This window comes from Stenotrophomonas sp. SMYL89, from assembly GCF_036319985.1.
Taxonomy (GTDB): Bacteria; Pseudomonadota; Gammaproteobacteria; order Xanthomonadales; family Xanthomonadaceae; genus Stenotrophomonas; species Stenotrophomonas maltophilia_Q.
Map to the genome: position 1 here is coordinate 113918 of NZ_JAWIRW010000008.1, position 110487 is coordinate 224404.

Consider the following 110487-nt stretch of genomic DNA (forward strand, 5'->3'; position numbering starts at 1 on the left):
AGTACGTTGCTGCCGCTGCCCAGCACCAGCAGTGGGCCGTTGGCCACTTCGGGCAGCGCCAGCACTTCCGGCAGCAGGGCAGCGTCGTGCAGTTCCAGCAGCTGTGCCGCGCTGGCCTGCACATGGAAGGTGTTCAGTGCCTGCAGGGGCGCATTGCGGGTGAGCGTCCAGCGCAGCGGTGCGGCTGCATCGGTGGTGTCCATGGGCGCGCTCACAGCGGCGCCACCGCGCCGCGGCTCGGCGCTTCGCGGCGGCGACGGATCGCCTCCACGCATTCGGAGACCAGGGCGGGGCCACGGAAGATCAGGCCGCTGTAGCACTGCACCAGCGCGGCGCCGGCGGCCATCTTGGCCACGGCATCGGCACCGGACAGGATGCCGCCGACACCGATCAGCGGTACCGATTCGGGCAGGCGCGAACGCAGGCGGCGCAGCACCAGCGTGGACTGCTCCAGCACCGGCGCGCCGGACAGGCCACCGGCCTCGTTGGCCAGCGGATCGCCGGCCACTTTGCTGTGGTCGATGGTGGTGTTGGTGGCGATCACGCCGTCCACCTGCAGTTCGCCCAGCACGCGCGCGGCGGCATCGATGTCGCGTTCACTGAGGTCCGGCGCCACCTTCACCAGCATCGGCACGCGGCGACCGTGCTGCGCAGCCAGGGCTTCCTGGCGGTCACGCAGCTGGCTGACCAGCTGGCGCAGTGCGGTCTCTTCCTGCAGCTCACGCAGGCCGGCGGTGTTGGGCGAGGAGATGTTGACCGTGATGTAGTCGGCCAGCGGATACACCTTGTCCAGGCAGGCGATGTAATCGTCCACGGCCTGTTCGTTGGGGGTGTCCTTGTTCTTGCCGATGTTGATGCCGAGCAGGCCGCGACGGTTGCGCGCGCGTTCGACATTGCGCACCAGCGCATCCACGCCCGCGTTGTTGAAGCCCATGCGGTTGATGATCGCGTTGTGCTCCGGCAGGCGGAACAGGCGCGGCTGCGGGTTGCCGGCCTGCGGGCGCGGGGTGATGGTGCCGATTTCGACGAAGCCGAAGCCCAGCGCGAACAGCGCATCGATATGCTCGCCGTTCTTGTCCAGGCCAGCAGCGAGGCCGACCGGATTGGGGAACGTCAGCCCGAACACGGTGCTCGGCATCGGCGCGATGCGGGCGGCCAGCAGCGGCGTGGTGCCGGTGCGATAGGCCAGGTCCATTGCGGACAGGCCGAGGCCGTGGGCGCGCTCGGCGTCGAGCGAGAACAGGAAGGGGCGGGCAAGCGAATACATGCGTCGGTTCAGTCCAGCGTGCCGAGGAAGGCTCGGGTTCGATATTCAAAAGCAACCTGGCCGTCGACCGCGTGGGCGGCGAACAGGTCCTGCAGAGCGGCGATCATCGGCGCATGGCGCGGGTGACCGGGTTGGGGGGCATAGGAGGAGGACAGCAGGCGCCCTTGCAGGGCATCCAGATCCAGGTACTGCACGTTCGGCAGCTGCACCATGCCGCGCAGCCCGGCGCCGAACCAGGCCTGCATGGTGGCGTCGTCCTGGTAGCGCTCGGCCACGGCGGTGTAGTCGGTGCCGTAGTCCAGCAGCAGCTGTTCGTAGCCGACCAGGAACGGGCTGGCATCGAGCAGGCGCGAGTTCCAGTAGATCAGTGCCTGGCCACCCGGGCGCAGGATGCGCTGCCATTCGGCGCGCACCGCTACGGTATCGAACCAGTGGAAGGCCTGCGCGACGCTGACCAGGTCAACGCTGGCCGCGTCCAGCCCGGTGGCCTCGGCGCGGCCGTCGATGGCGCTGAACTGCGGGTACTGCGGTGCCAGCCACTGCTCGGACGCAGCGCGCATGGCGGCGTTCGGTTCCACCGCAATGACCGGATGGCCGGTGGCCAGGAACAGGCGGCTGGAAATGCCGGTGCCGGCGCCGATGTCGGCGACCACGGCCTCGTGGCCCACGCCCATGGGGCCATGCAGCCACTCCAGCAGGGCGGGCGGGTAGTCGGGCCGGTAGCGGACGTAATCGGCGACGCGACTGCTGAAGCGTTCAGTGCTGTCGGAAACGGTCATGGCGATCAGTTCGACATCGCGGCGAGCCAGGCCAGGCCGCCGAAGAACAGGATGAAGACCAGGATGGCGGCGACTACCGCGCCGACCATCACCCAGCCCAGCACAAGACCGGTGACGGCAAGGCCATCGCCTTCCAGTTCCTGCGGGCGGCGGCGGATCTCGGCGCGGGCCATGTGGCCGGTGACGATGGCCACGATGCTGGCCACGAAGGGCAGGACGGTCCAGCTGGCGATGCCCATGACCAGGCTGACTACAGCCAGGGCGCTTGTCTGTCGGGGTGCCACGCTCATCGGGGTCCTCCTTGGCAGTGTGCACATGATAGTGCCTCTGCCCGGGCAATCCCATGGGCAGCGCCCTGTAGAGCCGAGCCCATGCTCGGCTGGACCCTGGACAATGCAGTGTCGACCGCGCCTCGCGCGCTAGCCGAGCGTGGGCTCGGCTCTACAGATTCAGCCCATCAACACCTGGCCGCCGTCCACATTGAGCACATGGCCGGTGATCCAGCGCGCCAGCGGCGAGCACAGGAACAGGGCCGCGTCGGCAATCTCGCGCGGATGGCCGAAGCGGCCGAACGGGATCTTCGCCACGGTGCCGTGGTACAGCGCGGGGTCTTCGGTGCGGCGGCGATCCCACAGGCCATCGTCGAATTCGATGGAACCGGGTGCGATGGCGTTGACCCGGATCCGGTCCTTGGCCAGCGCCAGTGCCTGCGAGGTGGTGTAGTGCGACAGCGCGGCCTTGGCGGCGGCGTAGGGTGCGCCGCCGGGGCGTGGCTGCTGTGCGGCGATCGAGGACAGGTTGAGGATGCAGGCATCGCTGGATGCGCGCAGCCACGGCTGTGCCAGGCGCGAAGCCCGCACCGCCGCCATCAGATCGATCTGCAGGCTGGCGGCCCAGCCATCTTCGTCATCGGCCATGCCGTAGCCGGTGGCGTTGTTGACCAGCACATCGATGCCGCCGAGTGCATCGGCCGCGGCCTGCAGCCAGGCCTGGATCTGGCCGACGTCGGCCAGATCGGCGGAGACGGTATGCAGCGGGGTGCCCTGTGCCTGCGCATCGGCACGCAGGGCATCCAGGCCGGCCTGGCCACGCGCGCAGACCGAGACCTGTGCACCGGCGCCGGCAAATGCCAGCGCCATTTCACGACCGATGCCCTTGCTGCCGCCGGCGATCAGCACGCGGCGGCCGGTGAAATCAATCACCGGCTTGCGACCTTGTAGAGCCGAGCCATGCTCGGCTGCATTTCCAAAGGTGTTCATGGCGCATCCTGCCGAGCATGGCCTGGCACTACAGAAGGCATCACAGATCGAACTTGATGCCCTGGGCCAGCGGCAGCGAGTCCGAATAGTTGATGGTGTTGGTCTGGCGGCGCATGTAGACCTTCCACGCATCCGAACCCGACTCGCGGCCACCACCGGTGTCCTTCTCGCCACCGAAGGCGCCACCGATTTCCGCACCGGACGTGCCGATGTTGATGTTGGCGATGCCGCAGTCGCTGCCGGCCGCCGACAGGAACTTCTCGGCGGTCTTCAGGTTCTGGGTGAAGATCGAGGACGACAGGCCCTGCGGCACACCGTTCTGCATGTCGATGGCTTCGTCGATGCTGTCGTACGGCATCACGTACAGGATCGGCGCGAAGGTCTCGTGCTGGACCACGGCGTCGCTGTTCTTCAGGCCGGAGACGATGGCCGGCAGCACGAAGTTGCCTGCGCGGTCGATGCGGGTGCCGCCGGTTTCGATGGTGCCGCCGGCAGCCTTGGCCTGGGCGATGGCATCGAGGAACTGCTGCACGGCACCGTCGCTGTTCAGCGGGCCCATCAGGTTGGCGGCATCGGTCGGGTCGCCGATCTTGCCTTCGACCTGCTTGTAGGCCTTGACCAGGGTGGCCAGCACGTCGGCGTAGATCGAGCGGTGCACGATCAGGCGGCGGGTGGTGGTGCAGCGCTGGCCGGCGGTGCCGACGGCGCCGAACACGATGCCCGGCACGGCCAGCTTCAGGTCGGCGGTTTCGTCCAGGATGATGGCGTTGTTGCCGCCCAGTTCCAGCAGGCAGCGGCCGAGGCGGCGCGCAACCTTCTCGTTGACGGTGCGGCCGACCTGGGTCGAGCCGGTGAAGCTGATCAGCGGCACGCGACGGTCATCGACCATCTTTTCAGACAGTGCGGTACCAGCGTCGTTGATCAGGAAGAAGATGTCCGGGAAGCCGGCTTCGCGCAGGGCGTCGTTGCAGATTTTCAGCGAGGCAATGGCGGTCAGCGGGGTCTTGTTGGACGGCTTCCAGATGCACACGTCGCCGCAGATGGCGGCCAGGAACGAATTCCAGCTCCACACCGCGACCGGGAAGTTGAAGGCCGAGATGATGCCGACCAGGCCCAGCGGGTGGTACTGCTCGTACATGCGGTGGCCGGGGCGCTCGGAATGCATGGTGTAGCCGTACAGCATGCGGCTCTGGCCCACGGCGAAATCGGCGATGTCGATCATCTCCTGCACTTCGCCATCGCCTTCCGGCTTGCTCTTGCCCATTTCGAGGGCGACCAGCGAGCCCAGCGCATCCTTGTGCTTGCGCAGCGCTTCGCCGCACAGGCGCACGGCTTCACCGCGACGCGGCGCCGGCGTGGTGCGCCAGACCTTGAAGGCTTCCTGGGCGCGGGCGACGATGGTCTCGTACTCGGCCTCGGTGGTCGCGCGGACCTGCGCGATCGGCTCGCCGGTGGTCGGGTTGACCGGGGTGATCAGCTCACCGCTGGTCGCGCTCGACCACTCCCCGTTGCCCAGGTACGTGCCAGCGTTGATCGCGTCCAGGCCAAGGGACTTGAGCAGCTCGGAAGACATGCAGACTCCTGTGTTTCGTTACGTTGTTTGGCGCCATCGCGGGCAGGTGGGGGACGCGATGAACTGAATCGCCGATGGTAGCAGAGCGGCCTGTCCGGCCATGGTGCAACGCGCCAGCGCCGCCGTGTGGAGCACGAATGCTTGGAGGGCAGGGTGTGTTGCCTGTAAACTTCCCGGCTGCATGGCCCCGTAGCTCAGCTGGATAGAGCGTCCCCCTCCTAAGGGGAAGGTCGCCCGTTCGAATCGGGCCGGGGTCACCATAATCAAGCACTTAGGCGCAGTTCGGCATGTCGGTGTTGCTCTATTTCGCCACTTTTCGGACCTGATTTGGCACAGTTGGCACACCACTTTTTTTGATGGGCAGGCCATGGACGAAGCAGCGCCGCTGGACCTCTACTGCTGCCTTACCTCGTTGAGTATTGGGTGCGAGCCTTTCGACCTGGGCAACGGCCTGGCGCTGCAGCCCGGCTACACGCATGTCATGTCAAACACGATGGTTGCAATCCGGCGTCCCGCGATGCCCGGTCAGCACCATCCAGGCCCTTGGGCAGCAACAGGACATGGGTTTGGCTTCGATTCCGAAGTGGCGCTGTATATCCCGGCTAGCTATAAGCGGCGCAAATCCGATTCAAGAGCGATTGCAATGCAGCTAGTTGCATTGCTCAGATTGTGGGTTGATCCGCGCATCCGTTTGATCCTCGGATCCAATATTTCTCCCCAGAGTATCGAGTGGTCACCCGAGAAGGGGCGGGCTCATGTCGCGAACGCGGTTGAGGTGCAGCCTTGGTATTTCCAGCTGCACCCGGCCACGGAGCGTGATACGCGGCAAGACCTCGAGTGGGTTCGGGAAAACTGGGAGGCGGCGCTAGATCTGGTAGAGAGCAGCGCAGCGTTCAGCCTGGCCGTCGACGCATTGGCCAATGCTCAGCTGATACACAGCTCAGCTCTTGGGCTAGTGTCGGTATGGGGCGCTTTGGAGGCGCTGTTCACCGGGTCAAACAGTGAGCTTAGGTTCCGAGTGTCGGTCATGATAGCCGCGTACCTCAAGCCGCCTGGTCCGGAGCGGACCGCGCAGCACAAGAAGGTGTTGAAGCTGTATGACGCACGGTCGGCTGCTGCGCATGGGTCTCCAAAACACTCATCCGACGATTTGCTCGCCTCCCTCGAACTGTTGCGCAAAGTGATCATCAAGATGATTGAGGCCAAGAAAGTCCCGACTAAAGAAGAGCTTGAAGGCTTGCTCTTCGGGTCGTGACAGCGACTCAGTAGCGGAGCTTTGCGACAGCGCCGTCATCACCATCCGGCGTCAGATGCGCGTAGTATTTCTCCGTCGTTGCGTAGTCAGCGTGTCCTGCGAGGATCTGCACTCGACGCAGTGGCACGCCTGCCATCACCATGTGTGCGCAGAAGGTGTGACGGAGTCGGTGTAGGTGCCCGCCGACCCCGGCCAGCTCCGAATCTTTCTTGAACCAGGCAGACACGGTGTCCTTGTGTACCGTGACGAGCGGATCTGGCAGATGCCGAAGCGCCCAGCTGGCATAGCGGTTTAGGGGAACCTCCCGCCACTTCCCTGACTTTGTCCGGCCTTCGCCGTTCTCGTCCGGATCGCTTTCAACAAGCAGGCGTCCGCCCACGACCGAGTTTTTCTCCAAGCCGATGATCTCGCCCCGACGCAGCCCGGTGTGGGCCATGAAGAGCCAAAGCGGCGCACGGGCGGGGTTCGCCCGATACAACCGGCGCATCGCGGCCCGGTCATAGAACTTGACTGCCACGCTCCGCACGCCGCGAGGGGCTTTCACGGTGGCGAGCGGGTTCACGTCCAGCTCTTTCCATTGGACGCCGCGGTTGAATGCCGCCTTCAGCCGCCGAATCTCCTTCCCCACAGTTTCCTTTGCCGCCTTGTCGTCTAGCAACCTGGCGCGCTTGTACTGCTCCACCTCGACTGCTCGTATGCTATCGATCGGCCGGTGGCCGAAGCGCTCGATGAATCTCTTCACCTCGCTCCTGGCCTTCGAAATCGTGGTCGGGTGCTCTGCCTCGTACCAGTCCAGATACCACTCCAAGTAGTCGCGGACCTTTGGCAGGCGCGCCAAGATCCGCACCCCATGGGTCAGTTCTGCTTCTTTCGCGACACGTATTCTCTCCGCCTCACGGGCGTCAGGTTGCCCAATGGACCGGCGAAAGCGCTCGCCGCCTTCCGCCCAGTCGAGGTAGGCCTTGCTGCCGCGCCAGTAGAGTCGAACCTTTGCCATTCCTCTGCACCTTGGATCGCGGCATAGAGCGCCGCCTTTTCGTACAACTGCTTTCCCATGAAGCGGCGGGGAGTGAGCCCGTAGCACATGGCGTTCTTCCTGAACTGGCTGTTTGAGACGCCGCAGTAGTGGGCGGCTTCCTCGACGGTGAGCCAGTCTTTCCCTGACAGGTCGAGCCTTTCAGCGGCGCCCATTGGCGCCTCCCGCGACCTTCCTCTTGGCCGTCGGCTGTTCCGCGAGACTGAGGTTGAATTGCACGACGTTGTCGGGGACGGCCTCCGAAGACAGTGCCCGTGCGCTGCGAGGCGGGCGGTTGAGCCGACGCCACGCTGCGATGGCCTTGTCGGGATCGGAATGCTTGCTGGTCGACCTGCAGGCGCACTCGACCAGGTGGCCACCGCCGGCAGAGGCGCAGCGCTTGTCGTGGATGTGGCGCGCGCGGTGGCCGGCGGCGCAGTTCGGCAACCCTTCCGGGTGGCTGATATGTTCCTGGGTCATGGCTTGTTGCACTCCTCGATGTGGGCCTGGAGCTTTTCCAGGAGGAAGGCGGCTTGCGCCGCACGGTGGCGGCGGTCGTAGGAGTTGAGGTTGGCCGGGGCGTCCCTGAGCCACTGCAGTGGCTGGACCAGCCAGGACGGGTCGAACGGGAGCAGGGTGCGCGGATCGACCTTCTTGTCCGGCGGGAAGCAATCCGGGCCTGCCCAGTCCTGGCTCATGCCGCAGCGTGTGCACTCGTTGTGCTGGAAGTCGTGGACTTTCTCGGGCTGCATTACACGCGGTGATTCGAAGAGTGCGCGGACAACGAGCCCACGTTGATGGGCAGCGTAGACGTGCCCTGCGTCGGCCCGCATCCAGCAGCCAGGCCGGTGATCGTTCTTGTGGCGGTACTCCCAGCGCACTGGCTGCGCGGTGTAGAGCGCTTTCAGCAGGGTGTCGGCCCAAGCGCGCACCTGGCGACCATCAAGAGAGGAGGCTGGATCAACACGCCGCATCGCGGAGAGAACCGCGGCGACAGGCGACGAAGCCTTGGTGACTTCAATCGCGGTCGCCGGTGTTGTTACATGGGCATGTGTCGTCATGTCAACTGTTCTTGCAGCGAAACGCTTGTTTGCGAAGGGATGAGCGTTGTAAGTTCAGAAGAGCCGTTAATGCACTGGGACTAAAGTTATGAATTTCGAACAAATCAACATGCACGAAGTGCAACTTTTCGCCGCGGGTCGCCGCTTCACGGCACTGCTTTGGATTGAGTCGTCGAGTTGCGTGCATCTCAAGAAAATCTGTCTGGAGAGCGGGGAGGTCCTGCCTTCCCATCGGGTCGCATACCGTAGTGAGGAAGAGGCAAAGGACGCCGCACGGGGAGCTGTTGAGGCTTGGGCCAATGGCAACTGACGCAGTCATGCTGCCTCCGCCATGTCGGCCGGCACCCGGTCCAGATTGGCCTCGGCCAGGGCACGCAGCGGTGGCGGGCTGACGCTGTTGCCGACCATGCGCACGGCGGCGCTGGTGCTGAGCGGAGTGCCGTTGGCCGTGCGATCAATGATGTAGCCGGGTGGGAAGCCCTGGGCGCGGTACAGCTCGTGCGGCTTGAGCATTCGTAGACCGATATCCACGATCACGTATGGCGTGCCTTGGATGTGAACCGTCACCAGCGCAAGGCGATCCTTGGTGGTCACCGTGTCCACGGGGTCGTGCAGATCCACGGCGATGCCGCTGCCGTAGTACTTCACCAGGAACGCAGCCACGCGAAGAGCACCGGCTTCCTGCTCAGGACTGAGCCTGCATTCGACCTCGGCGAAGCGGGTGGCACCGGCCAGAACGGTCGGCAGCGGCGCGCGAACGTCATTTCCCACAACGTTTTGCGCCATTGCGGTCAGGTGCGCGGCGACCAGACGCTGCTGGCTGCCGCTGGCGGTGATGGTGCTGACCGGATCGCGCGCGTCGTTGCCTGCGCCCTGGTAGAAGCCGCCATTGGCCTGCTCGAGGAAGGCTGTTGCCACACCAAGCGCATGCGCCGCGCCGGCAGGGCGCACGGCACCAGCACCAGAAGTGATCGTCGGCACCGGCTCGGTGGCGGCCGTGCCGATGCTGTCGCCCCGGAACTTCACCAGGTGCGGGGCGGCCACAGCGTGCTTCACATCGCCCGCGACAATCGTGCCCAGCGGCCGCTGCAGGTCCAGCGCACGCGGGGCCTGGCCCTCGCGCTCGCCGTAGCCGGTCTGGACAAGCGTTGGGGATACTAACGAGAAGTGCCCACCTTTCACCCCGGCGCAGACAGTGGGAAGTGGCTCTTCCGCCGCCATCGTCCGCTGGCGGCTTGCGTTTGCATGCTCGGTGAGGAACGGTGCCAAAGCGGGTGCGGCCAGCATCAGCTCGCCGCGGTTGGCGGCCGTGATGGTGCGCATGGGGTCACGCACGCTATGCACGCGGTCGCCGCCCTGATGTGTTACGGGAACAATGAAGGGATCGGCCGAGTTGATGACATGCCGCATGACCCCTTTGGCGATGCGACGCATCGTGGCGTCGGCCAGCGGCCGGGCGCGGGTGAAGATGGATGGGCAGGGAATGGAGAAGTCCAGGCAGTCGGCGGCGGTCACGTGCGGCCTCTGCCCCGGAGCCGAGCCATGGCTCGGCTCGGGCCACACGATGGCCTGGCCGTCGCGGCGGCCGAGCAGGAACAGGCGTTCGCGGCTGGTGCCGGCGCCATAGTCGCTGGCCACCAGCTTACGCCACTCGACCACATAGCCCAGCGCACGCAGTGCGGCTACGAACTGCTGCCAAGTGCGGCCGCTGTGGCGCTTGTCCGGCACCAGCTGCTGGTTCTCGACTGGCACGCGCTCGCCGCGCGCTGCGACCGTGCCGTCCATCTTGATGACGCGGCCCGTGTCCTTGCAGCGCTTCGCCACGAGCGGCCCCCAGGTCAGGATTTGCCAGACGTTCTCCATCGAGATGATGCGCGGCGCGGTGTTGGTGCCGTGCAGGCGATCCGCGCGCAGCAGCTGGCCAACCCACTTCAGCACCACCCACGACAGTGCACGGGTCTTGCGGCTGCGCGGCTGGCCGCCCTTGGCCTGGCTGAAGTGCGTGCAGTCCGGCGAGGCATGGAACCAGCCGATGGGGCGGCCGGCCACGTCCACGCGCGGGTCGGCGTGCCAGATATCCTCGCGGTGGTGCTGGGTCAGCGGGTGGTTGGCGGCGTGCATGCCGATGGCCAGCTCGTCGTGGTTGTAGGCCAGTGCGGGATCGATGCCTAGGGCCTGCTTGAGCCCTTCCGATGCGCCGCCACCGCCGGCGAACAGATCCACGACGATTTCACCCTGGCGCAGGCGAGAGTTTTGAGGTGGAGGAAAGTTGAAGGAGCACGAGCCATCAGCCACGGGCATTCTCCACAAGGGACGTGTAAGTTGACTCCACCAAACCAGAGCGGAGAAGGGAGCTATGCAAGAGACAAACCTGGCTGATTGGTTGAGTGCAGTCGGATCTGTCGGCGCGGTCATAGTCAGCGTTGGTCTTTTCTACGCGTCGCAGCGCGATAGGCTGCAGTCGGAGCGCGCGCAGGCTCGGAATGCGGCGCTTTTGGTGCTTCCTCAGTTCAAGAATGCAGCAAGCACACTTACGTGGACGCTTGATCGAGTCGTCAATGGCTACGATCCGCGCAACCTTGGCAGCGATGAAGACGGAAGGATTGAACTCGGATTCCTTCGACGCAGTTTTGCTGTCTTCGAACCGGTGCTTCCTGCCATAGGAATCCTTGGCGTTTCCGCCCCGGCTACACAGCAAGCGTTTCACCTTTTCCGCAAGCTCCGAGACGATGTCGACTCCTACTACGACGACGACTTTCCTCAAGATGCAGTGGCGGCCTTTGACGGCGATGCCTGGGCGGAAACTCAAGATCTTCTGAAGAAAGCTGATGCCAAGATGCGCTTGGCTATCGCGCAGATGCTGATGCTTCTTGAGAGCAAGGACACTCGGGGGAAATGAGTCGGCGCAGCAGCCGTGTTTATGACGGGTGGCGCTCATGCAGCACCGCCTTGGGCGCTTGCGCCCTCGGTGGAGGCAATGAAGGCCTGCAGCTTCTTCCGGCTTGCAGGCGGGACTGCGATGTAGGTGCGGCCGGCAATAACGTGGTGCTGGCCAGCGGTCTCGCTGAAGGTCGGTGCGGTATCTGCAGCCGCGAACATGACCATGGCCTTTGCGCCGTGGGTGCGGCGCCAGCCTGAGACGCTCCAGCCGCCTTCATCCTTCATGGCGCGCAGCCGCATGCCGCAGCCTGGCACTTCGATGATCGCGAAGCTCGGAGTGGTGGGAGCGCTCATGCAGCACCTGCCTGCGCGCGCGCTGCGCGGCGGGCCGCAGCGACAGCGCCTGCTGCGCTCTTACCCTGCCGCAGGACGGAATTGGCGGCGACGCTGGCGGCGGCGATGACCTGGTTGGGGAGGAGGCCCCATCGGCGCCCGGCGCGGGCGACGATGCCAGCGGCGGCTGCGGCGCGCTGGGCGTTGGAGTGGTGGGCGAGGGCGGCGCTCATGCAGCTGCGCCCTGCTGCGCGGCGCGCAGCTGCTTGGCAGCTTCCAGTAGCTGGCCGGCGTAGCGCTCGGCTTCGTCAGCGGACTGGAGGAGGCGGGCGGCGCCGAGGTCGGAAACCACCTTGGCGTTGTGGTTGTCGGCAGTGACGGTTGGCGTCGACTGGCGAACGCCGAGGGAAAGGGTGGACATGCTGATCTCCTGCGCCCGGCCCCGGGATGGGGTGTTGGTGGGCGGCTGGAGCTAAAGTTAGTCGAGAGCTAATCGTTAGTCAACAGCTATCAGCTAATGAATTGATGAATTGAGTTAGGTGGTGTTTCGGCCGTGCTAACGTTCCCGGTCTATACGAGGAAGGATCAACTATGGAGTGGGGTTCTACGGGCGTGACGCTTTTCTTTGTGGTGATGGGCCTGGTCGTGACCGTCCTGTGGATCTTCGTTCCGTTCGCAATCTTCGGCATCAAGCCGCTTCTGCAGGGCATTCTTGTGGAGCTGCGCAGAGCGAACGCGATCGCGGAGGCGCGCGATCCGGGCGTTGCTGCTTCGTCGCCTTCAGTGACTCCCGCCCGAGAGGCGGAGCCACATGGTGCATTGGCTACTATGCGCGCTGCCATTCGGCAAGCCGACCGGCCGTGACTGAGAAAAAGAAAAGGCCCCGCACTGGCGGGGCCTCTTCTTCTCGCTAGCACAGACCGGGACCTAGAATTTACGCAAACCTGCGTGGATTAGTGCCTTCCCCAGGATGCTCACATCGCCAGGATCTGGCCGATAGGCCGGGAAGTCAGTGTTGACGCTTACGACGTAGAGACCGTCGCCGCGCTTCTGCAGCATCTTGATCTGCGTCTCGCCACCGATGTTGATCAGGTAGTAGTCGTCACCGTCGAAGAAGTCGCAGCTGGTGTCGATCCAGACAATGTCGCCGTCTTCGAGCTTGGGCCGCATCGACGGCCCACGGCCGGTGATGATCTGGATCCTGCCTGGCTTAGGTAGGTAACCGAGCTTCCTGCGGACTTCCCATTCTGCAACCTCGATGGTCTTCACCACCTCTGGGTAGTCCTGGTTAACCATCCCTACGCCCATCCCTGCACTCCCTTCAAACAAGTCGAAGCGAACATAGCCGGGTGGCGTCTCATTCTCCGGGATTGGTGAGACGGATACCTCCCCGTCTTCACCCCACTGGGGTCGATCCATCCAGCCATGGTCCTTCCCCAGGGCGCTGCTGATCTTCTTCGCCACATCGTCGCCGATGTACTTCCCGCCGAGCAGCTGGGACACGTAGGACGCAGACAAGAAGCCGCCCAGCTGGGCGCCTTGATCCCGACGGCCCTTGACCCCCTTCATTTCAAGGGCATCGATCAGGTGTCGAAAATTGCGGCTGCGGATTTCTCGAATGTCCATCACTGGAGGTTAGCTGGTAACTAATCGAATTCGTGCAGCTGCCAGCTTGCAATAAGCTATTAGCTGTGGACTAATAGCTGGCATGAACATGTCAGCCCTCGATAGAGCAGTTCAGTCGGCAGGTAGCCAGCAGGCTCTTGCTCAGCTCCTCGGCATCAAGCCGCCGTCGGTATCCGGCTGGTACGACCGCTGTCGCGTCCCAGCAGAACGTTGCATCGCAATTGAAATGGCGACTGGCGTCTCCCGTCACCAGCTCCGCCCGGACGTCTTCGGGCCAGATCCGGCCGAATCCCAGGGTGAGGTAGGCGCGCAGTTGCGCGTAGAGGTGAAGGGCGACATTCGCCTCAGTAAGCGCGCGCTGCGCGACAGGCTCGGTATTGGCAGCGACAAGCACCTCGCCGTCCTGCTGAAGCTGACCGTAGAAGAGGTCGAGGCTTGGGCGGAGGAGGGTGCTCTGCCCGCGCTGCCTCAGATCCAGCGCCTGCTCGGTGTTGAGGCTACGCCAGTGGCCGAGCCCGCAAACGATGATCCGGACGCCCACCGTATTGGGCCCGTCGACAGCGCCTGAAAGGCCATCCCTGGCCGTCATCCCTGACTTGTTGATCTGCATGGCGCCCATCGTGCGCCACCCGGGCCCAGCCCGAAACCTTGAAACACAGCCTTCCCCAAGGTGACCCATGACCTGCCGCACATCCGCTCTCAACTGGCTCGACGTTCTCTACAACTCCGTGCGCAAGACGCCCGGCGGTGTCGTGGACGCAGCCGCCTTCCTGGCCGACCGCCGCGGCAAGTCCATGCACCCGGAAACGCTGCGCGCCAAGCTGCGCGGGCTGGAGGGTGAATCGGTGACGCTGGAAATTGCCGAACTGTTGACCGAATGGATGCAGGAGAAGGCAGGCGGCAACGACTACGCCTTGGACTGGATGCAGGCGCTGGCTGGGCAGTTCGGCATGGCCGTCGCCACGGTCCCGCCGCCGCCGGAGGGAGGCTGGTCGGACGAGATTGGCGCCATCCAGACGAAACTGCTGGAGATCACCACGCGGGTGGGGCGGCTGTCTGGCACTGCAGTGGATGCGATGGCCGATCGCCAGATCGACAGCGACGAAGCGCGCCTGATGGTGGAAGAGGCTAACTCGCTGATCACGATGGCGCATCGCCTCATCCGCAACGTGTCGCGCGCTGCGGCGAAGGGGAGGGCACGTCGATGAACCATCCGGCCCGATCAACCGACCTCAGCACCAGTCACGAGGCCGCACGCTACGTCGTTCAATCCGGTTTGCAGGGAGACCAGCAGGCCGCAGCAGCCTCTGCAGTGAAGCGTCATCCCGGCCTTACCAGCCATGAGCTTGCTCAAGAGACCAACATTTGCCGATACGTGCTGGCACGCCGTCTCCCCGAGCTGGCCGAAGCTGGCCGTGCTTGGCGCGGGCCGAAGAAGCCCTGCTCGATCTCGGGCCGGAGCGCCTGCACCTGGTGGCCGGTTGCGCCGGGCGAAAACATGACGCTGGGGCTCTGACATGTCGACCATCATCATGTCGCAGTGCTGGCCGCTGCAGGGCCTGAGCGTCACGCAGAAGGCTGTTCTGATCTCGCTGGCTGACCAAGCCAACGACGACGGCGTGTGCTGGCCAGCCGTCGGCACAATCGCCTCGCGCTGCTGCATGTCGGCGCGCGCTGTGCGCAGCGCCATGGATCACCTGGAGGCCGTTGGCCTGCTGGCGCGTGATCGCCGGTTCAACAGCAGCACGGTCTATTCGGTCACGCCGGCCAAGTTCAACGCGGCCGCTGCGCCGTCCAAGGGCACCCGCAAGACCGCAAAGAACGGTGCTGCACCGGGCGCAGGTGCTGCGCCCCATGCAGGGGGTGCGCCCGGTGCAGAAGGGGATGCGCCCGGCGCAGGGGGTGAGGCAGCGGGCGCAGGTCTGGAGGTGCGCCCCGTGCCGCCTAACCGTCATATAACCCCCATTGAACCGTCAGATGAACCGCCAGTTGCGCCGCCGGTGGCGACGCCGCCGACGAAGGCGGAGCTGGAGGAGCAGATGCAGCTGGCCTGCAAAGCGACGTGGGGCGCCTACCGAGCCGCCTACCGCAATCGCCACGGCGTGGACCCCGTCCGCAACGCCAAGGTCAACACCAACGTTCGGGATCTGGTGAAGCGACTGGGACGTGACGAGGCGCCGCTGGTGGCTGGGTGGTTCGTGAGCGTCAACGAGCAGTACGCCGTGAAGCGCATGCACGACCTGGGTGTGCTGCTGGCCGGCGCTGAAGCGTACCGGACCCAGTGGGCCACCGGTCGACAAGTGACCGCCACCATCGCCCTGCAGCAGGACCAGACCCAGGCCAACGCCTCGGCCGCCGACGACGCCAAGGCGCTGCTGCGCCGCATGAAGGGGAGCGCCAATGCTCAGTGATGCCGATCAGGAGAGGCTGGTCGAAATGCTGGTGGCCACGGCTGAAGTGATGGGCGAGCAGATCCGTCCGGCCGCTGCGGCCTACATGGTCACCGACCTGGCGACCTATTCGCTGCCGGTGCTGGCCAACGCGCTGACTGCCTGCCGGCGCGAGGTGAAAGGCAAGCTCAGCCTGGCCGCGATCATGGAGCGCATTGACGACGGACACCCGGCACCCAACGAAGCATGGGCCGTGGCCATCCGCGCCGCTGACGAGGCGGTAACGCTGGTGTGGAGTGAGCAGACCCGTGATGCGTGGACTGCGGCACTGCCGCTGGTAGAGGCTGGCGACAAGATTGCGGGCCGGGCCGCATTCCTGGAGGTCTATACCCGGTTGGTGAAGGAGGCGCGCGCTGCAGGCGGCTGCGCCGTCTACCAGCCGTCGCTGGGCCACGACGCTAGCGCCCGCGACGCAGCGCTGCAGCAGGCAGTCAACGCTGGCCGCCTGGCGCATGAGCAGGTGGCCGAGTACCTGTCGCTGCCACCGGCCACGCCGGCGTTCAACCCGCTGGCGCTGTTGGCCGGCCGAGTCGAGGCGAGCCCGGAAGCAAACGAACGCACGCGGAAGCGGCTGGCCGAGATCGCCGAGCTGTTCGGCTCCGCTCAGGACGCCGCGGCATGAGTCAGGACCACGTCGAACTGGAAGTGCGCCCGGTGTGCGAGCCGGTGGCGGTGGCCGGCTGGTATTTGGCCTATGGGTACGGGATCAAGCCGCTGGTGCTGTACGCCACCCGTGGCACCCGGGTGTGGCGCGATGGCATGCGGCAGATTCCGATCACGCGCTACGCCGGCCCGATCCCGGAGTTGCGTTGATGTGGTCGAAGGCACCACCACCGACGAGGGAAGAGAGCGCCCGCATCGAGCTGGCCAAGACCGGCCCGTGCATGGCCTGCCTGGTGCTGCTGCAGCAGCAGCTGCTGGAGCCGGAGCTGGTGGTCTACGGCTGCGACTACAACCACACCAAGAGCGGGAACCTGCGGCGCGGGCACATGGACGGCTTCGCCCTCTGCAAGTGGCACCACCAGCGCTACCCGATGGAGGGGAACACCTTCGCGACGATGCGCCAGATCTACGGCCCGAGCCTGATGGATGGCTCGCGGATCTTCCACGAGACGTACGGCTCAGACGATGAGCTGATTGCAAACCAGACCTACATCAACGAACTGAGGGCAGCAGCATGAAGAACACGAAGGTCATGGCGCCGAGGGTCAATCCCCAGCGGGCGCCACGCGAGCGCCGGATGGACCACAACACCGTTTCCCGGCCCAAGCGAGCAAAGGCCGCGAGACGCGCTGGCTGCCCAGCCGAGACCGTGGAGCAGTTCAAGGCGCGTGGCGGCGAAGTGCAGCACCTGACGGCAAGCTGGGAGCAGCGAGCATGACCGCCGCACTCGCGGCCCGGCCGGATGTTCCTGCGTGATCGACCCTCACCTGGTCCAGATAGAGGCCCTCAAAAGGGCCGCATTGAGTAAACACCTGGCGCGATCGCGCGCTGCACGAGCAAACCACCAAGGGGAAGGCGAATGCGACTGAACGATGCCCGCGAACTGCTGTCCAGCCGGACTGGCCCAAAGTCGATGAGCTTTGATGGAGTCGGCGGTGGTCCGTCGACGCAGGAGATCGTCGCTGCGCTGGCAGACGTTCCTCAAGGCCTGGGGCATGAGCTGCTGCAGGCGTTGTGGTGGCCCGAGAGCGGCCTGCGCCGTCGGGAGCAGCTGCGGCAGGCAGTCGTTGCGTTGGTCGCGCCCGAGTTCACTCGACAGATGCACGCACTTGCCGACGCGCGTACGGAGTTCGGGATCGCGAAGGCCAGTATGGGCTGGTGCGGGGGCGTGGTTACGGATACCCAACGGCGGGAGGTTCGCCGGTCCGAACAGGCGCTGGAAGATGCGCGTTCGGCGGCATGGCCGAACAACACGATGGAGCAACTCGGGGTGCTGGCTGGGGCGGTCATCGCCGAGATGTCCGGTGCATGCGATTGCTCGCGCTGCGCTGGGAAGAAGGTTCTGCCGGATCCGGCGGGAGCAGGCATCGTGAGCTGCGGGGACTGTGGCGGAAGCGGCTTTGAACACCTGAGCGGTCGTAAGCGTGCGGCTGCCATCGGGGCCGATTGGTCGGCCTACAGCCGGTTCTGGAGACCTGTCTATGAGTGGATGTTGGCCAACTTCCGCGCTGCCGAGGCGCGCGCTGCAAGGCAGTTCAACAAGGCGCTTACGCACGCTGCCTAACGATGACTTCCTAGGTCATCGAAAAAGGCGGCAATCTTCCCAGCATCCAGACGCAAGCCCCGGCCCAGCCGGGGCTTTTCTATTTCGGAGACGCCATGGCGCAGATCACTCCCCAACAGGCTGGCGGCGTGAACGTCGTGGCCGTCCTCGACATGCTGGCCTGGTCCGAGGGGACCGATAACGGCAAGCAGCCCACCAAGGACCGCGGTTATGACGTGATCGTTGGCGGGCGGCTCTTCACGAACTACGGTGACCACCCGCGCGTGCTGGTGGATCTGCCTAAGCTCAAAATCCAGTCCACTGCGGCCGGCCGCTACCAGGTGCTGCGCCGCTACTTCGACGCCTACAGGAAGACCCTCGGCCTGAAGGACTTCACGCCGTTGAGCCAGGACCTGATCGCGCTGCAGCAGATCCGGGAGCGCCGCGCGCTGCCGCTGATCCAGGCAGGCAAGATCCCGGAGGCCATCAAGGCGGTCAGCAACATCTGGGCGAGCCTGCCCGGCGCCGGGTACGGCCAGCACGAACACCATCTTGCTGACCTGGTGGCCGTCTATCGCAAGGCCGGCGGGACGGTGACGCCGTGACCGGGCTGGACGTGGACTGGCAGGCAATCGGCACTGCCGTCGGAGGGCTGATGGTTGGCGCCGGCGGTGTGGCGTTGTGGTGGCGCAAGCAGTTCGTAGAGACAGCCAGGGAAGGGGCCGAGGTCAACGTGATCCAGCTGATGCGTGAGGAAGTGACCAGGCTGGGCGAACGAGTAGGGCGGATGGAAGCCAGAGAGCTTCGCCTGATCCGCCATATCTACAGGCTTGAAGGTCTCATGCGCGCGGCCAGCCTGGAGCCGCCACCGTTCGACCCGGACAGCGACACGATCAGGGCAGGAGGCTCCGAATGAACCGCATTGCCATCGCAGCCGCCGCGTTCGCCCTGTGGTCCGTCGCCATGTTCGGTGCTGGCTGGACTTGGCGCGGTGATCGGGCAGAGGGCAGGGAAGCCGACCAGCGTGCCGCCGGCGCCCAAGCACTGGCGGACCAAGTGAACCAGACCCGAGCCAGCGAGCAGAGCAAGGCTCTGCAGCTGGCCGTCATTGGAGCGAAGCATGAAGAAGACCGCACTACGGCCGCGACCGTCCCTGCTGCTGTTGTTGCTGGCGTGCGTGATGGCAGCCTCCAGCTGCGCGACGACCTCGCCACCTGCAATACCGCTCGCCTGTCCGAAGCCGTCGCCGGCGCCGTCGAACGTGATGCGCACGCCCAACTACGAGCAGAGGTCGCGGGTGCTCTTGTTCAAATCGGGCGTGACGCCGACGACCAGGTCCGCGCCTGCCAAGCGGTAATCGCAGCTGACCGGCAGCCGGTGACGCAATGAACCGTCGAGTGCTCGCGCTGGGCCGGCTGAAGACCGGCGAGATGAATAAGACCGAGGCGGCGTATGCCGAGCGGCTGCGCGCGCTGCAGGCCACCGGTGAGGTGCAGTGGCACCGCTTTGAGGGCATGAAGCTGCGCTTGGCCGACAACACGTTCTACACGCCGGACTTTGCGGTCATGGCTGCCGACGGCGTCATGGAATGTCACGAGGTGAAGGGGCACTGGCAGGACGATGCAAGGGCCAAGATCAAGATTGCCGCCGCCATGTACCCGTTTCGCTTCATTGCGGTGAAGGTCCGGCCCAAGCGAGACGGCGGTGGCTGGGAAGTGGAGGTGTTCTGATGCCTGCGAACGTGACGGCGTCTGTCCGCATGAGGTGGTGGCTGCGGTGGTATCTGGCCGCCTTGGTCCGGGTTGCCAGGGCCAAGGGCATGGAACCGAACTGGGAGCGGGTCGAGCGGTGGATACGCCGCGGCCTGGTACTGCGAACGACAAGGGTTGGTGATGGACGCTGCACGGATTGAAGAGGTAGCGCGCGCTGCTGCTGTCGCAGCCTTGGCGGGGCTGATCGAGAGCAGCACCGACAGCCGTATCGATCGACTGGTCGGGATCATCGAGCAGCAGGGCAAGCAGATCGCCGAGCTGGCCATGCACGTTGGGCTGCTGGTGCAGGCGGTGGCGCAGCTGCTGGGCGAGGAGGCCGGCGCACCAGTGCAGGACGAAGGTGCCGAGCCTGCGCGTCTCGACCTGGACGGGATGCCTTACTGATGCCCACCCGGCCACCGCAACATCGTGCGTCCGGGTGGCGCCCCTACAAGGAGACCAGCGCTCAGGTCCGCAAGAGACAGGCGCGCCGCGCGCTGCCCACCAACTCCTCACTGTGGCGCCGGATCCGTGCGGTGGTGCTGGCTCGTGAGCCCCTGTGCAGGTGTTGCGCTGAGCAGGGTAGGGTGCGCGCGGGCACTGAGGTCGACCATATCGACGGGGACGACTCCAACAACGCCGACAGCAACCTGCAGCCGTTGTGCCGGCCGTGCCATAGCGCCAAGACAGCGGGGGAGAACGGCGGATTCGGCCGGGATCTCAGCCCGCAGGGCGCGCCTGCATGGGGCGCGAGTTATCCACAGAAATCTGAACGAAAAGGGAGGGGGGAGTGCCAAAGTTGAGGGCCTTCCTCGCCCGATACGCGCGCCCCCCTTTCTTCTCGCGTCCACAGAATTTGAATTTTGGATTTGGAGCTGACCGGCGATGGCCAGGCACAAGCAGCCCGCCGAGCTGGCAAAGCTCAAGGGGGCGGACAAGCGCAACCCGCAGCGTTACAGGGCCGAGGTGCCAAAGACGGGGAAGGCCCTGGGCAAGGTGCCCGGCCATCTGCCGGACGAGGTCGCGGTGGTCTGGAAGGAGCTGGAGAAGTGCGCCCTGCCTGGCGTCCTGACCAGCGCAGACCGTTTCATCATGGAGGTGGCGTCATCGCTGCTTTCCGAGTTCCGTGCGAACCGCGGCGAGTTCGTTGCGGCCAAGTACTCCCACCTGATCGGCTGCCTGGCGCGCCTGGGCCTGACCCCGGCTGACCGTCAGAAGCTGGGGACCGAAAAGACCCCGGAGGGCAACCCATTCGACGAGTTCTGATCCATGACGCCGAGCGAATCAGCCAAGGCATACGCCAAGGGCGTCACGTCAGGAAAGATCCCGGCCGGCGAGTTCATCCGTCTGGCGTGCCAGCGCTTCCTGGATGATCTGAAGCGCAAGGGGGCCGACTGGCCCTACAAGTACGACACCGAGAAGGCGGACCGCGCGGTGCGGTTCATGGAGAAGATGCCGCACACGAAAGGAAAGTGGGCGGCACAGAAGCGCCTGCTGGTGCTGGAGCCCTGGCAGCACTTCATCGAGTGCAATCTGTTCGGCTGGGTCCACAAGAAGACCGGCCACCGGCGCTTCCGCCGCGCATACGAGGAGATCCCGCGAAAGAACGGCAAGTCGTTGCGACTGGCTGCCCGTGGCCTGTACCTGTTCTGCGCTGACGGCGAGGTGGGCGCGGAGGTCTACTCGGGCGCTACCAGCGAGAAACAGGCGTACGAGGTGTTCCGCCCGGCCTGGCAAATGGTCCAGAAACTGCCGGCGCTGCGTGCCCGCTTCGGTATCGAACAGGCGGGCAACCCGAAGAACCCGGGCCCGCTGTTCGTCATGGAGGACATGTCCAAGTTCGAGACCATGATCGGCAAGCCCGGCGACGGCTCCAGCCCGCATGCGGCCTTGGTGGACGAGTACCACGAACATGACGATGACCACATGGTCGACGCCATGGAAACCGGCATGGGCGCGCGCGAGCAACCCCTGCTGTCGATCATCACCACGGCGGGCACCAACCTCTCCGGCCCATGCTTCGAGATGCGGGGCGATGCCATCCGCATCCTGCGCGGTGAGGTGACTGACGAGACGGTTTTCGCGGCGATCTACTGTATAGACGAGGGCGACCGCTGGGACGATCCGGCGAGTTTGCGCAAGGCCAACCCGAACTACGGCGTTTCCGTGTTTGAGCAGTTCCTGCTCGACCAGCTCGCCAAGGCAAAGCGGTCGGCCAGTAAGCAAAGCGCGTTCCGTACCAAGCACCTGAATGATTGGGTCGGCGCCAAGCTGGCATGGATGAACATGCTGGCCTGGCAGCGGCAGAAACGCCGGTTTGAGGTGTCGGACTTTGCGGGCTGTCCGTGCTGGGTCGGCGTCGATCTGGCATCCAAGCTGGACGTGGCTGCCGTGGTGCTGCTGTTCGAGAAGGGCGATAGCTACTACGTCATTCCCCGGTTCTACGTGCCGGAGTCGGCCGTGGAGGAAAACGAGAAGTACCAGCAGTTCCTGCTGGACGAGCTGATCGTGTCCACGCCGGGGAACATGACGGACTACGCGTTCATCGAAGAGGAGCTGAAAGAGCTTGCGGCACAGGGCGTCGACGTGCGGGACATTGCCTTTGACCCGGCCCAAGCGGCGTACCTGATGACGCGCCTTGAACAGGAAGGGCTGCCGACCGTGGAGATGGCGCAGTCAGTGCGCAATCTGTCCGAGCCCATGAAAGAAGTGGAGGCGCTCATCCTGTCGCGGCGCCTGTGGCACGACGGCAACGCGGCCATGACCTGGATGATGGGCAACGTAGTGGCGCGCGTGGATGCCAAGGAACACGTCTATCCCCGCAAGGAAAAGATGGAAAGCAAGATCGACGGCGCGGTGGCGCTAATCATGGCCATGGGCCGCGCCATGCAGGCGCGGGACACCGGCACAACCCAACAAGGCTTCGTGGTGATCGACTGATGTTCGGACTATTCGAGAAGAACCGGCGGGCCGATGCCCGCGACCGTATCGAGCCGACGATCAGCAACCTGGTCGACGGCGAGGTGATCCAGTCCTCCGGCATGGGCATGTTCGAGGTGTTCGGGAATCCGACGACGGCCTCCGGCGCCGTGGTGAGCCCGGAATCAGCGATGCGGGTCTCGGCGGTGTTTGCCGCCGTTTCGCTGCTTGCTGGTGCGATCGCCCAGCTGCCGCTGCCCGTGTTTGAGCGGGTGGATGGCCATCGCAAGCGGGCGGAGCACGACTACTGGTGGCTGCTGAACGAGCAGTTCTCCTCCGGCTGGTCGAGCGCTACCGGCTGGGAGTTCATCGTCGGGCAGATGCTGCTGCGCGGTGACGGCGTGGTGTACGTGACGCGCAACCGCGCCGGCATGGCGACCGGGCTGATTCCCTGGCCACGCGACAGGGTGATGATCCTCAAGCAGGAAAAGACCAGCCCGCGCGAACCGACGCGCCTGCAGTACACGTTCCATGACGCGGACGGGTACTTCACCGTTGACCAGGACGATGTGCTCCATTTCCCTGGCTTCGGTTTCAACGGCGTGCACGGCATGTCGGTTATCCAGTGGGGCGCGCGGAATGGCATCGGCATCGCCATCCAGGGTGACGAGCACGCCGGCAAGTTCTTCAGTGAGGGCGGCAAGCCCGAAGTGGCCATCCGAACGCCCAACAAGATGACCAAGGAGCAGCAGGACGATTTCCGCGACGCCTGGGTCAAGAAGTACGGCGGGGTGCAGGGCAACCGTCGGATCCCCTTGGTCCTGACCGAGGGGCTGGAGGTTCACGAGCTGACCATGTCGGCGGTCGACCAGCAGCTGCTGGAGTCCCGGCAGTGGCAGGTGATCGATGTGGCCCGCGCCTTCGGTGTGCCGCCCCACATGATCGGTGAAACCACCAAGGCGACCAGCTGGGGCAGTGGCATCGAGAGCATGGGCATCGGCTTCGTGAAGTACACGCTGGGCCCGCACCTGAAGCGGATCAAGGACGAGTTGAACCGCAAGCTGTTCCGCGCGCCGCGCTACTTCGTTGAGCACAACGTGGACATGTTCATGGCCGGCGACTCGAAGACGCAGGCCGAATACTTCAGCAAGGCATTGGGTGGCCCTGGCACCCAAGGCTGGATGGTCGTCAACGAAGTCCGCCGCCTCAAGAACCTGCCTCCCATCGAGGGCGGCGACAAGCTCTACCAACCGAAAGAACCCGCGCCACCGGCCAAGGCGGGCGGAGATGACCCTGAAAGGAACCCTGACGATGCCGATTCCTAAGCTGCTGCAGCTGGCCAAGAACAACGCCGGCCAGTCCAAGCCCATCCGGGCGGAGACCGAAGGTAAGGAGGCAACCATCTACCTGCACGGCGTCATCGGCGGGTGGTGGGGCGACATTGACGAGACGATGTTTGCGCAGGCCATGGCCGGCATCGATGCTGATGTGATTCATCTGCGCATCGACTCGCCCGGCGGTGACGTGTTTGCGGCACGATCCATGATGACTGCCATCGCCCAGCACAAGGCCACTGTCATCGCCCACATCGATGGCTTGGCTGCCTCGGCTATGACCGGAGTCTGCATGGCGTGCGACAAGGTCGAGATCAGCCAAGGCGGCGCGTTCATGATCCACAACGCATGGACCATCACGGTCGGCAACAAGGCCGACATGACCAAGACCGGTGAGCTGCTGGCCAAGATCGATGCCGGCCTGGCCGGCGACTACACCCGTCGTACTGGGAAGGATCAGGAGCAGATCGTCCAGTGGATGGACGAGGAGACCTGGTTCACGGCCGACGAAGCCAAGGAACACGGCTTCGCAGACGAGGTGGTGGAGATCGTGGGCAAGAAGAAGGCATCCAACACCTGGGACCTGTCCGCCTACGACAACGCGCCTGCCGCACTGGCCAACCGTGCCACCGAACCCGACGACGGCGCCGCCGCCGCCGCCCACAAGGCAAACCTGTCGCGCCGTCTGGCGCTGCTGGAACGCTCCGCTGCGTAAGCGACTCCCGCCCGCAGTTCATCCTGACCGCCGAAAGGCGGTTTTTTTTCGACACGAGGAAATCACCAATGCCCTTCAACATTCAGGCCGAGCGGGAGCGCCGCACCGCGCTGGCAAAGGAAACCCGCAATCTGCTGGATACCAGCACCGGCGACGGCAACAAGTGGACGCCGGAGAACCAGGCCAAGTACGACAACAACATCGCCGAGATCGAGCGCATCGACGCGGCGATCGAGCGTCATCAGAAGGTCATGGACCTTACGGCCGACGAGGCACTGCGCGAACAGGGCGTGCGTGAGCACGACACTGCTAACCGCGGCGGCCGTGAACTCTCCAACGAGGAGCGCCTGTTCGACCGCTGGGCGCGTGGCGGTGACAGCGCCCTGAGCGCCGAGGACTGGAAGCAAGTCAACGCGGCCATGTCGAGCAATCCGGCCGTCAACCCGGAGCAGGGTGGCTACACCGTTCCGACCACGCTGGCCGAGCAGATCCTGGATGCTCTGAAGGCATTCGGCGGCATGCGCCAGGTGGCTGATGTGTTCAGCACTTCCGGCGGCGAGCCGATGCAGTATCCGACCAGCGATGGCACCTCCGAAGAGGGCGAACTGGTCGCTGAAAACCAGTCGGCCAACGACCAGGACGTGGCCTTCGGCACCAAGGGCCTGCAGGTGTACAAGTACAGCTCCAAGGTGGTGACCGTGCCGTGGGAGCTGCTGCAGGACAGCACGGCCGATATCGCCGGTTTCATCGAGAAGCGCCTGCAGACCCGCCTGGGCCGCGTCACCAACCGCCACTACTCCGTCGGCACCGGCGTTGGCCAGCCGATGGGTGCCTTTACTGCCGCGACGGTGGGCAAGATCGGCGCTGTCTCGGCGCTGCCGATCGTCACCTACGACGACCTGGTCGACCTGGAGCACAGCGTCGACCCGGCGTATCGCCAGCTGGCCAAGTGGATGTTCCACGACGACATGCTGAAGCTGATTCGCAAGGTGAAGGACGACCAGGGCCGGCCGATCTTCGTGCCGGGCTACGAGCAGGGCAATCCGGGCGGTGCGCCGGATCGTCTGCTGAATCGCGATATCCAGATCAACCAGCACGCCCCGGCCCCGGCCGCAGGCGCCACCTCGATCGCGTTCGGCGACTTCAGCTACTACAAGATCCGCGACGTGATGGCCGTGACCCTGTTCCGCTTCAACGACTCGGCCTATGTGAAGAAGGGCCAGGTGGGTTTCATGGCCTGGATGCGCTCTGGCGGCAACCTGGTCGACGTGGGCGGCGCGGTGAAGACCTTCAAGCACGGCGCTGCGGCTTAACCGCCTCGGCCCACGAACGGAGGGACGCCCCAGCGCGGGCGTCCCTCGGAGACGATCATGGCAAAGCAGAAGAACACCTCCGCGCAAGCGGCCAGCGGTCCGGCCGACGCGCAGGAAGCGCCAGCTGCGGTAGTGGACGCAGCGGCTGGTCAGGGCGAGCAGCCGGACGCCGCAAGCCCCGACGCTGGCGCGGCAGATGCCGTCAGTGAGCCGGAGACGGACGAGGGCGGAGACAGCCAGAGGCCCGAAACCGTGGAGGCGGACAACGACCTGCCGCCATCGGATGAAGTACCGGCTCCGCCGGAGGGCGAAACCGTGCCGGCGCTGGTTCTCAGTAACAACCACCTCGGGAAGGTTGGCCAAGTGATCCAGGTCAGCGCGGCACACGTTGAGGCGCTGCGCCTTGGCGGGCTGATCGACCCCCACCCCAATGCCGTCAAGTCGGCCACGCCGGAGGAATGACCCATGCTGCGCACGTTGACCCCGGCGGCAGAGGAACCCGTGTCGCTGAGCGAAGCGAAGGCGCACCTGGTAGTTATCCACGATGCGGACGACGCGCTGATCGGCGCCTTCATCACCGCCGCGCGTGAGTCGGTGGAGCGCACCACGGGGTATGCGTTGGCAGCCGCGACCTATGAGTGGACCCCGGTCGGCGAAGGTCGCTCTCCGCTGCCGATCGAGCCAGCCACGCTCGACAGTGAACCAGAAGCCTATCCGGTGAAGTTCACGACGACACCTGGCCCGCTTCCGGGGCCGCTGCGCGCGGCCGTACTGCTGTTGCTGGGTGACCTGTACGCCAACCGCGAGGCGGTGGTGGCTGGCTCGCAGTTGGCTGAGAACCCGACCCTGGACCGGCTGATGTTCCCCTACCGGCGGGTACTGCCATGAGGCGGGCCGGCAAATACCGGCATCGGATCGAGCTGCAGGACTACGGCCCGGTGCGTGATCCGCTCGGCGGGGACGTTAAGCAATGGCGTAGATGGCGGGCTGACGTGCCGGCAGAGGTGGTTCCGCTCTCGGGTCGGGAGTTCACCGCGGCCGCAGCCGAGCATGGAGAGGTGACTGCACGCATCGAGATCCCTTACCTGCCCGGGGTAGTGCCGGTCATGCGCGTGGTGTTCGACGGGCAGGTGTACGCGATTCGTGCGGTGCTGCCGGATGCGACAGCACGCGGGCATATCACGCTGATGGTCGATGCCGGGGTGTCTGATGGCTGAGCAAGTAAAGATCGACGGCCTGGACGGCCTCCTGCGTTCACTGCGAGAGGCACCCAAGGCGATTCAAGGGCGAGCCGTGCAAGCCGGTATGCGCAAGGGTGGCAACGTCATCCGCGACGACGCCCGGCGCCGGGCTCCGAGAGCATCGGGGTTCATGGCCTCGCAGATCGTCACCCGTCGGGCCAACACCAAAAGCCGGCAGCGCGCAGGTGTAGGCCAAGGCGGCGAGTACTTCACGGTTGGGGTTAAGACCGGTCGCCGCCGCAAGTACGCCAACACCAAGCGCAACCGGCGCCGTGGCCGCGTCGGGAAGGTCTATGAGGAGGCGGGCTGGGCCTATTACTGGCGTTTCAAGGAATTCGGCACCAGGAAGATGAGAGCCGAGCCGTTCCTCACGCCGGCAGGCGAGGCCAAGGGGCCGGAGGCGGCGCAGGTGATCATCAATGAAACCTGGGCGGCGCTGGACAAGCAGCTGAAGAAGGATGGCTGGCGATGATGGTTCCCCTGATCCAGTCCCTGCTGCAGGGTGATGCAGCGGTTCGGCACATGCTGGGCGACCCGATCCGATTGTGGCCGGGAACCGCGCCACAGGATGCAGCACTCCCCTACGCGACTTGGGAGGTGGTCGGCGGCTCGCCCACTGCGATGCTGTCCGAGGTGCCGCCGGCCGACGGCTGGCGAGTCCGATTGACCGTGTGGGGCGAAGCCCTGACGCAGGCCAACGGCGCGGCCGTCGCCATCCGCGACGCAATCGAGCGCGTGGGCAGCATCGAGTCCTACAACCCGACGCCTGACAGCGACGGCACGGACGCCTTTGGCATCTCCTTCGACGCCAGGCTCCTGCAACTGCGCTGAACCACACAACGGCAAACCACTGGCCCCGTAAGGGGCCTTTTTCATGCCCGGCGACGGGCGCAACACAAAGGAAACCCCTATGGGACAGGTAATCAAGTCGAAGCACTCCCAGCTGTTCGTCGCCATCGGCGCGGCCGAGGTCATCAAGGTGACCCGCCTGCGTTCGGTCGGCTTCCCCGATGGCCAGGCATCGGAGATCGATATCTCCGACTACGACGACGACTGGGACCAGTTCGTCGCTGGTCGCAAGCAGACCGGCAGCACCAGCATTGAGATCATCTACGACAGCGTCGACCACGAGAAGCTGGAAGAACTGCACGAGACCGGCGCCGTCGTGAACTGGCTGGTGACCGCGCCGAAGTCGGAAACCGAAGGAGTGGCGAAGCCGGCCGCAATCGCCGGGAAGATCACCCCGCCCACTGACGTGCTGTCCAAGCAGTTCGACGGCTTCGTGCAGAACTTCGCGGTGACCAGCCAGGACAACGACGTCTGGAAGGCGACGATCACCATCCGCGGCTCCGGCGCCGTCACCACGCACCGCCCGACGCCGTAAGGCTGCGGCAACGGCGTACACCCAGGTCCGCTTCGGCGGGCCATCTCTCTGACGGGGCGCGCGGATCCTCCGCGGGTTAGCCGTGCGCGGCCCGCGCGCCCTGTCGCCATTCGAGGAAACGGCCAATGAGCAAGACCAATGACACCCCCCAAACCCAGCCGCAGCAGCCCCTGAGCGTCCTGCAGTCGTTCACCAACCTGGGCATGTTCGCGTCCAAGGACGTGCACGCCGACACGATCACCCTGCCCAACGGAGCCAAGGCGCAGTTCCATGTCCGCGAGCTGCCGGATGCGGAGTTCCGCAAGCTGTGGGGCGAAGGTGACCGCGCCAAGCTGATCGCAGCGACCATCTGCGACGAGGACGGCAAGCCCGTCATGAACGTGGAGCAGGCCGCGCAGCTCAAGCCGCTGGTTGCCGCTGAGCTGCAGCGTGTGGCCATGAAGCACTCCGGCTTCGGCGAGGATGCTGCCCAGGCACAGGCCGACGCGGGAAACGGCTAAGGCAGCGCGGCGAGGACTGGTTCTGGAAGGTCCTCGCCGGTCACCTGCACCGGACGGTGTCGGACCTGCGGGCCACCATGTCGCGCCGCGAGTTCCTGGAATGGTGGGAGTTCCACAAGCGGAACCCCATCGACCCTGTGAGCCTGTACATCAAGCCCGCTGCCTTCGCCGCGTATATAACCGCCTCGCACAGCCAGGGCGGGACAAAGCGCTCCTTTCAGCACTACCTCGACGCTCTCGTGCCACGGTCCGATGAGGACGAGGCGCAGGACTGGTTCGATGGACTGGGATGACCATGACCGACACTTTCGGGCGGTTCGCCGCCACGCCCATTGGCCCGTTACTCGCTGCGCGAGATGGCGGGCTTACCCTGGCCACCACCGGCGCCACCACGCTGGCCAGCCACGCGCGCTCCGACTTCGGCCTTGATGCCGGCACGGTGGGCGTGGAGTTTGCCGTGTGGGGCGATGACGCCGTTGCAGCCCTCGTAGGCTTCGCCACCGGCCCCGCAGCGCTGAACAAGGCGCTGGGTGCGGACCTCGCCAGCATCGGCTGGGATCTCGCGGCCGGGCGCCTGCTGCAGGCGGGCGGTGCGATCGCCACTGGCCTGCCGACAGCGACCCACGGCGACATTGTCGGGCTGCAGGTGGTGTTCTCGACCCCTCGCCAGCTGCGGCTATACCTCAACGGCGCGCAGATCCTGGTGCGCGAGCTGCAGCTGTCCGGGCCGCTGTTCTTCGCCGCGTCGCTTGCCGCCACCAAGGCCGGTGGGCTGTGCCTTGCGGTCAACGCAGGGCAGTGGGGGCCGCGAAGCGACGCGGCTGCAGCCGGTTGGCGGCTCCCCAGCTCAACCGCTAGCCCCACGCGCTTGGCCGACGTGGACTGGCTGTCTGCGCCCGGCGATAGCCCGGCGAACGTTCGCTACGAGGGATTGGTGGCCGAGGGCGTCAACCTGATCCAGGAGCTGGCGTTCTGGCCGTGGGGCGGTGACCCGGTATCCCAGGCCGCGGCAGCCGAGTGCGTCTTGGTCGATGCGGAAGGATTGCTGGACGGAATGGCTGGCACTGGTGCCTCAGGCAGTTCGGTGCAGATCCTGCTAGCACCTGAGAGCTGCATGCGGGCTGACGCCGTCCCAGCTTTCCGTTGCGCGATCGAACAGATCGAGATCAACGACGACGGCACCAAGACGCTGCACCTGCGCGATGCGCACGACTATCTGGACGAGACGCTCAACCGGGGCGTTTTCTTGCCGAACATCGCGTCCCTGGCATGGAAGCCGCAGCCCGTGGTAATCGGGGCAGTGGCGAGCATTCCGGCGATGGGGGCCAACTCCGACGCTACCTCAATGTTCGTGGCCGACGGACGGGTCTACGTCGACGCCGTGATGGACCGCGGCGACCTGATGGAGGTCGGCACCTACAGCGAGGCGCCGGACGGGCAACAGGTGTTGCTGAAGTCACCACCGGTGACGCCTGTGGTCGTGGATGCTTCCAGTGTTGGCGCTGGCATGATGCCCGCCAGTCTGGAGCAGGCAGTAGGAGACGTGATGGCGCGGCTGGGCCGCGAGGCGTGGTCGGCCAGCGACTGTGTGGCGATCGATCAGGCCACGGGCTACATGGGTATCGGATACTACGCGGGCTCGGCGATCACCGGTCGCGCAGTATTGAATGCCCTGCTGCCCAGCTACGGCGCCGGGTGCTATCAGGATCCGGCCGGAGTGCTGCGCTTCGTTCGCGTGATCGCGCCCGAAACCCACGCAGGGCCGTTCGCCTTTGATCTGTCTGAGGCAGACGATCTGGCGGCTGACCTGGTCATGGTGCCCGATGATGCTCCGAACCTGACCCGGCGTATGGCCTACCGCCCGAACGCCCAGGCGCTGGCCGCATCGGATCTCGTCACCGACGTGGTCGACGTTCCGCAGGCGCGCCGCGATGAGCTGACTGGCCTCTACCGTGGGCAGGTGTATGGGGCTGGCCCGCTGCATGCCCACTACCAGCGGGCGGAAGCTGCTGATCCTGTCATCTCGCTGTTCTGGCATGCGGCCGACGCGCAACAGGAGATTGATCGCGTCCTCGGCCTGTACCGGGTGCCGCGCCACTTCTACCAACTGGCGGTGCGCGGTGATCAGGATTTGGCGCCGCTGCCAGGTCAGATCGGCAGGCTCACGTACAGCCGGTATGGGCTGGAAGACGGCAAGCCGGTGCTGGTGCGCCGAGTAGAGCGCAACCCTGCCACGGGGGACGTGGTGCTGACAGTGTGGGGATGATGACGTGTTGATTGGATATGGCATGCCGGCTGTCACGACGGTGACCCTCACCGGTGGCACGTGGCTCAGTGCGGACCAGGGCTCGGCGCTGTTCGATGGAAAGCCTGGCAGGGCGTCTCGGATCCGCCGCACCAGTTCGATGGCGATCACGATCACCCTGGCCGAAGCTGTTGTGCCGGGGATCATCGCGATTCTCGGCCTCAACATTCCGCCCGGCGTCCAGGTGAGCGCCGCCGGCGCGAGCGCCACCACCGTGCGACTGCCAGACGGCAGTGTCTGCGCCTGGCTCTTCCCGAAGGCCAGCGCCTTGGTATCAACGGTGTCCGTCGAGATCGACACAACTGCCACGAACGTCGACGTGGGCGAAATTGCGATCTTCCGGGCAGTCGAGGTGGGTATCAGCGACGGTTGGGCGGTGGCCACAATCGACACCAGCGCGCACACCCGCACCAAGGGCGGCCAGGTCAACACGGTTCCTGGAACCCTGTACCGCCGGCTGACGTGCACCCTGTCGGGTCGGGCCACTGCTGCAGTGCGCGGCGGTGGACTTGGCGGGTCCGATTGGGAGACGGTGGCGGCAGCGATCGCGGGACGCAGGCGCTCCTGCGTTGTGCCGCAGTACCGGGACATGGTCAGCAAGGCGTTCGACCCGCGGCTGGCGGCGCGCTCGGCGCTCTACGGCTATCCGAAACAGCTGCCGTCGGCGGAGAACATCAGCCGGCAGTACTTCTCAGGGTATATGGAGTTTGAAGAAATCCCAGCCTAGGCCGCTATCGCTTCTAGTCGGAAGATGGAATTCTTTTATGGACAAACACGATGTCAAGTTTGCTGAAGATTTGAAGAAGTCGGCGAAGTTGTGGTTGTTCTGGGCTGCGGTCAGTTTTTCTCTACTATTACTCTTTCAGCAAACCATCCCTGGGGTTACGGCCTCTGCCTCTGAACTGTTGCGATCTGGGATAATCGGCCTCTCATCTGCCTCGGTTGTAGTCCTTTGCGGAATACTAGTTGTAATGGGCTGCTTGATCAGAGTGATGCTTGGTCTCATACCCCCAGCAGGGCGATTCTTTCAGAATGGATTGGACATTTTCATTGAATCCGAGTCCGGTCTCGCCGCTGCATGTTTTGGCGTCTATGTCGGATCTTCAGTATTCATGAATTCCTCGATGGGAGGAATTGCGGAGGCGGCCGCGACGCTTCTTTTTACAGTTTGCTTGCTGGTCGTCAAAGGAGTGATGAGGGTTCTGTACGACGCGGACTTCGAATATCCAGTTCTAGTCCAGACAGTCTTATCGCTAGGCAGCGCATTTGCCCTGTTCTCACTCGTTCTGGATGTGCTGCCGCTTCTCGATGTGCTATTGCCCTAGACCATCCAAGTAGTACCAATAAGCCCCGCTATATGCGGGGCTTTTTCGTAATGGACCCCCTATGTCTCTATACACTCTTACCGTTGATCTTCTGCTTAAGACGGGATCGTTTGAGCGCGATGGCGGCAAGGCTGCGCGCCATTTTGATCAGCGAATGCAGAGCATGCAGGCATCCGCGCGGCGCGCCGGTACGGCGATCGGCCTGGCAATCTCCGCTGGCGTGACGGCCGGTGGTGCCGCCATGGTTCAGTGGACGCGTCAGGTCGCCGATCTTGGCGTGGAGTACGACAAGCTTGGCAAGCTTTCGGGGACGACCTCGGAGCAGTTTCAGCGCATGGCGGCAGGCGCAAACACTGTTGGCATGAGCCACGAGAAGCTGGCGGATATCTTCAAAGACGTTCAGGACAAGATTGGCGACTACGTCCAAACCGGGGGCGGAGCCCTTGCAGATTTCTTCGACAATATCGCCAAGCGAACCGGTGTAACCGCCGAACAAATGCGCAAGCTGTCGGGGCCTGATGCGTTAGGGCTCTACTTCAAGAGTCTTGAACGGGCGAACCTGTCGCAGACGGAATTGACCTTCTACATGGAGGCTATTGCCAGCGACGCATCGGCGCTTATCCCGCTGTTGCGCAACAACAGCGCTGGGTTCCAGCAGTGGGGCAATGCAGCGCAAGCGGCAGGGGCCATCATTGATGGAAAGACCAACAAGGCGACCGAACGCCTCCGCAAGGTCACACTTGAAGCCGATCTGGCGTTCAAGGGGCTAAAGGTAAGCGTGGCGGAGGAGATCATTCCGGCACTATCGGATTTCTCTGAACTCCTGAACGACCCTGATTTTCGGCAAGGGTTCGGTGTAATTGTCCAAGGCTTGGCCACAGTAACGACCAAGGCCGCCGAAGCTGCGTCGATGATTGGAAATCTCTCATCGCTAATAGCGCAAGGATTTAAGTCTGTTCCAGATAAAAGCTATGCCGGTCTGATCCAGGAGCGCATGCGGATCGAGGAGCAGATCGCCGGCGCAAAGGACGTTGCGGCCAGAGCCCGAGCGGGGAACGCATCATGGTGGGAAGGAGGGCTGTTCCAGAACACCAACAGCGAAGCTAACGCGAAGTCATGGGACAAGTACGTCCGTGACCGAGAGGCGGATCTTGAACGTGTGGACGCTGCCCTAAAGCGACGCCGCATGAAGGACCTGGCTGACAGCGTCGTTGTAATTGACAACGGGCAGACACTGCCGGAATCCGCGCTCAAGCCGGATTCCGTGGGCTATCGGCTGACTGGGAACATTGGCAAGGCGGAGCGTGAAAGGGCGGATCGTGACGCCAAACAGCGGGCAGAGGAGATCGCCCGATACCATCGCCAGGCACAGGAGGCTGCTGGGGCTATCGAGGGCCCATTGGCTGAGGCGATGGGTAAGCACCTCGGCAACATGTCCGAGTACAACAGCCTGCTTGTCAAGGGGAACATCGCCCAAGCCGACGCCAATGTGCTGATGGCTCAGAGCGCGCTTGAGTACTCCAAGGTAGCGGCTGAAGTGGAGAAGGCTCTGGCCGGCCCCGAGACACTCCTTGCGACTATGGATGCCGAGGTTGCCATGCTCGGCAAGGTGGGCCGTGCGCGCGAGCTTTCGCGGCGCGAGATGATGAACGAACGGGACATGCGGCAGGAGCTGCAGAAGGCGGTGGACGCCGCTGGCAGCAAGGAAGCGCTGGCGCTGTCCAAGGGGGCAGCGAGCTACGAGCAGTACGAGCAGGCCATGCTGGGCGCCGCCCGAGCATCGGCCGATCTGTCGCTGCGCGTGGAGGAGGCCGCGGCCAACGTTGAGGCGTGGGCCGGCGTGGTCGTTAACGGCGTGAGCGATGCCGCAGACGCCATGGCCGACTTCGTTGCCGGCGGCATGCGGGACTTCGACAACCTGTGGGATGAACTGAAGGACGCGGCCAAGCGGGGCCTGCGCGATCTGGCTCGGGAGTTCCTGCAGCAGAAGCTGGTGATCCCGATCCAGACGCAGATCCTCAACGGGATGAGCGGGCAGGGCGGTGGCCTGAACCTGCAGAGCCTGATGGGGTTGTTCGGCGGCAACGGCTCTGCGGCCGGTGGCCAGAGCGTGAGTACGGTGGCCGGGCTGCTTTCCAAGGGCCAGGGCCTGTTCGGCTTCGGCCGCTCGGCAGGTGCCGCAGCGGGCACCCTGACTGGCTTCGGCGACGTGACCAGCATGGCCGGGATGACAGGTTCCAGCTTCTCGGGGCTGATTGGCGGCGGGAGCGCCGGCGCTGGTGCCGGTGCCGGAGTTGGTGCGGCCGGCTCGGCGGCTGCGGCGGTGCCAATCATTGGTTGGATTGTCGCCGGCATGATGAAGAACGCCCAGCTGTTTGACCAGGGCTGGAACATCGCCAACGGGGAGAGCTGGGCCGGCAAGATCGCCACCGCCGGCGCTGTGGGCTTGGCCGACAAGGGTTTCCGTGCCCTTGGCTTCAACGACAAGGTCGCGTCGATCCTGTCCGGCTCCAGCATCCACGCCAAGCTGTTCGGTCGACAGTCGCCCAAGGTCACAGGCCAAGGCATCACCGGCAGCTACGGCTTCGGCGGGTTCGATGGCCAGAGCTATGCGGATATCAAGGCCAAGGGCGGCCTGTTCCGCAGCGACAAGAAGTGGACGCAGTTCGGCGCGCTGGATCCTGGCATCGATCGCACGTTCGATATGGCCGCGCGCCAGGTGCGTGGTGCTGCCACCGATCTGGCCAAGCAGTTGGGTGTGGACCTTACCCAGAAGCTCGGCAGCGTGAAGGTTGACCTGGGCAAGCTCCAGTTGTCGGCCGATTCCACCGAGGCCAAGGCGCAGCTGGAGGCTTACCTCAGCGACATGACCAATCGGTTGTATACCGAGGCGGTCAAGGCGGCGGGGTTCGGTGGCCAGCTCGACGGGTACTTCGAGTCGGCGGACGTATTCACCGCGCTCAGTGCGTCGATCGCGCTAGCCGTGGGCAATGCCGATGAGCTGGGCCGAGCGCTCAACGGGCTGGAGGTCGAGAGGGTCAACAAGGCGGTCGACTACTTCCAGGACCTGGCCAGCGTCGCCGGCACAGACCTGGCCACCCAGGTCGAGAAGGTGACCGGGCTGCTCGGCAACTACGCCAGCCTCATGGCCGACGTGAGCACCCAGCTGATGACGGCCAACCTGACGCAGTACCAGTCGCAGGCGCTGTCGATCGAGCGCACGTATCGCCAGCAGGTGAAGTCGGCCAACGACTACGCCAAGGCGCTCGGCTTGTCGGGCGCTCGGGCGGAGGACCTAGCCAAGATCGAGGCGCTTCGTGCCACAAACATGGGCAAGCTGCAGGCGCAGATCGACAAGGACAAGAAGGCCACGCAGTACGGCCTGTCGATCAGCGATCTTTCGCCGCTGACGGACCAGGAGAAGCTGGGCGAGGCGATGAAGGAGCTGGAGCGGGCGGTGTCCGGTGGCGACGCCAGCGCCGCGCAGGCGGCCGCTCAGGCCGCACTGGGCTTTGGTCGGAACCTGTACGCCAGCGGGCAGGACTACAACAGCCTGTATGGCCGGGTCACCGGCCTCATCGACGGCATGAAGGTCGGCGACCTGAACACCGACGACGGCACCAGCATGGGCGCGCTGGCCGACGCCATCGAGGCGTTGCCGGACAACTTCAGCCGGGCCGTGTTCGACCTGGTCGTGAACAACGACGCTCAGACGCAGACCACCGCCGCCATACAGCAGAGCAACGCTCTGCTCGCCGAACAGAACCAGCTGCTCCGGCAACTCGTGTCCACCACTACCCAGGGCGTACGCAACGCCAGCAGTTCAGCGCTGCGCGAAGCACTCAACGCGAGGTAATCAGCAATGCAAGCAAGGAAACTCACGCTGGTGGAAATCGGCGTGGGCGGGCTGCCGTCCGCGTCTCCGGTGGCGCCGCGCTTTTCCACGTGGTTCCCGGTGCCCTTCAAGGCGCCGGACGTGCCGCCGGCGAATGGGGTCAATCCTACGCCGGTGGCCGACGGCGTCGTGCTCGAATGGGACGCCGTCGATCTGGAGGGCGTGATCTACGTCATATCGCGCAGCGAGAGCCAGGACGGCCCTTGGACGGAGATCCACCGCACCACCGAGACGCGGTACGTCTATAGCGACGGCAGCGGCAAGACCTGGTGGTTCCAGATCACCCCGACCATGCGCGGCAAGACAGGCACGGGAACCGTGGTTGGCGTTGTTCCGCCCACCACCTCCAAGCACCTGGCTGAGCAGCAGGCGAAGCTGGCGGCGGAGATCAGTGCCCGCATCCAAGCGATCGCAGACGAGGCAGCGGCACGGGCCGCAGGGCTGGCACAGGCGGCGCAGGACCTGGTCGCCGAGGCGCTGCTGCGGCAGCAGGGCGTGACCGAAGCCATGCAGGCGATCAGCGCCGAGGCCCAGGCACGGATCGATGCGCTGCTGAACGAGAAGATGGCGCGCGAGGCGGCGATCACCCGCGAGGAACAGCTGCGGCAGAGCGCGGACGAATCGCTGGCGCGCGCGGTGTCGGAGGTCGCGGCCGGCAGCGGGACGCAGTTCGACAGCATCAAGCTCTGGCCGTTCAATCAGACCATTGAAGGGTGGACGGGCAACGGCGCGCCGACGCTCGTGGACGGCTGGCTGCGGCCCGCCAACCATGCCACCGCACCGTGGGTTCAGTCGCCTGTGGCGCTGGCCGTGGACGGCAGCGCCTATCGCTTTGTGAAGCTGCGTCTAAAGCGCGTGGGCTCGCCGACATGGAAAGGCCTCCTGCAATGGATCACCACCGTTGATCAGGATTGGAACGCGGCGAAGAGCGCCAGTCCACGAGAGCCTGTATGGGACGGTGATGGCGTGGCCACGATCGACGTGCAGGACGTTGCCTGGTGGCCGGCAACCATCGACGCAATCCGCCTTCAAGTCGGGGATGCTCAGACCGTCGCGGACTACTACCTTATCGACTACGTTGCGGTGGGACGTCCGCAACCCGGCGCGTCGGTCGCCCTGGTGCAGGAGGAGACCCTAGCTCGAATCGCCGCGGACTCAGTCGAGGCGCTCCAGCGATCATCGCTTGCCGTGCAAATGCGAGGTGATTACGAAGGAAGCGATGTGGCTGGCGTGCGCTCGGGCCTGGTGGCCAGTGAGCGTGATGCACGAATCAGCGGCGATGGGGTCAATGCCCAGGCAATTCAGCTTATCAACGCTCGTATGCCGGATGGAAACGGCAAGACAGCAAGCGAGGCGAGCGTCCAGCAACTGGCACAAGCCAACGCGGCCGAGCACGCTGCGATGGGCCAACAGATCGATCAGATCGGTGTGAGCCTCGGTGAGAAGGCGGACAGTACGGTTGTGGCTCAGCTTAGGTCTGAGGTGAACACGATCGACGGGCAGGTTCGGGCGAACTCGCAGAGCCTCACCAGCCTTACCGATCGGGTGTCCTTTGCGGAGGGCGGCGTTTCCGCCAATTCGTCAGCCATCAGCGGGCTTGCATCCACGGTGAGCCAGCAGGGCGAGACTGTCTCTGCGCACACAGAGCAACTCACTCAGATCGGCGGAAAAGTCACGGATCTGGAAGGCAAGGAGCTTGCCAACTCCTCGGCTATCAGTGGGCTCACCACTAAGGTTACGCAGCAAAGTGGGCGACTCGACAGTCAGGCTGAGCAGCTCACGCAGTTGTCGTCGCGTGTTGGCGATGTGGATGGCAAGGCCAACGCCAACGCATCGGCGATTGGCGGGTTGACCACACGCGTCACGCAGACGGAACAGGGTCTCGCCGCGCAGGTGACGCAGACAGGCCGGCTTGAGGCAAGGCTGGAATCGTCCAACCCGAACCTGCTCCAGAACCCGAAGTGGTCGGACGGTCTGACGAATTGGGCAGGTACTGATGGGATTATTGTTAGCTACACCGATTGGAGCGGTACATTTCTGCAACTCCTCGCTCGCCCTGGTGACTACCGCTACCTGTTCCAAGCAGTCCCCTTCGGTGGAGCTTCCTACACTCCATTCACCGGAAGCGTAGACATGTACCGAAACAACGTTCGCGGTGCAGTGTTTGCGCAGATGGAGTTCTTCGACGCTGCCAATAACCGCATCGGAACGACTCCCCGTGCAGACGCAACCCATACTCCGGGCACCTGGAAGCGCTACGAGTTCACTGGCGAAACTCCCCCAGGTTGCGCCAAGGTGCAGATCGTAGTCTATAGCTACGACACCGACTCCAACGCGTCATTCCGTCGTGCCAAGTTGGAGACGGGTCGATACGCTACTACGCTCGACGAAGGCCGTAACGTAGATGCACTTGCTAGCGGCTTCAGCACCCTAAACGCGACCGCTACGCGCCATGATGGTCAGATCACGGCCAACGCCAGCGCGGTGCAGGGTGTGCAGGCACAGCTTGGTGGCAAAGCCGATTCGGCGGTTGTAGTGACGATGGACGCCACCATGAAGTCGCTGGGTGCGTCTGGCAATCTACTGCCTAATTCCACCTTCCCAATGTGGAATCGCAACGGTTGGGGCTGGTGGGGTAACGCGGGTGACTGGTTCAACGAGCTTGGGAATCCGACCGGCGGCAACGCCTGGAACCAGCCGGGTGTCACTGGTTTGGGTTCGGTAGCCAAGGGCGGCACGGCAGTTGGTGAAATTCGAGTGTTCGGTATGGATACCGACGTTGCAATCGAACCCGGCAGAACCTACGCCATTTCGGCATACATGCAGCTTCACCGCTGCGACTCGCAGCTCGCATTGTTCTTCTATGATTCTGCGGGCAACCAGTTGGCATCGCCGTCTGGCACCTGGGTGCCGTCGAATTGGGGTAACTCCGCCACCAGTGGCCTTACTAGCCTCCCGCGCCCCTTCGTGATCTCCAAGGCCCCGCCGGGCGCCCGTCGTGCGCGCATGGCGGTCTACATCCGCGCAGCGGCAGGTGCAGATACGTCTGCTCCCTACTTCTGGATGTTCCGTCCGATGTTCAGTCAGGTCCTTGACGGAGCAACCACCGCGCCAGCGTGGGCAGCAGGGGGCCAGGAGGCATCCGCACAGTGGGGAGTGAACGTGCGTGCTGACAAGAAGATCGCTGGCGTGCAGCTATCCGCTACGGGTGAGATATCTGCCTTCGACGTGCTGTCTGACATGTTCCGTGTGTCATCTCCAAGCGCCGGTATGCGCACTGAATTCAGCGACGGAAACTGGCGTGTTTACGACCAGAACGGGCGTCTGCGTATGCGATGGGGTGTTGTGCCGTGATCAACCAAGAAGGGCTGGGAACCCGGCCCTCCGCAACCGACAGGAGGCGGCATGCAGATTGTGATGGAAGTGAACGATGAGAACGGCAATCGGCTATGGGACCTCGCCAGCCGGTTGGGCCTGCTGTGCGGTGTGGCGTGGTCGGATGCTACGCCTGGCAATGGCTTTGCTGCCAATCTGCCGCCTGGGGAGTTCTTCTATATCCCCATCATTCCCTCCGACTCGCTTGGCTACGTTCCCGTGGTTGGTTACGCGAATGGCCGGGTGTATTGGGCGTTGAACAAGAATGGCAGCGGTCAGTTCGTCGGCACTATCAAGCCGGTCAAGTTCTACTACGGAGTGCGATGATGGCAAAGGCAGCGGTGGAGATTCTGAGCGACGCTGGGACCATGCTGATTAGCGAGGACACCCCGTCGCTCGTACTGAAGCAGAAAATACGCATCGACGTGTCCCCGGTGATGTACCCCGGTAACAACCCGGGAGGCAACTGGAAGTATGCGGAGATGGTGATCAATGCCGAGGCTCCGATGGTTGCATTCATCGGCGACCCCTACCCATTCTTCCCGCAGCTTCAGGAGATCGGCGCAAACCAGTTCAGGCTGACGCTGTGGACGAACACGCCCGCGCGCCTACAGGGCTGGGCCTACGTGTTCGATCGCCCCGCCAACGAGGATGCGCAGTATCTGGCATTGTGGGATGCGAACGGCCGTCTGACGTATGCGCTGGGCGCAAAGCCCATGCGGATCATCGGTGTGGGCGGCGTCTTTCCCAATGGTGGTATGGAAGAGGACAGGTTCCCTGACTTCACCGGCAAGACGGTCGCCGGGGTGATCTGCGCGCCGGCGACCAGCACGTTCCAGAACAGCTTCACCGTGATGGGGATCGGCAACGGGCAGGGCGTTAGCGGGAAGCACGGCCTGTTCGGTAACGCCATCACCATTCCGAAGATCGGAACAGGCGGCTCGCCAAACCAGGCCGTGGTCGGGATCGTGATGGCCGTGGATGTGACGAACTACTGACCGGTTGCACTGGACCGAGATGCCGCTGGGGTTCGGTTGAAGCGCGCCTATGCGACCTGCTGCAGCAGGTCTTCGACGTTGTTCCGCGGCGTGTTCACCGCGTGGCCGACCCGGCAGGCCAGCTACTGCTGGTGGCTTGCTGCGCCTCCCGTTCATTATTTTCGTGTCGTATCGCAGTGTAGTAACGAGACAGCGCGCACCATCGTCTTGCGGTGAATTCATCGCGATGGAGTGATTTATGTATGAACGACGTCGAGGGCTACAGGTACGCATCCAGCACCAACTTGAAGGGCTGCGAGCGATATGGATACGGGTCAAGTATCGGAGTGAAAGGCTTCAAGCGATACGGGTACATGCTCGACGCAGAAGTGATCGTTCCATTGAGGCTGCTTTCCTGCGAGCAGCGAATCCAGCTCAAGATGTTCAGTGAGAGCCGTACGCGAATCTAGTAGAGCATGTTTGGAATGCTGAAGTCTTGCGAGGGTAAGTGAGAACGACTGTGAAGCTGGAATGGATGGCGTATAGATGCGCCGTCCATCTTCGTTCCATTTGTCTGCAGGTGGTTGGGTGTGTGGCTCTCTAGATGGTCGTGCAGCGCGACTGCTTGAGAGGTTGGTTGTCAGAAAAATAGGGGGCATCAGGAGAGGAGATGGTCCCAGCATCGAGACCCAAGGCGTCTTGCAGCGGCCTCATTGCCTGTACGGCCAGAACGCATCTCTAGCCTTCGAATCAAGTCGTCAGCCCAAGCTTCGCGGCTTCCGTGGGGATCTCTTGTGTAGATATCACATGCGATCTTGATGATCGGTTGGATATCTAGTCCGAAGCTGGCCCCTGGGAATTCGCCAGTCCCGAACTTGGCGCGCCAGTGGACAATTTCTCGTTCCACGTCAACATAATTTTTATCCCTGCTCATGACACTTTCCTCGAATGTACCGAGGTGACTGTACGCCTGTTGGTCGAATGGGCTCATTCATGTGCCCGGTTCAGTCTTCTCTTGCAAAGCGACCTGCAGCTAACAGGGGGGCGTGCATGCTTCTTATGCGGTGAGTCCACCGCGATGGAGCAATGTTATGAATGACTTCAAGCGTGATGCATCCAATACCAACAAGCCGGCTGTGGCGGAGCCGGATGCAGGGAAGCAGAAGCAACAGCAACAGGAGCAGGAACGCCAGGACAAGGAGTCCAAAGAGCGCAACGCCAATGAAGGCGGGGCTCATAAGTCGAATAAGTAAGATCGACTGCGAGTAGTTGAGAGAGGGTGGCGCAGGCTTGCGCTGCCCCTTTTCTGTGGAAGGAGCGGTGATCCGTGGATAGGTTGAGAGATAGGAGCACGGATGCAGAGGCTTTGATGGTGCGGATTGCCTATCAGCTCCGTAGCCCGTCAGAGACTACTTTGCTGCCGTGTAAGAGGTGCCGGAGGCCAAGTCCTGGCGGCTATCTGTGTGCCAATTGTCTTTGTGATGACCTTGCAATTTTGATTGAAAATCGTGGTGCAGCGGGGAGATGGCTTTCTTCAATAAAAATCGCCCTCCAAGACGAAGAAACGGTTCTTCGCTACGCGAGGCAAGCTTCATCCAAGCAGCAGGATTCTTCCGACTGAACGGACATTCGCCTAGCATTGCTCATCGTTTTTCGAAACGATTTCAACGGCAATGCAGCTCTGGCTCTGCTTAGTCTACGCTTGGTGCTGAACGACCATCGCCCAGAAAGTGCTCACACTCCACCAAACGGGCGTTGCTGACCATCTGCCTGGCCCCGCACTTTCCGCAAGTGAGCACAGTGCCACCAGGCAATGCTTCCAGTTCGGCTCTTGTAGAGCTAGTAATCGTACTGCAGCGGGCGCAACGTACCGCTAAGCTCGAGACGTAGGCGATTCTTCCCTGTTCATCGAGCACCGACTCAACATCAACTACGTAGAACAGTCCTGTATCAGGCATTGCCGCAACCTCGAAAGTAGCTAACATGCTGCGCGGTCTACCGCATGGGCGAAGTGAGGACTTTCCCTGTTCACTGTGAGATCGCCATGAACGATTCATCACAAAGCGTTGATTCCTCACTCTCTCGTTTGGCAACGGCTGCTACGGTTGCTTCTCATATAGGAGTGGCGCCATGCCCATCAGGGCTGTTGTATATGTGAGCGGTGCAGGCGAGGAAATCGCCGGCGACAAGCTGGGCCTGTCCAATGGAAAGCTGGATCCGATTGTGGACGACGCGACCCGGTTCAATCGTAATGCTGGGGTTACGGGGGTGCTCCTCTTCGATGGCGAACGTTTCCTCCAGTACATGGAGGGGCCAGAGGATGGGCTATCGGTAGCCTATTCGCGTGTGCTGGGCGCGAGTAGCCACAACGGTATCGTGGAACTGCAGCGGGGCAGGGTTGGGCAACGCCGCCTCCCGTTCTGGCCGATGAAGTGGCTTCCAGTCGAACCAGACGAATTGCGGCGCGTGGCCCGTGCAGATTGGACTAGATTCAATCAGCGCGGCAACGCGGACGACGTAAACGCTACCGCAATGGATCTCCTGGTAGCGTTCGTGACGCCGTTCGCCGTAGCAGCCTAAGGAGGCGTGTTTCCTGCGCCTATTTGCTCCGTAAGAACCGTGAGCGATTGTTGAAAGGCGGCAGCGAATAGGTCGCCTCCATCCTCTCTGTGCTTTGCCGCGATGCTCGGCAGCAGTCGCAGCCAGTTCTCGGTCAGCCGCTCAGGCTCGGGGTGGGTCAGCACAGAGACCCGAAGCGCGTACTCCATGGCTTTTAGGTAGCCGCGGTGCATCTCGAGTCCGGCCTCGCAGGCTTGGAGGCGATCAAGGATTTCCGTGATTTCGGTCGTCATGGTGGTCTCGACAGGCAGGGGCGGGGAAGGCGATATTCTGCGGACGCCTAGAAGAGCCCGCTATGAGCATCCTCAATGTTCTGCTGCGCCCTGACCAGATCCTTGTTGCGGTTGATACCCTTGCTGAGGACGCCCGAACCGGAGTCCATTCGTCCGGCGCGAAGGTGCTCCTGATCCCGCAGCACAACTTGGTGTTGGCGGCACGCGGGTCCACACAGTTCTTTCTTCGCATCTACGAGCTCGCCCTCCAAGCAAGCTTCCGGGCTGACTTCACGATAGAGCAGCTATCTGCCGAGCTGGGGCTGGTTGTGGACCGGCTATGGCCGGACTATGAAAAGGCAGCGGCCAAGGCCGGCCTGCCTCTCGACCAACTCGGGACCGAGTTGGTGTTGGGAGGCTGGTCGCCTAAGAGTGCGCGGATGATGGCAATTGCCTATGCCAAGAGCGACAGTTCCCGGCCATCGGTTGTGCATCCTTTGGATGGAGGATTGGCCTCTCCTGGGGAGCCATTGGTTGGCAGGCCGGATAGCTTTGCTCCAGCGGATGTCCTCGCGGCCGGCAGGATCCAAGCGACCTGGCTCAACAAGCAGGCAGGTAGGCAGGTGGCGGGTGGTCGACTTTTGGCCGTCGTGCTCCGTGAAGGGCAGGCGGTAATTCAGGACCTAGGGGCGATTTAGGTCGTCCGGCTCCACCCCTGCTAGCGCCAAGACTCTGTCCTGCCTCATCTGCTCGGCCCAGAGAATCCAAGCTTGGTCGCCGGTCAGTATTCCCGTCACCCCGCAGCCTGGACAGGTGAGCTCTACACCCCCCTCTACATCAGCAAGCCCATACCCTCGCGACCGTCGCGATTCGTCCCCACATGCGCCGCACTTAACCTGCAGAGTCTCGACTCGCTCGATCATTCCGTTGATGCGCAGCAGAGGGCGGATCCGAAGGACCCGGAAAGCAGTTGAGGGTGTCATGTGTCGTGCCTGTAAGGGGCTAGACACGGGGGCGAAGAATTTCGCGCCTGAGAGGAGCCTGATGCGTCAACCATACAGCATGAACAGTTAAGAAATTGGATTTGACAGATTGTTTATGCCAGATCCCTCGCCGGCCTCGCAAGCGTAGGCACCCTGAGGTGCCTACGGCCCGCGCTGGGTCACTTCGGCATCAAGACGGTGTCGATCACATGGATGACGCCATTCGACTGGCCAACGTCGGCGATGCTGATTCCAGCCTTGCCTCCCTTGGCGTCGACCACCCAAAGCTTCCCATCACGAAGCGCTACGGTGAGCGGCTCGCCCTGAACCGTCTTGAGAGTGGCCTTTCCGCCGTGCTTCTTGGCATCCGCCATAAGCTGGGCGGAGCTGTAGTTGCCAGGAACCACATGGTAGGTCAGGATCTTGGTCAGCTGAGCCTTGTTCTCAGGCTTTACCAGCGTATCCACAGTACCCGCCGGCAGCTTGTTGAAGGCTGCGTTGGTGGGGGCGAAAACGGTGAAGGGACCGGTCCCGTTGAGGGTGTCGACCAGCCCTGCTGCCTTGACCGCGGTGACCAGTGTGGTGTGGTCCTTGGAGTTGATGGCGTTCTCGACGATTGTCTTGGTCGGATACATCTCCGCCCCGCCGACCATGACTGGGCTGGCGGCGAAGCTGGACGAAGCTGCTGAAACGAGTACGGCGAGACTCACTGCGGTGGCAATGCGCTTAAGAGTGTTCACTGTGCGTTCCTTGATAGGTTGCCTGCGGTGCGCAGACACCCCACATACGCCCTAGCAGCCAATCCGGATGCATCGCGAATCTGCCAACGCGGAACGGTTCATGTAGGTCGCTGGCGCGTTCGCAGGATTTGCGACGCCCAGTCCTATCCTCTCCGCCATGCTCCCCTCGCACGGCTACCAAGGCTTCAGCACCACCCCGATGCCCTCTGGCTGGGTCCAGATGGGGGACAGCTGGGTGCTGTGGTGGAGCGGCCGGCAGATCGCCAGCGTTTCCCCAGCGAGGGTGCAGGGCGTTCGAGTACACCTGGACGCCCGGAAGATGTGGCAGACCAAGGATGTGCTCGCGGCCAGCATCAGGCAGGGCATGCGCTACGCCGAGCGCTGGTGCGCAGCCCGGCTGTATCCCGAGCTGCCTCTGCGTGAAGCCGTCGCCCGGCTGACCGACAGCCCGCCGATCCAGTTGCCCCCGCCACTGCCCGGTCTGCCGCCGACCCGCGTGCAGCAGCAACAGGCCCGGCTCCTGGCTGAGGCCGGAGCGAAGGAGCTCGAGCGAATCAAGGCGGCACTCGAACCGCGTAAGCCGCCGACAGAGACCAAGCCACGAGCGAGGGACGTCTGCAGCAAGGCGTGGGTGAGGGCAGGGCTCGAGCAGATGCGGCGGGGCGTCTGAAAAGGCCCGACCGCGCTCCGCAGGTGCTGCGGATACAACGTTTTACGGCGCTTGCGGACCCCGGGCCGTGCGTAATCTGGCACAGCATTGGCACAGATCGCACTAAGGGCATTGGCGGATATAGCCGGGTCGCCCCCCTCCTAAGGGGAAGGTCGCCCGTTCGAATCGGGCCGGGGTCACCAGAATCAACAACTTAGGCGGACTCAGTGGTGAGCATTTCCCACTGTTTCCCGCATATCCACAGGATTTGGTCCCAGTAGGCCCAGCGCTCCTGCTCAGTACCTGAGGTTCGCCACCGCGCCATCGTCGCCCTCAGGCGTCAGATGGGCGTAGAACTTCTCGGTCGTGGCGTAATCGGCATGGCCGGCCAGAATCTGCACCCTTCGCAATGGCACTCCGGCCATCACCACGTGGGCGCAGAAGGTGTGCCGTAGCCGGTGGAGGCTGCCGCCGATCCCAGCCCGCTTGGCATCGGACGCGAACCAGTCGGATACGGTGTCTTTGTGCACGGCCACCAGCGGATCGGGTAGGCGGCGCAGCGCCCAGCGCGCATACCGGTTAAGCTGCACCTCGCGCCACTTGCCTGACTTCGTGCGCCCCTGGCCATCTTCGTCTGGCTCGCTCTCGACCCTGAGTCTGCTCCCTGCCGCCGAATCCTTGCCCAGTCCAACCAGCTCACCACGGCGCAGACCCGTGTGGGCCATGAAAAGCCACAGAGGCGCCCGACCGGGGTTCGCACGATACAGCTTGCGCATCGCGGCCCGGTCGTAGAACCGCACCGCTACGCTGCGGACGCCGCGCGTGCCTGGGTTTCCTCCAGCGGGTTGAAGTACAGTTTCTTCCACTTCACGCCACGCCGGAACGCGGCCTGCAGCCTACGCACCTCCTTGCCCACGGTCTCTGGTGCCACCTTGTCCTTGGTCAGGCTATCTGTCTTGTATGACTCCATTTCCATCGGGCGCAGGGTGTCGATCGATCGATGGCCGAAGCGAGCAATGAACAGTCGGACCTCGCTCTTTGCCTTGCCGTGCGTAGTCGGGTCTTCCACCTTGTACCAGTCCAGGTACGCCTCCAGGAAATCCCTGACAGTGGGCAGCCGGGGAGGATGCGCACACCATGGGTCAGTTCCGCTTCTTTCGCTGCTCATACGCGCTCAGTCTCGCGTGGGCTGACGCGACCAATGGCGACACGGCTTCGCTTGCCGCCTTCCCGCCAGTTGAGGTACGCGGCGCCATCGCGCCAGACGATTGTGACCTTGACCATTGCTTGGAGCCGTAGATTGCAGAGTAGAGGGCAGCCTTCTCGTAGAGCTTCTTGCCCATGAAATTTCGTGGTTCGATGCCGTAGTCGGCGATGTTCGAATCGAACTGGCTTCGTGACACCCCGCAGTAGTGCGCGGCCTCGTCCACGGTCAGCCAGTCCTTTCCGACGATGTCCAGCTTTTCAGCAGCTCTCATCCGGTCCTCCTTTAGTTCGTGGCCAGCGGAGCGCGCAGCTGCTTGGTGGCCTGGGTTGCTGCATCGCGCATGCGCAGAACCTCTGCGCGAAGGCAGATCACTTCATCGGCCGCGACCACCAGCTGCTCGCGCAGCACGTCCTTGGCCGGCTGCTTCATGCGGCGCGGTTCGCGGGGGAAGAGCTGGGCGTTCATGCGGCAGCCCCGAACAGGTCATCGTTCTTTCGAAATGCCGGTTCGAGCTTCATGCAATACCCTTCGAGCCCACAGGCGGCCAGCTGCCGCGCGTTGGATTCCCCGTAGGCTATGAGGACGGACGGTGCCCGTCGCTCATTGCTGGTTTGCCGTCTGGTGAACAGAACGCGATGCGGCCGCGCAAGAACAGAACTGCGTGGGCCCGTGGCCAGACCTGATCCTGGAACATGGTCGTCTCGGTTCGTGCAAAAACCAGAGCCACACCGTTCCCATGTTCCGCCATCCGCTGAAGCCAGCGAACGGCTTGGGCCCCATATGGCGGATTGCACCACACCCGACCTTGCCACTCCGCCGTCAGGCCGTCCCCGGGCAACTCGATGTGCCTGGCGGCCGACGGCCAAGGGCGTGGCGAAGGGGCTGCGCAGGGGGCGAGGTCGAAGGGACCGAGCGCGGCGAGGATGTGTGGCGGCGTGAGCCACGTTTCCTTGTTGAAGCCGCCGCCGTCGGCGTTTCCAAACTTATTGGCCATGAGCTCACCTCCGCCAGCACCAGCGCAGCCCGGCGCGCGCGGCAAGGCATGCGCGGCTGATCGCCCACAGGGTGGCGATGCCGGCCGCAAACCCGGCCAGGGCGAACACGTGGACCATTGCGGCGGTGAGCAGCTGGTCAGTCATGGGCAATCTCCGAGAGACGCGCAGTCGTGGCAAATGGATTACTAGGCAGGATGGAGCAGTGGGCAGCCCCAATGTGCAGATTCCGATGGTTGCCCGTCGCCGAAAGCGCGCCGTTATCTGGTTTAGCGCTGAGCGCCGTGTCAGACACGGCGGCTCTCCATGGCAGAATGGCGTCTCCACCATATGGAAATGGCCAGATGATCGTTGCTGAAGTCATGGTTCCTTGCTTCAATTTCGCGCCCACCTGTCGACTTGACTGGACGGCCGTGTCTGCTATCGGTGGTTGGGCTGCTGCCATTGCCACATTTCTCGCGGTGTACGTTCCCGCTCGCAACTACAAGGTGGATAACGAGAGGCGTGCCACGCGAGAGCGTCAGATCTCGTTTATCGAAATCAATCGTCTTCTTCCGAAAATCCTCGACGTGCGGGATCAAACTAAGACGATTAAGAACAAGATCCTGCCTGAAATACCGAAGGCCTTGGCCGCTGGGGCCGACGCCAAGACTGTCTCAGGTCTTCTGAGGGTTAAGGGGCAAGTTCCATTTGTCATCCTCTCTGATGGCCTGGAAATGATCTCTATTGGTGTCTCCAATTTGCAGTCCAGCCTTGATGTGCTGAATGCCTTTCTGGACGCCGGCGAGGAGATTGATATGTATGGTAATCATCCTTTTCATAGACTCTCTGATTACACGACGGCTCTTGACAACGTGGAGCTCGCCGCCCAGAACGTCTTGCTCGCGATAAAGAAGCTCACCGGTATTGACCTTGGAGGCCACGAACAAGGGAGTTGAGTGTCTGTGGTTCAGCGATCAGCATTGATTGGATCGCATGATCGCGCGCCGCGGCGGTCGGTCAGGATCATGTCGCGGTTGCTGGTCTCGCTCCAGACGACGGTAGTTCGTCAGAGCCGTTCCTACACTTAGACCCGCTCGTTCCGATGGATGAAGGTCATGGCAGAATCGGCTCCAGCACAGAGAGGGGGACCATGGGATGGCTCTGGGATTTGGTGAATGCCTTTCGATGAAGGCAGCAGCATCAGCCCCAGGCTGCGCGCCTTATCGGCCATCTCGCGCTCTTGTTTTCTCTCAGTCAGATAGTGCTGAGCCGAAGGAACTGCAACAGCGATAAGGATGGCCACGATGCTACCAATGGCCTGAACCCACGCGGGCGCGTCTTTGCCAAGCGATATCTGTCCGGTCAGGGACAGCAGCCCAAGAGCTGCACCGAAGCCCGCCGTGATCAGCGCGACGTACAGCAGCACCGTGATCCAGTTGATCCGATTCCTCGAGCCCATGTCGATATTTCCCCCTATCCATGGCGGGAGGATACGCACTCCCCTGCCGATCTGGGAGGGCTGCTGATGCGCTCGAAGAACTAGAAGGCGTTCACTCCTGCAGAGGAGCGGCACGTGGAAGCAGTAAAGCTGCTGCCATGCAGTGTCTGTAGCCGACCAGGACCGAGCGACGCCCACCACATCAAGTAGGGGCAGCACTACACCACCGTGGCCTGTGCAAGGGCTGCCACCTGGGCAGTTTCAACGGCATCCACGAGCAACGCCGCATGTGGCTCGTCATGAAGATGGACGAGCTGGCCGCCCTGAACGTCACCCTTTCCCGGCTGCAGCTGAAGGAGGCCGCACGATGATTCACCTTACCCTGCCGTAAGGGCTTCACCGGCCTGTTCAATGCCGCTGGCGTGATTCCGACTGCTGCCCCGACTGGCAGCTGGACAGCTTTTACCGACTCCGAGCTGATCGTGGGTATGCTCAATCAGGCACTGCTCAACGTGTTCAACGGCACGAACACGGCGTTGATCGCCAACACGCTGCTGCTGCCTGGTCGAAGTTCAACCTGCTCGCCACCCGCAAGATGTGCGAGCACAGCGACAAGACTATCATCCAGCGGTACCTGGAGAACAACCTGCACACCGATCTGCCCGAGACCGAGTTCAAGGCCCTGACCTTCGCGCAGGTGAAGAAGGTCGGCAGCATCGGTGAGCGCGGCATCAGCACCAACATCGTCCAGTACGACACGCTGGACACCCTGGTGGCGCTGAAGGGCAAGGGCATCACTAACGCCGGTGACCCTCAGGTGGAGGTGGCCGAGGACCTGACCGACCCGGGCCAGGTTGCCCTTCGCGCTGCGGGCGACCCCAATGTGCCGGACGCCTATGCGTTCAAGGTGGAACGCGCCGACGGTTCCATCGAGTATCGGCTGGAGGCGCGTGCGAGGGTGACCTGTCGATTCAGGCGAGAGAGCACTGGTGCTGTAGGGCGCAGCCCTCATGAGGAAATGTGAGCCCCACCGCCATCACGACGGCAGGGCTCAGTCATCAGAAGGGTGCTACTGAAAGAACAAGCCCAACTGCGCAGGCAATCCAAGACAGAGTAAGCAGGAACAGCGTCCGTGGCTTATTGGTGAACCATTCGGCATTCCGCACCCTCGCTCTATAGGAAACGATGAGCGCGATGAAGACGAGGGATGGAATGATGTACGGCCAGACAAGAGCGCCCTTGGCACCCCTTCCGATCGACAGTCCGGCCAGCATCCATACTGCAGAGCTCATCGTCAGGATCAAAAATGCCCGGATAAGAATGCCGTTTCCGTGGATCAGTCGCTCTGATCCACGTTCTATGGGGTTAGGGAGTTCACTTGGCATTGTGCACCTGAGGGAGTGTAGGAACAGCCGATTCGGAAACCAACATATACCGGTGGAGAGTTTGCGCCGATCCAACGGACACCCAGGTTGTCGAGGTGTCTTATCATCTCACCACCCGGGCCTGCCGCAAGTGGGCCCGTCGGATAAATGTACGTTTGGGAAGCTTGATCGGGGCTCGCAATATCCTTCTGCCCGTCAGGAATCACATTGCCTGCTGCGTCTCGCCCGGATCCACGGATGTATCTGTACCCGTGATCTTGATAGGTGTATTGCACGAGAATGTAAGAGCCGTCAGGGAAGGGAATAGTGGTTACGATGCTGAAGGGGCTCGGCAGCTTTGTGATGTTGACGGCTTGAGAGAAGCCTGAAACGAGAACACGAAGGGTCTCTCCCACAAACCGCAAAGGCCCGAGATTGTCGTAGGATAGTGTTTTCGCAATAGCCGCCTCACGCCAAGCCGGTGTCGTCACCGCATCCATTGCATTCATCGGGTAGGTCTGAGGTGGATCGGCGAGTGGTATAGCCTGGGTGGGCGCTGCGGCGATCGCGCCACCGAATGAGTTGAGCGCAGCGCGGCTGTCATATACAGGCGCTTGGACTCTAACCGTCTCAGACCGGCCATTCGCGTCGTAGAGCTGCATGCCCGCATTGAACATTGCTTGTTCGTCCGCAGTCAGCATGATTTCCTTTACTTTTGTTCCGCCTGGAGCGGCAGCTGCGCGATAAAGCGGGCCGCCACTACCGGATACGTTCATGTGGTACAGGCGTCGATTCTTGAAATCCCAGAAGTAGTAGTCTCCGTCTCCTCCTGCCTTTGACTGCATCTGACGCTTTGTCAAAGTGCAGTCATCACAGGTTATTGAGTCGATTGCGTGTGCGGAGAGGGCACTTGTGAAAAGCGATATTCCGAGAATGACCTTTGCAGCCTTCAAACGCATTTCAGTTCCTTCCTGGAGTTGTAGATTGGCGTGCAATGTAAGCGCAGCGTGAACGTGCTGGCGCTTCACTTATACTCTTCAACCAAGCGCGAGCTTTTGCCGATTTTGGCGGGAGAACTCTTTGGTCACGTAGCATGGGTTGTTGGGAAAGGTGGACATTTGCCAGCCCTGCCTCTTGGGTTCCCTGATGGGGCAGTAATCACCAGCGTCGTGTGATCGAGTGGCAATGGACCCACGCTGGTCCCAGGCACTTCGTAAGTTGCTGATTGAGCGGGCGACGAAATCCCCTCCCAAGGGGAAGGTCGACCGTTCGAATCGGGCCGGGGTCGCCAGAATCAACAACTTGCGAAAGCCGCTATATCGCCACAGGCCATATCGGGCCATCAAAAGGCGCCATTTGGTCACAGTGGTGGTAATGGCGAATCAATAGGTTGGCTTCGCCACCGCACCGTCATCGCCCTCAGGGGGAGAGGTGCTCGTAGCACTTCCAGTAGTGGCGTAGTCGGCATGCCCGGCCAGGATCTGCACCTGTCGCAACGGCACTCCGGTGATGGCCATACCGTGTTCTTGTGCACGGCGACAAGCGGATCGGATAGACAGCGAAGTGCCCAGCGCACATACCGGCCCAGCGGCGCCTCGCGCTACTTGCCGACCTCGTGCACCCCCGGCCATCTTCGTCTGGATCGCTCTCAACACTTTGGCTGCCCACCTCTGCCGGGAGGCTTGGTGGGCGGCTGGAGTTGGATTGCCGCGCGGCAATTGAATCGCAATGCCGTAAGGTAATCTTTCTGCCGATCCGTTCGGAATTGCGCAAGTGCGGACGCGCAGTAGAATCAGCCAACAATAACGGAGGGGATCATGCGGAAAGGAATGCTTGGTGCTGCGGCCGCAATGGCCACGTTAATCGGCTGTTCCACGGTCCCCGTCACGGAGGAAACCGCCAGGCCGGTGCCTCCTGATCGTATCTACAAGGCCGAACGCTTGGCGCCGTCGCCGGACCGTAGTGCGCAGATCTACATCATGCGGGACAAGGGTTTCCATGGATCTGCCTGCACGCATGCCATCTCTCTCAACAATGAGAAGGTGATGGACATTCGCCAGTCCGAAGCCGCCACTCTGTATGTATCACCAGGCTCCTACTTCGTGAAGCTCGACACAGGCGGCGGCGCCTGCCCGAACATTTCAACGTCTCAGAACCTGACCATCAACGCGGGCGAAAGGCAGGTCTATCGAATCCTGCTGCCGTCCGATGGGAACCTTCGCCTGACCCGCGAGCAATAACCAAGCGCGGCAGGTCATGCAACGCCATGCAGGTGCTGGGTGAGGCGGACTCGGCCGCCGATGATCGAATCGTCAATCAGACGGAATGACGGATAGAGGCCATCTTCGACGAACCCGGTGTACCCCGTGTCGACCAGCACTACTACTGGCGCAGTGCGTCCGGGCTGGGTACCTGGCCCAGGTGGAGGCTGGATTCACGCGGCCGCAGGCCATGCAACCGGTGTCCGCCAAACTGGGCCCCGGCAAAATGCAGGCAGCGTCGGATTGTCGGTCCCGTGAAAACCGCAATCCTGTGGTAGTAAAGGCCCCAGCGGTGGCATGACGCCGCCGACAGGGGGCAACATGAAGGCGATGACCGCTGTTCTGGTTGCGGCTGTGCTTTGCGTTGGTTGTTCAACCAAGGGGGGGGCCACTGCACCCTACAACGTCTCTTTCGTTGGCCATCCTTCCCGGGCCGCCGTAGCACCACCTCCACCTCCACCTCCGCCGCCCCCCGTTGACGGTCAGGCCCAGGCGCCTGATCCCAGCGGAGTCAAGCCTCCGAGGAGGCTTCCCCGCGACGGATGGTATGAGCCTGGAGAGGAGGTGGATGACGCCTCGGACGTTGAGGAGGCGTTGCCAGCGGTACTGGCGGAATGCAAGAAGCTCATCCTCGGGATGGAGAACAAATCCGTTGATCAGCGAAAGGCGTCCCTCTGGGTGTACGGCATCGGGCTGGTCGCGGGCACGGTCATCGCACCTGCACTTACGGCGGCGAACGCTGCCAAGCACGCCGGTGCAATAGCGGGACTAAGTGCATTGGGGGGCGCCTCTGGTATGGCGGGAAAGGCGCTGGAGGACTCTGGGTTCGGGGGATCCGCGGCAATTGCTGATCGTAGAGCTGTCGCTGACGTGATTCGTCTGAAGCTCCCAGTGATCACGGATCGCAGAGAGGCGTCGCACGATCGACGGAAGGCGCTTACGGAAATGCAGGCTGCATGCTTTGCCTACGATCTGACCACCCCGAAGCCCATCCAGTCGTCAACAACCGGCAAATGAACAAGGAAGGGCCCGCTCTCCGATGGGCCCTTCTCTTTTACACCCCGCGTTAAGTTCGCTGCCGTCACTTTGCTCCGGGTGAAGAAGGTGGGCAACATCGGCGAGCGCGCCATCAACACCATCGTCGTGCGGTACGACATGCTGGATACCCTGCTGGCCCTGAAGGGAAAGGGTATCGGGAGGAGGCGCCCGAAGACCCTGAAGTCGATGGACGACACTTTGCGTCTGTGGGTGAGGCCGATTGAATTTTCTGCTGGGGCAGTCGGCATGTGTTCCAGATATGGCAGTAGAATCCGCGCGTGCCCCTCTCTTTCGGGTCATCATGTCGATACGAGTAGCGTGCCTGTGCGGGAACGTCGCCATTGAGCTGGCTGGAGAGCCGGTCGCACGCGCCAACTGCCACTGTTCATCGTGCAGGGACTTCTACGGTGTCACCATGTTCTCGGCGACGGCTTGGGAGGCTTCGTCGGTTCAGATGGCCTCCTTCGATGCGCGAAGCTTCAGCCATCCCCAGAAGCAGCTGAAGAAGACCTTCTGTGCTACGTGCGGCGAGGTTGTGTTCGGCACGAATCGTCTGGGCATGTGTGTTGTTCCCAACGCCATGCTCGCCCGAGCAAGCGATGGATGGCTGGACGTTGCCATGGCGCCCACAATGCATCTCTACTATCGGCAGCGCGTAGTTGAGGTTCGCGATGAGTTGCCGAAGTACCTTGATGGCTGGGACGGCCCTACGTACCTGCAGGGCTGAAGCTGCGACTGTGGTGGTGATGGTGCGATGGCATTCTGATCGGCCAGCAGTTTGGTGAATGTGGCGTCGTAGACCTATCACCCTGTGGTGAGAGGCATGCAGGGCGGCTGCAGCGCGGGTTGGCTCGGCTAGCACAGCCCAAGCTGCGCAAGCACGTCCGCTACAAGCGCCCGGTCATCACCCTCCAGGCCAAGCAGCGGCCGCGGCAGGTTGCCGTGCCCACTCAGCCCCATCAGCGCTGCAGCGCACGCCATTACACGTATCCCACCGAACCGGTCATACAGCGCCCACAGTGGCGCCAGCCCCGCCGACAAGGCCTTTGCCGTGGCGATCCCGCCGCTGAGGGCCGCGCGCGTAATCCGCAGTGCCACCTCAGGGAACAGCCCGCCGATCACCGAGTACCAGCCATCGCAGCCGGCGGCCAGCCCATGCACTGCGGCCGCGTCGCCGCTGATGCCCAGCGTGACGTGCTTCGGGATGCGGGCACGCAAGGTGGAAACCCGAGCCACCGCTTCCGCAGGGTCATCGGAGAGGCGAGGCATCTTGATCGAGGCGATGTTCGGCAGGGCAGCGATTCGCCCATGCAGTTCATCGCTGAACCGGAAGTGGGTGGCAACGGGGTTGTCGTAGACACAGATCGGGGTACGCACTGCATTGCACACCGATTCGAACAACGCGTAGACCTCGTGTTCCTTCAACGGATGGTAGGACACAGGTGCCAGCAACAGACCGGCGGCGCCCGCATCCTCGGCATCCTTGGCCAGTTCCACCACGTCGCGGGTACGCAGTGCGCCAATCCCGGCGATTACTGGAACGCCACCGGCGTGGGCGAGGGCCTGGCGCAGCACCCGCTTGCGTTCGGCCTTTTCCAGGTAGGCATAGCTGCCGGTGGAGCCAAGGATGCCCATCGAGTCCACCCCCGACGCCGCGAGGCGCTCGACCAGGCCGGCGAACGCGCGGGTGTCGAGGTCTTCGTTGTTGAAGGGCGTGAGCGGAAACGCGCTGAGACCTGTGAACATGAGGGGGCCTGGAGAGGTGAAGGGAGGGCTGCCGGGCGCAAGCAGGTGCATGGACGCATGGCATTGTTTATTGTCCTAGGACAAATCTCAAGGGCTGCCGCGCAGCGTGACGGCGCCGACCGGGTCGCTCACAATCAGCAGACCAGACCACACTGGCATCCTCATGCCCGCTCAGTTGCAACCGGTTCAACCTCCGCACTACCCGTGTATCGCTGGCTGGCTCGATTCGTTTGCAGCGACGCAACGCTGGGCTGGCCCGGGCGTTGCGTTTCCTCTGCTGCCTGAGGCATTCGCACAGGCTCTTGAACTGGCCGAGCGCCCGGGTTGGGTGCTGTTGGACGGGGAGGGTGCGTGCATGGGGTTCGGCCAGTACTGGTGGACCGCGCCCGGCACTGCCCACCTGGGCCGCATCATTGTCTCGCCGCAGGCGCGTGGGCGCGGCCTGGGGCGGGTGCTGATGCAGTTGTTGGGTGCCGAGGCCCTCCGGTCGCCGGGGGTGCAGCGCCTGACCCTGCGTGTCTATCGTGACAACGTCGCGGCGGTGGCCCTCTACCGTGATCTCGGCTTCCAGCCGGTGGAAGACGCGTCAACGTCGGAGCTGCTGTTCATGCAGCGCAGCGGGGGCTGATCCAGCCCCAGCGTCGGCTACTGCGGGTGGGGGGCGGTATCTTGATCATTTCGGTACTTTTCACAAGTCTGGCACCGGGCCCGATATGCTGGGCCCCGGAATCCAGCCGGATCAGCCCGTGGACCGCATCCCCCAGCTTCTGGAACAGGACGAATCCATGCGCCTGGAGGTCAGCACGCTGGCTGAAGGCTTGGGTGTTCCACTGTCGTTCGGGCACGCGTACCTGGCGGTGCTGGTGTGCGTGTCCGGGCGTGCGCGTTTTGCACTGAACTTCCGCGAGGCGGCGGTGCAGCGGCACGACGTGCTGGTGCTGGCCGAGGATACGCTGGCGCTGCTGCGGCAGCGCTCGCGCGGTTTCCTGGCGGTGGTCTGCCTGATGCCGAAAGCGTTGGCCTCAGAGGTCGCCTATGTGCTGCCCAATGCATTGTTCAAGTTCCTGCACGAGCATCCCCATTGCGTACCGTCACCGCTGGAGGTGCCGCTGCTGCAGGGTTGGCTTCAGCAGTTGATGGATGCCCAGCACAACGGTGGCCGCCATCGGCACGTGATGCTGCGCAATCTGCTGCAGACCTTTTTCCTGAAGTTCGCCACGCTGCTCCCGGCACGCTACGAGGCCGCGCCGCAGGTTGGCCGGCGCGAGCGCCTGGCCTGGAACTTCTGGGAGCTGGTCGGCCAGCGCAGCATGCGCCAGCGCGACGTGCAGTCCTATGCCGAGGCGCTGTGCATCACCCCGTTCTATCTCTCGCAGTTGACCCGGGAATGCTTCGATGAAACACCGAAGGCGTTGATCGACCGCCAGGTGGTGCTGGAGATCAAGGCACTGCTGAGCTACAGCGAACTGCCGATCGGACGCATCGCCGAACGCCTCTGCTTCGAGGATGCGTCCTACCTGTGCCGCTATTTCCGGCGGCATACCGGACAGTCGCTGACCGGCTACCGCCGCGCCGGGCAGGGCGGCACTAGTGCGATACGAACAGCGGCGCCGGAACTTCGGCCAGCAGATCCTCGGTGACGCCGCCGAGCACGCGTTCGACCACGCGGCTGCGGCTGTACGGCCCCAACACCAGTAGATCGGCTTCGGCATCGAGTACATGCTGGCGGATGGTGGCGGCAACGCCGCCCTGGCTGGAGCTGATCGCCTGGATTTCGACCTCGACACCGTGCCGCGCCAGATGCTGGGCCATTTCGGCGCCGGGTGCGGCTTCAGCCTTGGGCGTGTCGACCATCAGCAGGTGCACGGCCTGCGCCCGGGCCAGCAGAGGCAGGGCATCTGCCACGGCACGACGGGCCTGTTTGCTGGCATTCCAGGCCACCACGATACGCCGGCCGACCTGCTCGCCCTTCCAGTGCGGCGGCACCAGCAGCATCGGCACCCCGGTCTGGCGGAGTGTGCCCAGCGGATGCCAGCCGGAAGGAGCGCCGGGCGTATGCGGATAGCCGGCGACGATCAGGTCGCAGTACAGCGACTGCAGGGCCAGATCGGCGCCGCCCAGATAGTCCGAGACGATGCGCAGTTCGGTGCTGATCTGCAGCGGTTCGGCGGCGTCGCGCAGGTTCTGCATCAACTGCGCGGTGCAGGCGGCGTCAGCGCGGGCTTCATGGTCGAGTGCGGCGGCGATGCCCGCGCCACGCGCGAAACCGTTGGCGATGTCGGTGGGATGCTGGGCGGTTGATACCGCGACCAGATGCGCCTGCTGCGCCTGCGCCAGGTGCGCGGCAATGTTCAGTACGCGGTCCCCGGTATCGCTGGCGTCGAACAGAACGGCGATGTCGCGTAGCGGATGCAGCATGGCGTTGTCTCCTTCGATGCCTGTGACGCGTTCCCTGCCGTGCGCCGACCCGGGTGCACCGGACGCAGGTCTGTTGTAGCGCATCCGTGATTCGAGTGAATCAAATGTGATTCAGTTTATTAATTGATGATTCATGCTAGCGTGACCGGACCCCGCATCCAGGCCCCTCCATGCGACCTGCCGCTGCCCGCACACGCCGCGACCTGCACCACGCCCTTGCTGCCACCCTGGTCAGCCATCCTCGTTGCACGCTCAGCGAACTGGCGCGCGGGGCAGGCATCAGTCGCGCGACCCTGTACCGGTTCGCGCCAACGCGGGAGGCGATTGACGAGGCCTTGTTCGCGGCGGGATTCGAACGCCTGGAAGCAGCGGCAAGCTCGTTCGATGGCAACGTGGATGCGCAGCAGGTGCTGGAGCAGGTCACGGCGGCACTGCTGGCCGACTGGGAGCTGGTGACGCTGGTGTTCGCGCGGATGATGGAAGAGCAGCAGCGCCAGGGTGACCTGCATCTGCTGCCGGAGCGCTGGGCCCCGATCGGTGAACGTTTCGAGGCGTTTTTCCTGCGCGGCCAGCGAGCGGGTGAGTTCAATGTCGAGTTCACCGCGGTGTGGTTGGCCGACTTCTACTGGACCTGCTTCTACGGCATCACCTGGTCGCTTGCGCGCGGCCGTCTGGCCCCGGCAATGGCCGCATCCACGCTGTTGGCCTCGTTCCGGCATGGGGCGATGAAGGGCTGATTCCCGATGGCGCGCAGCGCGCGCCACCTTGTCGCTGGCCCCACTGTGCGCCGAATTCGCATGGCAACTTGCCGGAAAGGGCGCTGCAGCTGCCGGAATCGTGCACGGGCCGCCGGGGCCGTGTTGCTACAACTGTGGCCAGGCGATTGGCGCCAGAGTTGGCAAATATTAATGTGATGAAGGTCACACATTTGTGCGAAATGTGTTAACTTGGTCACAGATATGTGTGCCCAACCATCCGGGTGCAGGGACGAAGGCAGGTGCCACGGAGTCGGCAGAACACGTAGTTGCGTGCGTCGCCGGTGCCGGGATTTCGTCCCAGGTCACCCATTGAACTTCGGCCCGTCTGAGGGCTGAGCGGGGAAATCAACATGTGGCAGTCGACGACGTCGCGCATTCGCGCGGGCGGTGGATGCGTTCATCCCGGAAAAAACCTGCAGTACCTGCACCCCGGCCGCTGGATGGCAGCCGGCCTGTTGCTGTTGCTGGCAATGCTGGCACCCTCGCTGGCCTGGGCTGCGGCCTATGCCACCGGCGGTAGCAGCCCGTATCGCAACACCGTGCTGTGGTTGACCTGGGGCGGCGGTGCCAATGGCGTGAACAACGTCGCGCTCAACGACGGCGCGACGTCGTCCATCGATATGCCTGTGGCGGCGGGAGTGAACCTGCGCGTGGACTGCCGCCTGAACACCGCCGAGACCGGTGTGCTGCGCAGCTATCGGCCTGGCAACTTCGGCGGTGACAGTCTTGACGATCTGTACAACATCGGCGGCACTGGCACCAGCAACCAGCTGATTGCCGGCATCGCACGTGCGGGCGGCACCTCCAGTTTCAGCATCACCTGCACGTCGACCCTGGGGGGCGCGCCCTACCGCCTGCGCGGCGTGGTGATGGCCGATGCCGAATCGATCAACAACAGCGGCGAGTTCGTCGAAGCCAGCGCGCAGGGCACCTGGAACGTGGTGGAGGTTCGCAAGAACCTGGCCAATGCCACGCCCTATCTGGTGAACAAGTCGACCAGCGGCGCCAACCAGGTGATCCGCTTCGGTCCCGGCAACGACGACAACACGGCGGCCGTTACCTTCCTCAGTTTCGACAATGCCGCACACGCGCCGGGCAACCTGGCGGTGAACATGGGCTTCTCGATGCGCGGCGGCGGCACCACCGCCATCGCCATCGGCCTGCTGGTGCCGTATGCCGACTTCGGTGACGCACCGCAGAGCTACGGCGATGCCATGCACGTGGTGGACGATCTGCAGTTCCGTTCCGATGGCATTCCGCAGGGCGCCAGCAACTTCAACATCAATACCGCCGGTTATACGCCGGGTGGCCTGGCACCACCGTTGACTGATTTCCTCGGCAGCCTGGGCCCGGATACCGAACAGAAGAGCAGCTACAGCGCGGACGCACTGGGCGATGACAACTTCCCGCAGGTGGGGAGCCGTGAAGAAGATGCCTGGCCAACCAGCTACCGGTTGACGGTGATGCAGGCCGGTACGCTGATCACCCAGTCAGTAGCCTGCGCGGGCAATGGCAGCGTTGCCGGCTGGATCGACTTCAACCGTAATGGCACCTTCGATCTCAACGAACGCAGCACGACCGCCGCCTGCAGCGGAGGCCAGGCGAACCTGAGCTGGACGGTACCCAGCGCGGTCAGCGCCGGCACGAGCTACGTGCGGCTGCGCTACTCCACCATCGCCGCGCAGATCCAGAACCCGACCGGCGTGGCCGATGACGGCGAGGTGGAAGACCACCGCATCACCATCACCGCTCCCTCGCTGAAGGTGGTCAAGGGCAGCAACGCCACCGGTGGCATCTGGAACTACGGGCAGGCCGGCACCCAGTACACGCTGACGGTGAGCAATACCAGTGATGTGCCCACCGGTAATCCACCGAATGTGCCGGTGGGTGCGATCATCGTGCGCGACCAGCTGCCGGCCGGGATCGTGCCGAACTGGACGGGTGCCCATGTGAGCGGCAGCTGGAGCTGTACGGCCAGTGGCCAGGACGTCACCTGCACCAGCAGCCAGGTGCTGGCTGCAGCCGGCAGCGCCGGCTCCAGCTCGGCGTTCACGTTGCCGGTGACGGTCACTGCGGCTGCTACCGGTGTGCTGACCAACCATGCCAGCGTGGGCGGCGGCTACGATCCCTTCAACAACGGCAATCCGCCGGCACCCGGCAGCAGCTGCACCGACGTTGACCACTGCACGCGCAGCGATGTGACCGTGCCGGTGACACGGGTGGGCTACGCCAAGCGTTCGAACACCGCCGGCCCGGTCGCGGTGGGTGCGACCGTGAACTATACGGTGGATGTCACCGTGGCCGACGGCAACACCCGCGATGTGCTGACCTTCACCGACACCCTGGGCACCGGCCTGGATTTCGCCAGCGTCAGCAGCCCCGGTGCATTCACCTGCAATGCGGCCAACCCGCTGGTGTGCACGCTGCCGGCAGGCACGGTGCCGGGCACCTACAGCCTGAGCTACACGGCCACGGTCAATGCGCAGGCCAGTGGCCAGGTGGTCAACACCGTGGTCGGCACGGGTACTGACACGCCCACCTGCAGCAGCAACTGCACCACCACCACGCCGGTGGCGGCGCCACGCATCTCGGTATCCAAGGCCAGCGGCACCGCCGGTCCGGTCGCCATCGGCGACAGTGTTGCCTACACCGTGACGGTGCTGGTGGCCGACGCGCGCACCACGGCGGTGACCACGCTGACCGACACGCTGGGTCCCGGCCTGGACTTCGGCAGCGTCACCAGCGCGGGTAGCTTCAGTTGCACGCCAGGCAACCCGCTGGTCTGCACGCTGCCGGCCGGGACCGTGCCGGGCAGCTATGCGTTCTCGTACACCGGCGTGGTCAACGCTCAGGCCAGTGGCCAGGTGCGCAACGCGGTGGTGCCCAGCGGCACCGACAACCCGTCCTGCGTGGGTGCGTGCGATACCACCACGCCGATGGCCGCAGCGCAGGTGGTCTATGCCAAGCAGGCCTCCACCGGTGGGCCGGTACGGGTGGGTGACCGCATCGACTACACCCTGACTGCAACCGTGACGCGCGCGCGCACCAGTGCCGTGGTCACCCTGACCGATACGCTGGGCAATGGCCTCGATCTCGCTGGCGTGAGCAGCGCAGGCATCTTTACCTGCAACGCCGCCAATCCGCTGGTGTGCACGCTGCCGGCCGGCACCGTGCCGGGTACCTACAGTGTTACCTATGGCGCCACCGTCAATGCGCAGGCGAGCGGCAGTGTGCGCAATGCCGTGCTTGGTAGCGGCACCGACAATCCGTCGTGCAGCGTGAACTGCGATACCACCACCCCGGTGGCGACACCGGGGGTGAGCTATGCCAAGTCGGTGAACAGCACCGGTCCGGTTTCGGTGGGCGATCGCCTGACCTACACCCTGACTACGGTGGTGACCAACTCGCGCACCACCGATGTGGTGACCCTGACCGATACGCTGGGTACCGGCCTGGACTTCGGCGCGGTGACCACTGCGGGGGGCTACACCTGCAATGCCGCCAATCCACTGGTGTGCACGCTGCCGGCTGGCACCGTTCCGGGCAGCTACAGCCTGACCTACACCGCCGTGGTGAATGCGCAGGCCACCGGCCAGGTCACCAACGCCGTGCTCGGCGGTGGTGGCGACAATCCGTCGTGTACCGCCAACTGCGGCACCAGCACGCCGGTGACCGGCAGCGCGATCGACTATCGCAAGACCTCGGCCGCCGCAGGTTCGGTGAAGGTGGGCGACAGCATCGCCTACACATTGACTGCAGTGGTCAGCAACTCGCGCACCACGGCGGTGTTCACCCTGACCGACACGATGGGCCCCGGCCTGGACTTCGGTGCGGTGACTGCCAGCCAGGGCTTCAGCTGCAATGCCGCCAATCCGTTGGTGTGCACGCTGCCGGCCGGTACTGTGCCGGGCACCTACATGGTGGACTACACCGCTCGGGTGAATGCCCGGGCCAAGGGCAGCGTCAGCAATGCCGTGCTCGGTAGTGGCACCGGCGTCACCACCTGCACCAGCAACTGCGGAACCACCACGCCGGTGCTGTCGGCGGTGGTGACCTACCGCAAGCAGTCGACCACCGTCGCTCCGGTGGGCGTGGGCGATGCGGTGGACTACAGCGTGGAAGTGACGGTCGCCAACTCGCAGACCCTCGATACGCTGACCCTGACCGATACCCTGGGCACGGGCCTGGACCTGCAGTCGGTCACCCAGCCGGGACCGTTCACCTGCAACGCCAGCAATCCGCTGGTCTGTACGCTGCCGGCCGGTACCGCTCCCGGGACCTATGCGCTGGGCTACCGCGCGCTGGTCAACGCCCAGGCCAGCGGCAGCGTGCGCAACGCCGTACTCGGCACCGGCGGTGACACGCCCACCTGCAACGGTGACTGCAGCACCGAGCACGCGCTGGCCGAACCGCGCGTGGTGCTGGAGAAGCATTCCGGACCTGCCAGTGGCACCGAAGTGCGACCGGGCGACCGCCTGCGCTACACGCTGGTGGCCACGGTCGAGCGGGCGGCGCTGCGCCAGCCGCTGCAGCTGGTGGATACGCCGGACGCCGGCTTGAGCATCGAAAGCCTGCCCGCCGGATGCGTCCAGCAGGGGCCCGACATCGTCTGCACGGTGCCGACGGGTACTGCTATCGGTCGCCACGAGTTCGCCTACCAGGCCGTGGTCAACCAGGAGGCCCGCATCGAGGTGCTGAACCGCTTGCGCGGACAGTATCCGGATGGCTCGCCGCCGCCGGACTGCACGACCTGCGAGACGCGCCACAAGGTGGTGTCCGACTTCGCCCTGCGGATCACCAAGACCGCCAGCCCGCGCCGGGTGAAGGTGGGCGACCTGGTGCGCTACCAGCTGGTGGTCGAGAACGTGGGCGGCAGCCATTGGCGCAACGGCGTGGTGGTCGATACACCGCCGCCGGGCTTCAGCTACGTCGACGGCTCGATGCGCGTGGCCGACGATGACGGCGCGTTCTCGCTGGCCAGCAGCCAGGTTCCACTGCGCATCGGTGCGGTGGACATTGCCGTGGGTCGCAGTGCGACCATCACCTACCTGTTGCGTGTGGGCGCCGGCGTGCGCGCGGGCAACCACGTGAACCAGGCCGTTGCCACCGCCGACGATGGCACGCCGCTGTCGAACATCGCCACCGCCGAGGTGGCCATGGATGCCGATCCGCTGCTGGAAGACAGCCTGGTATTCGGCACTGTGTTTGATGATCGTGACGGCGATGGCTGGCAGGACAGTGCCGAGCTGAGCGGCGTTCGCGTGCAGGGCGGCTTCGCTGCTGCGGCCTACGTGCCGGGCTCGACCACGCTGGATCGCGGCGATGGCCCGCAACCGCTGGCCGATGCCAGTGCACCGTTGCTGCACGGAGTGCAGATTGGCGTGGTGCATGGCCGCGCGTCCACGTCCGACACCGCCGAGGCGCATCAGGTGGTGCTGCGCCAGCGCCTGCGCGAACTGTCCTTCAGCGATGACTTCGTGCTGGAAAGCGCGCAGGGCCACCGCCTGCGGATGGACGCGCAGGGCGCCACGCGCGTGGAACGCAGCGGTGAGGCCGGCAAAGGCCTCACCGCAGCCGAGCCGAGCGTGCGCCGCGAGATCGCCCGTGTCGCCGAGGGTTACGAAGTGGCTTATGTGATCGGCAACGAAGGCATCCAGGAGCAGGGCATCCCCGGTGTGCGTCTGGCCACGGTGGAAGGCCTGCTGGTGGAGACCGATCCGTTCGGGCGCTACCACCTGGCTGACGTGCACGGAGGTGACGCGCGCCTGGGCCGCAACTTCATCATCAAGCTGGACCCGGCCACGCTGCCGGCCGGGGCTGAACTGACCACCGAGAATCCGCTGCTGCGGCGGGTGACGCAGGGCGTGCCGACCCGCTTCAGCTTCGGCGTGCGCTTGTCGCCATCGCCGCAGGCCGCCGCCGAGCGCATGGAGATTGCGTTGGGCGAGGTGCTGTTCGCACCGGACAGCAGCGAGCTGCAGGCCAACTATCGCCCGGTGCTGAAGAAGATGGCCGAGGTGGTCGACCGCTACCAGGGCGGCGACGTGGTGATCGCTGCCAATGGCGAGAGCCAGGCACTGGCCTTTGCCCGCGCCGCAGCGGTACGCGATGCACTGCAGGCCGAGGTTGCGGAAAGCGCACGCGCCGGCCTGGCCGTGCAGCTGCGCACCGATGTGCGCGATCCCCACTCGCTGCTGGCCGGTGTGGATGCCGGTGGCGCGCTGCTGGGCAACGTGCTGTTCGACACCGACAAGGCCACCGTACGCGACGAGTTCAAGCCGCTGCTGGCCGCCATCGCCGCGCGTCTGGAACAGCTGGGCGGTGGCCAGGTCAGCCTGGTCGGCCACACCGATGTGCGCGGCAGCCATGCCTACAACCAGGCACTGGGCCTGCGCCGTGCCAACGCCGTGTTCGAGGCGCTGCGCAGCCAGCTCAGCCCCGCCGTGCAGCAGCGCCTGCGCGTTCGCAACGAGGAGAGCGCCGCCACCCGTGCGGCTGCCCGCCAACAGGAGGCACGCCCATGAGCGCGCATCACTCTGCCGCCCGCCGTGCGGCCCGCCTGCCGCGCGCTGCGCTGTATCAGGCCCTGCTGCTTGGCCTGGCCGGTGCCGTCCATGCCGAGCCGCCCGCCGCCGAGCCGGCGCCGATCCGTTGTGACGGCACCCAGTGCAATGCCGAGGGCGAACTGTTGTTCAGCCTGCGCTCGCGCAGCTATGACGAACCGGTGACCGAGGGAACGTCCACGCGTTCCAGCTCGCAGGCCCTGCAACCGGACCGCCGGGTCAGTGTGGCGATCGATGAGCCGGGCAAGGCCACCGTGCGTGGCGAGTTCATGATCCGCCTGCCGGAAGGCGGCGCGATCTGGGCCACCGAAGACCCGGCGATGGGCCAGCCGGAACTGTCGGTCTCTGCACCGGGCATGGTCGCCTTCGACGAAGGCCGCATCGTGCGGCCGGTCGAGTTCTACGTGCGTGGCAACTACACCGCCTTCATCCAGCGCCTGGAAGTCAGCGTTTACCGCGGCAGCGACACGGATCGTGTGGCAGCACTGGCGACGTTCGAACTGCCGGTGGCCGCCGTTGCCCAGGGCGTGTGGGATGGCGCGTTGCCGGCCTCGACGCCGCTGCGTCGCGGCGACCGGCTGGTCTACGTGCTGCGCGCCTTTGATGCCGAGGGCAATGTCGATGAAACCACCGCGCAGTCGATGCAGCTGGTGACGCCGGCGGAATTCGAGCGCGGCAACCAGCAGTTGCGTGACGCGCTGGAAGACCGCCGCGGTACCTCGGTGGACGCCAACCAGGCCGCGTCGTTGTCACTGCTGCAGCAGGTGTTCGATGGCAATGGCCTGCGCCAGCAGAACATCCCGGTGTATGGATCGCGGGTGCGCCTGCGTGGCCGCGACCTGCCACTGGGCGCGTCGCTGAAGATCAATGGCGACAGTTATCCGCTGGACCAGGATCGCAAGTTCGCCGCCGAGTACCTGATGCCGATTGGCCATCATGCCTTCGACGTGCGCGTGGAGCGACCGGATGCGCCGGCCATCGCGCGCACGCTGGAAGTCGATGTCAGCGGCCAGTATCTGTTTGGCGTCGGCCTGGCCGACATCACCGTGTACCAGAACAAGGCCAGTGGGGCAGGGCAGGACTTCGCCCGGGGCGAGCGCAATGATGACGTGCTCAGCGATGGCCGCCTGGCCTTCTACCTGAAGGCCAAGACCCGTGGCCGCTACCTGCTGACCGCACAGGCCGATACCCAGAACCGTCCGCTGGACGAGCTGTTCACCGGCTTCACCACGGCCGATCCGCGCGACCTGTTCCGCAGCCTGGACCCGGACCTGTACTACCCGACCTATGGCGACGACTCGCTGACCCAGCGCGATGTTGACAGCATGGGCCGCTTCTACCTGCGCATGGACTGGGACAAGAACCAGGCGTTGTGGGGCAACTACAACACCGGCCTGACCGGCACCGAGTACGCGCAGTACGTGCGTTCGCTGTACGGTGCGGCACTGTCGTGGCGCTCGCGCGGAGCAAATGCCTGGGGGGATGCACGCAGCGAGCTGCGCGTATTCGGTTCACAGGCCGAAACGGCGCCGGGCCACAGCGAGTTCATCGGCACCGGTGGCAGTCTGTACTACCTGCGGCATGCAAGCATCCTCAGTGGTTCGGACCAGGTGGTGCTGGAAATCCGTGACCGCACCACCGGCCGCGTCGAGCAGCGCGTGCCGATGGTGCGCGGTGCCGACTACGAGATCGACGCCCTGCAGGGCCGCATCCTGCTGACCCGGCCGCTGGCCCAGGTCAGCCGTGAGAACCTGCGCCGGATCAGCCGCGACGTACCGCTGGACGGCTATGAGCAGCGCCTGATCGTCGACTACGAATGGGTGCCGACCGGATTCGACAGCGATGACATCACCGCTGGCGTGCGCGGCAAGCACTGGTTTGGTGATCACGTTGCCGTGGGCGCCACCTACGTGGACGAGCAGCGCTCCGGCCAGGATTATTCGATGAAGGGTGCGGACCTGACCCTGCAGGCCGGCCGTGGCACCTACCTGAAGGTCGAGCACAGCCGCAGCGAGGCGACCAGTGCGCCGGTGTTCTTCTCGGACAACGGCGGTCTGAGCTTCAGCCGCCTCAACCCGGAGGGGCTGCGCGAAGGTGAAGCGACCGCCGTTGAAGCACGCGTCAATCTGCGCGAACTGGGCTGGACCCAGCGCGACTGGAGCGCCGGCGCCTGGTGGCGCCAGGTGGACGGCGGCTATTCGGTGGGCCGCTTCGACACCGGCCAGCGCGTGCGCGAGCAGGGCGCCGAGCTGCTGGGCTACGTGACCGACGACTTCAGCCTGTATGCGCGCTACAGCGAGGCCCGCCGTGGCAATGCGTCGTTGATCCAGGCGCAGGCCACCGCCGAATGGCGGATCGGCGAGAACGACCGACTGTCGGCCGAACTGCGCCGTGTGCAGGAGGACCGCGGCCTTGGCGGCAATGTGGCTGGCGTGCTGGCTGCGGCGCGCTACACGCACCGCATCGGTACGTCGCTGGATGTCTACGGCGGCGGCCAGCTGACCGTCGACGACGACCATGGCCGCTATGCCGACAACGACGCGGTGGTGGCCGGTGGCACCTGGACCTTCGCCAACCTGTCCACCATTGGTGCGGAAGTCTCGGACGGCGACCGTGGCACCGCCGCGCAGGTCAACGCCGAGTACCGGCTGACCCCGCAGCACAGCTTCTACGGTGCATTCACCCAGTCCACCGACCGCAGCGAGTACGACCCGTTGTTCAGCCCGAACGCACAGGATGGATGGACTCTGGGCCAGCGCTGGCGCCTGTCTGACCAGGTCAACGTGTTCAACGAAAGCCAGTTCCTGAAATCCGGGCAGGAGTCCGGCCTGGCGCACACCTTCGGCATGGACTTCTATCCGGCGGTGGGCTGGAACGCGGGCTTCACCCTGAGCAACGGCAAGCTGGACGCCAGCAGTGGCCGGGTGGATCGCAAGGCGGTCAGCCTGTCCGGCGGCCGCACCGCGCCCGGTACCGAGTGGCAGAGCAAGCTGGAATGGCGGCGCGATACCGGTGCCGAGCGGCGCACGCAGTGGGTCAGCACCAATCGCCTCAGCCACCGCCTCAGCGACAGCTGGCGCATCGCGGCGCGCTTCAACTATGCCGACACCGACGATGCGATCAATCCGGTGGCGGGTGCGCGCTTCATCGAAGGCAACCTGGGCTTCGCCTACCGGCCGTGGGACAACGACCGCTGGGCGTTGTTCGGTCGCTACAGTTACCTGTACGACCTGTCGACGATGGGCCAGGTGAACGGCGTGGACTACGATCAGCGCACGCAGATCCTGTCGCTGGAAGGCGTGTACCGCATCGACCAGCGCTGGGAGGTGGCGGCCAAGGCGGCGCGGCGCGAAGGCGAGGTGCGTTATGGACGCGGCAGCGGCCCCTGGTTCGACTCGGCCACCAACTTCGCTGCGGGACAGCTGCGCTATGACCTGTACTACCAGTGGCACGGCCTGCTGGAGTATCGGCTGCTGGATGTCCGCGACGGCGGCAGCAGGCAGGGTTGGCTGGCCGGTGTCGATCGCGATATCGGCCGCAACTTCCGCGTGGGTGTGGGCTACAACTTCACCGACTTCAGCGATGACCTGACCAGGTTCGATTACACCCATCGCGGGTGGTACCTGAACCTGGTGGGGCGCTATTGAGGAGCGCAGCCGGGCATGGGCCCGGCTGTACATGAGCGGATACGCCGGGCGATGCCCGGCGACGGATCATTCCTGCCTGAGCAGCTGCACCAGCTGGCGCAGGCGATAGGGCTTGGGCAGGAACTCCACCTGCTCAGGCAGGGGCGGCAGCTGCGAACGCGCATAGCCGGAGGACAGGATCATGCGTGCCTGCGGCTGCTCACGCGCGACGTGCTCGCTGAGCTCGATGCCGGACATGCCGTTGGGCATGCTGATGTCACTGAACACCACGTCGAAACGCGCGTCGCCCTTCAGCAACGCTGCGGCTTCATGCCCGTCGGCGGTGGTGGCCACCTCGATGCCGAAATCGCGCAGGGCCAGGCCGATCATTTCGCGAAGATCAGTCTGGTCTTCCACCATCAGAACGCGGATCGGGTCATCGGTCATGGATTGCTTCCTCGGTTGCGGGTAGCAGCAGGCTGACCGTGGTGCCGACACCGGGCGTGGTGGACACGTCGACGAAGCCGCCGCTCTGGGTAGTGAATCCGAACACCTGGCTCAGGCCCAGGCCGCTGCCCTTGCCGATGTCCTTGGTGGTGAAGAAGGGCTCGCTGGCCTGCTCGGCGATGTCGGCGGCCATGCCGTGGCCCTCGTCGCAGACGCTGAGGGTGACATAGCCGCGTTGCAGCGTGGTGTCCGCATCCGGGTCGAGGCGATGTTCCAACGCGGTACTGATCAGGATGCGGCCGCCATCGGCGGTGGCCTCCACGGCATTGGCCACCAGGTTCGCCAGGGCGGTCTGGAGCTGCATCGCATCGGTGCTCACCTGCGGCAGGCCTGGGGTGAGATGGGCTTCCAGTACCACCGTGGGCGGGCAGGCGCGTTGCAGGTCCGGCAGCCACTGCCGTACCATCGCATTGATGTCCACCGATTCCCGGATCAGGGTCTGGCCGGTGCTGAAGGCCAGCAGCTGGCGGGTCAGCAGCGCGCCGCGGTCGGTGGCTGCCTGCGCGGCATCCAGCAGCTCGGCTGCGCGCGCATCGTCACTGCTGACACGCAGCGACAGCAGGTCCAGCGCATTGCCGATGGTGGTCAGCAGGTTGTTGAACTCATGCGACAGGCCACGGCTGAGACGGCCAACGGTCTCGAACTGCTGGGTGTTGCGCAGCGCACGCTGGGCATCGCGCAGCAGCCGCTGCGCTTGCCACTGCTCGGTGATGTCACGGGTGATCTTGACGAAGCCGAGCAGTTCGCCGGCTTCCACGACCGGTTCGATGACCACGCTGGCGCGGAACGACGAGCCATCGCGGCGAACGCGCCAGCCTTCACTGGCGACATGCCCCTGCTGCGCTGCGACGCGAAGCAGGCGCTGGGGTTCACCGGCCTCGCGGTCGGCGGCCAGGTAGAAGCGGCTGAAGTGCGTTCCCACCACTTCATCGGCTGAATAGCCCTTGATACGTTCGGCGCCCGGGTTCCAGCTGCACACGATGCCTTCAGGATCAAGCAGGTACAGCGCATGGTCGCGCACGCTGTCGATCAGCAGTCGCAGTTGTCGGGAAGGGTCCGTCAGCACGGACGTCGTAGAAGCGGCTGCGTCCACGTGTAAATAAGTGTTACCCCTGTGAGGGACGTGAAGCTAGGCACTCAAGTGTGAAGGATGCGTGCACACCTGACACGTGCCATTTGTCCTGTGCGGCTGAATGCGACACGGAGTACCATCTTCCACCCTTTGCCTTCTGGAACCGACCTGCATGCGTCCTGGTGCGACTACGCGTGACCGCTGGATCTGGATGACGTCCGCCTTGCTCCTGGCCGCGACCATCGCGTTGGAATTGGTCGTCCCGCTCGGCTACGCGGTATGGCTGGCCTACTTCCTCGCGGTCGGCGTGACGGTGTTCCAGCGCAGTGCACGCGCGCCGTTCGTGGTCGCGGTGATCGCCTGTGTCCTGCTGGTGATCGGCTTCAACGTTGCGCCAGCCAGCAACAATTCGTCGTTCTCGCTTGTCAACCGTACCGTGGGTGGCTGCGCCTTCCTGATGATCGCACTGATCGTCTCGCGCGCGATCCAGGTCCGGCGCCAGGCGATGCGCGCGCTCTGGCTGCAGGAGGCTGAGAATGCCGTGGCGATGAGCCTGCGCGGTGACCTCGGGCCGGAGCAGATCGCCGAAGCGGCAGCAGTGAGCCTGGCCGGGCAGCTGGGCGCAGAGGTCGGTGCGGTCTATCGGCTGGACGGCGGTCGGCTGCAGCTGACCGGTGGCGTGGCGCTGCCCTCTGGGACGCCGGCCTCCCTGGCCCTGCACGAAGGACTGGCCGGGCAGGTTGCGCGGGACGAACGCATCCGCCACCTGCGCGGCGAAGACGCTGCCGTGCTCGAACTGCAGACCAGCCTGGGCCGGCTGCCGGTGCGCGAGCGCATCCTGGCGCCGATCAGCAGCGATGGTGCGGTGGTCGGTGTCGTCGAGCTGGGCCGCGCGCGGGCGGGTGAACAGCGTGATCTGGATCGTGAGCTGCTGGAGCGCTGCGCCGAGACGATCGGCATGGCCCTGCGCGCTTCGCTGCTGCGCGCACAGCTGGTCGTGCTGCTGGAAGAATCACAGCGGCAGGGCGAGGAACTGCAGGCGCAGCAGGAAGAGCTGCGGGTGGCCAACGAAGAGCTGGAAGAGCAGAGCCGCAGCCTGCAGCAGTCGCAGAGCCATCTGGAAGAGCAGCAGGCCGAGCTGGAACAGAGCAACGTGCAGCTGGAAGAGCGCACCCACGAGCTGGAAGCGCAGAAGCAGGCGCTGCTGGTTGCACAGTCACAGCTGGTGCGCAACAGCAACGAGCTGGCGGCTACGTCGCGCTACAAGTCCGAATTCCTGGCCAACATGTCGCACGAGCTGCGCACGCCGCTGAACAGCTCGCTGATCCTGGCCAAGCTGCTGGCCGACAACAAGGACGGCACGCTCACCGAGGAGCAGGTGAAGTACGCCCGCGCGATCCTGTCGTCCAACAACGACCTGCTGGCGCTGATCAACGACATCCTCGACCTGTCGCGCATCGAGGCCGGCCATGTCGAACTGTCCGATGAAGTGGTGGTGGTCGAGAGCGCGCTGCAGCGCCTGCGCGAGACGTTCGAGCCGATGGCGCGGCAGAAGGGCCTGGCCCTGCAGATCGAGGCCGACGCCCTGGCACCGAGCCAGATGGTGGTTGACGGCCAGCGGCTGCAGCAGATCCTGAAGAACCTGCTGGCCAACGCGGTGAAGTTCACCGAGCATGGCAAGGTCAGCCTGCACGTGCGTGCCGGCGGCAACGGCCGCATCCGGTTCGAGGTCTGTGACACCGGCATCGGCATTGCCCGCGAGCAGCTGGATGTCATCTTCGAAGCGTTCCGCCAGGCCGATGGCAGCACCCGCCGTCGCTACGGCGGTACCGGCCTGGGCCTGTCGATCTCGCGCGATCTGGCCGAGCGCATGGGCGGCGGCATCCAGGTCGACAGTGAGCCCGGGCGCGGCAGCTGCTTCATCCTGGAGCTGCCGTTGCAGGGTGCGCCCGCGGCGAGCGCAGCCGACGCTGCCGAGGTCCCCGTGGCAGCGCCGCCGACGGCGCCGGTCGTGCTGCCGGCCGCGCCCGTACGCGCTGCGACCGCGGCAGCGCCGGTTGCTGCGATGGCCGGCGTAGCCGACGACCGCGGTCGCCGCCAGCGCGCCGGGCGCCTGATCCTGGCGGTCGAGGACGATGCCACGTTCGCCGAAGCACTGGTGGCCCTGGCCCATGAACTGGACTTCGACTGCGTGGTGGCAGGCACGGCGGAAGAGGCGCTGGCGCTGGCCAGCGAACTGCGTCCGAACGGCATCCTGCTCGATATCGGCCTGCCGGACGTGTCGGGCCTGAGCGTGCTGGAGCGCCTGAAGCGCAACCCTGATACCCGGCACATCCCGGTGCATGTGGTCTCGGCGACGGACCGCAGCCAGGTGGCGCGCGAGCTGGGCGCGATCGGTTTTGCGATCAAGCCGACCACGCGCGAGCGGCTGGTGACGGCCATCGAGCAGCTGGAACAGACCAGCCAGCGCGACGTGCGGCGCCTGCTGATCGTCGAGGACGACAACGAGCTGCGCCACAACCTGGAACTGTTGCTGGGTCGCGACCAGCTGCAGATCGTCGCGGTGGGCACCCTGGCCGGTGCGCTGGAACAGCTCAGCACGGTCACGTTCGACTGCATGGTGATGGACCTGTCGCTGCCCGATGGCAGCGGCTACGACCTGCTCGAACACATGGCCGGCAACGATGACGTCGGTTTCCCGCCGGTGATCGTCTACACCGGCCGCGCGCTCAGCCGCGAGGAAGAGCAGCGCCTGCGCCGCTATTCCAAGAGCATCATCATCAAGGGCGCACGTTCGCCCGAGCGACTGCTGGACGAGGTGACCCTGTTCCTGCACAGCGTGGAGGCCAGCCTGCCCAGCGACCAGCAGCGCCTGCTGCGCGAGGCCCGCCGTCGCGACACCGTGCTCGACGGTCGGACGGTGCTGCTGGCCGAGGACGACGTGCGCAACATCTTCGCACTGTCCAGTGTGCTCGAACCGCTCGGCGTCACGCTGGAGATCGCGCGCAATGGCCAGGAAGCGGTGGATCGGCTGGCCGAGCGCGAGGTCGACCTGGTGCTGATGGACATCATGATGCCGGAGAAGGATGGCCTTGCCGCGATGCGCGAGATCCGTGCGCAGCGCCACCTGCAGGACCTGCCGATCATCGCGCTGACCGCCAAGGCCATGCCCGACGATCGCGAGCGCTGCCTGCAGGCGGGCGCCAACGATTACATCGCCAAGCCGATCGACGTCGACAAGCTGGTCTCGCTGTGCCGGGTCTGGTGCTCGCGGCAATGAACGAACAGGCCCTGTTCGACCTGGAGTTGAAGGTCCTGCTGGAGGCGCTTTACCAGCGCTACCACTATGATTTCCGCAGCTACGCGGTATCGTCGCTGCGCCGGCGCATGCGCCAGGCCATGCAGCGTTACGAATGTGAGCGCCTGTCTGACCTGCAGCACCGCCTGCTGCACGAGCCGGAACTGTTCGCCCAGGCCATGCAGTTCTTCACGGTGCAGGTCTCGGAAATGTTCCGTGACCCTGCGTATTTCCGTGAGCTGCGCGAGCAGGTGGTGCCGGTACTGCGCACCTATCCCTCGGTGAAGCTGTGGGTGGCCGGCTGCAGCACTGGTGAGGAAGTGTGGTCGCTGGCGATCCTGCTGCACGAAGAGGGTCTGCTTGATCGCAGCATCGTCTATGCCACCGACATCAATCCGGCCGCGCTGACCACCGCCGAGGCGGGTGCCTATGGCATCGACCGGATGGCCCAGTTCAGCCGCAACTACCTGGCCGCCGGTGGCACGGCGTCGCTGTCCGACTACTACGCCACCGCGTACGATGGTGCGGTGTTCGACCGCCAGCTGCGCCGCAACGTGGTGTTCGCCGATCACAGCCTGGCCACCGATACCGTGTTCTCCGAAGTGCACCTGGTGTCGTGCCGCAACGTGCTGATCTATTTCAACCGCGACCTGCAGGACCGCGCCGTCGGCCTGTTCCGCGAGGCGCTGGTGCATCGTGGCTTCCTCGGCCTGGGCAGCAAGGAGTCGCTGCAGTTCGGGCGTCACCACGATGCCTTCGAGGTCTGTTCGCGCGAGCACCGCCTGTACCGGAAGGTGGCCTGATGGTGGTGCCGGCGCGTCCCGCGCTGCTGGTGATCGGTGCGTCGGCGGGTGGGGTCGCGGCCCTGCAGGCCGTGCTGGGTGCGTTGCCGTCGGGGCTGCCGGCGCCGGTGCTGGCCGTGCTGCACCTGCCGCGTGACCGCACCAGCCGCATCGCCGAGGTGCTGGCGCCGTACTGCGCGTTGCCGGTGCGCGAGGCCGAGGACAAGCAGCCACTGCAGCCCGGTACGGTGACGTTCGCGCCACCGGACTACCACCTGCTGGTGGAAGACGCCGGTTCGCTGGCGTTGTCGGTGGATGCGCCGGTGCTGTTCTCGCGGCCGGCCATCGACCCGTTGTTTGAATCCGCCGCCGCGGTGTTCGGCCCGCAGGTGCTTGCACTGTTGCTGACCGGCGCCAGCAGCGATGGCAGCGAAGGTGTCGCCGCGGTGCGTGCTGCCGGTGGCCGTGCCTGGCTGCAATGTCCCGAGGAAGCCGAGGCGTCGATGATGCCGGCGTCCGCCCTGCAGTACGCCGGTGCCGATGCCGTGCTGCCTCTTGAAATGATGTGTCGCCGCCTGAAGGAGTCGTTTGCATGAACCTGCTGCCACCGGACCCTGCGCACTCGCAGACCCGGGTCAACCTGCTGATCGTCGACGACGTGCCGCAGAACCTGGTAGCCATGCAGGCATTGCTGCAGCGCGAAGGGGTCAACCTGCTGCTGGCTGGCTCGGGTGCGCAGGCACTGGAGTTGTTGCTGGAGCACGAAGTGGCCCTGGCCCTGCTCGACGTGCACATGCCCGAGATTGATGGCTTCACCCTGGCCGAGCTGATGCGCGGTTCGCATCGCAGTCGCGACGTGCCGATCATCTTCCTGACCGCCTCGCCTGACGATCCGCTGCGCGTCTTCAAGGGCTACGAGAGCGGCGCCGTGGATTTCCTGCACAAGCCGGTGGCGCCACAGGTGATCCTGAGCAAGGTCAATGTCTTCATCGAGCTGTACCAGCAGCGGCAGTTGCTGAAGGCGCGCAACGAGGCACTGGAGCGCGCGTTGAAGCTCAACGAGACGATGGCCGCGGTGCTGACCCACGATCTGCGCACGCCGCTGTCGGCGATCCTGCTGTGCACCGACAAGCTGGCGCTGGAGCTTCCGGAAGGCAACGCAGGCGCGCAGCAGACTCTTCAGCACCTGGAAGCCAGCACCCTGCGGATGGCGCGGATGGTCGAGCAGCTGCTGGATTTCTCGCGGATCCGCAGCGGTGGCCTGAGGCTGGAGGCAAGTGCCTGCGATCTGGCCGACGTGACGCGCGCGGTAGTGGCCGAAGCAGGCAGCGCGCATGGGATGGACCGGATCCGCCTGGACATGCAGGGAGACACGCGGCTGCAGGGCGATCTGGATCGCCTTGGCCAGGTCGCCGCCAACCTGGTCGGCAATGCGCTGACCCATGGCAGCGAGGCCAGGGTGGAGGTGGATGGGCGCGACCCGCGCAGCGTGCTGCTGCGGGTCAGTAACGCCGGCCGGATCGATGATGCGCTGTTGCCGCGACTGTTCGAGCCCTTCAAGGCCAGCTTCCACCAGAGCAAGGGCCTGGGCCTTGGCCTGTACATCGTCGATCAGTTCGTCCGCGCGCACGGCGGGCGCATTGCGGCCCGCAACGAAGCGGGGCAGGTGGTGTTCGAGGCAGTGCTGCCACGGCGTTTCGACGGCGCGGTCATGGCGGCAACCTGAACTCTTCAGGCAACGGCCCGGCGGACTGAGACGGACTCGTCCGCAACTGCTACCGTGGGTGCACATCCTGCCAGGGAAGCGCCATGCCATTGCGCGTCATCGCCTACGTCAGCCGGGCGCTGCCGGACCTTTCCGCCGAGCGCCTGCATCGGCTGGTGGAAGACGCGGCACGTTTCAACAAGCTGGCAGGGGTGACCGGCGTGCTGCTGCATGACGGCGAACGTTTCCTGCAGTACATCGAGGGTCCGCCGGACGGCATCGATTCGGTCTACGAGCGCATCCTGCAGGCAGGAAGCCACATCGACATCATCGAACTGGCACGCGGGCGCCTGGGCCAGCGCCAGTTTCCCTATTGGGCGATGCGGTCGCTCCCGGTCGACGCGGCGATGCTGCGCCAGCTTTCTTCCAGTGACTGGTCAGGGTTCACCCGCACCCTGCAGGGCGACCGTTCGGCACCGACGCCGGTGGACCTGCTCGATCAGGTGGTGCAGCCGGTGCTGCACGCTGGTTGAAGGCCTGCGCCGGATTCAGCGCGAAGTACCACCGCAGTAGGCCGCATGCAGCGCCTGCAGCACGCCCAGCGCCGGCCCTTCAATGACCCGGTAGTGGATTGCCTGTGCTTCGCGCCGGGTCGCCACGATATCCAGTCCGCGCAGTACCGCCAGGTGCTGTGACAGCGCCGATGCGCTCAGGCCGGTCAGTGCCTGCAGTTCCGGCACCGGTGCCTCACCTTCTACCAGGCGGCACAGCACCCGCAACCGGGCCGGGTGGGCGAGGCTTTTGAGCAGCGTGGCTGCCTGTGAAGCGTGTTCGGCCATCGCGGCGCTGTCGAGCTGGGTGCGGGCCATGGTTGACCATTTTGTTTAGGATGATCTAATTTAGAATAATCTAAATAAATGGACAATCCCATGTGCGGCAGTGAAGAGGGCGGGGCATGAACGTGCCATGGAGTGCAGTGGCAGGTGGTGCGTTGATCGGCGCCGCTGCGGTGCTGTTGCTCGCCACCATCGGACGCGTGGCGGGCATCAGCGGCATCGCCGCGGGCAGCCTGCACGCAGCCAAAGGCGAGCGTGGCTGGCGCTGGGCCTTCCTGGCCGGACTGCTCGCGTCGGCTGGGCTGGTCCTGTGGTGGCAATCGGTGCCCGAGGCATCGCCACGCGTGTTGCTGCGTGATGCTTTGCCGGCCTGGCAGTTGATCGGAGCCGGGCTGCTGGTCGGCTTCGGTACACGGCTGGGCAATGGCTGCACCAGTGGTCACGGCGTCTGCGGCATGGCCCGCGGCTCAAAGCGTTCGCTGGCAGCCGTGCTGGTGTTCATGGCCTGCGCGATGCTGACCACCTTCCTGGTCCGTCATGGCGGAGGCCTGGCATGAGCCGCGCAGTCTGGGCCGCCGGCGCGGCGGGCGCATTGTTTGGCATGGGGTTGGCGCTTTCGGGAATGACCGACGCGCGTCGTGTCCTCGGCTTCCTCGACATCACGGGCGACTTCGATCCCACGCTGATGTGGGTGCTGGGCTCGGCGCTGCTGGTCAGTGCGGTCGGGCAGCGTTGGGTGCTGCGGCGCGTGCAGCCGTGGTTCTCGCTCCACTTCCAGCTGCCTGCTGCCCGGGGTGTCGATGCTCGCCTGCTGCTGGGTGCCGCGCTGTTCGGCATCGGCTGGGGCTGGGCGGGCTATTGCCCGGGCCCGGCCATCGCCGGGCTGGCCGTGGCATCGCGCGAATCCCTGTGGTTCGTGCCGGCGATGCTTGCAGGATTCTGGCTGCACGACCGCTTCGTCCGTTGAGGCTTCACCCTTGTGTCACCCTGCTTGGGGTCCTATCTTCGGATCACGGGGAAAGGAGTGCAACGACATGGCACGGATGAAGTGGATGGGAAGAGGGATGCTGGTGGTCGCGCTGGCCGCAGCCGTGGCACCGGCTCTGGCCTGCACGCGCGCGGTGTACCTGGGCGACAACGGTGATGTGATCACCGCGCGCTCGATGGACTGGAAGGTCGATGTGGCGACCAACCTCTACATACTGCCGCGCGGCATTGCGCGCACCGGCCAGGCAGGCCCGAAGTCGTTGGCCTGGACCGCGCGCTACGGCTCGGTGGTGGCGACCGGCTACGACGTGTCGACCACCGATGGCATGAACGAAAAGGGCCTGGTGGCCAACCTGCTGTGGCTGGTCGAATCGGAGTATCCACAGCAGCGTGGCACCAAACCGGGCCTGGCCATCTCGCTGTGGGCACAGTACGTGCTGGACAACTTCGCCACGGTGGACGAGGCGGTGGCAGCGCTGAGGCGTGAACCGTATTCGATCGTCACGGACAAGGTGCCCGGTGAGGATCGCCAGGCGACGCTGCACCTGTCGCTGTCCGATGCCAGCGGCGACAGCGCCATCGTCGAGTACATCGGCGGTCGTCAGGTGATCCATCATGACCGGCGCTACCAGGTGATGACCAACTCGCCGATCTTCGAGCAGCAGCTGGCGCTCAACACCTACTGGCAGCAGATCGGTGGCACGGTGATGCTGCCGGGCACCAACCGTTCCGCCGACCGCTTCGCGCGCGCCTCTTTCTACATCAACGCCATTCCCAAGGCCGAAGACCCGGTCGTGGCGCTGGCCAGTGTGTTCAGCGTGATCCGCAATACCTCGGTGCCCTACGGCATCACCACGCCGGGCGAGCCGAACATTTCATCCACGCGCTGGCGCACCGTGGCCGACCACAAGCGGAGGCTGTACTTCTTCGAATCCGCACTGACCCCGAACACGTTCTGGGTCGATCTGAACAAGGTCGATTTCGGTGGCAAGGTGCTCAAGCTGGATCTTGGCCCGGACCAGCGCAATACCTTCTCCGGCGATGCACTGGGCCAGTTCGTGCCCAGCGCACCGTTCACCTTCCTCGGCGTCGACGGTTAGTTCGACGCCTGGCCGGAGGCCGGGTAGACCGCCTGGATCGTGCAGCTGCCGCGGGTGTACTGCGGCAGCGGCGCGATCCCGTCATGGCGCAGGTCGCCTGCTTCGAACCCGGCGGTCGTGACCCGGTCGCCGGGATTGCCGCAGATCAGGCCATTCTGCAGGCCGGAGTGGAAGCTGAGCTGTGGCGCACGATCAAGCTGGCGGCAATGGCTGCCGAGTTCCACGCGGTAGTAGCGATGCCCGCCATTGCGGCGCGGATTGGTCTCCACCAGCATGCCCTGCGGATCGGACGACCATGCGCGCACGTTGCGGGTCGCGAAGCAGTACGAGGGCGAGCCGCCGAAGCTGCGGCGCACCTCCTTGCGTTCGCGGATGGTCATGGCGGGCAGGGTAGCGGTGCGCAGGCGGTCGCTGTCGCGGGTCACGCTGGCATAGTCGCGGTTCTGTACCGGCGTGACCGCGCTGACGGCGCAGCTGCGGCCGTCAACCACGACGCGCTCGCTGGGTCGGCCGCAGGCCCAACCGGCGGGCGCTTCCAGCTTCAAGGTGGTGGCTGCGCGGACCCCGGGGCAATCCTCGCTGAAATCGATGCGATAGGCCTGGCCGGACGCAGCGCGCAGGGCAATCGAGCGCGGCGAGGCCTGCTCCACTTCCTGCACTCCGACAGCGTCCATGCAATGCGGTGCCGGTGGCATACGTTGCTGTGCGGAGGCCGTCGCGGCGAGGGCCAGGCCGAGGCCGGCAGCAAGCACCAGGCGCACGTACTGATCGGTCATGACCTGCATTCCCTGCGTTGGATGACGGATCGACTATAGCAGCGGTTTGCGCGGCCGGTATTACACGCGCACACTGCGCCGATGGGCGCCATCTTCCACCTGCGGCACTACGGCCAGGCCACCGGCCTGGACCGCCATGACTATGCGCAGTGGGTGCTGCCGCTGCGGGGTGAACTGCAATTCGAAATGGAAGGCCGCGGTGGTCGCCTGGACGTCCTGCAGGGGGCATTCGTTGCCGCCGGTGAGGCGCATGACCAGATGGCGGATGGGCCGAATGGTTTCGTGATCGTCGATTGTGCCCCGGGTGTGCTCGATGACGGCACGCAGGAGCATCTGTGCCGCCAACGCTGGCTTTACCTGCCATTGGCGCTGCGCCGGCGTCTTGCCAGCGTACAGGCTGGGCAACCGATGCCGGCGCTGTTGCCGCAGTTGTTGCAGGTGTTTGCCCCCGCCGGCAGTGGCGCACGCATGCAGGGGCTGTGCGCGGCAGTGCAGGCGGAGCCCGGCCAGGCGTGGCCGGTGGCGCGCATGGCCGCGTTCGTGGGTGTCGGCGAGAGCCGCTTGCATGCGCTGTTCCAGCGTGAGTTCGGGCTCAGCCCGCAGGCTTGGCTCAGTGCGTGCCGGTTGCGCTGGGCCAAGCACCAGCTGCGCACCAGCACCGCGTCGATCTGCGATATCGCACTCGCTGCAGGCTATTCCGAGCAGAGCGCACTGACCCGAGCGCTGCGCCGCGAGTGCGGCCAGACCCCCGCAGCGTGGCGCCGGGGCGCCATCTGACCTGTAGAGCCGAGCCCACGCTCGGCTGCCTTTATCTACACAGCGGGCAATCGCAGCCGAGCATGGGCTCGGCTCTACAGATCAGCGACAGCGCAGGGCAGTAGCCTGGGTCAAGAGCGTGCACCGGCCAGCGCTTACACTGCGCGGCCTGTTCTCTCTCCCCCGAAGAACCCGAATGCGCAACAACCCGATGGCCCTGGGCATCGCCAATGGCGTTGCCGCCGGCGCGCTCTGGGGCGTGGTCTTCCTCGCGCCCGCTGTGCTGCAGTCGTTCAACGCCCTGCAACTGTCCGCCGGTCGCTACCTGGTCTATGGCCTGATTGCCGTAGCCCTGTTGCTGCCGCGCTGGAAACGGCTGGCGCCGAAGCTCGGTCGCGCCGAATGGATCGGCCTGCTGTGGCTGAGCCTGGCTGGCAACCTCGTGTACTTCCTGTTGCTGGCCACCGCGGTGCAGTGGGCAGGCGGCGCGGCGGCGTCCCTGATTGTCGGCCTGATTCCGGTGGTGGTCACCCTGGTCGGCGTGCGCGAACAGGGTGCAGTGCCTTTGAAGCAGCTGCTGCCGGCGTTGGGCCTGTGCGTGCTCGGCGTGGCCTTGGTCGGCTGGGAGGCACTGATGTCCGAGCACCTGGCAACCCCGTGGCGGCAGCGCCTGATCGGCCTGTTGTGCGCGTTTGGCGCGCTGTTCTCGTGGGCACTGTACTCGATCGGCAACAGCCGCTGGCTGGCGCGCCGGCCGGACCTGTCCAGCCACGACTGGTCACTGCTGACCGGCGTCACCACCGGTGGCCTGGCCCTGCTGCTGGTGCCGATGGCCTTCATCGGTCACACCGGCAGCCATTCGGCGGCGCAATGGAGCGGGTTCTGGGCCATCAGTGCGGGTGTGGCAGTGGTGGCCTCGATCCTCGGCAACGCATTCTGGAACCGGGCCAGTCGCCTGCTGCCACTGACCCTCACCGGGCAGATGATTGTGTTCGAGACGCTGTTCGCGCTGCTGTACGCCTTCGCCTGGCAGCAGCGTTGGCCGACGCTGCTGGAGGCGCTGGCAATCGTGTTCCTGGTGGCGGGTGTGATGCTGTGCGCGCATGCACATCGCACGCCGCGGGCAATCGCCGAACATGCCGGCTGAATACGGCCCGCAAGCGCGCTGATGTCCACTTTGTCTCAGTTGCAACCAAATGCCGGCACGTTGGCCGATGATCGCCGCAGAGAAATTTTGCATCGCAGCACTTGACAGCCGCCCGGCGTGCAGTGTTTTCTGTACGCCATGGTCCTTGATGCCGCCCACGCCAGCCTGATCGCCCCCGCCACTGCGGGCCGTTCGACTGTGCCGGTCGCCATCACCACCATTACCACCACCACCGTCACCACTCGCCTGGTGCGGCCCGTCGTCTTCGTGTAACTCCCGAAAACCACGGCCCCGCACCATCCAGGTGGCGGGGAGACTCGACACTTGCATGCGACGGGGCCTCCTGCCGAGGTCTGCATGTCTTCCCACGCCCCCGCCCAACCCGTTGCCCCGGCCGATCTGGCCGCACCGTCCATCGTCGTGCACAAGTTCGGCGGCACGTCGGTGGCCGACGCCGAGCGCTACCGCCATGTCGCCGGCCTGCTGCTGGCGCGTCCCGAATCGCTGCAGGTCACTGTCGTTTCGGCAATGAAGGGCGTCACTGACGCGCTGATCGAGCTGGCGCAGCTGGCGGCCAAGGGCGACGAAGGGTGGCGCGAGGCCTGGTATGCGCTGCGCGCACGCCATCGGGGCGCAGCCGTGGCGCTGCTGGGCGAGCAGGTGGGCGAGACCGTGGAATGGATCGATGCCCGCTTCGAGCAGTTGGCCGAGGTACTGGCGGCGCTGGCGGTGATCGGCGAGCTGCCGCGCGAAGTACTCGACCGCGTGCAGGGCCTGGGCGAAGTATTCTCCGCGCAGCTGCTCGGCACGCACCTGCAGGCGCTGGGCGAAGACTGCGCGGTGCTGGATGCGCGCGATGTGCTGGTGGTCGGCCATGGCGAACTGGGTGTGGATGTCGACTGGGAAGCTAGTGCGGACCGCTTGGCCAAGTGGCGCCTGCAGCATCCCCAGCCGCGGGTGGTTGCCACGGGTTTCGTCGCCCGTGACCGCCACGATCGCATCACCACGCTCGGACGCAATGGCAGCGACTATTCCGGTGCGATCTTCGCCGCGTTGTTCAACGCCGATGAACTGCACATCTGGACAGATGTCGATGGCGTGCTGTCGGCCGACCCGCGGCTGGTGCCCGAGGCGGTACAGCTGGAATCGCTGAGCTACGACGAAGCCTGCGAGCTGGCCTATTTCGGGGCCAAGGTTGTGCACCCGCAGACGATGTCGCCGGCGATCCGCCTGGGCCTGCCGATCTTCATCCGCAATACCTTCCAGCCGGCGCATCCCGGTACGCGCATCTCGGCAGAGCGCTCACCGCGTGGGCCGGTGAAGGGCCTGACCCTGAGCCCCGGGCTGGCCCTGCTGAACCTGGAAGGCACCGGCTTGATCGGCGTGCCCGGTACGGCCGAGCGTGTGTTCGCCGCGCTGCGCCAGGCGCAGGTGTCGGTGGTGATGATCTCGCAGGGCTCGTCGGAACATTCGATCTGCTGCGTGGTGCGTGCCGCCGAAGCCGCGCGGGGGCGCGAGGCGCTGTTGCACGCATTCGCGCATGAACTGTCGGTCGGCCAAGTGCAGCGCGTCCAGGTCAGCGGGGGCGTCAGCGTGCTGGCCGCGGTGGGCGATGGCATGGCCGGCCAGCCGGGCGTGGCGGCCCGCCTGTTCGAAGCCCTGGGTCGTGCGCAGGTGAACATCCTGGCGATCGCGCAGGGCTCGTCGGAGCGCAACATCTCGGTGGCGGTGGACAGTGCCGATGCCACCCGCGCATTGCGCGCCGCACATGCCGGCTTCTGGCTGTCGCCGCAGACGTTTGCGGTGGGCGTGATCGGGCCGGGCAATGTCGGCGCGGCACTGCTTGACCAGCTGCTGGCGGCGCGCCCGCAACTGCTGGCCAAGGCCAATGTCGACCTGCGCCTGCGTGCGCTGGCCTCGCGCTCGCGCATGCGGTTGGAAGTGGATGGCCTGCACGCCGATTGGCGGGAGGCACTGCAGGACGCGGGCGAGTCCAGCGACCTCGATCGCTTCACCGAACACCTGCTGGCCGCGCACCTGCCGCATGCGGTGGTGATCGACTGCAGTGGCAGCGCCGAGGTGGCCGAGCGTTATGAGGGCTGGCTGGCGGCCGGCATCCATGTGGTCACCCCGAACAAACAGGCCGGTGCCGGGCCGCTGCCACGCTACCAGCGCATCCGTGCTGCTGCGGCCGCCAGTGGTGCGCGCTTCCGCTACGAGGCCACGGTGGGCGCGGGCCTGCCGGTGATCACCACACTGCGTGATCTGATGGATACGGGCGACGAGGTGCTGGCCATCGAAGGTATTTTCTCCGGCACGCTGGCCTGGCTGTTCAATCGCTTCGACGGCAGCCAGCCATTTTCTTCGCTGGTCGCGCAGGCGCGGTCGATGGGCTACACCGAGCCGGACCCGCGCGATGACCTGTCCGGCGTGGACGTGGCACGCAAGCTGGTGATCCTGGCGCGCGAGGCCGGCCATGCGCTCAGCCTGGAGCAGGTGCAGGTGGAAAGCCTGGTGCCGGCGCTGCTGCGCGAGGGCAGTGTGGATGACTTCATGGCGCGCCTGGGCGAGTCCGATGCCAGCCTGCTGCAGCGGTTGCACGATGCGCGGGCGCGCGGTGCCGTGCTGCGCTATGTGGCGCGGCTGGGCGCCGATGGTGCTTCGGTGGGTCTGCAGGAGCTGCCGGCCGATCACGCCTTCGCCAACCTGCGGCTGACCGACAACGTGGTGCAGTTCCGTACCCGCCGCTACTGCGACAACCCGTTGGTGGTGCAGGGGCCGGGTGCGGGTCCGGAAGTGACCGCCGCCGGAGTGTTCGCCGACCTGCTGCGGGTGGCTGCCGGTGAAGGAGCGCGCCTGTGATCGCACGTGCGTTTGCGCCTGCGTCGGTGGCCAACGTGGCGGTGGGCTTCGACATTCTTGGTCATGCCATCGCCGGGGTTGGCGATACTGTGAGCGTGCGCCGCATCGATGAGCCGATGGTACGCATCGAGGCGATCCGGGGCAGTGCGGTCGAGCTGCCGTTGAAAGCGGCCGGCAATACCGCCGGAGCTGCGCTGATGTCGCTGCGCGCAGGGCTCGGACTGGACTTCGGTTTCGCCATCGAGATCGACAAGGGCATTCCGTTCGGCTCGGGCATGGGCGGATCGGCGGCATCGTGCGTGGCGGCGCTGGTGGCGGCCAACGCACTGCTGGATGCGCCGCTGTCGCGCGAGGCGCTTTACCCGTTTGCGCTGGATGGCGAAGCAGTGGCCAGCGGTGGCCGCCACGGTGACAACGTGGGTCCGTTGCTGCTGGGCGGCCTCGCGCTGTGCACGGCCGATCGCCTGCTGCCGATCCCGGTGCCGGCCACGTGGCACAGCCTGCTGGTGCACCCACACGCGGTGCTTGAGACGCGTCGCGCCCGCCAGGCGCTGCAGGGCAGCTATGCGCTGGGTGAGTTCGTGGCGCAGAGCGCGAACCTCGCGCTGGTACTCAGCGGCTGCCATCGCAACGACGCCGCGCTGGTCCGTGCTGGCCTGCGTGATGTGCTGGTGGAGCCACGACGCGCCGGCCTGATTGCGGGCTTCGAGGCAGCACGCGATGCGGCGCTATCGGCACAGGCGATGGGGGCAGGCATCTCTGGTGCCGGTCCGAGCGTGTTCGCCTGGTTTGAAGATGCCGAGCGGGCCCACGCTGCCGTGGCGCCGGTGCAGGCGGCATTCGCCGTCGCCGGTTTCGACAGCGATGCCTGGGTGTCGCCGCTGGATGCGCCGGGAGCCCGGCTGTGCTGAATCCTTCCCCCTTACTGGATACCCAACCCATGCAATTTGTTTCGACCCGCGGCCAGTCTCCAGCCGTTGGCCTCAGCGCGGCCATCGCCGCAGGACTGGCGTCCGATGGTGGGCTGTATGTGCCCCAGGTGCTGCCGGCGCCGCGTGAGCTGCAGGCCGGTGCGGCGCTGGCCGATACCGCCGCCGACCTGCTGGCGCCGTTCTTTGCCGGCGACGCCCTGGAGTCTGTGTTGCCATCGATCTGCCGGGAAGCGTTCGATTTCCCAGTGCCGCTGCGCCCGCTCGGCAACGGTGATCACGTGCTGGAGCTGTTCCATGGACCAACGGCAGCGTTCAAGGACATCGGCGCGCGCTTCCTGGCCGGTACGCTGTCGCGGCTGCAGGCCGGCAAGGACCGCGACCTGACCATTGTCGTCGCCACCTCCGGCGATACCGGTGCCGCGGTGGCGGCGGCGTTCCATCGCCAGCCCGGTGTGCGGGTGGTGGTGCTGTATCCGGATGGCCGCGTGTCACCACGCCAGGCACACCAGCTGGGCTGCTTCGGCGACAACATCCAGGCGCTGCGTGTGGCCGGTGCATTCGATGACTGCCAGGCCATGGTCAAGCAGGCGCTGGCCGACCGTGAACTGCAGGCGCAGGTGCCGCTGAGCTCGGCCAACAGCATCAGCCTGGGCCGCCTGCTGCCGCAGATGAGCTACTACGCGCATGCGGCACTGACCCATCATGCTGAAACCCGTCGCCGGCTCAACCTGGTGGTGCCGACCGGCAACCTTGGCAACGCAATGGCTGCGGTGCTGGCGCGTGCGCTGGGGGTGCCGATCGGGCAGATCGTGCTGGCGACCAATGCCAACGCGGTGTTGCCGGCCTACTTCAATGGCGGTGATTACCAACCGCAGGCCAGCGTGGCCACCGTGGCCAATGCGATGGACGTGGGCGCACCGAGCAACTTCGAGCGTCTGCGCTGGCTCTACCACAGCGATGACGCGGAGCTGCGTGCGGCCTTCCGTGCGTTTGCGGTGGACGACGTGACCATCCGCGCCACGATTGCGGCTGCGCATGCCAGCAATGGCGAGCTGTTCTGCCCGCACACGGCGACGGCGGTGAAGGTGCTTCAGGACCTGCGCGCACGCGGTGCCAAGGGCGACTGGGCGGTGGTGGCCACCGCACATCCGGCCAAGTTCGAGGCGGTGGTGGAGCCGTTGATTGGCGAAGCGGTGGCGGTGCCGCCGGCGCTGGATGCACTGTTGCAGCGGCCTGCGCACGCGGAACCGTTGGCGGCCGATTACGCGGCGTTGCGTGAGGTGTTGTTGGGTTGAGCAAGAGCCGCCGGGCATGGCCCGGCGCTACCGAAGGTCAGCGAGCGGGGTAGCGCCGGGCCATTCCCGGCGAGCGCTGGCGGAGGTCAGGCCAGGCCTTCGCCCGCCAGTCCGCGCAATCCGTCCTCGTCGAGGATCTCCACGACGTTCAGGTGGGGCAGGGCAATCAGCCCCTGCTGGCGCAGCTTGGTGAAGGTGCGGCTGACCGTTTCCATGGTCAGGCCCAGATGGTCGGCGATGTCGCCACGGCCCATCGGCAGCGAGACGCGCAGGCCATCGCCGCCCAGCTTGGCCTCGCGCGCGGCCAGGCGCAGCAGGAAGTCGGCCAGTTTCTCGGCCGGCTGTAGCCGCGCCAGTGCCAGTGCGGCGTCCTGTGCGGCGTCCAGTTCCTGGCAGGCACGCTGCAGCAGCTTGCGCTCCAGGTGCGGGAAGCGGCTGCGCAGCGCCTTCATCTGCGGCAGCGCAACGCGGCACACGCGGCTGTCGGCGATAGCCTCGATATCGTAGCGGTGGTGGTCGCTGCCGCTCAGCCCCAGGTAGTCGCCGGGAAGTACGAAGCCATTGATCTGGCGGCGGCCGTCGGCCAGGGTGCGCACCAGGCGCAGGGCGCCGCCAGTCAATGTATAGACATGGTCGCGCTCTTCGCCGGTGCGGGCCAGGGTGCTGCCCATGCTGACCTGCTGGGAAACGGTGACCTGTTCCAGTGCCTGCACTTCATCGGGCGACAGCGCCGAGCACACCGCAAGGTGGCGAACCGAGCAGTGCAGGCAGTCCAGCGTGGTGCAGGACGGCGAGGCGGGATCGTTGGTGGCGGGCGGGGCGCCGGAAGGCCGTGACATGTTGCGGGGGCGTATCGCGGGCGGGGAGGGCCTTATGATACTTCAAGCGGCCGTTCGACCCTGCCCGAGGCGGGGGCGCTAGAATGTCGCCCCCTCCCACGTCCCGTTCCAGCAGGAGTTCCGCCCGTGATCAAGCCCCGTACCCCGCCCGGCACCCTTGAACTGCTGCCGCGCGAGCAGATTGCGTTCCAGCGCATGCTGGACGTGATCCGCCGCAACTACGAGCGCTTCGGGTTCCTGCCGGTGGAGACGCCGGTGTTCGAGCTGTCCGACGTGCTGCTGACCAAGTCCGGTGGCGAGACCGAGCGCCAGGTGTATTTCGTGCAGTCCACCGGTGCGCTGGCCAACGCCGCCGAATCGGGTGATCGTTCGCTGCCGGAAATGGCGCTGCGTTTCGACCTGACCGTGCCGCTGGCGCGCTACGTGGCCGAGCACGAACATGAACTGACCTTCCCGTTCCGCCGCTACCAGATGCAGCGCGTGTACCGTGGCGAGCGCGCCCAGCGCGGTCGTTTTCGCGAGTTCTACCAGTGCGACATCGACGTGATCGGCAAGGACAGCCTGAGCGTGCGCTACGACGCTGAAGTGCTGGCGGTCATCCAGGCGGTGTTCTCGGAACTGCGCATCGGCGACTTCAGCATCCAGCTGAACAACCGCAAGCTGATGCGCGGCTTCTTCGAAAGCCTGGGCGTGGCCGAGGGTGAGCGCCAGCTGGCGGTGCTGCGCGAAGTGGACAAGCTGGACAAGCGTGGTGCCGATTACGTGCGCGAGACGCTGGTAGGCGAGGGCTTCAACATTCCGGCCGAACAGGTCGAGAAGATCCTCGCGTTCGTGGCCGTGCGTTCGCAGGGCCATGCCGATGCACTGACCCAGCTGGCTGCGCTGGAAACCGGCGCAGCTTCGTCGGAAACGCTGCGCACCGGTGTTGCCGAACTGCGCGAAGTGCTGCAGCTGGTGCAGGCCCTGGGCGTACCGGAAAGCGCCTATTGCCTGAATTTCTCGATTGCGCGTGGCCTGGATTACTACACCGGTACCGTGTACGAGACCACGCTGACCGACCACCCGCAGATCGGCTCCATCTGCTCGGGCGGCCGTTATGAAGACCTGGCCAGCCACTACAGCAAGTCGAAGCTGCCGGGCGTGGGCATCTCCATCGGCTTGTCGCGCCTGTTCTGGCAGCTGCGCGAGGCGGGCCTGATCGACGGCATCGAAGCCAGCAGCGTGCAGGCGCTGGTGGCGCTGATGGACGAGCAGGGCATGCCGCAGTCGCTGGACATCGCCCGTCGCCTGCGCGCCGGTGGCATCAACACCGAAGTGCAGATGGAGCCGAAGAAGATCGGCAAGCAGTTCCAGTACGCCGCCAAGGCCGGTATCCGCTTCGTGGTGCTGGCGGGTGAGGATGAGCTGGCGCGCGGCGTGGTGGCGGTGAAGGACCTGCTGCGCGAGCAGCAGTTCGAAGTCTCCCGCGATGAGCTGGCCAGCACCCTGCAGGTGGAGCTGGAGCAGTCGAAGGCGATGGTGTGATGCGGGTCGCGGCAGGAGGGCTGTTCGTCCTCCTGCTGGCCGGCTGCCAGAGTGACCCGTCGCTGCACAGCACGCGCATCGGTCCGGACCACTACCGGCTGCAGGTTGATCGTTGTCATGTGATCGACCGCGCGCAACTCGAAGGCGACCTGCAGGCCCTGGCCGCACAGAAGTGCCCGGCGGGCGTGGGTGCGTTGGAAAACATCCAGTCCCTGCCGAGCCGGCAGGGCAGCCTGCTCGGCGAATGCCTGCGGCGCGGGGCGCTGCAGGCCGAGGTGCGCTGCTTGAAGCCCTGAGTTGTGCCGAATCTATGATTAAAAAGAAAAACGCCCACCTTTGGTGGGCGTTTTTCGTTTCCGGCTGCCCGTTAAGGGGTCAGATCCGTTTTCCGCAGGAAAACGGATCTGACCCCACGCCGCCCGGATTTGACGCACCGCGCAAGAATGCGCTAATGTACTAACGCGCTATTACATTGATGCATGGAAACGACCCCGTGAAAGCCCGCCCCGAAATTGCCGCCAAAGACCCGAAGGCCGACCTGGAAGCCCTGGCCCGGGCCTTTGCCGCCCTGCGCGAGCCTGAGCAGGTGGAAGCGTTCCTGCGCGACCTGTGCACCCCCGCTGAACTGGAAGCCATGGCCGACCGCTGGAAGGTGGTGCCGCTGCTGCAGCAGGGCGTGCCGTATCGCGAGATCCACGAGCGCACCGGGGTCAGCGTGACCACCACCGGACGGGTGGCACGCACGCTCGAGCATGGCCATCGAGGCTATGCCGCCGCCATAGACCGCCTTGCTTCGCGCTGATCCGCGCCCCGTTCCGACCTTCGAGACCTCCCCCATGAGTGCAACCCAGGCAGCACCGGCACGAGACCGGTTGCGTATCGCCATCCAGAAGAGTGGCCGGCTGGCCGAGCCCGCCCGCAATCTGCTCAGTGCCTGTGGCCTGAGCTGGCGCGAAAGCCGCGACAAGCTGTTCTGCTACGGCGAGTCGCTGCCGGTGGACCTGCTGCTGGTGCGCGACGATGACATCCCGGGCCTGATCGCCGACGGTGTCTGCGACCTCGGCATCGTCGGCCGCAATGAACTGGATGAGCAGGCCGCCGCGCGCCGCCAGATCGGCCTGCCGGATGCTTATCAGGCGCTGCGCGGACTGGGCTTCGGCCAGTGCCGGCTGATGCTGGCGGTGCCCGAGGAGTGGCAGTGGCAGGGTCCGGCGCAGCTGGCTGGCACACGGATCGCCACCAGCTATCCGGCCATCCTCAAGCAGTGGCTGGATGAGCAGGGCGTGGATGCGCAGGTGGTCGAGCTGTCCGGTTCGGTGGAGATCGCGCCGCGCCTTGGTACCGCCGACCTGATCTGCGACCTGGTCTCCAGCGGCGCTACGCTGCGCGCCAACCAGTTGACCCCGGTGCACAACCTGCTCGACAGCGAGGCAGTGCTGGCGGGCGCGGTGCGCGTGCCGGATGACGCACGCGCGTCGCTGCGTGCGATGCTGCTGCGCCGTCTCGACGGCGTGGTGCAGCGCCAGGACCGCAAGCTGCTGATGTTCCGCGCCAGCGAGGATCGCGTCGATGCGCTGGCACAATTGCTGGCCGATGCCGAGCCGCTGGTGCGGCTGCCGGCCGATGGCGGCGCACTGCGCCTGCAGACCATGTGCCCGGGTCCGTTGAGCTGGCAACGCATGGAAGAACTCGAGCGCGCCGGTGCACAGGGTCTGATGGTGTTGAGCGTGGAGCGGTCGCTGGCATGAATCGTCTGATCTGGTCGCAACTTGATGAGGCCGCGCGCAGCGCGGCATTGACCCGCCCGGTGCAGACCGTGGCGCAGCAGACCCGCGATGCGGTGGCGGCGCTGATCGCGCAGGTGCGCGCGCAGGGCGACGAGGCGCTGCGTGCGATTACCGCTCGTTTCGATGGCGTGGAGCTGGCGTCCTTCGAAGTGTCCGATGACGAGTTCGCGGCCGCCGAAGCGGCGGTACCCGTGGATCTGCGCCAGGCCATGGGGGAAGCTGCCGAGCGCATCACGCGCTTCCACGAGGCTGGCATGGGCAAGGGCTATGTCGTGGAGACCGCGCCGGGCGTGGTCTGTGAACGCATGCTGCGGCCGATCGGCCGGGTCGGCCTGTACGTACCGGCAGGCAGTGCGCCGCTGCCGTCCACCGCGTTGATGCTGGGCGTGCCCGCGCAACTGGCTGGTTGCCCGCAGGTGGTGCTGTGCACGCCGCCACGCGCCGATGGCACGGCCGACCCTGCGGTGCTGGTGGCCGCGCGCCTGACCGGCGTGCAGCGCGTGTTCAAGCTCGGCGGCGCGCAGGCGATTGCCGCGATGGCCTATGGCACCGCCACCATCCCGGCGTGCGACAAGCTGTTCGGGCCCGGCAACAGTTTCGTTACCGAAGCCAAGCAGCAGGTCGCACAGGACGGCGCCGCCGCCATCGACATGCCGGCCGGCCCGTCGGAAGTGCTGGTGATTGCCGATGCGGGCGCAAACCCGGCGTTCGTGGCTGCCGATCTGCTGTCGCAGGCCGAGCACGGCCCGGATTCACAGGTGCTTCTGTTGACCGACGATACCGCGATGCTGGTGGCGGTCGAGGCGGAAGTGGAACGCCAGGTGGCCTTGCTGCCGCGCCAGCAGATCGCACGCCAGGCACTGTCGGCGTCGCGCCTGATCGAGGTCGATTCGCTGGCTGACGCCTTTGCAATCAGCAACCGGTATGCGCCCGAACACCTGATCCTGGCGCTGCGCCAGCCGCGCGACTGGCTGGACAAGGTGCAGGCGGCCGGCTCGGTGTTCCTAGGCGATTTCACGCCGGAAGCACTGGGTGACTACTGCAGCGGCACCAACCACGTACTGCCGACAGCAGGCGCTGCACGTGCCTACAGCGGTGTCAGCGTCGCCAGCTTCCAGAACCTGATCAGCGTGCAGAGTGCCAGCGCTGCAGGACTGGCAGCAATCGGCGGCTGCGCACGCATCATCGCCAGCGCCGAAGGCCTGGATGCGCATGAGCGTGCAGTGGCCCTGCGCATGGAGGCCGCCGCATGAGCGCCGCCATTGATGACGTGCTGGCACTGGTGCGCCCGGATCTGCAGGCCTTCGCCGGCTACAGCTCGGCGCGTAGTGCGGCGGTGCAGGGCGAGGTCTGGTTGAACGCCAACGAGTCGGCCTGGGCCAATCCGGCCGATGCCGACGGCAGCAGCCGGCGCTATCCCGAACCGCAGCCGCTGGCGCTGCGCGAGAGCCTGGCCGCACTGTATGGCGTGCAACCGCAGCAGCTGCTGGTCGGCCGCGGCAGCGACGAAGCCATTGATCTGCTGGTGCGCGCGCTGTGCGTGCCCGGACGTGATGGCGTGCTGGTCACGCCGCCGGTGTTCGGCATGTACGCCGTGTGTGCACGGTTGCAGGGCGCCGCGCTGATCGAAGTGCCGCTTGTGGACAGCGAGGATGGCCTGCGCACCGATCTGGATGCGGTGATCGACACCGCCAAGGCGCGCAATGCCAAGCTGGTGTTCCTGTGCGCACCATCGAACCCGGCCGGTAGTGATATCGCCCTGGACGAGGTCGAACGCGTGGCGGTTGCGTTGCGCGGGCAGGCGCTGGTGGTGGTGGATGAGGCCTATGTCGAGTACGCGCAACGTCCGTCGGCGACCACGCTGTTGGCCGTGAACCCGAATCTGGCGGTGCTGAGAACGTTGTCGAAGGCGCACGCTCTTGCCGCCGCGCGCATCGGAACACTTATCGCCGCACCGGAACTGATTGCCGTCCTGCGTCGCTGCCAGGCGCCGTACCCGGTGCCGACGCCATGCGCGGAACTGGCGGTGCAGGCGCTGCAACCGGCCGCACTGGGGCGCACCGCCGAACGCGTGACCACGGTCATCGCCGAGCGTGAACGCCTGTTCGCGTCGCTGCCCGGCCTGCCCGGCGTGCGCCGCGTGTATGCCTCGGCCGGCAACTATCTGCTGGTGCGCTTCGCCGATGCCCAGGCCGCGTTCGATACGCTGCTGGCTGCTGGCGTGGTGGTGCGCGACCAGCGCGCCGCGCCGCAACTGGGCGATGCCCTGCGCATCAGCATTGGCAGCCCCGAAGAGAACGACCGCGTGCTTGCGACCCTGTCGGCGCGGAGGGCCGCAGCATGACCCCGATCCTGTTCATCGACCGCGACGGCACCCTCATCGAGGAGCCGTCCGATTTCCAGATCGATGCCTACGAGAAGCTGCGCTTCGTGCCGCAGGTGATCCCGGCGCTGCTGAAGCTGCGGGATGCCGGCTACCAGTTCGTGATCGTCACCAACCAGGATGGCCTGGGCAGCGACAGCTACCCGCGCGCCAGCTTCGATGGCCCCAATGATCTGATGCTGCAGATCTTCGAGAGCCAGGGCATCACCTTCCGTGACGTGCTGATCGATTGCAGCTGGCCGCAGGACAATGCACCGACCCGCAAGCCGGGCATCGGGCTGATGACCGCCTATCTGCAGGACCGCAGCATCGACTGGGCACGCTCCGGCATGGTGGGCGACCGCATCACCGACCTGCAGTTCGCCGACAATCTCAACATCCGTGGCTTCCAGTTGCGTACCGAGCAGTTTGGTGGCGAGTGGGACTGGCCGGGCATCGCCCATGCGCTGGCCGACGCGCCGCGTACTGCCGTGGTCCAGCGCAACACCAAGGAGACGAAGATCCGCGTTGAACTCGATCTGGACCGTGCCGGTGATGCGCGCATCGCCACCGGACTGCCGTTCTTCGACCACATGCTGGAACAGATCGGCAAGCACGGCGGTTTCGCCCTGGACATCCAGGCCGAGGGCGACCTGCACATCGACGAGCACCACACCATCGAAGACACCGGGCTGGCTCTGGGCCAGGCCCTGCGCGAAGCACTGGGCGACAAGCGCGGCATCGGCCGCTACGGTTTCACCCTGCCGATGGACGAGACCCTGGCCAGCGCTGCGCTGGATTTCAGCGGCCGCCCCTACTTCGTGTTCGACGGCGAGTTCAAGCGCGAACGGGTGGGCGACATGCCGACCGAACTGGTGCCGCACTTCTTCCGTTCGCTGTGCGATGCCAGTGGGCTGAACCTCAACCTGCAGGTACGCGGTGACAACGACCATCACAAGGTGGAGGCCTGCTTCAAGGCGCTGGCGCGCGCGCTGCGCCCGGCGCTGGCCCGGCAGGGCACGGCGTTGCCGACCACCAAGGGGGCGCTGTGAGTGACGTAGCGCTGATCGACGCGGGCGGTGCCAATCTTGGTTCGGTGCGCTATGCGCTCGAACGCCTTGGCGCCAGCGTTCGGCTGGTGCGCGATGCCGATGGGCTGGTCGGCGCGCAGCGGGTGATCCTGCCCGGCGTCGGTGCGGCGGGTCCCGGCATGCAGCGCCTGCATGCGCAGGGCCTGGTCGAGCCGTTGCAGCGGCTGGAAGTACCGTTGATGGGCATCTGCCTGGGCATGCAGCTGTTGTTCGAGCGCTCCGAGGAAGCCGGCGTGGAAACGCTGGGGCTGATTCCCGGGGTGGTGCGCAAGCTGGTACCGGCCTGCGGCATCCGGGTGCCGCACATGGGTTGGAACCGCCTGCTGCCGCTACGTGAGTCGCTGCTGTTGCAGGGTGTACCAGAGCGGGCCAGCGCCTATTTCGTGCACAGCTATGCGGCGCCGCTGAATACCCACACCGTTGCTGCCTGCGATCACGGTGGCCTGTTCACGGCCGTGGTGGAGCAGGGGCGCTACTACGGCGCGCAGTTCCATCCCGAGCGTTCCGGCGAAACCGGCTCGCTGATGCTGCGCAACTTCCTTGAGGGCACTGCTGCATGAGTTTCATCGTCTACCCCGCGCTGGATATCCGTGATGGCCGCGTGGTGCGGCTGCGCCAGGGCGACTACGCGCAGGAAATCTCGTATGGCGACGACTGCCTGCCGCGCGCGCAGGCCTTTGCTGCGCAGGGCGCGCAGTGGATGCACCTGGTCGATCTTGATGCGGCGCGTGCCGGCGGCTATACGCTGGCGCCGTTGCTGGCAGCGATTCGCGCGCAGACGCCGTTGCGGGTGCAGACCGGCGGTGGCGTACGCGGTCGCGATGACGTGGCGCGCATCCTCGATGCCGGCGCCCACCGCGTGGTGGTCGGTTCACTGGCCGTGCGCCGCCCCGACGAGGTAGTGGGCTGGCTGGAGGAATTCGGCGCCGAACGCATCACCATTGCGCTTGATGCCCGCCAGGATGCACAGGGCCAGTGGCAGCTGCCGGTGCACGGCTGGACCGAGAACGCCGGGGTGACCCTGGATGATCTGGCCCAGCGCTACGCACGCGCCGGCATGCACCACCTGCTGTGCACCGACATCGCCCGCGACGGCATGCTGGCCGGGCCCAACATCAGCCTCTACCAGCACCTGTCGGCGCTGCTGCCGGGCGTGGCGGTGCAGGCTTCCGGCGGCATCCGTGACGTGGCCGACGTTGCCGAAGCGCGACGTGCAGGCTGCGGTGGCGCGATCCTTGGCAAGGCGCTGCTGGAGCAGCGCATGGACCTGGCGGAGGCACTGGCATGTTGAGCCGGCGCATCATTCCCTGCCTGGACGTGCGCGATGGCCGCGTGGTCAAGGGCGTGCGTTTCCGCGACCACGTCGACATGGGCGATATCGCTGAGCTGGCGCAGCGCTACCGTGACCAGGGCGCCGACGAGCTGGTGTTCTATGACATCGGCGCCAGCCCCGAGGCGCGTTCAGTGGACGTGGCCTGGATCGAGCGCATCGCGCGACTGATCGACATCCCGTTCTGCGTGGCCGGTGGTATCGACAGCGTCGAAACGGCACGCCGCGTGCTGTTCGCCGGTGCCGACAAGGTGTCGATCAACTCCCCGGCGCTGGGGCGCCCGGAACTGATCACCGAGCTGGCCGACGAGTTCGGCGTGCAGTGCGTGGTGGTGGGCATCGATTCAGTGCGCGAGGCTGATGGCCAGTGGCGGGTGCGCCGTTTCAGTGGCGACCCGGACAAGACCCAGGCAGTGCCGCTGCGCACGCTGGACTGGATCGTCGAAGCACAGCGGCTTGGTGCCGGCGAAATCGTGTTGAACTGCATGGACAGTGACGGTGTACGCCGTGGCTACGATGTCGCCCAGCTGCAGCAGGCACGGGCACTCTGCCAGGTGCCGCTGATCGCCTCCGGTGGCGCCGGTGCGATGGAACACTTCGCCGAGGCCTTCGACCAGGCCGATGTGGATGGCGCGCTGGCCGCCAGCGTGTTCCACAGTGGCGCCATCGCCATTCCGGAATTGAAGCGCTACCTGCGCGAGCAGCAGATCGAGGTGCGGGATGTCTATTGAAGTGAGGCCGTCACTGGATGCGCTGCAGGCGCTGGACTGGGGCAAGGGCGAAAGCCTGCTGCCCGCTGTCGTGCAGGATGCCGATACCCTGCAGGTGCTGATGCTGGGCTATGTCAGTGCAGAGTCGCTGGCGGCCACGCTGGCCATCGGCCACATGACCTTCTTCAGCCGCAGCAAGCAGCGGCTGTGGACCAAGGGCGAGCAGTCCGGCAACGTGCTGCTGGTGCAGTCGATCAGCGTGGACTGCGATGCCGATACGCTGCTGGTGATGGCGCGCCCGGCCGGGCCGACCTGTCACACCGGTGCGGAGAGCTGCTTCGATGGCGCGCCGAAGGACTTCCTTGGCGGGCTGGGCCAGCTGGTGGCGATGCGCGAGGCGCAGCGGCCACCGGGCAGCTACACCACGAGTCTGTTCGAGGGTGGTATCCGCCGCATCGCGCAGAAGGTGGGCGAGGAGGGCGTGGAAACCGCGCTGGCGGCGGTGGCGCAGGATGACGAGGCGCTGCTGGGCGAGGCCTCGGACCTGCTGTACCACCTGCTGGTGCTGCTGCGCGCGCGTGGTCTGTCGCTGGAGGATGCGCGGGCAGTGCTGGAAAAGCGCCATCGTTGAAGGAGGCGTGCGGACCAACGGTCCGCACCTACCTTTTCAATGCAGCCGAGCATGGCTCGGCTCTACAATAGGGAGTCTTCTTCTCTCCCGGACCGTCCCATGAAACTGCCTGCCGCGTGGCTGTGCTGCCTGTTGCTGACCTCGCCGGCCTGGGCCGCGGACACCGTGGTCACCGGCAAGGTCTATCTGGAGCGCGACGGCAAGCCAGGCCGAGGTGCCACCGATCCGGGCCTGGCCGGGGTGCAGGTCTCCAATGGCGAGACCATCGTCAAGACCGCCGCCGATGGCAGCTACAGCCTTCCGGTGCGTGACGGCCAGACCGTGTTCGTGATCAAGCCGGACGCCTACGCCTTCCCGAAGGCGACCGATGGCCTGCCGTCGTTCTGGCGCCACTACCGCCCGAAGGGTTCGCCGGCACTGAAGTACGGCGGCATCGCCGCGACCAGCGACGTCACCCGCAACTGGGATTTCGCGCTGCATCCGGACCGCCATGACAGTCGCCGTGGATTCCAGATGCTGGTGTTCACCGATTCGCAGACGGCCAGCCTGAAGGACATCGGCTACTACCAGCAGTCGATCGTGGCGCCACTGGTTGGCCAGACCAGGGCGCGCCTGGGTACAACCCTGGGTGACATCGTCAACGACGACCTGACCCTGTACCCGGCGATCAACAAGGTCACCACGTCGCTGGGCGTGCCGTGGTTCCATGTGCCGGGCAACCACGACCTCGACTTCGATGCAGCCAGCGACGACCATTCGCTGGACAGCTGGCGCAACATCTATGGCCCGGACACCTACGCGGTGGAAGAGGGCGGCGCCAGCTTCGTATTCCTCGACGACGTGGTGTACGACCCCAGGGCCAGGCCGAAGTATGTCGGCGGCCTGCGCGAAGACCAGTTCGCTTTCCTCGCCAGCTATCTGAAGGGCCTGCACAAGGACCGCCTGCTGGTGCTGGGCATGCACATCCCGCTGTTCGACGCCGCGCCGGGGCGCGAGACCTTCCGCCACGCCGATCGCCAGCGCCTGTTCGACCTGTTGAAGGACTTCCGCAACGTGCTGGTGCTCAGCGGCCACAGCCATACCCAGCAGCACGTCTACCATGGCAAGGCCGACGGCTGGAAGGGCGACAAGCCGCTGCACGAGTACAACGTCGGTGCCAACTGCGGCGCGTTCTGGTCGGGCGTGAAGAATGCCGCCGGTGTGCCGGACAGCACCATGAGCGATGGCACGCCGAAGGGCTATGCGCTGCTGGATGTGGCCGGCAACGGCAGCTACACGCTGCACTACCGGGTGGCGGGCAAGCCGGCCAGCGAACAGATCGGCCTGCATGCACCGAAGGTGCTGCGCCAGGGTGCCTACCCGGCGTGGGGCATCTATGCCAACGTCTACATGGGCGAGGACGCCAGCGTGGTCGAGTACCGCGTCGACGGCGGCGCCTGGCAGCCGATGAAGCAGGTCAGTCAGCCCGACCCGCGCCTGATGGTGGAAAACGTGGCCGACGATATGGCAAACAGCCTGCGTGGCTACGATCGATCGCCGGAGGCCACCGCATCGCCTCACCTGTGGCGTGGCGCGCTGCCGACCGATCTGGCGGTGGGCAGCCACAAGGTTGAAGTACGCTCCACCCAGCCCGATGGCGCAGTGTTCACTGCCACCACCAGCTACAGCCTGCAGACTGCCCAGCCCTGACACGCCGCAAGGCCTCTCCAGCGAAAGGACCCCGCATGGATATCCGCTTCATGGCCGGCACCACGCCGGTGACCCTCAGTCGCCACTGGTTCACCGGCGCGATGCTGCTGCAGAGCGCCACCGAGAAGGTCTGGGTGCAGCACCCGCTGCATCCGGGCACCCACTTCTCGTTCTCGCTGGTACAGTCGTGGCTGTGCCACATTGCTGGCCATGAAGTGCTGGTGGAACGCACCCGGCCGCTGCTGTTCGCCGGCTTCCGCCCGCAGCGCCTGCGCGTGCTGGTGGACGGCGTGCAGGTGGCCGAACAGGAAGGCATGTAGGCCAACCTGAACCACCGGCGTGCTAGGCAAAGCCGCCCTGATGCCTGAGAATCGGGGCGATTCGATCGATCCAAGCAGGCCAGCGTGACCATCGCAGCAGCGTCCCCGGTTTCCTCCGACTCCGCCCGCGGCGGTCTTCCGCGCCATCTGGTCGTCGCCGATGTCGGCGGCACCTTCGCCCGTTTGGCGTTGGCTGAAACGCAACCCGGCCAGGCGCCGCTGCTGGGCAGCCATCGCACCTACGCCTGCGCCGAGCATCCCAGCCTGGCGGCGATCCTTGCTGATTTCACCGCTGGCCTCAGCCAGCCGGTGCAGACTGCCGTGGTGGCCATCGCCGGCCTGCTCGATGGCGATGTGCTGATCAATTCCAACCTGCCGTGGACCGTATCGCTGTCGGCCACCCGCGCGCAGTCCGGGCTGCGCGAGCTGCAGCTGATCAATGATTTCGAGGCGGTGGCACTGGCCATCCCGTACCTGCAGCGCGAGACGTTGGTGCCATTGAACGGCGACGCCGATCCGGCGCAGGCGTTCCCGGCGCTGGTGCTGGGCGCGGGCACCGGCCTGGGCGCCGCGCTGCGTTTCGCCGATGGCGAGCGCCCGGTGCTGGCCAGTGAGATCGGCCATGCCGCGCTTGCCGCCGGCAACGCGCTGGAACTGCAGGTGCTGGGCAAGCTGCTTCAGCGCTGGGCGCACGTGGACAACGAGCGCGTGCTTTCCGGCAGCGGCCTGATGAACCTGTATCCGTGCCTGTGCGAACTGCGTGGCGTCACCCCGGTGTGGTCCAGCACCGAGGCGCTGATCGGCGCCGCCCGCAGCGGCGAGGATGCGCTGGCGGTGGAGACGCTGCAGGTGTTCTGCGCCTGGCTGGGCAGCCTGGCCGGCGACGCAGCGATCGCCGTCGGTGCACGCTCGGTGTACCTGGCCGGAGGCATTTCCGCGCATGTGCAGGATTTCCTGGCCGATGGCCGCTTCCGTGAGCGCTTCCTCAACAAGGGCGTGCTGACCGAGGTGCTGCGCCAGGTGCCGGTATGGCGCGTGGAGCACGGCCAGCTGGGCGTACTCGGTGCAGCGGTCTGGCACGCCGCACGACAGCCCGCGCACGACTGATCGCTGCGACCGGCATAGGGCCGGCCGCACATTGCAGACTGGGAGGGGAAGATGGTGGATCGCAGGCAGTTCCTGCAGGCCGGCGCACTGGCCGCAGGCATGGCAGCATTACCGGGCGTACTCGCGCGCGCGCAGGGTGGAGCCAAGGTGGTTTCGACCTGGGACTTCGGAGTGCCGGCCAACCAGGCTGCGTGGAAAGTACTGACGCAAGGTGGCAGCGCGCTGGATGCGGTCGAAGCCGGTGCACGCTGGGCCGAGAGCGAACTGTGCAACCCCACCGTCGGTTATTGCGGCAACCCGGATCGCGACGGCGTGCTGAGCCTGGATGCCAGCATCATGGATGGTGATGGCCGCTGTGGCGCGGTGGCCGCGCTGGTCGACATCCTGCATCCGGTCTCGGTGGCCCGCAAAGTGATGGAGAACAGCCCGCATGTGCTGCTGGTGGGCGAGGGCGCACAGCAGTTTGCCGTGCAGCAGGGTTTCGAACGCCAGCGCCTGCTGACGCCGCAGGCCGAAGCGGCCTGGCGCGAGTGGCTGAAGACCGAGAAGTACCAGCCGCAGATCAACGCCGAGCGCCGTGGCATCCCCGGCAACAGCGACAACCACGACACCATCGGCATGCTGGCGCTGGATGCCAAGGGCCATCTGGCCGGTGCCTGCACCACCAGCGGCATGGCCTGGAAGCTGCACGGCCGGGTCGGCGACAGCCCGATCATCGGTGCCGGCCTGTATGTCGACAACGAAGTGGGAGCGGCCACCGCCTCGGGCGTAGGTGAGGAGATGATCCGCAACGCCGCTTCGTTCCTGGTGGTCGAGCTGATGCGCCAGGGGCGCTCGCCGGCGCAGGCCTGTCGCGAGGCGATCGACCGCGTGGTGCGCAAGCGCCCGGAAGCGAGCAGAACGCTGCAGGTGTGCTTCCTGGCAATGAACAAGCAGGGCGAGGTGGGCGCGTACGCGTTGCACCGCGGTTTCGTCTACGCGGTGTGTGATGCGCAGCGCCAGGACGACCTGCGCGATTCGCCGTCGATCTACACGAGCACGCAGGCGTGAGCAAGCTGCGCACCCTGGAGATCGCCAGCAACTCGCTGGCCTCGGCGCTGGCCGCCCAGGCCGGCGGCGCCGACCGCATCGAGCTGTTCGACAACCTGGCCGAGGGTGGCACCACGCCGTCGTTTGCCAGCATCGCCATCGCCCGCGAACGCCTGTCGATTCCGCTGTTCGTGCTGGTGCGCCCGCGTCCGGGTGATTTCCACTACGACGCGCTGGAAACCGAACTGATGCTGCGTGACATCGCGCAGTGCCGTGCCCTCGGCTGCGATGGCGTTGTGATCGGCGCACTGGATGTGCAGGGCGACATCGACCTGCCGCTGTGCCGCGAACTGGTGCAGGCCGCCGGGCCGTTGCAGGTGACCTTCCACCGCGCCTTCGATGCCGCCCGCGACCTGCCTGCCGCACTGGAGCAGGTGATCGGGCTGGGATGCCAACGGGTATTGACCTCGGGGGGCCAGGCAAGCGCCGAGGCCGGTGCCGAGGTGCTGGCGGGCCTGGTTACCCAGGCGGCGGGGCGCATCACGGTGATGGCTGGTGCCGGACTGGGCCCGGCCAACATTGCCACGGTCGCGCGGAAGAGTGGCTGCAGCGAACTGCACGCCTCGGCCAAGGGCCTACGGCGCTCGGCCATGCAGTTCCAGAACCCGGCGCTGCGCGGCCTGGACCCGGACTGGAGCCAGACCGCCACCGCCACCGTGGCTGCACTGCGTCAGGCGCTGGACGGCTGATTGCAGGCGCGGGGTCGGATCCCTTCGCAGAAGGGCTCCGACCCCGACCGCGCACGCAATTGGGTCAGAGCCCTTCTGCGAAGGGATCTGACCCCTGCAGCAGGCTTGCCGCGGACAGAACCGTTCCGCGCGTGATTGTCGCAATCGTGTCACGCATTCCTGCGCTGCTCTCTCAGCGATAGTCCGCAACCCATTGATTGCTCTCGATACCGGTAGCCAATAACGGCACGCCGTCGCCGGTTTGTGCGTTGCGGCATGCTGCGCATAGTTCAGCTGTGCTTTAGTTTGGATCGATCCACAGGGGAGGGCGCCGGGTCGGTCTTGAACCGATCCAGGTGCCCGGATCAGCCGTAGTGCCGCGCCACCACCCGTCCGTGCGTCCACACTTTCGAAGAGCAACCACCCATGGCTCAGATCGTCCGCAAGCGCCGTCACCTGCTGTCCCAGGCCTTGGTCCTGGCCCTGCTTCCCCTGGCTGCCAATGCGCAGGAAGCCTCAAGCTCGTCCACCAAGGATCTCGACGCGGTCACCGTCACCGGCTCGCGCATCAAGCGCGCCAGCGTCGAAGGCCCTGCACCGGTCAACGTGATCACCGCTGCGCAGATCCAGAAGGAAGGCTTCGTCAGCGTGTATGACGCACTGAAGACGCTGACCGAAGCGACCGGCACTGTCGAAGCCGCTTCGCAATGGGGCTCGCATACGCCCAATGCCAGTGGCCTGAACCTGCGCGGCATGGGCCCGAACCGCTCGCTGCTGCTGGTGAATGGTCGTCGTGTGGCCGACTACCCGCTGCCGTACGGCGGCGAGACCAACTTCTCCAACTACGGCAACATTCCGGCTGCTGCGGTGGAACGCATCGAAGTACTGACCGGAGGCGCCTCGGCCATCTACGGTTCCGATGCGATTGCCGGTGTGGTCAACGTCATCCTGAAGACGAACTACGACGGTGATGAAGTGCGCGTACGCGGCGGCACGTCGACCGAAGGCGGCCGTGATACCTGGGATCTGTCCTGGGCCGGCGGCAAGACCGGTGACAACTGGAGCGTGACCTACGCGCTGCAGTACACCAAGCGCGATCCGTTGTTCGGCCGTGACCGCCCGCAGATGGACGACGCAGACGATGCGCCGTACCCATCCTGGAACATGGAACAGCGCAAGGTCGGCTTCCGTCCCGCTGCCGGCCTGGCGCTGATTGATCCGAGCAACGGCCAGCGCCTGGCGCCACCGGCCGGCACCTGCGAGAAGTTCAACGGCGAGTACTACACAGCCGATCGATTGGTCTACAACTACGCCGCCAACACCATCACCAACACCGGCCGTCTGTGCGGCATGAGCGCCGACTACGCCAACTGGCTGCTGACCGGCGGTGCCGAGAACGTGTCCGGCAACCTGTATGCCACCTTCGATTTCAGCAACGACCTGCAGGCCTGGACCAACCTGGCGGTGTACCGCTCGGAGGCGATATGGGGCACCAATCCGCCCGGCGTGTCGCTGATCGACGATGACAACGGCTACTACTGGGATGCCAACCGCAACCGCCCGATCCTCGGCGTGCGCCAGTTCACGCCAAACGAGGTGGGCGGCCTCGATACGCTGCGCAACACCAATCGCGAACTGTCCTGGGACTGGAGTGCCGGCCTGCGCGGGCGCCTCGCCGACCGTTTCGACTGGAGCGCAACGGTAGGGCGTTCGTACTACCGTGTGGAAGAGCGGCAGAACGTGGTCGACAAGCAGAAGTCGTACGACTACTTCCTCGGCCCGAAGCTGGGCACCACTGCCGATGGCGAGGCGATCTACGCGTTGAACGAATCGCGCTGGTGGAATCCGCTGACGCCGGACCAGTACTGGCAGATGGGTACGGTGGCGAAGAACCGCGCGACCTCCTGGGTCAACCAGGCGTCGGCGGACATCACCGGCGAACTGTTCCAGGGCTGGGCCGGCCCCATCTCGTTCGCAGCCGTGGCTGAAGTCGCGCAGCAGGGCTATCACCTCAGTCCTGACCCACGCGCCGGCATCGACTTCGATCTGCAGAATGTCGACCGTGGTGGTGGCGAGCGCACCCGCTATTCGGCGGGCGTCGAGTTCAAGATCCCGCTGCTGGAGAGCGTGACCGCCACCGCGGCCGCGCGCTATGACCGCTATGGCAACTACAAGGCCGACGACAGCAGCGAAGCGCTGGAGATCGGCAGCCAGAAGGAAACCACCTGGAACGTGGGCCTGGAATGGCGCCCGGTGGAATCGCTGCTGGTGCGCGGCTCGTATGCCACCAGTTTCCACGCGCCGGACATGCACTACCTGCTGGGCCAGCCGAGCAGCTCCGAAGTACAGACCTATGACCGCCTGCGCTGCATCCAGAGCGGCGCCTACCTGGTCAACAACTGCGGCGTCGGCAACACCGATGTCTGGTACACGTTCGATGTGAACCGCCGTGGCACGCCGCTGCTGCGCTCGGAAACCGGTGATTCTTGGACGGTCGGCTTCGTCTGGGACGTGCTGCCGAACCTGTCGGTCAGCGCCGACTACTGGGCGATCAAGCTGGAAGACATGATCGTCGACGTTGGCGCCGACGAGGTGCTGGCCAGCGAAGCGGGCTGCCTGACCGGCAAGAACATGGACGGTACGCCGTGGGCCAATCCGGCCGGTGGCGAGTACTGCGCCGGCATCCTGGCCCGCGTGAACCGTGACAGCAACGGGCGCCTGGTATCGATCGAGCGCGGTCCGTTCAACCTGGCCAGCCGCGAGGTGCGTGGCATCGACCTGACCGCACGCTATCGCCTGGACACCGTGCAGTGGGGCAGCTTCCAGCTGGGCCTGAACTACACCAACCAGATCTCCACCAAGGAACAGCGCTACGCCAATGACCCGAATCCGGAGCGGCGCGATCGTGACCTGCGCAGCAAGCTGCGCGCGAGCCTGGCCTGGCAGCGTGGCAACTGGAACGCCAATGTCTACGCCGACCGCGTCGGCTCGGTGCCGGGCGTGCGCTACCACTGGGGCACCGACCGCCTGGACAACCCCGGCGGCTGCCTGCCGTTCGCCGATGGCTACGTGCCCAGCGACAGCCCGTCGCTGAACTGCCTGGAGCCGGCGACGCGTCCGGATGGCTCGCCCAACCCGAACCCGAATGCAGGCCAGCAGACCGCCCGCTATTTCGGCCGGGTCGGGCCGTTCATCACCTGGAACTTCAACGTGGGCTACCAGGTGACCGAACACGCGAAGGTGAACGTGTACGTCAACAACGCGTTCAACTCGGCCAGCTGGAACCACAAGGATCCGTACAAGCTGGACTACGACTTCGCCCCGACCCGCCTGCTGGGCGCGGTGGGCCGTGAGTTCGCGATGGAGTACGTGTTCACCTTCTGAGGCGGGTTGCAGGCGGTAGGCCGGGCATGGCCCGGCGCTACCGGTCGGTCCCGGGGTAGCTGGATTTGACCTTCCCACAATGGCAAGGTTTAGCCTGTCCGCATCCAGAAGGAACCCCGGGAATCCGATCATGAGTACGCCTCGCGCCACTGCAGTCCCCGCCAGCCCCTCCACCATCAGCCTTCCCATCGAGGGCATGACCTGTGCCAGCTGTGTCGGCCGGGTCGAGGCAGCGCTGTCCAAGGTCGAGGGCGTCGGCAGTGTCTCTGTGAACCTCGCCACCGAGCGCGCGGACATCCGGCCCTCCGGTCCGGTTGATCGCGCGGCGCTGATCCAGGCGGTTGAGCGTGTGGGCTACGACGTACCCGCCGCGACCGTTGAACTGGCGGTGGAGGGCATGACCTGCGCATCCTGCGTTGGTCGCGTGGAGCGCGCGCTGCGGGCGGTGCCCGGGGTCAGCCAGGCCAGCGTGAACCTGGCCACCGAGCGTGCCACCGTACGCGGCGTGGCGGGCGTGGACGCGCTGGTGGCTGCCATCGACAAGGTCGGCTACGCCGCCCGCCCGATCGAGGCCGGTGTGCAGTCCGATGATGAAGCCGCTGAAAAGAAGGATGCCGAGCGCGCCGAACTGAAGCGCGACCTGATCGTGGCGTCCGCGCTGGCGCTGCCGGTGTTCGTGCTGGAGATGGGTTCGCACCTGATTCCCGGCATGCACCAATGGGTGATGGCCAACATCGGCATGCAGACCAGCTGGCATCTGCAGTTCGCACTGACCCTCCTGGTGCTGGCCATCCCCGGTCGCCGTTTCTACCAGAAGGGATTCCCGGCGCTGCTGCGGCTTGCGCCGGACATGAATTCGCTGGTGGCGGTGGGCACCGCCGCAGCGTTCGGTTATTCGGTGGTGGCGACCTTTGCACCGCGGCTGTTGCCGCCGGGCACGGTGAACGTCTACTACGAAGCGGCAGCGGTGATCGTTGCGCTGATCCTGCTCGGCCGCTTCCTCGAAGCCCGGGCCAAGGGCCGCACCTCCGAAGCGATCAAGCGCCTGGTCAACCTGCAGGCCAAGGTCGCCCACGTGATCCGTGACGGCCGCGCAGTCGATATCCCGGTCAATGAAGTGCAGAGCGGCGACGTGGTGGAAGTGCGGCCGGGCGAGCGCGTGCCGGTCGACGGCGAGGTGGTTGAAGGCCGCAGCTACATCGATGAATCGATGATCAGCGGCGAGCCGATTCCGGTCGAGAAGCAGCCGGGCAGCGGCGTGGTGGGCGGTACGGTCAACCAGAAGGGCGCACTGACGGTACGTGCCACGGCGGTGGGCGCGCAGACCATGCTGGCGCAGATCATCCGCATGGTCGAACAGGCGCAGGGCTCGAAGCTGCCGATCCAGGCGGTGGTCGACAAGGTCACGTTGTGGTTCGTGCCGGCGGTGATGCTGGCTGCGCTGGCGACCTTCCTGGTCTGGTTGATCTTCGGCCCGTCACCGGCACTGAGCTTCGCGCTGGTCAATGCGGTGGCGGTGCTGATCATTGCCTGCCCGTGTGCGATGGGGCTGGCAACGCCGACCTCGATCATGGTCGGCACCGGCCGCGGCGCGGAGATGGGCGTGCTGTTCCGCAAGGGCGAGGCGCTGCAGCTGTTGAAGGATGCGCAGGTGGTGGCGGTGGACAAGACCGGCACGCTGACCGAAGGCCGCCCGCGCTTGACCGATCTGGAGATCGCCGACGGGTTTGATCACGGTACGGTGCTGGCAGCGGTGGCGGCAGTGGAGTCGCGCTCGGAGCATCCGATAGCCCGCGCCATCGTCGACGCGGCTGCCGAGCAGGGCATCGCGCTGCCGGCGATGGGCGATTTCGAATCGGTCACCGGCATGGGCGTGCGTGCCAGTGTTGATGGCGCGCGCGTGGAGGTTGGTGCTGATCGATTCATGCGTGAGCTCGGCGTCGACATCGGCCCGTTCGCTGAACTGGTCAGCCAGCTTGGAACGCAGGGCAGGTCGCCGCTGTATGCCGCCATCGACGGCCGCCTGGCCGCGATCATCGCGGTGTCCGATCCGATCAAGCCGAGCACGCCGGCCGCGATCGCGGCGCTGCACCGGCTTGGCCTGAAGGTGGCGATGATCACCGGCGACAATGCCGGCACCGCGCAGGCGATCGCGCGGCAGCTGGGCATCGATGAGGTGGTGGCCGAGGTGCTGCCGGAAGGCAAGGTTGAAGCAGTGCGCCGGCTGAAGGCCGCGCATGGTCATGTCGCGTTCGTCGGCGATGGCATCAACGATGCGCCGGCGTTGGCCGAGGCCGATGTTGGTCTGGCCATCGGCACCGGTACCGATATCGCGGTGGAATCGGCCGACGTGGTGCTGATGTCAGGCAACCTGCAGGGCGTGCCGAATGCCATCGCGCTGTCGAAGGCGACGCTGGGCAACATCCGCCAGAACCTGTTCTGGGCCTTCGCCTACAACACCGCGTTGATCCCGGTGGCGGCCGGCGTGCTGTACCCCGCCTGGGGCGTGCTGCTGTCGCCGGTGTTCGCGGCCGGTGCGATGGCCCTCTCCAGCGTGTTCGTGCTGGCCAACGCGCTGCGCCTGCGCCGCTTCCAGCCGCCGATGGCGGATGCCCCCGCTGCGAGCCACTGAAGGAGAACCGTATGAATATCGGTGAAGCCGCCAAGGCCTCCAGCGTGTCGGCGAAGATGATCCGCTACTACGAACAGATTGGTCTGATTCCTGCGGCCGATCGCACCGAGTCCGGCTACCGGGCATATTCGCAGGCGGACATCCACCGCCTGCGCTTCATCCGACGCGCGCGTGATCTCGGGTTCCAGGTGGCCGAGATCGCCGATCTGCTCGGCCTCTGGAACGACACCTCACGCCACAGTGCCGACGTGAAGCATCTGGCTGAGCAGCACATCGCCGACCTGGAACAACGCATCGAGCACATGCGGCAGATGGCCGACACGCTGAAGTCGTTGATCAGCTGTTGTGCGGGGGATGAGCGCCCGGAGTGCCCGATCCTGCAGCGGCTGGGCGAGGACGACGAAATGCAGTTGCCGGTTGATGCACCGAAGACCGGCGCGGTGCGTCGGCGCGCGCACAAGCACTGAGACGCTGCCATGCGCATGAAAAAGCCCGCCCGAAGCGGTTGCACCGGGCGGGCTTCGTTGTGGATGCGACGCTGCGGATCACGCGGTGCGCGGCGGGAACCCGGCGTCGTTCACCGCGGCGAAGACCTGCTCCTGCGATGCGGTGGTCTGCACCTTGACCAGGCCGGTCGGCGGGTCGGCCACAACGCTGGCGTTGGGATCGATCTGCTGGATCGCACGGGTCACACTGCGTGCGCAGCCGCCGCAGGTCATGCCGTCGACATGGAATTCCATCTGTAGCTCCTTCGGTGCTCTTGGGTGGAGCCAGTGTGCACCTTCCAACGATGGCAGGGTCAAGCGCCGGACTGAACGCCGGGCATATCGGAGCCAATGAAAACGGCAGCCACCTGTACCAGCGCGGCTGCCGTGGAGGAATGGCCCCGCACGGAGCGGGGCGGGGCCATGCCGGGCAGGACCCGGCACGCCCGGTCGGGCCTTAGAACTTCCAGGTGGCGCCGAAGTACAGCTGGCGGCCTGCATAGGTGTTGGAGATCAGGCGGGCCTTGGTGTCATTGCCCAGGTGCACGCGCTGCTCGGACTTGGTGGCATTGATCACCGAGGCGGTCAGCGTCCAGTCCGGGGTCAGGTTGTAGGCCACGTTCAGATCCAGCTGGTCATACGGCTCGGTGTAGACCGTCATGCCGTTCTGCAGGCCCCCCACAACTTCGCCGCGACGGTTGAACGAGGCACGCGCAAGGAACTTGTCGTTCTCGTAGAACACCGTGACGTTGGCCTGGTTCTTGGCGCTGCCGACCAGCGGCGAAGAGCCGATGTTCTGTCCGTCAATCACGATCGATGCCAGGTTGGTGTCATTGTAGGTGTAGTTGGCCTGCACGCCGAAGCCGGAATCGAAGGTGTACTGGCCATACAGTTCCACGCCCTGCGAAACACCATCCTGGCCATTGGCCTTGGTCTTGTAGTTCTGCACGGTCACCACTTCGCCGCCGACAGTCATCTGCGTGTCGCGCACGACCGGCACGGTGAAATTGCTCACGTCCTTGCGGAACAGGCCGACACCGGCCACGGCGCCCGGCTGGAAGTACCATTCCAGGCCCAGGTCGTACTGCGTGGCCTTGAACGGCTGCAGCTGCTTGTTGCTGCCTTCGCCGGCCCAACCCGGGTTCGGCGCACCGCCGGCGACGCGACGATCGTCGACGTATTCGGCGCTGTAGAAGCTCAGAGCGCCCGGGGTGGCGATATCGGTGTAGCCCGGACGGGCGATGACCTTTGACACGGCGCCGCGCAGCACCAGGGTGTCAGTGATGTCCCAGGCGATGTTGAAGCTCGGCAGGATATCGGTATACGTGCGGTCGACGCCGATCAGTTCATGGGTCTTGCTCTGCGCCAGATCATACGGCAGTCGCACGAAGCCACTCTCGCAGCCATAGCCCGGGTAGGCCGCAGCAGCCGGGTCGGTGCACGCCATCGG

The 110487-nt window shown here is 65.3% G+C and carries 116 protein-coding genes and 1 tRNA gene (2 of these 117 only partly in view); 85 read left to right on the forward strand and 32 right to left on the reverse strand.

Translation table 11 applies throughout. The features are described 5' to 3' along the window. The 6 genes from murB to V3B41_RS12095 form a co-directional block, all read right to left on the reverse strand. Window positions 1–203, reverse strand: partial view of a UDP-N-acetylmuramate dehydrogenase gene (gene murB, locus V3B41_RS12070; RefSeq protein WP_329861211.1) — the 5' portion only. 859 nt of this gene lie to the left of the window's left edge; 203 of the gene's 1062 nt are visible here — the first part of the coding sequence; it begins with the start codon at window positions 201–203; the stop codon falls past the left edge of the window. Window positions 204–211: 8 nt separating this feature from the next. Further along, complete coding sequence (locus tag V3B41_RS12075) at window positions 212–1267, reverse strand: quinone-dependent dihydroorotate dehydrogenase (RefSeq protein WP_049431038.1); 1056 nt, start codon at window positions 1265–1267, stop codon at window positions 212–214. An 8-nt stretch (window positions 1268–1275) separates the two neighbouring features. Next, window positions 1276–2046, reverse strand: coding sequence for a class I SAM-dependent methyltransferase (locus V3B41_RS12080; RefSeq protein ID WP_329861214.1), 771 nt, complete (start codon window positions 2044–2046; stop codon window positions 1276–1278). Between the two features lie 5 nt (window positions 2047–2051). Then, on the reverse strand, window positions 2052–2336 hold the full coding sequence (locus V3B41_RS12085; protein WP_049431031.1) for a DUF4190 domain-containing protein: 285 nt from the start codon (window positions 2334–2336) through the stop codon (window positions 2052–2054). A 159-nt stretch (window positions 2337–2495) separates the two neighbouring features. Beyond that, window positions 2496–3305 carry an SDR family oxidoreductase gene (locus V3B41_RS12090; RefSeq protein ID WP_329861216.1) on the reverse strand — a complete coding sequence of 270 codons (810 nt, stop codon included), beginning with the start codon at window positions 3303–3305 and terminating at the stop codon, window positions 2496–2498. 40 nt (window positions 3306–3345) lie between these two features. Then, window positions 3346–4878, reverse strand: a complete 1533-nt coding sequence (locus tag V3B41_RS12095) for an aldehyde dehydrogenase family protein (protein ID WP_329861218.1) — start codon at window positions 4876–4878, stop codon at window positions 3346–3348. Window positions 4879–5061: 183 nt separating this feature from the next. Here V3B41_RS12095 and V3B41_RS12100 point away from each other — a divergent pair. Both V3B41_RS12100 and V3B41_RS12105 read left to right on the forward strand, forming a co-directional pair. Beyond that, a tRNA-Arg gene (locus V3B41_RS12100) sits at window positions 5062–5138 on the forward strand. A 107-nt stretch (window positions 5139–5245) separates the two neighbouring features. Continuing rightward, window positions 5246–6133, forward strand: a complete 888-nt coding sequence (locus tag V3B41_RS12105; protein ID WP_241875876.1) for a HEPN domain-containing protein — start codon at window positions 5246–5248, stop codon at window positions 6131–6133. 7 nt (window positions 6134–6140) lie between these two features. On the opposite strand, the gene V3B41_RS12110 is transcribed toward V3B41_RS12105, so the two are convergent. The 4 genes from V3B41_RS12110 to V3B41_RS12125 form a co-directional block, all read right to left on the reverse strand. Continuing rightward, entirely contained in the window at window positions 6141–7130 is a 990-nt protein-coding gene (locus V3B41_RS12110) for a tyrosine-type recombinase/integrase (protein ID WP_329861221.1), read from the reverse strand. 180 nt (window positions 7131–7310) lie between these two features. Further along, on the reverse strand, window positions 7311–7628 hold the full coding sequence (locus tag V3B41_RS12115; RefSeq protein WP_329861223.1) for a hypothetical protein: 318 nt from the start codon (window positions 7626–7628) through the stop codon (window positions 7311–7313). Beyond that, the gene (locus V3B41_RS12120; RefSeq protein WP_329861225.1) at window positions 7625–8209 is read right to left on the reverse strand and encodes a hypothetical protein; all 585 of its coding nucleotides are present in this window, start codon (window positions 8207–8209) and stop codon (window positions 7625–7627) included. The genes V3B41_RS12115 and V3B41_RS12120 overlap by 4 nt, the downstream gene beginning before the upstream one ends. A 315-nt stretch (window positions 8210–8524) precedes the next feature. Then, window positions 8525–10504, reverse strand: coding sequence for a DNA cytosine methyltransferase (locus V3B41_RS12125; protein WP_329861294.1), 1980 nt, complete (start codon window positions 10502–10504; stop codon window positions 8525–8527). 61 nt (window positions 10505–10565) lie between these two features. Between V3B41_RS12125 and V3B41_RS12130 the strand changes: the two genes are divergently transcribed. After that, window positions 10566–11108: a hypothetical protein gene (locus tag V3B41_RS12130; RefSeq protein ID WP_329861297.1), complete on the forward strand. Its 543-nt coding sequence runs from the start codon at window positions 10566–10568 to the stop codon at window positions 11106–11108. Window positions 11109–11143: 35 nt separating this feature from the next. Here the strand turns inward: V3B41_RS12130 and V3B41_RS12135 are convergent, their stop codons facing one another. The 3 genes from V3B41_RS12135 to V3B41_RS12145 are packed head-to-tail and all read right to left on the reverse strand — an operon-like array spanning window position 11144 to window position 11843. After that, a complete protein-coding gene (locus tag V3B41_RS12135) occupies window positions 11144–11443 on the reverse strand; it encodes a hypothetical protein (RefSeq protein WP_329861228.1) in 300 nt (99 codons plus the stop codon). Further along, window positions 11440–11655 (reverse strand): hypothetical protein, encoded by a 216-nt coding sequence (locus V3B41_RS12140; RefSeq protein WP_329861230.1) that lies wholly within the window; start codon window positions 11653–11655, stop codon window positions 11440–11442. Before V3B41_RS12140 ends, V3B41_RS12135 begins: the two co-directional genes overlap by 4 nt. Continuing rightward, on the reverse strand, window positions 11652–11843 hold the full coding sequence (locus V3B41_RS12145) for a hypothetical protein (protein ID WP_197567653.1): 192 nt from the start codon (window positions 11841–11843) through the stop codon (window positions 11652–11654). Before V3B41_RS12145 ends, V3B41_RS12140 begins: the two co-directional genes overlap by 4 nt. Before the next feature lie 170 nt (window positions 11844–12013). Here V3B41_RS12145 and V3B41_RS12150 point away from each other — a divergent pair, with 170 nt between their 5' ends. Next, window positions 12014–12286, forward strand: a complete 273-nt coding sequence (locus V3B41_RS12150; protein WP_197567655.1) for a hypothetical protein — start codon at window positions 12014–12016, stop codon at window positions 12284–12286. 63 nt (window positions 12287–12349) lie between these two features. Here the strand turns inward: V3B41_RS12150 and V3B41_RS12155 are convergent, their stop codons facing one another. Continuing rightward, window positions 12350–13048, reverse strand: a complete 699-nt coding sequence (locus tag V3B41_RS12155; RefSeq protein WP_197567657.1) for a helix-turn-helix transcriptional regulator — start codon at window positions 13046–13048, stop codon at window positions 12350–12352. Between the two features lie 88 nt (window positions 13049–13136). Here V3B41_RS12155 and V3B41_RS12160 point away from each other — a divergent pair, with 88 nt between their 5' ends. From V3B41_RS12160 to V3B41_RS12340, 37 genes are all read left to right on the forward strand, one after another. Beyond that, window positions 13137–13616, forward strand: coding sequence for a YdaS family helix-turn-helix protein (locus V3B41_RS12160; protein ID WP_329861295.1), 480 nt, complete (start codon window positions 13137–13139; stop codon window positions 13614–13616). A gap of 109 nt (window positions 13617–13725) precedes the next feature. Then, a complete protein-coding gene (locus V3B41_RS12165) occupies window positions 13726–14256 on the forward strand; it encodes a phage regulatory CII family protein (protein WP_329861232.1) in 531 nt (176 codons plus the stop codon). After that, entirely contained in the window at window positions 14253–14564 is a 312-nt protein-coding gene (locus V3B41_RS12170; protein WP_197567663.1) for a winged helix-turn-helix domain-containing protein, read from the forward strand. The genes V3B41_RS12165 and V3B41_RS12170 overlap by 4 nt, the downstream gene beginning before the upstream one ends. A gap of 1 nt (window position 14565) precedes the next feature. Beyond that, window positions 14566–15459: a helix-turn-helix domain-containing protein gene (locus tag V3B41_RS12175; protein WP_197567665.1), complete on the forward strand. Its 894-nt coding sequence runs from the start codon at window positions 14566–14568 to the stop codon at window positions 15457–15459. Then, the gene (locus V3B41_RS12180) at window positions 15449–16120 is read left to right on the forward strand and encodes a hypothetical protein (protein ID WP_197567667.1); all 672 of its coding nucleotides are present in this window, start codon (window positions 15449–15451) and stop codon (window positions 16118–16120) included. The genes V3B41_RS12175 and V3B41_RS12180 overlap by 11 nt, the downstream gene beginning before the upstream one ends. Continuing rightward, complete coding sequence (locus V3B41_RS12185; RefSeq protein WP_197567669.1) at window positions 16117–16311, forward strand: hypothetical protein; 195 nt, start codon at window positions 16117–16119, stop codon at window positions 16309–16311. Before V3B41_RS12180 ends, V3B41_RS12185 begins: the two co-directional genes overlap by 4 nt. Beyond that, the gene (locus V3B41_RS12190; protein ID WP_197567670.1) at window positions 16311–16679 is read left to right on the forward strand and encodes a Ref family recombination enhancement nuclease; all 369 of its coding nucleotides are present in this window, start codon (window positions 16311–16313) and stop codon (window positions 16677–16679) included. Before V3B41_RS12185 ends, V3B41_RS12190 begins: the two co-directional genes overlap by 1 nt. After that, window positions 16676–16879 carry a hypothetical protein gene (locus tag V3B41_RS12195; protein WP_197567671.1) on the forward strand — a complete coding sequence of 68 codons (204 nt, stop codon included), beginning with the start codon at window positions 16676–16678 and terminating at the stop codon, window positions 16877–16879. Before V3B41_RS12190 ends, V3B41_RS12195 begins: the two co-directional genes overlap by 4 nt. 141 nt (window positions 16880–17020) lie before the next feature. After that, the gene (locus V3B41_RS12200; RefSeq protein ID WP_197567672.1) at window positions 17021–17725 is read left to right on the forward strand and encodes a hypothetical protein; all 705 of its coding nucleotides are present in this window, start codon (window positions 17021–17023) and stop codon (window positions 17723–17725) included. A 95-nt stretch (window positions 17726–17820) separates the two neighbouring features. Further along, on the forward strand, window positions 17821–18309 hold the full coding sequence (locus V3B41_RS12205) for a glycoside hydrolase family 104 protein (protein WP_329861236.1): 489 nt from the start codon (window positions 17821–17823) through the stop codon (window positions 18307–18309). Then, window positions 18306–18620, forward strand: a complete 315-nt coding sequence (locus V3B41_RS12210) for a hypothetical protein (protein ID WP_197567674.1) — start codon at window positions 18306–18308, stop codon at window positions 18618–18620. Before V3B41_RS12205 ends, V3B41_RS12210 begins: the two co-directional genes overlap by 4 nt. Continuing rightward, window positions 18617–19093 carry a lysis system i-spanin subunit Rz gene (locus tag V3B41_RS12215; protein ID WP_197567675.1) on the forward strand — a complete coding sequence of 159 codons (477 nt, stop codon included), beginning with the start codon at window positions 18617–18619 and terminating at the stop codon, window positions 19091–19093. Before V3B41_RS12210 ends, V3B41_RS12215 begins: the two co-directional genes overlap by 4 nt. After that, window positions 19090–19434 (forward strand): DUF1064 domain-containing protein, encoded by a 345-nt coding sequence (locus tag V3B41_RS12220; protein WP_197567677.1) that lies wholly within the window; start codon window positions 19090–19092, stop codon window positions 19432–19434. The genes V3B41_RS12215 and V3B41_RS12220 overlap by 4 nt, the downstream gene beginning before the upstream one ends. A gap of 162 nt (window positions 19435–19596) precedes the next feature. Then, window positions 19597–19860 (forward strand): hypothetical protein, encoded by a 264-nt coding sequence (locus V3B41_RS12225; RefSeq protein WP_197567679.1) that lies wholly within the window; start codon window positions 19597–19599, stop codon window positions 19858–19860. Further along, window positions 19860–20258, forward strand: a complete 399-nt coding sequence (locus V3B41_RS12230; protein ID WP_329861238.1) for an HNH endonuclease signature motif containing protein — start codon at window positions 19860–19862, stop codon at window positions 20256–20258. The genes V3B41_RS12225 and V3B41_RS12230 overlap by 1 nt, the downstream gene beginning before the upstream one ends. A gap of 82 nt (window positions 20259–20340) precedes the next feature. After that, the gene (locus V3B41_RS12235; protein WP_005408955.1) at window positions 20341–20721 is read left to right on the forward strand and encodes a hypothetical protein; all 381 of its coding nucleotides are present in this window, start codon (window positions 20341–20343) and stop codon (window positions 20719–20721) included. A gap of 3 nt (window positions 20722–20724) precedes the next feature. Beyond that, window positions 20725–22395 carry a terminase TerL endonuclease subunit gene (locus V3B41_RS12240; RefSeq protein WP_329861240.1) on the forward strand — a complete coding sequence of 557 codons (1671 nt, stop codon included), beginning with the start codon at window positions 20725–20727 and terminating at the stop codon, window positions 22393–22395. 107 nt (window positions 22396–22502) lie between these two features. Beyond that, a complete protein-coding gene (locus V3B41_RS12245; RefSeq protein ID WP_329861242.1) occupies window positions 22503–23699 on the forward strand; it encodes a phage portal protein in 1197 nt (398 codons plus the stop codon). Further along, window positions 23662–24423, forward strand: coding sequence for a head maturation protease, ClpP-related (locus V3B41_RS12250; RefSeq protein WP_231914710.1), 762 nt, complete (start codon window positions 23662–23664; stop codon window positions 24421–24423). Before V3B41_RS12245 ends, V3B41_RS12250 begins: the two co-directional genes overlap by 38 nt. 68 nt (window positions 24424–24491) lie before the next feature. After that, window positions 24492–25736 (forward strand): phage major capsid protein, encoded by a 1245-nt coding sequence (locus V3B41_RS12255; protein ID WP_197567685.1) that lies wholly within the window; start codon window positions 24492–24494, stop codon window positions 25734–25736. A gap of 57 nt (window positions 25737–25793) precedes the next feature. Then, on the forward strand, window positions 25794–26198 hold the full coding sequence (locus V3B41_RS12260) for a hypothetical protein (RefSeq protein WP_329861245.1): 405 nt from the start codon (window positions 25794–25796) through the stop codon (window positions 26196–26198). A gap of 3 nt (window positions 26199–26201) precedes the next feature. Further along, entirely contained in the window at window positions 26202–26624 is a 423-nt protein-coding gene (locus V3B41_RS12265; RefSeq protein ID WP_111187868.1) for a head-tail connector protein, read from the forward strand. Continuing rightward, window positions 26621–26953, forward strand: a complete 333-nt coding sequence (locus V3B41_RS12270; protein WP_049431037.1) for a phage head closure protein — start codon at window positions 26621–26623, stop codon at window positions 26951–26953. Before V3B41_RS12265 ends, V3B41_RS12270 begins: the two co-directional genes overlap by 4 nt. Beyond that, a complete protein-coding gene (locus V3B41_RS12275) occupies window positions 26946–27449 on the forward strand; it encodes an HK97-gp10 family putative phage morphogenesis protein (protein ID WP_111187869.1) in 504 nt (167 codons plus the stop codon). The genes V3B41_RS12270 and V3B41_RS12275 overlap by 8 nt, the downstream gene beginning before the upstream one ends. Further along, on the forward strand, window positions 27446–27808 hold the full coding sequence (locus V3B41_RS12280; RefSeq protein ID WP_329861248.1) for a DUF3168 domain-containing protein: 363 nt from the start codon (window positions 27446–27448) through the stop codon (window positions 27806–27808). Before V3B41_RS12275 ends, V3B41_RS12280 begins: the two co-directional genes overlap by 4 nt. 79 nt (window positions 27809–27887) lie before the next feature. Continuing rightward, on the forward strand, window positions 27888–28361 hold the full coding sequence (locus V3B41_RS12285) for a hypothetical protein (protein ID WP_197567686.1): 474 nt from the start codon (window positions 27888–27890) through the stop codon (window positions 28359–28361). 125 nt (window positions 28362–28486) lie between these two features. After that, a complete protein-coding gene (locus V3B41_RS12290) occupies window positions 28487–28861 on the forward strand; it encodes a hypothetical protein (RefSeq protein WP_005408966.1) in 375 nt (124 codons plus the stop codon). Between the two features lie 56 nt (window positions 28862–28917). Further along, on the forward strand, window positions 28918–29154 hold the full coding sequence (locus V3B41_RS12295; protein WP_231914711.1) for a hypothetical protein: 237 nt from the start codon (window positions 28918–28920) through the stop codon (window positions 29152–29154). A gap of 2 nt (window positions 29155–29156) precedes the next feature. Then, complete coding sequence (locus V3B41_RS12300) at window positions 29157–31127, forward strand: hypothetical protein (protein WP_329772349.1); 1971 nt, start codon at window positions 29157–29159, stop codon at window positions 31125–31127. 22 nt (window positions 31128–31149) lie between these two features. After that, window positions 31150–31893, forward strand: coding sequence for a hypothetical protein (locus tag V3B41_RS12305; RefSeq protein ID WP_197567688.1), 744 nt, complete (start codon window positions 31150–31152; stop codon window positions 31891–31893). 37 nt (window positions 31894–31930) lie between these two features. Next, window positions 31931–32491 (forward strand): hypothetical protein, encoded by a 561-nt coding sequence (locus V3B41_RS12310; protein WP_197567689.1) that lies wholly within the window; start codon window positions 31931–31933, stop codon window positions 32489–32491. A 61-nt stretch (window positions 32492–32552) separates the two neighbouring features. Continuing rightward, window positions 32553–36347: a phage tail protein gene (locus V3B41_RS12315; RefSeq protein WP_329861251.1), complete on the forward strand. Its 3795-nt coding sequence runs from the start codon at window positions 32553–32555 to the stop codon at window positions 36345–36347. 6 nt (window positions 36348–36353) lie between these two features. After that, window positions 36354–39740: a hypothetical protein gene (locus tag V3B41_RS12320; protein ID WP_329861253.1), complete on the forward strand. Its 3387-nt coding sequence runs from the start codon at window positions 36354–36356 to the stop codon at window positions 39738–39740. Window positions 39741–39791: 51 nt separating this feature from the next. Then, a complete protein-coding gene (locus V3B41_RS12325; RefSeq protein WP_005408972.1) occupies window positions 39792–40088 on the forward strand; it encodes a hypothetical protein in 297 nt (98 codons plus the stop codon). Further along, window positions 40088–40759 (forward strand): hypothetical protein, encoded by a 672-nt coding sequence (locus V3B41_RS12330; protein WP_100438266.1) that lies wholly within the window; start codon window positions 40088–40090, stop codon window positions 40757–40759. Before V3B41_RS12325 ends, V3B41_RS12330 begins: the two co-directional genes overlap by 1 nt. Before the next feature lie 1070 nt (window positions 40760–41829). Beyond that, window positions 41830–41991, forward strand: a complete 162-nt coding sequence (locus V3B41_RS12335) for a hypothetical protein (protein WP_019658981.1) — start codon at window positions 41830–41832, stop codon at window positions 41989–41991. 877 nt (window positions 41992–42868) lie between these two features. Then, a complete protein-coding gene (locus tag V3B41_RS12340) occupies window positions 42869–43318 on the forward strand; it encodes a BLUF domain-containing protein (RefSeq protein ID WP_241875914.1) in 450 nt (149 codons plus the stop codon). On the opposite strand, the gene V3B41_RS12345 is transcribed toward V3B41_RS12340, so the two are convergent. After that, complete coding sequence (locus V3B41_RS12345) at window positions 43315–43590, reverse strand: hypothetical protein (RefSeq protein ID WP_100443554.1); 276 nt, start codon at window positions 43588–43590, stop codon at window positions 43315–43317. The genes V3B41_RS12340 and V3B41_RS12345 overlap by 4 nt on opposite strands. A gap of 62 nt (window positions 43591–43652) precedes the next feature. On the opposite strand from V3B41_RS12345, the gene V3B41_RS12350 reads away from it, so the two are divergent. Continuing rightward, window positions 43653–44267 (forward strand): hypothetical protein, encoded by a 615-nt coding sequence (locus tag V3B41_RS12350; RefSeq protein WP_241875915.1) that lies wholly within the window; start codon window positions 43653–43655, stop codon window positions 44265–44267. Between the two features lie 464 nt (window positions 44268–44731). Here the strand turns inward: V3B41_RS12350 and V3B41_RS12355 are convergent, their stop codons facing one another. Beyond that, window positions 44732–45292, reverse strand: a complete 561-nt coding sequence (locus tag V3B41_RS12355; RefSeq protein ID WP_100443551.1) for a fasciclin domain-containing protein — start codon at window positions 45290–45292, stop codon at window positions 44732–44734. A gap of 157 nt (window positions 45293–45449) precedes the next feature. Here V3B41_RS12355 and V3B41_RS12360 point away from each other — a divergent pair, with 157 nt between their 5' ends. Beyond that, window positions 45450–45962: a hypothetical protein gene (locus tag V3B41_RS12360; RefSeq protein ID WP_241875916.1), complete on the forward strand. Its 513-nt coding sequence runs from the start codon at window positions 45450–45452 to the stop codon at window positions 45960–45962. Window positions 45963–46237: 275 nt separating this feature from the next. Here V3B41_RS12360 and V3B41_RS12365 read toward each other — a convergent pair whose 3' ends face one another. The 5 genes from V3B41_RS12365 to V3B41_RS12385 all read right to left on the reverse strand — a co-directional run bounded on the left by V3B41_RS12365 (window position 46238) and on the right by V3B41_RS12385 (window position 48287). Beyond that, window positions 46238–46717: a tyrosine-type recombinase/integrase gene (locus tag V3B41_RS12365; protein WP_329861259.1), complete on the reverse strand. Its 480-nt coding sequence runs from the start codon at window positions 46715–46717 to the stop codon at window positions 46238–46240. A gap of 26 nt (window positions 46718–46743) precedes the next feature. Continuing rightward, window positions 46744–47010 carry a hypothetical protein gene (locus tag V3B41_RS12370; RefSeq protein WP_235643857.1) on the reverse strand — a complete coding sequence of 89 codons (267 nt, stop codon included), beginning with the start codon at window positions 47008–47010 and terminating at the stop codon, window positions 46744–46746. A 73-nt stretch (window positions 47011–47083) separates the two neighbouring features. Continuing rightward, a complete protein-coding gene (locus V3B41_RS12375) occupies window positions 47084–47419 on the reverse strand; it encodes a hypothetical protein (RefSeq protein ID WP_235643856.1) in 336 nt (111 codons plus the stop codon). Between the two features lie 11 nt (window positions 47420–47430). Beyond that, window positions 47431–47613 (reverse strand): hypothetical protein, encoded by a 183-nt coding sequence (locus V3B41_RS12380; protein WP_049431024.1) that lies wholly within the window; start codon window positions 47611–47613, stop codon window positions 47431–47433. Between the two features lie 533 nt (window positions 47614–48146). Further along, entirely contained in the window at window positions 48147–48287 is a 141-nt protein-coding gene (locus V3B41_RS12385; RefSeq protein WP_171968965.1) for a hypothetical protein, read from the reverse strand. 197 nt (window positions 48288–48484) lie between these two features. Between V3B41_RS12385 and V3B41_RS12390 the strand changes: the two genes are divergently transcribed. Next, window positions 48485–49078, forward strand: a complete 594-nt coding sequence (locus V3B41_RS12390; RefSeq protein WP_049431021.1) for a hypothetical protein — start codon at window positions 48485–48487, stop codon at window positions 49076–49078. 128 nt (window positions 49079–49206) lie between these two features. Here V3B41_RS12390 and V3B41_RS12395 read toward each other — a convergent pair whose 3' ends face one another. After that, complete coding sequence (locus tag V3B41_RS12395; protein WP_329861262.1) at window positions 49207–49548, reverse strand: hypothetical protein; 342 nt, start codon at window positions 49546–49548, stop codon at window positions 49207–49209. A gap of 607 nt (window positions 49549–50155) precedes the next feature. Here V3B41_RS12395 and V3B41_RS12400 point away from each other — a divergent pair. Beyond that, window positions 50156–50584, forward strand: a complete 429-nt coding sequence (locus V3B41_RS12400) for a hypothetical protein (protein WP_180849171.1) — start codon at window positions 50156–50158, stop codon at window positions 50582–50584. 333 nt (window positions 50585–50917) lie between these two features. On the opposite strand, the gene V3B41_RS12405 is transcribed toward V3B41_RS12400, so the two are convergent. Next, on the reverse strand, window positions 50918–51883 hold the full coding sequence (locus V3B41_RS12405) for a hypothetical protein (protein WP_143568313.1): 966 nt from the start codon (window positions 51881–51883) through the stop codon (window positions 50918–50920). Window positions 51884–52741: 858 nt separating this feature from the next. Between V3B41_RS12405 and V3B41_RS12410 the strand changes: the two genes are divergently transcribed. From V3B41_RS12410 to V3B41_RS12420, 3 genes are all read left to right on the forward strand, one after another. Then, window positions 52742–53164: a hypothetical protein gene (locus tag V3B41_RS12410; protein WP_065428086.1), complete on the forward strand. Its 423-nt coding sequence runs from the start codon at window positions 52742–52744 to the stop codon at window positions 53162–53164. A 585-nt stretch (window positions 53165–53749) separates the two neighbouring features. After that, on the forward strand, window positions 53750–54202 hold the full coding sequence (locus V3B41_RS12415; protein ID WP_049430985.1) for a hypothetical protein: 453 nt from the start codon (window positions 53750–53752) through the stop codon (window positions 54200–54202). Window positions 54203–54524: 322 nt separating this feature from the next. Then, a complete protein-coding gene (locus V3B41_RS12420; RefSeq protein ID WP_329861296.1) occupies window positions 54525–54950 on the forward strand; it encodes a GFA family protein in 426 nt (141 codons plus the stop codon). A 128-nt stretch (window positions 54951–55078) separates the two neighbouring features. On the opposite strand, the gene V3B41_RS12425 is transcribed toward V3B41_RS12420, so the two are convergent. Then, window positions 55079–55969: a dihydrodipicolinate synthase family protein gene (locus V3B41_RS12425; RefSeq protein ID WP_329861265.1), complete on the reverse strand. Its 891-nt coding sequence runs from the start codon at window positions 55967–55969 to the stop codon at window positions 55079–55081. 163 nt (window positions 55970–56132) lie between these two features. Between V3B41_RS12425 and V3B41_RS12430 the strand changes: the two genes are divergently transcribed. Next, window positions 56133–56597 carry a GNAT family N-acetyltransferase gene (locus tag V3B41_RS12430; RefSeq protein ID WP_329861267.1) on the forward strand — a complete coding sequence of 155 codons (465 nt, stop codon included), beginning with the start codon at window positions 56133–56135 and terminating at the stop codon, window positions 56595–56597. Between the two features lie 118 nt (window positions 56598–56715). After that, window positions 56716–57609, forward strand: coding sequence for a helix-turn-helix domain-containing protein (locus V3B41_RS12435; RefSeq protein ID WP_329861269.1), 894 nt, complete (start codon window positions 56716–56718; stop codon window positions 57607–57609). Here the strand turns inward: V3B41_RS12435 and V3B41_RS12440 are convergent. Beyond that, a complete protein-coding gene (locus V3B41_RS12440; protein WP_197632263.1) occupies window positions 57557–58387 on the reverse strand; it encodes a universal stress protein in 831 nt (276 codons plus the stop codon). The genes V3B41_RS12435 and V3B41_RS12440 overlap by 53 nt on opposite strands. A 170-nt stretch (window positions 58388–58557) precedes the next feature. On the opposite strand from V3B41_RS12440, the gene V3B41_RS12445 reads away from it, so the two are divergent. From V3B41_RS12445 to V3B41_RS12455, 3 genes are all read left to right on the forward strand, one after another. After that, window positions 58558–59124: a TetR/AcrR family transcriptional regulator gene (locus tag V3B41_RS12445; protein WP_049430975.1), complete on the forward strand. Its 567-nt coding sequence runs from the start codon at window positions 58558–58560 to the stop codon at window positions 59122–59124. Window positions 59125–59585: 461 nt separating this feature from the next. Continuing rightward, window positions 59586–65669 carry a CshA/CshB family fibrillar adhesin-related protein gene (locus V3B41_RS12450; RefSeq protein ID WP_329861272.1) on the forward strand — a complete coding sequence of 2028 codons (6084 nt, stop codon included), beginning with the start codon at window positions 59586–59588 and terminating at the stop codon, window positions 65667–65669. Beyond that, on the forward strand, window positions 65666–69355 hold the full coding sequence (locus V3B41_RS12455; protein WP_329861274.1) for a hypothetical protein: 3690 nt from the start codon (window positions 65666–65668) through the stop codon (window positions 69353–69355). Before V3B41_RS12450 ends, V3B41_RS12455 begins: the two co-directional genes overlap by 4 nt. A 66-nt stretch (window positions 69356–69421) precedes the next feature. On the opposite strand, the gene V3B41_RS12460 is transcribed toward V3B41_RS12455, so the two are convergent. Both V3B41_RS12460 and V3B41_RS12465 read right to left on the reverse strand, forming a co-directional pair. Beyond that, window positions 69422–69781 carry a response regulator gene (locus V3B41_RS12460; protein WP_049430967.1) on the reverse strand — a complete coding sequence of 120 codons (360 nt, stop codon included), beginning with the start codon at window positions 69779–69781 and terminating at the stop codon, window positions 69422–69424. Beyond that, a complete protein-coding gene (locus V3B41_RS12465) occupies window positions 69771–70907 on the reverse strand; it encodes a PAS domain-containing sensor histidine kinase (RefSeq protein WP_049430963.1) in 1137 nt (378 codons plus the stop codon). The genes V3B41_RS12460 and V3B41_RS12465 overlap by 11 nt, the downstream gene beginning before the upstream one ends. A 178-nt stretch (window positions 70908–71085) precedes the next feature. On the opposite strand from V3B41_RS12465, the gene V3B41_RS12470 reads away from it, so the two are divergent. From V3B41_RS12470 to V3B41_RS12490, 5 genes are all read left to right on the forward strand, one after another. Continuing rightward, entirely contained in the window at window positions 71086–74193 is a 3108-nt protein-coding gene (locus V3B41_RS12470) for a response regulator (RefSeq protein WP_049430959.1), read from the forward strand. Further along, window positions 74190–75014, forward strand: a complete 825-nt coding sequence (locus tag V3B41_RS12475; protein WP_049430956.1) for a CheR family methyltransferase — start codon at window positions 74190–74192, stop codon at window positions 75012–75014. Before V3B41_RS12470 ends, V3B41_RS12475 begins: the two co-directional genes overlap by 4 nt. Further along, on the forward strand, window positions 75014–75589 hold the full coding sequence (locus V3B41_RS12480; RefSeq protein WP_049430952.1) for a chemotaxis protein CheB: 576 nt from the start codon (window positions 75014–75016) through the stop codon (window positions 75587–75589). The genes V3B41_RS12475 and V3B41_RS12480 overlap by 1 nt, the downstream gene beginning before the upstream one ends. Next, window positions 75586–76719: a hybrid sensor histidine kinase/response regulator gene (locus tag V3B41_RS12485; protein WP_049430950.1), complete on the forward strand. Its 1134-nt coding sequence runs from the start codon at window positions 75586–75588 to the stop codon at window positions 76717–76719. The genes V3B41_RS12480 and V3B41_RS12485 overlap by 4 nt, the downstream gene beginning before the upstream one ends. 83 nt (window positions 76720–76802) lie before the next feature. Continuing rightward, window positions 76803–77231 carry a BLUF domain-containing protein gene (locus tag V3B41_RS12490; protein ID WP_049430948.1) on the forward strand — a complete coding sequence of 143 codons (429 nt, stop codon included), beginning with the start codon at window positions 76803–76805 and terminating at the stop codon, window positions 77229–77231. A 15-nt stretch (window positions 77232–77246) separates the two neighbouring features. Here V3B41_RS12490 and V3B41_RS12495 read toward each other — a convergent pair whose 3' ends face one another. Then, window positions 77247–77567, reverse strand: coding sequence for a metalloregulator ArsR/SmtB family transcription factor (locus V3B41_RS12495; RefSeq protein WP_049430946.1), 321 nt, complete (start codon window positions 77565–77567; stop codon window positions 77247–77249). Window positions 77568–77653: 86 nt separating this feature from the next. Between V3B41_RS12495 and V3B41_RS12500 the strand changes: the two genes are divergently transcribed. From V3B41_RS12500 to V3B41_RS12510, 3 genes are all read left to right on the forward strand, one after another. After that, window positions 77654–78091 (forward strand): YeeE/YedE family protein, encoded by a 438-nt coding sequence (locus V3B41_RS12500; protein WP_049430942.1) that lies wholly within the window; start codon window positions 77654–77656, stop codon window positions 78089–78091. Further along, window positions 78088–78501 carry a DUF6691 family protein gene (locus tag V3B41_RS12505; protein WP_049430940.1) on the forward strand — a complete coding sequence of 138 codons (414 nt, stop codon included), beginning with the start codon at window positions 78088–78090 and terminating at the stop codon, window positions 78499–78501. Before V3B41_RS12500 ends, V3B41_RS12505 begins: the two co-directional genes overlap by 4 nt. 67 nt (window positions 78502–78568) lie before the next feature. Further along, complete coding sequence (locus V3B41_RS12510; RefSeq protein WP_049430938.1) at window positions 78569–79621, forward strand: linear amide C-N hydrolase; 1053 nt, start codon at window positions 78569–78571, stop codon at window positions 79619–79621. Here V3B41_RS12510 and V3B41_RS12515 read toward each other — a convergent pair. After that, window positions 79618–80397, reverse strand: coding sequence for a DUF6491 family protein (locus V3B41_RS12515; protein ID WP_049430937.1), 780 nt, complete (start codon window positions 80395–80397; stop codon window positions 79618–79620). The two genes, V3B41_RS12510 and V3B41_RS12515, sit on opposite strands and share 4 nt — an antisense overlap. An 81-nt stretch (window positions 80398–80478) precedes the next feature. On the opposite strand from V3B41_RS12515, the gene V3B41_RS12520 reads away from it, so the two are divergent. From V3B41_RS12520 to thrC, 5 genes are all read left to right on the forward strand, one after another. Beyond that, window positions 80479–81174, forward strand: coding sequence for an AraC family transcriptional regulator (locus tag V3B41_RS12520; protein ID WP_049430935.1), 696 nt, complete (start codon window positions 80479–80481; stop codon window positions 81172–81174). 175 nt (window positions 81175–81349) lie between these two features. Then, entirely contained in the window at window positions 81350–82300 is a 951-nt protein-coding gene (locus tag V3B41_RS12525; protein WP_197619609.1) for a DMT family transporter, read from the forward strand. Between the two features lie 357 nt (window positions 82301–82657). After that, window positions 82658–85162: a bifunctional aspartate kinase/homoserine dehydrogenase I gene (gene thrA, locus V3B41_RS12530; protein WP_100443546.1), complete on the forward strand. Its 2505-nt coding sequence runs from the start codon at window positions 82658–82660 to the stop codon at window positions 85160–85162. Beyond that, window positions 85159–86073 carry a homoserine kinase gene (locus V3B41_RS12535; RefSeq protein ID WP_049426981.1) on the forward strand — a complete coding sequence of 305 codons (915 nt, stop codon included), beginning with the start codon at window positions 85159–85161 and terminating at the stop codon, window positions 86071–86073. The genes thrA and V3B41_RS12535 overlap by 4 nt, the downstream gene beginning before the upstream one ends. 29 nt (window positions 86074–86102) lie before the next feature. Further along, window positions 86103–87389, forward strand: a complete 1287-nt coding sequence (gene thrC / locus V3B41_RS12540; protein WP_049426983.1) for a threonine synthase — start codon at window positions 86103–86105, stop codon at window positions 87387–87389. 86 nt (window positions 87390–87475) lie between these two features. Here thrC and V3B41_RS12545 read toward each other — a convergent pair whose 3' ends face one another. Beyond that, complete coding sequence (locus V3B41_RS12545; protein WP_049426985.1) at window positions 87476–88228, reverse strand: helix-turn-helix domain-containing protein; 753 nt, start codon at window positions 88226–88228, stop codon at window positions 87476–87478. A gap of 126 nt (window positions 88229–88354) precedes the next feature. On the opposite strand from V3B41_RS12545, the gene hisS reads away from it, so the two are divergent. The 19 genes from hisS to cueR all read left to right on the forward strand — a co-directional run bounded on the left by hisS (window position 88355) and on the right by cueR (window position 109019). Then, window positions 88355–89752, forward strand: coding sequence for a histidine--tRNA ligase (gene hisS, locus V3B41_RS12550; protein WP_049426987.1), 1398 nt, complete (start codon window positions 88355–88357; stop codon window positions 89750–89752). Then, a complete protein-coding gene (locus tag V3B41_RS12555) occupies window positions 89752–90048 on the forward strand; it encodes a hypothetical protein (protein WP_049426989.1) in 297 nt (98 codons plus the stop codon). Before hisS ends, V3B41_RS12555 begins: the two co-directional genes overlap by 1 nt. Before the next feature lie 197 nt (window positions 90049–90245). Beyond that, entirely contained in the window at window positions 90246–90554 is a 309-nt protein-coding gene (locus tag V3B41_RS12560; RefSeq protein WP_005416326.1) for a YerC/YecD family TrpR-related protein, read from the forward strand. Window positions 90555–90588: 34 nt separating this feature from the next. Next, a complete protein-coding gene (gene hisG / locus V3B41_RS12565) occupies window positions 90589–91500 on the forward strand; it encodes an ATP phosphoribosyltransferase (RefSeq protein ID WP_019338500.1) in 912 nt (303 codons plus the stop codon). Then, window positions 91497–92792, forward strand: coding sequence for a histidinol dehydrogenase (hisD, locus tag V3B41_RS12570; RefSeq protein WP_049426897.1), 1296 nt, complete (start codon window positions 91497–91499; stop codon window positions 92790–92792). The genes hisG and hisD overlap by 4 nt, the downstream gene beginning before the upstream one ends. Next, on the forward strand, window positions 92789–93883 hold the full coding sequence (hisC, locus tag V3B41_RS12575; protein WP_197619621.1) for a histidinol-phosphate transaminase: 1095 nt from the start codon (window positions 92789–92791) through the stop codon (window positions 93881–93883). The genes hisD and hisC overlap by 4 nt, the downstream gene beginning before the upstream one ends. After that, the gene (gene hisB / locus V3B41_RS12580) at window positions 93880–94953 is read left to right on the forward strand and encodes a bifunctional histidinol-phosphatase/imidazoleglycerol-phosphate dehydratase HisB (RefSeq protein WP_049426901.1); all 1074 of its coding nucleotides are present in this window, start codon (window positions 93880–93882) and stop codon (window positions 94951–94953) included. The genes hisC and hisB overlap by 4 nt, the downstream gene beginning before the upstream one ends. Continuing rightward, window positions 94950–95552 carry an imidazole glycerol phosphate synthase subunit HisH gene (gene hisH / locus V3B41_RS12585; RefSeq protein WP_006436751.1) on the forward strand — a complete coding sequence of 201 codons (603 nt, stop codon included), beginning with the start codon at window positions 94950–94952 and terminating at the stop codon, window positions 95550–95552. The genes hisB and hisH overlap by 4 nt, the downstream gene beginning before the upstream one ends. Then, window positions 95549–96283 carry a 1-(5-phosphoribosyl)-5-[(5-phosphoribosylamino)methylideneamino]imidazole-4-carboxamide isomerase gene (gene hisA, locus V3B41_RS12590; RefSeq protein WP_049427539.1) on the forward strand — a complete coding sequence of 245 codons (735 nt, stop codon included), beginning with the start codon at window positions 95549–95551 and terminating at the stop codon, window positions 96281–96283. The genes hisH and hisA overlap by 4 nt, the downstream gene beginning before the upstream one ends. Further along, on the forward strand, window positions 96277–97053 hold the full coding sequence (gene hisF, locus V3B41_RS12595) for an imidazole glycerol phosphate synthase subunit HisF (RefSeq protein ID WP_049427541.1): 777 nt from the start codon (window positions 96277–96279) through the stop codon (window positions 97051–97053). The genes hisA and hisF overlap by 7 nt, the downstream gene beginning before the upstream one ends. After that, a complete protein-coding gene (gene hisIE, locus V3B41_RS12600) occupies window positions 97043–97663 on the forward strand; it encodes a bifunctional phosphoribosyl-AMP cyclohydrolase/phosphoribosyl-ATP diphosphatase HisIE (protein ID WP_049427542.1) in 621 nt (206 codons plus the stop codon). The genes hisF and hisIE overlap by 11 nt, the downstream gene beginning before the upstream one ends. Window positions 97664–97762: 99 nt before the next feature. Beyond that, window positions 97763–99352 (forward strand): calcineurin-like phosphoesterase family protein, encoded by a 1590-nt coding sequence (locus tag V3B41_RS12605; RefSeq protein ID WP_049427544.1) that lies wholly within the window; start codon window positions 97763–97765, stop codon window positions 99350–99352. Window positions 99353–99387: 35 nt separating this feature from the next. Further along, a complete protein-coding gene (locus V3B41_RS12610) occupies window positions 99388–99672 on the forward strand; it encodes a hypothetical protein (protein WP_049427546.1) in 285 nt (94 codons plus the stop codon). 84 nt (window positions 99673–99756) lie between these two features. Then, window positions 99757–100779 (forward strand): glucokinase, encoded by a 1023-nt coding sequence (locus V3B41_RS12615; RefSeq protein ID WP_049427549.1) that lies wholly within the window; start codon window positions 99757–99759, stop codon window positions 100777–100779. A 51-nt stretch (window positions 100780–100830) separates the two neighbouring features. Further along, window positions 100831–101829 (forward strand): N(4)-(beta-N-acetylglucosaminyl)-L-asparaginase, encoded by a 999-nt coding sequence (locus V3B41_RS12620; protein WP_049427551.1) that lies wholly within the window; start codon window positions 100831–100833, stop codon window positions 101827–101829. Then, a complete protein-coding gene (locus V3B41_RS12625; protein ID WP_049427552.1) occupies window positions 101826–102557 on the forward strand; it encodes a copper homeostasis protein CutC in 732 nt (243 codons plus the stop codon). Before V3B41_RS12620 ends, V3B41_RS12625 begins: the two co-directional genes overlap by 4 nt. A gap of 405 nt (window positions 102558–102962) precedes the next feature. After that, window positions 102963–105920, forward strand: coding sequence for a TonB-dependent receptor (locus tag V3B41_RS12630; RefSeq protein WP_329861291.1), 2958 nt, complete (start codon window positions 102963–102965; stop codon window positions 105918–105920). Between the two features lie 130 nt (window positions 105921–106050). After that, window positions 106051–108552, forward strand: a complete 2502-nt coding sequence (locus V3B41_RS12635; RefSeq protein WP_329861292.1) for a heavy metal translocating P-type ATPase — start codon at window positions 106051–106053, stop codon at window positions 108550–108552. Window positions 108553–108563: 11 nt separating this feature from the next. Next, on the forward strand, window positions 108564–109019 hold the full coding sequence (gene cueR, locus V3B41_RS12640; RefSeq protein ID WP_049427559.1) for a Cu(I)-responsive transcriptional regulator: 456 nt from the start codon (window positions 108564–108566) through the stop codon (window positions 109017–109019). 78 nt (window positions 109020–109097) lie between these two features. Here cueR and V3B41_RS12645 read toward each other — a convergent pair whose 3' ends face one another. Both V3B41_RS12645 and V3B41_RS12650 read right to left on the reverse strand, forming a co-directional pair. After that, window positions 109098–109292: a heavy-metal-associated domain-containing protein gene (locus V3B41_RS12645; protein ID WP_008267227.1), complete on the reverse strand. Its 195-nt coding sequence runs from the start codon at window positions 109290–109292 to the stop codon at window positions 109098–109100. A 202-nt stretch (window positions 109293–109494) separates the two neighbouring features. Next, window positions 109495–110487, reverse strand: partial view of a TonB-dependent receptor gene (locus V3B41_RS12650; RefSeq protein ID WP_049427561.1) — the final stretch only. The gene runs 2085 nt beyond the window's last position; the window shows 993 of its 3078 coding nt (coding positions 2086–3078); its start codon lies off the right edge, out of view; the stop codon is at window positions 109495–109497.

Bases quoted from the DNA above. Each gene is read 5' to 3' on its own strand.
- V3B41_RS12075 (WP_049431038.1), bottom strand. From the start codon at position 1,267: ATGTATTCGCTTGCCCGCCCCTTCCTGTTCTCGCTCGACGCCGAGCGC.
- V3B41_RS12080 (WP_329861214.1), bottom strand. From the start codon at position 2,046: ATGACCGTTTCCGACAGCACTGAACGCTTCAGCAGTCGCGTCGCCGAT.
- V3B41_RS12085 (WP_049431031.1), bottom strand. From the start codon at position 2,336: ATGAGCGTGGCACCCCGACAGACAAGCGCCCTGGCTGTAGTCAGCCTG.
- V3B41_RS12090 (WP_329861216.1), bottom strand. From the start codon at position 3,305: ATGAACACCTTTGGAAATGCAGCCGAGCATGGCTCGGCTCTACAAGGT.
- V3B41_RS12095 (WP_329861218.1), bottom strand. From the start codon at position 4,878: ATGTCTTCCGAGCTGCTCAAGTCCCTTGGCCTGGACGCGATCAACGCT.
- V3B41_RS12105 (WP_241875876.1), top strand. From the start codon at position 5,246: ATGGACGAAGCAGCGCCGCTGGACCTCTACTGCTGCCTTACCTCGTTG.
- V3B41_RS12110 (WP_329861221.1), bottom strand. From the start codon at position 7,130: ATGGCAAAGGTTCGACTCTACTGGCGCGGCAGCAAGGCCTACCTCGAC.
- V3B41_RS12115 (WP_329861223.1), bottom strand. From the start codon at position 7,628: ATGACCCAGGAACATATCAGCCACCCGGAAGGGTTGCCGAACTGCGCC.
- V3B41_RS12120 (WP_329861225.1), bottom strand. From the start codon at position 8,209: ATGACGACACATGCCCATGTAACAACACCGGCGACCGCGATTGAAGTC.
- V3B41_RS12130 (WP_329861297.1), top strand. From the start codon at position 10,566: ATGCAAGAGACAAACCTGGCTGATTGGTTGAGTGCAGTCGGATCTGTC.
- V3B41_RS12135 (WP_329861228.1), bottom strand. From the start codon at position 11,443: ATGAGCGCTCCCACCACTCCGAGCTTCGCGATCATCGAAGTGCCAGGC.
- V3B41_RS12140 (WP_329861230.1), bottom strand. From the start codon at position 11,655: ATGAGCGCCGCCCTCGCCCACCACTCCAACGCCCAGCGCGCCGCAGCC.
- V3B41_RS12145 (WP_197567653.1), bottom strand. From the start codon at position 11,843: ATGTCCACCCTTTCCCTCGGCGTTCGCCAGTCGACGCCAACCGTCACT.
- V3B41_RS12150 (WP_197567655.1), top strand. From the start codon at position 12,014: ATGGAGTGGGGTTCTACGGGCGTGACGCTTTTCTTTGTGGTGATGGGC.
- V3B41_RS12155 (WP_197567657.1), bottom strand. From the start codon at position 13,048: ATGGACATTCGAGAAATCCGCAGCCGCAATTTTCGACACCTGATCGAT.
- V3B41_RS12160 (WP_329861295.1), top strand. From the start codon at position 13,137: ATGTCAGCCCTCGATAGAGCAGTTCAGTCGGCAGGTAGCCAGCAGGCT.
- V3B41_RS12165 (WP_329861232.1), top strand. From the start codon at position 13,726: ATGACCTGCCGCACATCCGCTCTCAACTGGCTCGACGTTCTCTACAAC.
- V3B41_RS12170 (WP_197567663.1), top strand. From the start codon at position 14,253: ATGAACCATCCGGCCCGATCAACCGACCTCAGCACCAGTCACGAGGCC.
- V3B41_RS12175 (WP_197567665.1), top strand. From the start codon at position 14,566: ATGTCGACCATCATCATGTCGCAGTGCTGGCCGCTGCAGGGCCTGAGC.
- V3B41_RS12180 (WP_197567667.1), top strand. From the start codon at position 15,449: ATGCTCAGTGATGCCGATCAGGAGAGGCTGGTCGAAATGCTGGTGGCC.
- V3B41_RS12185 (WP_197567669.1), top strand. From the start codon at position 16,117: ATGAGTCAGGACCACGTCGAACTGGAAGTGCGCCCGGTGTGCGAGCCG.
- V3B41_RS12190 (WP_197567670.1), top strand. From the start codon at position 16,311: ATGTGGTCGAAGGCACCACCACCGACGAGGGAAGAGAGCGCCCGCATC.
- V3B41_RS12195 (WP_197567671.1), top strand. From the start codon at position 16,676: ATGAAGAACACGAAGGTCATGGCGCCGAGGGTCAATCCCCAGCGGGCG.
- V3B41_RS12200 (WP_197567672.1), top strand. From the start codon at position 17,021: ATGCGACTGAACGATGCCCGCGAACTGCTGTCCAGCCGGACTGGCCCA.
- V3B41_RS12205 (WP_329861236.1), top strand. From the start codon at position 17,821: ATGGCGCAGATCACTCCCCAACAGGCTGGCGGCGTGAACGTCGTGGCC.
- V3B41_RS12215 (WP_197567675.1), top strand. From the start codon at position 18,617: ATGAACCGCATTGCCATCGCAGCCGCCGCGTTCGCCCTGTGGTCCGTC.
- V3B41_RS12220 (WP_197567677.1), top strand. From the start codon at position 19,090: ATGAACCGTCGAGTGCTCGCGCTGGGCCGGCTGAAGACCGGCGAGATG.
- V3B41_RS12225 (WP_197567679.1), top strand. From the start codon at position 19,597: ATGGACGCTGCACGGATTGAAGAGGTAGCGCGCGCTGCTGCTGTCGCA.
- V3B41_RS12230 (WP_329861238.1), top strand. From the start codon at position 19,860: ATGCCCACCCGGCCACCGCAACATCGTGCGTCCGGGTGGCGCCCCTAC.
- V3B41_RS12235 (WP_005408955.1), top strand. From the start codon at position 20,341: ATGGCCAGGCACAAGCAGCCCGCCGAGCTGGCAAAGCTCAAGGGGGCG.
- V3B41_RS12240 (WP_329861240.1), top strand. From the start codon at position 20,725: ATGACGCCGAGCGAATCAGCCAAGGCATACGCCAAGGGCGTCACGTCA.
- V3B41_RS12245 (WP_329861242.1), top strand. From the start codon at position 22,503: ATGTTCGAGGTGTTCGGGAATCCGACGACGGCCTCCGGCGCCGTGGTG.
- V3B41_RS12250 (WP_231914710.1), top strand. From the start codon at position 23,662: ATGACCCTGAAAGGAACCCTGACGATGCCGATTCCTAAGCTGCTGCAG.
- V3B41_RS12255 (WP_197567685.1), top strand. From the start codon at position 24,492: ATGCCCTTCAACATTCAGGCCGAGCGGGAGCGCCGCACCGCGCTGGCA.
- V3B41_RS12260 (WP_329861245.1), top strand. From the start codon at position 25,794: ATGGCAAAGCAGAAGAACACCTCCGCGCAAGCGGCCAGCGGTCCGGCC.
- V3B41_RS12265 (WP_111187868.1), top strand. From the start codon at position 26,202: ATGCTGCGCACGTTGACCCCGGCGGCAGAGGAACCCGTGTCGCTGAGC.
- V3B41_RS12270 (WP_049431037.1), top strand. From the start codon at position 26,621: ATGAGGCGGGCCGGCAAATACCGGCATCGGATCGAGCTGCAGGACTAC.
- V3B41_RS12275 (WP_111187869.1), top strand. From the start codon at position 26,946: ATGGCTGAGCAAGTAAAGATCGACGGCCTGGACGGCCTCCTGCGTTCA.
- V3B41_RS12280 (WP_329861248.1), top strand. From the start codon at position 27,446: ATGATGGTTCCCCTGATCCAGTCCCTGCTGCAGGGTGATGCAGCGGTT.
- V3B41_RS12285 (WP_197567686.1), top strand. From the start codon at position 27,888: ATGGGACAGGTAATCAAGTCGAAGCACTCCCAGCTGTTCGTCGCCATC.
- V3B41_RS12290 (WP_005408966.1), top strand. From the start codon at position 28,487: ATGAGCAAGACCAATGACACCCCCCAAACCCAGCCGCAGCAGCCCCTG.
- V3B41_RS12300 (WP_329772349.1), top strand. From the start codon at position 29,157: ATGACCGACACTTTCGGGCGGTTCGCCGCCACGCCCATTGGCCCGTTA.
- V3B41_RS12305 (WP_197567688.1), top strand. From the start codon at position 31,150: ATGCCGGCTGTCACGACGGTGACCCTCACCGGTGGCACGTGGCTCAGT.
- V3B41_RS12310 (WP_197567689.1), top strand. From the start codon at position 31,931: ATGGACAAACACGATGTCAAGTTTGCTGAAGATTTGAAGAAGTCGGCG.
- V3B41_RS12315 (WP_329861251.1), top strand. From the start codon at position 32,553: ATGTCTCTATACACTCTTACCGTTGATCTTCTGCTTAAGACGGGATCG.
- V3B41_RS12320 (WP_329861253.1), top strand. From the start codon at position 36,354: ATGCAAGCAAGGAAACTCACGCTGGTGGAAATCGGCGTGGGCGGGCTG.
- V3B41_RS12325 (WP_005408972.1), top strand. From the start codon at position 39,792: ATGCAGATTGTGATGGAAGTGAACGATGAGAACGGCAATCGGCTATGG.
- V3B41_RS12330 (WP_100438266.1), top strand. From the start codon at position 40,088: ATGGCAAAGGCAGCGGTGGAGATTCTGAGCGACGCTGGGACCATGCTG.
- V3B41_RS12335 (WP_019658981.1), top strand. From the start codon at position 41,830: ATGAATGACTTCAAGCGTGATGCATCCAATACCAACAAGCCGGCTGTG.
- V3B41_RS12340 (WP_241875914.1), top strand. From the start codon at position 42,869: ATGCCCATCAGGGCTGTTGTATATGTGAGCGGTGCAGGCGAGGAAATC.
- V3B41_RS12345 (WP_100443554.1), bottom strand. From the start codon at position 43,590: ATGACGACCGAAATCACGGAAATCCTTGATCGCCTCCAAGCCTGCGAG.
- V3B41_RS12350 (WP_241875915.1), top strand. From the start codon at position 43,653: ATGAGCATCCTCAATGTTCTGCTGCGCCCTGACCAGATCCTTGTTGCG.
- V3B41_RS12360 (WP_241875916.1), top strand. From the start codon at position 45,450: ATGCTCCCCTCGCACGGCTACCAAGGCTTCAGCACCACCCCGATGCCC.
- V3B41_RS12365 (WP_329861259.1), bottom strand. From the start codon at position 46,717: ATGCGCAAGCTGTATCGTGCGAACCCCGGTCGGGCGCCTCTGTGGCTT.
- V3B41_RS12375 (WP_235643856.1), bottom strand. From the start codon at position 47,419: ATGAGAGCTGCTGAAAAGCTGGACATCGTCGGAAAGGACTGGCTGACC.
- V3B41_RS12380 (WP_049431024.1), bottom strand. From the start codon at position 47,613: ATGAACGCCCAGCTCTTCCCCCGCGAACCGCGCCGCATGAAGCAGCCG.
- V3B41_RS12385 (WP_171968965.1), bottom strand. From the start codon at position 48,287: ATGACTGACCAGCTGCTCACCGCCGCAATGGTCCACGTGTTCGCCCTG.
- V3B41_RS12390 (WP_049431021.1), top strand. From the start codon at position 48,485: ATGATCGTTGCTGAAGTCATGGTTCCTTGCTTCAATTTCGCGCCCACC.
- V3B41_RS12400 (WP_180849171.1), top strand. From the start codon at position 50,156: ATGTGCGAGCACAGCGACAAGACTATCATCCAGCGGTACCTGGAGAAC.
- V3B41_RS12405 (WP_143568313.1), bottom strand. From the start codon at position 51,883: ATGCGTTTGAAGGCTGCAAAGGTCATTCTCGGAATATCGCTTTTCACA.
- V3B41_RS12410 (WP_065428086.1), top strand. From the start codon at position 52,742: ATGCGGAAAGGAATGCTTGGTGCTGCGGCCGCAATGGCCACGTTAATC.
- V3B41_RS12420 (WP_329861296.1), top strand. From the start codon at position 54,525: ATGTCGATACGAGTAGCGTGCCTGTGCGGGAACGTCGCCATTGAGCTG.
- V3B41_RS12425 (WP_329861265.1), bottom strand. From the start codon at position 55,969: ATGTTCACAGGTCTCAGCGCGTTTCCGCTCACGCCCTTCAACAACGAA.
- V3B41_RS12430 (WP_329861267.1), top strand. From the start codon at position 56,133: ATGCCCGCTCAGTTGCAACCGGTTCAACCTCCGCACTACCCGTGTATC.
- V3B41_RS12440 (WP_197632263.1), bottom strand. From the start codon at position 58,387: ATGCTGCATCCGCTACGCGACATCGCCGTTCTGTTCGACGCCAGCGAT.
- V3B41_RS12445 (WP_049430975.1), top strand. From the start codon at position 58,558: ATGCGACCTGCCGCTGCCCGCACACGCCGCGACCTGCACCACGCCCTT.
- V3B41_RS12450 (WP_329861272.1), top strand. From the start codon at position 59,586: ATGGCAGCCGGCCTGTTGCTGTTGCTGGCAATGCTGGCACCCTCGCTG.
- V3B41_RS12455 (WP_329861274.1), top strand. From the start codon at position 65,666: ATGAGCGCGCATCACTCTGCCGCCCGCCGTGCGGCCCGCCTGCCGCGC.
- V3B41_RS12460 (WP_049430967.1), bottom strand. From the start codon at position 69,781: ATGACCGATGACCCGATCCGCGTTCTGATGGTGGAAGACCAGACTGAT.
- V3B41_RS12470 (WP_049430959.1), top strand. From the start codon at position 71,086: ATGCGTCCTGGTGCGACTACGCGTGACCGCTGGATCTGGATGACGTCC.
- V3B41_RS12475 (WP_049430956.1), top strand. From the start codon at position 74,190: ATGAACGAACAGGCCCTGTTCGACCTGGAGTTGAAGGTCCTGCTGGAG.
- V3B41_RS12480 (WP_049430952.1), top strand. From the start codon at position 75,014: ATGGTGGTGCCGGCGCGTCCCGCGCTGCTGGTGATCGGTGCGTCGGCG.
- V3B41_RS12485 (WP_049430950.1), top strand. From the start codon at position 75,586: ATGAACCTGCTGCCACCGGACCCTGCGCACTCGCAGACCCGGGTCAAC.
- V3B41_RS12490 (WP_049430948.1), top strand. From the start codon at position 76,803: ATGCCATTGCGCGTCATCGCCTACGTCAGCCGGGCGCTGCCGGACCTT.
- V3B41_RS12495 (WP_049430946.1), bottom strand. From the start codon at position 77,567: ATGGCCCGCACCCAGCTCGACAGCGCCGCGATGGCCGAACACGCTTCA.
- V3B41_RS12500 (WP_049430942.1), top strand. From the start codon at position 77,654: ATGAACGTGCCATGGAGTGCAGTGGCAGGTGGTGCGTTGATCGGCGCC.
- V3B41_RS12505 (WP_049430940.1), top strand. From the start codon at position 78,088: ATGAGCCGCGCAGTCTGGGCCGCCGGCGCGGCGGGCGCATTGTTTGGC.
- V3B41_RS12510 (WP_049430938.1), top strand. From the start codon at position 78,569: ATGGCACGGATGAAGTGGATGGGAAGAGGGATGCTGGTGGTCGCGCTG.
- V3B41_RS12515 (WP_049430937.1), bottom strand. From the start codon at position 80,397: ATGACCGATCAGTACGTGCGCCTGGTGCTTGCTGCCGGCCTCGGCCTG.
- V3B41_RS12520 (WP_049430935.1), top strand. From the start codon at position 80,479: ATGGGCGCCATCTTCCACCTGCGGCACTACGGCCAGGCCACCGGCCTG.
- V3B41_RS12525 (WP_197619609.1), top strand. From the start codon at position 81,350: ATGCGCAACAACCCGATGGCCCTGGGCATCGCCAATGGCGTTGCCGCC.
- thrA (WP_100443546.1), top strand. From the start codon at position 82,658: ATGTCTTCCCACGCCCCCGCCCAACCCGTTGCCCCGGCCGATCTGGCC.
- thrC (WP_049426983.1), top strand. From the start codon at position 86,103: ATGCAATTTGTTTCGACCCGCGGCCAGTCTCCAGCCGTTGGCCTCAGC.
- V3B41_RS12545 (WP_049426985.1), bottom strand. From the start codon at position 88,228: ATGTCACGGCCTTCCGGCGCCCCGCCCGCCACCAACGATCCCGCCTCG.
- V3B41_RS12555 (WP_049426989.1), top strand. From the start codon at position 89,752: ATGCGGGTCGCGGCAGGAGGGCTGTTCGTCCTCCTGCTGGCCGGCTGC.
- hisG (WP_019338500.1), top strand. From the start codon at position 90,589: ATGAGTGCAACCCAGGCAGCACCGGCACGAGACCGGTTGCGTATCGCC.
- hisD (WP_049426897.1), top strand. From the start codon at position 91,497: ATGAATCGTCTGATCTGGTCGCAACTTGATGAGGCCGCGCGCAGCGCG.
- hisC (WP_197619621.1), top strand. From the start codon at position 92,789: ATGAGCGCCGCCATTGATGACGTGCTGGCACTGGTGCGCCCGGATCTG.
- hisB (WP_049426901.1), top strand. From the start codon at position 93,880: ATGACCCCGATCCTGTTCATCGACCGCGACGGCACCCTCATCGAGGAG.
- hisA (WP_049427539.1), top strand. From the start codon at position 95,549: ATGAGTTTCATCGTCTACCCCGCGCTGGATATCCGTGATGGCCGCGTG.
- hisF (WP_049427541.1), top strand. From the start codon at position 96,277: ATGTTGAGCCGGCGCATCATTCCCTGCCTGGACGTGCGCGATGGCCGC.
- hisIE (WP_049427542.1), top strand. From the start codon at position 97,043: ATGTCTATTGAAGTGAGGCCGTCACTGGATGCGCTGCAGGCGCTGGAC.
- V3B41_RS12605 (WP_049427544.1), top strand. From the start codon at position 97,763: ATGAAACTGCCTGCCGCGTGGCTGTGCTGCCTGTTGCTGACCTCGCCG.
- V3B41_RS12610 (WP_049427546.1), top strand. From the start codon at position 99,388: ATGGATATCCGCTTCATGGCCGGCACCACGCCGGTGACCCTCAGTCGC.
- V3B41_RS12620 (WP_049427551.1), top strand. From the start codon at position 100,831: ATGGTGGATCGCAGGCAGTTCCTGCAGGCCGGCGCACTGGCCGCAGGC.
- V3B41_RS12630 (WP_329861291.1), top strand. From the start codon at position 102,963: ATGGCTCAGATCGTCCGCAAGCGCCGTCACCTGCTGTCCCAGGCCTTG.
- V3B41_RS12635 (WP_329861292.1), top strand. From the start codon at position 106,051: ATGAGTACGCCTCGCGCCACTGCAGTCCCCGCCAGCCCCTCCACCATC.
- cueR (WP_049427559.1), top strand. From the start codon at position 108,564: ATGAATATCGGTGAAGCCGCCAAGGCCTCCAGCGTGTCGGCGAAGATG.
- V3B41_RS12645 (WP_008267227.1), bottom strand. From the start codon at position 109,292: ATGGAATTCCATGTCGACGGCATGACCTGCGGCGGCTGCGCACGCAGT.